Source organism: Pseudomonas sp. CCC3.1 (assembly GCF_034347405.1).
In the GTDB taxonomy this organism is placed as follows: Bacteria; Pseudomonadota; Gammaproteobacteria; order Pseudomonadales; family Pseudomonadaceae; genus Aquipseudomonas.
This window is the reverse complement of record NZ_CP133778.1, coordinates 1-115343: the sequence shown is the minus strand read 5'-3', so window position 1 is coordinate 115343 and position 115343 is coordinate 1. Positions and strand designations below refer to the sequence as shown.

Below are 115343 nucleotides of genomic sequence, written 5' to 3'. Positions count from 1 at the left end.
CGCACTGAAACACAGCCTGTTCATGCCAGTTGAATGAGCGAAGGAATCGAGTAGGAAATATCGTTTCAAGGCGAGGATTTATCTCTTTTTATCTATTTTTTTTGAACGTTTAGTTTATTTAAACAGTGTCGTCTTCTCCGTAAACTCCGCATTCATGAATACATCCGGTGATCGCCTCAGAACCCTCCTGCGGGAGTGTCATTTATCCGCTTCGGACTTCGCCGCCAATCGCCGCGTCACGCCGCAGCACGTCAACAACTGGTTCAAGCGCGGCATCCCCATGGCCCGACTGGACGAAATCGCTGAACTGTTGTGCGTTAACAGCCGATGGCTGCGCACCGGTGAAGGCATCAAACATCCAGGAGCCCCGATCATCAGCCATACGGCGCGTCATTCAACGCCAGACCAGCACCTTGTAACCTCACAACCCCACGCTGCGCCCAACAACACCAGCGACATCGACGTACCGTTCTACAGCGAAGTGCTGAATGCCTGTGGCTCAGGAAAAACCCACGTGGCCCAGATACCGGAATACCGGATACGCCTGACCTCGGCCATCTTGCACACTCTGGATGTCAGCCCTGACCAGGCCATGTGCGCCCCCATGATCGGCAACAGCATGGTGCCCCGAATTGAAGCTGGCTCCACCGTGGCCATCGACCGCAGCCTGACCCAAATCGTGGATGGCGAAATCTACGCCCTCGAACAAGACGGCATGTTGCGCATCAAATACGTCTACCGCCTGCCCAACAACGGCTTGCGCTTGCGCAGCCACAACCACGATGAATACCCGGACGAACTCTTCAGCGCGCTCCAGATACAAGAGCAACACCTACGGATACTGGGCTGGGTATTTTGGTGGTCCACCCTCAATAAACGCCGCCCGCCAGTGCCTTACAAACTGGAGGAATAGCGTCTCAAGGCGTGAGAAGGTGAAACCGAAGCGGGATTTTTGCTGGGAAATACAAGCGATTCCCAGTATGCTTCGCCGCACTCGCGCACATCCCCCTGCTCCCAGCAGGCCGGATTGCAGGGCAAGGCAGCGATAAGCCGCCACGCCCCACACACCCAGACGCCACGCGCTGGATGTCCCGATTGAAGGCGAGCACGGTTTGCCAAAAACAAACCAAACCCGCCCCCGAGAAGCCGGCCACAAGCCGGCTTTTTAATGCCTGTGTGAAAGTGGTTTTCATCTGTAGACAATCGTTAGAGCCTTGCTCTACCAAAGACTTCAGCCTGTTTGCACCAGACCATACAAGCCGTATCAGGTTATGCACACGGCCAACTGTGGAAGCGGGATTGCTGCATCGCTGGCAAGCCAGGCTCCCACAGGTTTCTCGCAGTATTTGAAACAGTTTCAGCTTGCCCCTTCCCAGCTACCCCCGCCCCACCTCGCCAATCAAAATATCCTCAAAAAACGCCCCGACCGGTTCTGTGGGATGACACAGCTGTATCTCCAACACCCAGACCATCTCGCTCGGTACGATTTCAACGTCGGCCAGTTTGTCTTGCCCGAGCAGGGCATGGGGGAAGTCGGCGATGCGGTGTCCAGCCAGGTTGCGTTCAAGGCGCCAGCCTTTGGCGTGGGTGCTTTGCTCGGCGAAGTCATACAGTTCACGTCCGGTCAGCCCGCGCTGCCAGGCGTCGCGGGTTTCGTCGAATACTTGGTGCAGGGCTTTGACGCAGGCGTGGTGCAGAGGGTGTTCGCCGAATACGAAGGTGTCGCCATAATCGCCTTCGTAGCCATCCCACACGGGGCCAAGGTCGACCACGGCGATGTCGGTGGCGCGTAGCGTGCGCTGTGGGTCGATGCCTTGGCGCGGTGTGCGGATGGTGTCGTCGCCGAAGCGTATGTAGGTCGGGTGCCAGGTGTGTGACGCCCCCATGTCGTGCAATGTTCGACTGGCCATTTGCAGGGCTTGGGCTGTGGTCATGCCGACTTTCAGTTGTTCGGCGATGGCGGCCAGGGCTCTTACGGTTTGTTCGCGGGCAGCGAGCATGCCGTCCAGTGAGTAGCGCGGGCCGACTTTTTCCAGCAGCGGGTCCAGCGTTTTTAGGGATGAAGCCTTCGTCAGTGCACCGCTGGGGACGAAGGCTTCAGCGACAAAGCGATGAGCCTGCGCGCCCGCTGCCAGACAGGTTTCGCGGACTTGGTTGATCATCGCGCTGTTGCCGCAGGCGTAGATTTGGCTCTCGGCCCAGTGGTGGGGCTGAGCCAGCGCAACGTGCTGCACGCGGGCGTCTGCCGACAGGACTCGATGCCAGTGAAACCGTGGATGGTCCTCGCTGGCTCGGTCCAGAAACTCAGCGTCGTAGAAGTCCGCAGGCGTGGAGTTGCCCCAGTACAAAGTGACCTCGGCATGGCGGGCCAGGGCCGTCAGCAACAAGGGTTTTATGCCCGCATAACCGGTCCCGGTCGCGAACAGTACGACAGGGCGTTCATCCTCGTGTTGCCAGGTGCAGGCGCCCACGGGGCCTTCGAGTTTCACCGCATCCCCCACGTGCAGGGTCGGCAGAATGCGCTCGGAGAATACGCCGCCGCTGACTTGGCGAATATGAAACACCAGTTGGCCCTGATCCTGTCCAGGCAGATTGGCGATGGAGAAACAGCGGCTTTCGCCATCGTCGAGGCGAAATCTGACGTACTGACCCGCCCGAACGTCGAGTGGCTGAGCGGGCAGTAACACCAGCTCAACAATATCGACGCTCAGCGCACGTTTGCCGATCACGTGTGCGGCGACTTCCAGCGTTGGCGTGTCCAGTGACCAGCCGGGAATTTCCAGACGCATGTCGCTACAGGCATGGCTCTGGCACAGTAACATCTCGTCGGCCGCGAGCGGATAGGAAGGGGCCGGGGTGTCTGGCGTGTACTGCTTTGGCCGATAGTGACCCGACACCACCTTGACCTTGCACGACCCGCAGGCGCCGCGCCGACAGGAAAATGGTACGGCGAGGCCGCTGGCAAGCATGGCGTCGAGCAGCAATTGATCGGCAGTTTCAAAGGATTTGCCCGAGGGCAATAATTCAACGACATGGCGGTTGTGCATAAACACCTCGGGGCGATTGAGGTCAGATTGTTGCGCTAGACTAGGACCACAAGAACCTCCAGTTTTGGATAATTCACATGGTCCAGCTTCGCAAATGGCGCCCTCTGCTCAAGCTCGATGGGGTGCAGCCGCAGGCGTCGTATAGAAAAATCATCGAGGGTTTGGTGAGCGCCATTGTCGAAGGCCGTTTGCGCCCCGGAACGCTGTTGCCGGGGACGCGGGAAATGGCGCGATTGCTGGACGTCAACCGCAAGACGGTGATCCTGGCCTACGAAGAAGCGGTGACCAAAGGCTGGCTGGTCAGCATTCAACGTCGCGGCACTTTCGTCAGTACACAACTGGCGACAGGAACGGTGGCGGCCGCCAGCGCGCCAAAGTCGTTTGCCTTGACGCTGCGCGACACGCCCGCGGCGGCCTATTTCACGCCGGGCGAGCAGGTGACCGCGCTGCACCATCGGCCGGGCGCGCTGTTTTTCGATAACGGCGCCTGTGACCATCGTCTGCTGCCACAAGCGGTTCTGCATCGCTACTACCGCAATGCCTTGCGCAACAGCTTTACCACCAACACCGTGCGCCATGGCAGCACGGGCAGCAGCCACTACCTGCGTAACGCGCTGGCCGACATGTTGCGCCATAATCGCGGCCTGACGGTCGACGCAGAGCAGATTTGCCTGACCCAAGGCGTGCAGATGTCGCTGTACCTGACGGCCAGCGTGTTGCTCAAACCCGGTGATGTGGTAGTGGTCGAACGCCTGAGTTATCCGCCTGCCTGGGAGATTTTCCGCCAGTTGGGCGCACAACTGGTCACCGTGGACTTGGACGAAGAAGGTTGTCGGGTCGATCAGCTCGCGCAACTGTGCCAGATACACGATGTGCGAATGATGTATGTCACTCCCCATCACCAGTTTCCTACCACCGTCAGCCTGCGTGCCGGACGTCGGCAACAGCTCCTGGAATTGGCCCGACTGCATGATTTCTGCATCATCGAGGAAGACTACGACCACGAGTATCACTTTGCCGGACGGCCCTATTTGCCTCTGGCCAGCGACAGCGCGCAACGTCATGTGATCTACATCGGCTCGCTGTCCAAGTCCTTGGGCAGCACCTTTCGTTGCAGCTATATCGTTGCGCCGTCAGAGGTCATCGCAGCGCTCGAGCGCACGGCGGCGGTGAGCCTGGGCCAAGGCGATGCCGTCATGCAGCGGATGCTGGGAGATTTGATCAACCATGGCGAGCTGAAGAAGCATCTGCGTCGGGTTTCCAAAGAATACCGCCAACGTCGAGAAACCCTGCTCAGTTGCCTGCTGGAGGCTTTTGGTGAGCAGATCGTTGTGCAGGAACCGGAGGGAGGACTGGCGTTGTGGGTAAAATTCGCGGACTCAATCGACGTCAATCGACTGGCTGAAAAAGCGCTGGAGCTGGACTTGGTGGTGCGCAGCGCTCGCCTGTTTTCACCCGTTGATCACCCCGAAAATGCCCTGCGTCTGGGGTTCGCCTCGCTCAATCTGGAGGAAATCCGCAGCGCCACGCAGCGCTTGGCTCAGGCGGCGCAGGCAATTGCGTCAGGGTTTGCGTTGGCGTGAATGAACAGCATTGGCCACTGTCCGGCAGTTTAATGCCTGACAATGGCCAAGCCTGTCGTTACGCCCCTTGAATCTTCACGATCCAACCTTCCGGCGCTTCGATGTCTCCAGACTGGATACCGGTCAGCTCCTTATACAGTTGCTGCGTCACCGGACCCACTTCCTCTTGGCTATGGAAAACGTGCAGTTCACCGTTGTACTGAATGCCGCCAATCGGCGTGATCACAGCAGCGGTGCCACAGGCGCCAGCTTCGGTAAACTTCTTCAGATCGCCTACCGGCACATCCCCTTCAACCACGGTCAAGCCCAGACGGTCTTTGGCCAGTTGAATCAACGACAGGCGGGTGATACCCGGCAGTACCGACGCCGAGCGCGGAGTGACAAATTGCTTGTCTTGGGTAATTGCAAAGAAGTTGGCCGAGCCGACTTCTTCGATGTTGGTGTGGGTCAGCGGGTCCAGGTAGATGCAATCTGCAAAACCTGCACTCTTGGCTTCAGAGCCAGGCAGCAGGCTGGCCGCGTAGTTGCCACCCACTTTGGCAGCACCGGTGCCATTTGGCGCGGCGCGGTCGTAGTTGGAAATCATGAAGTTACAAGGCTTCATCCCGCCTTTGAAGTACGGGCCAACCGGGATGCAGAACACGCTGAAAATGAACTCAGGGGCGGTCCGCACGCCGATGTTGTCACCCACGCCAATCACGAAAGGCCGCAGGTAGAGCGCGCCACCCGAGCCGTACGGCGGAATGAAGTGCTCGTTGGCTTTGACCACTTGGGTGCAGGCATCGATGAACTGCTCAACCGAGACACTCGGCATCATCAGACGAGCGCAGCTGCGTTGCATGCGCAGGGCGTTCTGATCGGGGCGAAACAGGTTGATCGAACCGTCCTTGCAACGATAAGCCTTGAGGCCTTCGAAGCACTGTTGCCCATAGTGCAAGGCGGTGGAGCCTTCACTGATGTGCAACACGTTGTCTTCGGACAGGACACCTGCATCCCACTGATCCTGGCTCCAGTGAGACAGGTAGCGGTAGTCGGTTTTTATGTAGCTGAAGCCCAGTGTGCTCCAGTCGATACTCGGGACAGACATGATTACCTCGAATGCTGTTCTTGGCAGATTAAACGACACCGCCAACAGTCGATGCCGTACAGCGGGCCTTTGCGCCAGCCACTATAGATCCAAACTACCCATTTTTAGTGCACGTAGAAACGGGTAAGACAAATGTCTCGTCAGATGCGCCAATTTAGTCAGTCCCCCGGATCCGCGCAATGCTCAGTTTCTTGATCAGGCCCAATCCCTAGCCACCATGGCACGGCACCAGACCGCTAAGCACCCCTCTCCCGTAGCAGTTGCCGAGCCTTGCGAGGCGACGTCCGGCTGCGCAGCAGTCGTAAATGGCCTGTCGTGACTACCCAGTTAAATCGAGTTCTCAGCATTTACGATCGCTTCGCAATCGGACGCAGCCTCGCCAAGCTCGGCAGCTGCTACGGGTGTGCATGCCGCCAATAATCAGCCGTTTCGTACGACGTTTCTCTTTCAATCCAGCGAAGCTTGCGACCTGAGCCTCCACAGCACGTGGATCTGGCCACGTATGCCATCGCGCACGACCTATCAGATCTGCTAGCTAGGCAAGCCAAAAGAATAGGCAGACGCTGAAACACAACCCAGTGTCTCTAAGTGAGCATCTCGTGAGCACACCTAAAAAAACCTATACCGCCCTCTATCACTACGACCCGCTGGATCGTTTGACGCGCACTCACGCGTCCCAACGGTTTTACCGAGACACTCGCATAGCGACTGAGATTAATAGTGAAATAACCACGAGTTTTTTCGAACACCAATCCCTGCCGCTAGCCGAGCGATACCTCGGTGACGCTGTCACCTTATTGGCCACAGACCTGCAAACATCGGTGCTGCACACTATTAACTCCACCCACTATCAGCCCCAGGCCTACAGCCCTTACGGCCATCGCCCAGCAGAGAATGGCTTACTGAGTGCGCTGGGGTTTAATGGTGAACGACCTGACCCCGTAACGGGGCATTATTTATTGGGCCAGGGACACCGAGCGTACAACCCGGTGTTAATGCGGTTTAATAGCCCGGACACGCTAAGTCCGTTTGGCAAAGGCGGCATCAATGCGTATGCGTATTGCTCTAACAACCCGATTACGCGTATTGACCCAACGGCGGAAAGTTGGATAACTAAAATATATGGAAAAATCCCTGAAACCCTTCTGCATCTTTCAAATAATGGGCTGCCTGACAGTTTCTATGATGTAAACAAATACGCTTTAGACAAGGCTTTAAATAAATACAACCACGCTGATAAAATCACTAAAACTACAAAATATATAAAAGAGATAAATGCCCATATAGCCTTAAAACAACACAACTTAAATAAAAAAATCCTGCCCCTTCTTTCTTACGCTACAACCCACTCTGAAAAAAACATAGCAACCGCAACTAGCCAAACCCAAAAACTTAACTATAAATTAGAATCAAATTTATCCAAAACAGAAGATTTTAGAAGCTATCTCCAATTAACTGAAGATTATTTAAAAAATCTTACGACCACGCCTACCGATATATCCACAGCCAGAGCCAACATCCGACGGGAAAGCCCTACGACCCCTATCACAACCCGCAACAGCGGCGACAGGCATTGAGCTACCCCGTATAGCCCGCCCTCGCCTATACCCAAAAGACATAAGTAACGACTCTTTTAGTATTTTATTTTTTATCCCAGACCCCCTATATCTGCGTCCTCAATCCGGCACTTCGCTGGTTTTTGCAGGAGCATCAGCGTGATTCGAACGCGTTCATTCGTTGCGTTGTCCCTCGCCGCTTTACTGGTTTCCGGCCAGGTGCTGGCCGATACAGTCAAAGAAATTCGTATCGCGGTACCCGACATCAGCGCCGGGCCAACGCCCAGCGGTGCAGGGATTGTTGATGTGCTGCGCGACCGGCAAACGCTGGAAAAAGAATTCGAAAAAGATGGCATCACGATTCGCTGGGACTTCTTCAAAGGCGCAGGCCCGGCGATCAATGAAGCGCTGGCCAACGGTCAGGAAGACTTCGCTTACCTGGGTGATTTTCCGGCGATTATTGGTAAGGCCGGAGGCCTTGATACTCGCCTGCTGAGCGCGGTAGCCCGTAACGTGAAGCTTTATCTCGCGGTGCAACCCGGCTCGGGGATTACCTCGTTCGAAACGCTGAAAGGCAAGCGCGTGGCGATTTTCCGCGGGACCGCCACTCAGTTGTCGTTCGCCTCTGCGCTGGCCCATCAAGGCCTCAAGGAAAGCGACTTCAAGGTGATCAATCTGGACTACAACGCCGCCAACGCTGCGCTGGCCGCCAAGCAGATTGACGCGACCTGGTCCGGTGCCGGCGTGCTCGCGCTCAAAGCCCGTGGCCTGGCGGAGTTACCGCTGACCACGGTGGATCTGGGCGGCGCGGGCAGCATGCAAGCCGTACTGCTGGGGCGCGGCGCTTTCGTCGATGAGCACCCGGAACTGGTCGCCCGTCTGATCAAAGCCCAGCAACCGGCCATTGCCTGGTTGCGCAATGACGCGCACAAACAGGACTACATCGACCTGGTGTCCCGACTCGCCAGTTACCCACCAGCCATTCTTACAGCCGATGCGGCCGATCAGTCGCTGAACACGATTTTCGCGCCACAACTCGACGCCTCGTTTATCGACAACTTGCAGCACAGCGTCGATCTGGCGCTGGATGCCAAGTTGATCCGCAAAGGTTTCGATGTGAAGACCTGGGCCGAGCCGCGCTTTATCGATGCCGCGCTCACAGCCGCCCCGCACACAGCAGACACCGCCACCCAAACCCCACAAGCCAGCCGTTAAGACAAGGGATCCGTATGACCACACTGTTCATTTCTCCCGGCGCCTGCTCGTTCGCCGCCCATGTTGTGATCCACGAATTGCAACTGCCCATCACGGTCGAGCGCGCCACGATTCATACCCCGGACACGCCTTATCGCCAGATCAACCCAAGCGGGCGAGTACCCGCCTTGCTGCTCGATGACAAGACGCTGGTGACCGAGAACACGGCCATCCTGCCTTACCTCGCAGACCTGCGGCCCGGCACCTCGCTGTTTGCCGCGGCCGGGACCACGGAGCGTGCATTGATTCAGTCATGGATCGGTTATCTGGGCACCGAAGTGCACGTCGGCGCGTTTCGACCGATCAATCGCCCTGAGCGCTACAGCACCGATGAAGCGGCGTTCCCGGGCATCCGTCAACGCGGGCTGCAACAACTGGCAAACGCGCTGAAGCCGCTGGAAGCGCGCTTGCGCGATGAGAGTTACTTGGTGGGCAACCGCTTTACCTTGGCGGATGCTTATTTGGGTGTGTTCGTCGGCTGGAGCGCGCGTGCAGGCTCGCTGTTGCGGGACTTCCCGGCGTTGCAAGGGTTTCTCGAACGTTACCTGGCACGCGAATCAGTGGTGCAGACCCGGGCCGCCGAAGGCCTGGCCTAAGCAACAAGTTGAGCGAGCCGGAGAGACGCCATGACGACCATCGATACCATTGCCACTTGGGCTCAAGTTATTGCTCGCACCCTTGAGGGGCAAGGCTTCAGCACGGCCCCGCTGTTGCGTGAAGCCGGTATCGCGCATTGCAATTTGTATGACCCCAACCAACGCATCGCCCTCACCTGCATGAGTGCGTTTTGGCGGGCCGCGGTGCGGGTCAGCGGTGACGAATGTTTCGGTCTGCACGTGGCGCAATACAGTTATCCGACCGACTTCCACGGGTTGTTTTTCGCCGTGCAAAGCAGCTCTACGGTTATTGAGGCGCTGGACCGCGCGGTGCGTTATGCCCCCGTGATCACCACCGCCGCCGCGATGAGCCTGGTGCGCGGCCCGCATTCCACGCGCCTGGTCTATGGGGTCGCGCCCGGCGCCGAGGTAGAGCAAGTTGCTACCGAGGCATCGATTGCCTGCGCAGTGCGTTTCACTCGCCAGAACTGGGCCGAGCTGCCGATTGTGCAGTGTGTGCGCTTGACCCGGCCGACCCCACGCGACCCTTCGCGCTGGGCCCGCCTGCTGGGGTGCCCGGTCAGGTTTGAGGCCAGTGAAAACGCCATTGTGTACACCAACAGCTGGCTGGACACGCCGCTGAGCACTGCTAACCAAGAAGTGGCGCAGGGCCTGGACAGCGTGCTGAACGATTACCTGGAGCGCCAGCGTCGGCTCAATCTGCCGGAGCGGGTGCGCGCCGTCATCATCCGCTACCTGCCCCTGGCCGACGTGCAACAAACGCGCGTGGCCCTCGACCTGGGCATGAGCGTGCGCAACCTGCACCGGCAACTGCTCAAACACTCCACCAGTTTCAAGGCGCTGCTGGATGAATGCCGTCAGCAGTTGGCGTTCAGTTACTTGCGCCAGACCGATTACTCCGTCAACGAAATCTGCTACCGATTGGGCTTCAATGAACCCAGCAGTTTCAACCGTGCCTTCCGCCGCTGGACGGGTGAAAGCCCTGGCAAATGGCGACGCGATGATTCGGCGCTGCTCCCCCAATTGCCAGGCCCGACAGCACTACGGGCAGCCAATGACCCCTCACTGCTGATCGCCGTTTAGGGTGCGTGTCCGTGGCGGACTATAGGTTGTCCGCCCAAGCCTCTTTTGCCCTGATCATCGCCCCTAGGATGGACCCCTACCGTGCACGATCCGCAGTGTCGCGCGGCAATCAGGAGTCCCCAGCCCATGCTGTTACGTTATTCGGCCACCACGGCCCACCGTCTCAAACCCCTGAGCATTTCTTTATGGCTGGCACTGCCCGTTGCCTTGTCAGCCACCTGCGCCCTGGCCGCCGACGAAACCGATAAGCCTTCAACAATCGCCAGCACACAGGCCGACAGCGACGCCCCGCGTCTGGAGCAAGTGACCGTGACGGCACGGCGCCGGGCCGAGGAATCGCAAGATGTGCCCACGCCGATCACGACCCTGAGTGGCGCCCAGTTGGAGAGCCAGCGGATCTATAAAATCCAGGACCTGCAACAGGCGCTGCCCAGCGTTAACGTGGCCTACACCCACGCCCGCGTGTCGAGCTTCGCGGTGCGCGGCATTGGCAACAACCCCGCCAGCGATGGCCTGGAAGGCAGCGCCGGGATCTACCTCGACAACGTCTACCTCGGCCGTCCCGGCATGGCCGCGTTCGACATGATGGACATTGAGCAACTGGAACTGTTGCGCGGCCCACAAGGCACCTTGTTCGGCAAAAACACCACCGCGGGCGTCCTGAACATCGCCACCCGCGGCCCGACCTTTACGCCTGAACGCAGCGTTCAGGTGTCCGGGGGCCAGGACGGCTATTTTCAGGGCAAGGGCAGTTTCTCGGGGCCGATCACCGACACACTGGCCGGGCGCGTGTCGTTTTATCGCACCCGCGATGACGGCTATCTGAACAACCGCTACGACGGCCGCACCTTGCTCGGCGGCGAACGTGAAGGCATACGCGGGCAATTGCTGTTCAAGCCCAACGAAGACTTCAGCCTGCGCTGGATCAACGAATACAACTCTGAAAACTCCAGCAGCGGCAGCAGCGTGATTTATGGCGCCGGGCCGGTGTTCTGGAAGCGTGCGGCGCTGGTCGGCGCCCACCCGGAACTCGGTAAAAGCAATATCGATGGCCGACAGAATGTCAGCGTGCACCAGAACGCCAGCTCGGTTGAAGCCAACTGGAACCTGGCAGGCGGCTATACCCTGACCTCCATCAGCGCCTATCGCAGTTGGCACTTCAACCCCGCCAACGACGCCGACCAACTGGACGTGCCGGTGATCAAGGACTACGGCTTCGAAGTGCACGACCGTCAGTTCTCCCAGGAAATACGCCTCGCGTCACCCAAGGGCGACTTCTTTGATTACGTGGTCGGTGCCTATGCCTTCAAGCAGAACCTGGGCAATCGGATTTTCACCGACTTTGGCCCGCTGGCGGACCTGGACCTGATTGGCGCCAATCTCAATGCGCTCAACAACATCAACAGCAAGGTGAACGGCAAGGTCAACACCGAGAGTTACGCTTTGTTTGCCCAAGGCACCTGGCACTTGAGTGACCGCTTGGACTTCAGCGCCGGGATACGCGGCACCTACGAAGAAAAAGAAGCCAATGTGCAGCGCTTTGCCCCCACTGGCGGCGGCCCGGCGGTGGTCATTCCCGGCGTTGTCGACGGCAACGCCGTGCGTGCTGGCCAGGTGGGCGCATACGACAGCGGCAACCTGCATATGCATAACGCAGCGCCATCGTTTCTGGCCAGCGTGAGCTACCACTTCGACGACGACGTGCTCGGCTATGCATCGCTGTCCCACGGCGAAAAATCCGGCGGGGTCAACCTAGCGGTAGCCTCGGCACCGAGCGCGGGGGCTGAGTCGCTGCTGGTCGGTCCGGAGCGGGCCAACGATGCCGAATTGGGGGTCAAGAGCCAACTGTTCGACCACCGCTTGCAACTCAATGCCAACGTGTTCTGGACCGGCGTAAACGGCTACCAAGCCACCACGTACTATCAGCCGCCGGGCGCATTGACCGGCTACCAATTGCTGACCAACGCAGGCTCGGTGCGCTCACGCGGGGTTGAACTCGAAGCCACGGCGGTGCCCGTGCGGGGCCTGACCGTGAACGTCAACGGCTCGTTCAATGACGTGACGTATCTGTCCTTCAAAAACGCACCGTGCCCGGCAGAAGTGGTCGGCGCCACCACCTGCGACCTGACAGGCAAACCCGTGGCCGGGGCTTCGCGCTGGATCGGCAACGTCAACGGCGAATACAAATGGCCACGCGTCAACGGCGTTGAGCCATATGCCACCGGCAGCTATGCCTATCGCTCCGAAAGCGAAGGCACACTGGACAACTCTGACCTGTCGAAAATCAACGGCTATGGCCTGGCGAACTTCTCGGTGGGCGCTCGCGTGGGTTATGGCGATGGTTTGCTGGACGCCTCGCTGTGGGTCAAAAACGCCTTCGACAAAGAGTATTACCTAGCTGTCGGCAACGGCATCAACGGCCTGTACACCGCCTCACCCGGCCAGCCACGCACGGCCGGTGTGACCGTTCGTTATGACTTCTGAGGTGAACATGACAACCCGACACATGAGCCTTGGCGCGTTCATCATGAGCAGCGGTCATCACCTGGCCGCCTGGCGCCACCCACGCGCCTGGGCCGGGGGTGGGCTGAACTTTCAGCACTTCAAACAACTGGCGCAAACGGCTGAGCGGGGCAAGTTCGACGCGATCTTTTTCGCTGACAACCTGGCCCTGATGGGCACGCCCGAACTCGGTCAGTACACCACCGCCGGTGACGTGTTCGACCCCCTTGTGCTGCTGTCCGGGCTGGCGACAGTAACCGAGCGCATCGGCCTGATCTCGACCGTGTCCACCAGCTACAACGAACCCTACTTGCTGGCGCGCAAGTTTGCGTCCCTCGACCACTTGAGTGACGGGCGCAGCGGCTGGAACCTGGTGACCTCGGCCACCGATCTGGAAGCCTTGAATTTTGGCCGCGAACAGCATTTCGAGCACGACGACCGTTATCAGCGCGCCGAAGAATTCATCGATGTGGTGACCGGTCTGTGGGACAGCTACGAAGACGACGCGTTTGTTCGGGACAAAGCCAGCGGCACATTTTTTGAGGCCGAAAAACTGCACGTGCTGGGCCACAAAGGGCAGCACTACCGGGTGCGCGGGCCGCTGAATATTCCACGTCCGCCGCAGGGCTACCCGGTGCTGATTCAAGCGGGTTCCTCAGAACCCGGCAAAGCGCTGGCAGCGCGCACCGCCGAAGTGGTCTTCACCGCGCAACAGACATTGGCCAATGCGCAGGCTTTTTATGCAGACGTCAAAGGACGCCTGGCCGGTTATGGACGCACGCCGGATCAGTTGAGAGTCATGCCCGGCATCTCCCCGGTGATCGGCAGCAGCCAGGACGAAGCCGATGAAAAGTACCAGCAACTGCAAGACCTGCTCGACCCGCGTGTGGGGCTGGGGTTGCTGGCAGGCATGGCCGGTGGTTTTGACCTGTCGGGTTACGACCTGGACGGGCCATTGCCCGAGTTGCCGGTGAGCAATTCGATGCAAAGCCGACAGGCGCTGTTTATCGAATTGGCACGCCGAGAGAACCTGAGCATTCGTCAGCTGTACCTGAAAATAGCCGGTGCTCGCGGGCATCACACTGTGATCGGCACGCCGAAAACTGTCGCAGATACGCTGGAGCAATGGTTCGTAGAACAGGGTGCAGACGGCTTCAACATCATGCCGCCGTTTCTGCCTGAAGGGCTGCATGACTTTGTCGACGGCGTGGTGCCGATCCTGCAACAACGCGGGTTGTTTCGCCGCGAGTACAGCGGCACCACATTGCGCGAGCATCTGGGTTTGCAGCGACCGAGTAATCGCTACAGCGCTTAAGGACGAACGGCCCGACCGTTAGTAGCAGTTGCCGAGCTTGGCGAGGCTACGTCCGGCTGCGCAGCAGTCGCAAATGGCCTGTCGTGACTACCCAGTTAAATCGAGTTCTCAGCATTTACGATCGCTTCGCAATCGGACGCAGCCTCGCCAAGCTCGGCAGCTGCTACGGGTTGGGTTTAACGGAACACCAATCCACCATCGATCAGCGGCGCTTGGCCGGTCATGTAGTCGGCGTCCGGGCTGGCCAGGTAGGCGACGAATGCTGCCACGTCTTCCGGGGTTTGCGCACGGCCCAAGGCAATCCCGTTAACGAACTTCTCGTAGGTCGCACCAATCGGCGCGCCCGTGATTTCGGACATGCGTTTATCGATGTCGACCCACATGTCAGTCCCCACAACCCCAGGGCAGTAGGCGTTGACGGTGATGCCGTGCACCGCCAGCTCTTTGGCCGCCGCTTGGGTCAAGGCCCGTACCGCGAATTTGGTGGAGGAATAAACGCCCAGCAAGGCATAGCCTTCATGGCCGGCAATCGAACTGGCATTGATGATTTTGCCTGTGCGCTTGAGTGCCTGGAACTTGGCCGCCGCAGCCTGAATGCCCCACAAGGTGCCTTGGACGTTGATGCGGTAGATGCGCTCAACTTCTTGCTGAGTGACGTCGGCCAGCGGTTTGACCTGCGAAATGCCCGCGTTGTTAACCATGATGTCCAACCCGCCCAGCGTGCTGTGTGCATGCTCAACGGCCTGGAATACTTGTTCGCGGTCACCTACGTCGGCCACAAAGGTGCTGGCTTTACGGCCCAGCGCTTCGACTTCTTCGGCAACCTGGCGCAATTTGTCCTGATTGAGGTCGACCAAGGCAATGTCGGCGCCGTCTTTTGCCAGACGCAATGCGATGCCACGGCCAATGCCCTGTGCCGCGCCGGTGATCAATGCCACTTTTCCAGTGAGTTTCATTCGTTGGGCTCCTTTCAATCGTTAGCATGGTCAGCGGTCTAAACCATAGCCCAGACCGCTGGCGGGTCTATTGATGCAGCGCACGATCTCGGGCCGCCAGCACCGCTTCGTGCATGGCTTCGCTGAGGGTGGGGTGCGCAAAGATCACGTCACTCAACTCAGCGTCCGTGGCTTCCAGCGCTTGGGCGATGCCAAATCCCTGGATCTGTTCGGTCACATGCGGCCCTACCATGTGCGCCCCCAGCAGTTCGCCGGTGTCGGCATCGAAAACCGTTTTTACAAAGCCTTTGCTTTCGCCCATGGCCAACGCTTTGCCGTTGGCTTGATAGTCGAAGCGCCCCACGGCGACGTTATGTCCGTTGCTGCGCGCCGCCGCTTCGGTGAGCCCCAGACTGGCGACTTCCGGTCGGGCATAAGTGCAGCCCGGAATGCGGTTTTTGTTCAGCGGGTGCACGCCTTCGACCCCTGCGAGTTTTTCGACACACACCACGCCTTCATGGCTGGCCTTGTGCGCCAGGCACGGTGCGCCCGCCACGTCGCCAATCGCATACAGCCCGGCAACGCTGGTTCGGCACCACGGGTCGGTTTTGATAAAGCCTTTTTCAAACTCGACGCCCAGCGCTTCAAGCCCCATGTCTTCAATGTTCGGTTGGATGCCAGCTGCCAGCAGCACTTGCGCCACCTGCACGGTCTGCTCGCTGCCATCGCTGAGCGAGAGCGTGCAGTGCAGCGCGCCCACCTCGCCTTGCACCGCGCTGACTTTGGTCTGTGTCAGCACGCGAATCCCGCGTTGCTCGAACTCGCGCTGCACCAGGCTCGCAACCTCTTGGTCTTCGACCGGCATGATGTGCTTGGCCACTTCGACCAGCGTCACCTGACTGCCCAGGTCGCTGTACAAGCTGGCGAACTCCACACCAATGGCGCCAGAGCCAATCACCAGCAACGACTCGGGCACGCTTTTGGGCACCAGTGCATCGAAGTAGCTCCAGACTTTTTGCCCGTCGGCCACCAGCCCCGGTAACGGCCTGGGTCGGGCCCCGGTGGCCAGAATGATATGCCGCGCCTGATACACCGCCTCGCCCTGTTCAGCGCTGACGGTGACCACGCCTTTGGCGCTGACCCGGCCACGGCCGTCAATGACCCTGACCGCGTTTTTCTTCAGCAAATAAGCAATACCCGCGGTCAGTTTGCGCGACACGCCACGGCTGTGAGCGACCAGTTGCGCAATATCAAACTGGATGTTGTCAGCGCTGAAACCAAAGGTGCCCAGGTGCTTCAAGGTGTGCCCGACTTCAGCGCCCTTGAGCATGGCTTTGGTCGGAATGCAGCCCCAGTTCAGGCAGATGCCGCCCAAGTGCTGCTGTTCGACCAGCGCCGTGCTCAGCCCCAATTGGGCCGCGCGGATAGCGGCCACGTAGCCGCCGGGGCCGCCACCGATGACGAGTACATCAAATTTATCGGTCATGGTGGCTCCTAGAGCATCATCAAGCTTGGGGTCTGTACCAGACGCTTGAGTTCTTTGAGGAACGTCGCCCCCAACGCGCCATCGATCACCCGGTGATCGCACGACAAGGTCACGGTCATTTGTGTGCGCACCGCGGCTTGACCATTGTGCGCAACCACCCGTTGCTCGCCCGCGCCGATGGCCAGAATTGCGCCTTGGGGCGGATTGATGATGGCGTCGAACTGGCTGACGCCGAGCATGCCCAGATTGGAAATACTGAATGTGCCGCCCTGGAACTCCTCAGGCTTGAGGTTGCCGGCTTTGGCTTTGGTCACCAGGCTGAGCATTTCTTCAGAGATGCTCGACAGGCTCTTGCGATTGGCCTGACGCACGATGGGCGTAATCAAGCCTGCGGGCAGGGCCACAGCCACCGAAATATCAGCGTCGGCAAAGCGCAAGACGGCCTGGCGTTCTTCGTCGAACTGCACGTTCACGTCCGGCACTTTGATCAGCGCCAGCGCACAGGCTTTGATCAGCAGGTCATTGACCGACAGTTTGATCGCCGGGGCCGAGGCGTTGATTTCACTGCGCAGCGCCAGCAGCGCTTCAAGGTCCAGATCAGCCTGCAAGCGAAAGTGCGGGGCCGTGCGTTTGGACGCTTGCAAGCGCGCCGCAATCGCTTTGCGCATGCCGTTCATGGGCAGCACGTCGGCGTGCGGCGCTTCAGGCGTTGCTTGAACAGTCAGCGCCACCCGCGGATTTTGCACCGCGCTGACTTCCAGCACATCGGCCTTGCTGACCCGACCACGGCTGCCAGTGACGCGGCAATCGTTAAGATTAACGCCCAGCTTGGCGGCCAAACGACGCGCCACCGGCGTGGCCACAATGTGACTGTCATCGGCCCGCGAACGCGCAGGGCCATCCGCTTTGAGCGCCGGTTGAAGCGTCGCGACCTTGCCGCCGAGGTCCTTAACGGCGTGCTCGATGTCACTCACGCTGATGCGCCCTTGCGGGCCTGTGCCGTTGACACGGCTTAAGTCGATGCCCAGTTCTTTGGCCAAACGCGTGGCGTGCGGCGTAGCAAACACCGATTCGGCACTTGCGCCGAGTAACGCCTGCGGCACGTGCCAGCCGTGAGTGGTTTTTGCCGCTGGAACCGCTACCGGTTCAGACGCCTTAACGGCGACAGCCGGTGCCGCAGCAGCGACCGAAACAACCTCTGGCTGCGGGGCCGCAGCGGCAGGCGCTGTACCTCGCTGAGCAATAAAGGCGTCAATTTCGGCATCGCTGACCGACGCATCGGCCACCACTCCCAGCAACCCGCCGACCGGCAAGGTTTGCCCCGGCTGCGCCACTTTGCGGCGCAGCACGCCATCGAACGGCGCCTCCAGAACGTTGGAGATTTTGCTGGTCTCGATGTCGCACAGTTCCTGATGCTGTTTGAAGCTGTCGCCTTCTTCAATCAGCCAGTTATTCAGGGTGCCCTCTTCCATCGACAGGCCCCATTTAGGCACCTCGATGATTTTGATCTCGCTCATGTTCAGGCCTCCATCACTTTACGTACGGCGGCCTCGATGCGATCGACGCTCGGGATCCAGGCCTGTTCCAGCACGGGCGAGAACGGCACCGGTGTGTGTGGCGGGGTGACCATGATGATCGGGGCTTTGAGCTGGTAAAAGGCTTTGGTGGCGATCAAGGCAGCGAGGTCGTGGGCAAAGCCCAGGCGCGCGGCCGACTCGTCGACAATCACCACACGGCCAGTAGAGGTCACAGATTCAAGAATGCCGTCTTCGTCCAGCGGCGAGACCGTGCGCGGGTCGACCACTTCAACCGAGATGCCTTCGCCCGCCAGTTTGTCGGCCACCTGGTTGGCTTTGTGGACCATGGCCGCGAGGGCGATGATGGTCACGTCGGTGCCTTCGCGGGTGTAGTTGGCCACGCCAAAAGGAATGGTGTAAGGCTCTTCGGGCACTTCGCCCTTGATGTCGTAAAGCGCCTTGTGTTCGCAGAACACCACCGGATCGTCGTCGCGAATGGCTTGAATCAGCAAGCCTTTGACGTCATACGGGGTCGACGGAACCACGACTTTCAGGCCCGGCGTGGTGGCGAAAATATGGTAAGGCGATTGCGAGTGCTGGGCCGCTGCCGAGAAGCCCGCGCCGATCATACCGCGCACCACCATCGGGGCCTTGGCCTTGCCGCCGAACATGTAGCGAAACTTGGCTGCCTGGTTGTAGAGCATGTCGTGGCAGACGCCAAAAAAGTCCATGAACATCAGTTCAGCCACAGGCCGCAAGCCGGTCATGGCCGCGCCCGCCGCCATGCCGATAATGGCCGACTCGGTGATCGGCGTATCGATAACCCGCGCCGAACCGAACTCGGTCCACAAGCCTTTGGTCACGCCCAGCACGCCGCCGAACGCCTCGCCTTTGCTGCCCACTTCGGCTGTACCGGCCTGCCCGCCGCACACGTCTTCGCCGATCAAGACCACACGATCGTCGAGTGCCATTTCCTGAGCCAGGGCTTCTTTGACCGCTTCACGATAAGTACGAATTGCCATGGTTTGAATCCTCAGTAAGACACGTAGACGTCGGTCAGCAAGCTTTCTACCGCAGGGAAATCTGCCGCGCGGGCCTTGGCCACGGCATCGTCGACCAAGGCGTTAACCTCGGCGTCGATGGCTTGCAGTTCTTCTGGGGAGACTTGACCGGCAACGTGTTGACTGAAGATTTTCAAAGGGTCGCTTTCCTGGCGCAGACGCTCGACTTCGCCATCGGCGCGATACAGCATCGGGTCGCCTTCAAAGTGCCCGTACCAACGATGGGCCACCGCTTCGATTGCAGTAGGTCCGCCGCCATTGCGCGCCCGCTCGACGGCCACCCCAACCGCTTCATAGACCGAGAAGAAGTCCGTGCCGTCAACCTTGACCGCAGGCATGCCGAAGCCTGCCGCACGCTGGGTAATGTTGCGCCCGCCCACTGCATAGTCGTGGCCGGTGGCTTCGCCGAAGCCGTTGTTCTCGAACATGAAAATGACCGGCAATTGCAGCACCACGGCCATATTCATGGCTTCGAATACCAGCCCCTGGTTCGAGCCGCCATCACCGGTAAACGATACGGCCACCCCGCCATTACCCAAGGTTTTTGCAGTCAGGGCCGCACCGATGGCCAACGGTGGCGCGCCACCAACAATGGCGTTGGCACCGAGCATGCCTTTGCTCAAATCGGCGATGTGCATGGACCCGCCCTTGCCTCGGCAGAGCCCTGAATCCTTGCCAAAGATTTCCGCCATCATCCCGTGAATATCACAGCCTTTGGCGATGCAGTGGCCGTGACCACGGTGGGTCGAGCCGATGTAGTCGGTGTCTTTAAGGTGCTCGCAAACCCCTACGGCGATCGCCTCTTCACCGCAATAAAGGTGAATGAATCCGGGGATATCGCCGGTGGTGTTCTCTTGATGGAGACGTTCTTCGAACACGCGAATTTCGCGCATTTTGCGATAGGCCTTAAGCAGTTCTGACTTGCTAAGCGACATGGGTTCGCCCTCTTGTCTTGGCTTTTTTTATTGGGGTTATCGAACACCTGACGGCGTACGACGATGGCGTTCCCTTACGTTAAGAGTCTAAAGTCGCAGCCATAACTACCCGGATGGGGGGGCGCGACGCATACCTGCGGGGGGTACTCTTAACCCCCCCAAGGGCAGCGTTAGCCAAACGCTAGAGGGAAACATAACAACAATGACCCAGGCCAAATTTGCCACCCCGTTCAAGCATCAGACTGCCTTTGGTCTTGACCATGGCTTACCGCTGATAGGCACCAAACTGGTACCGCCGCGCTCGGCCGGAACGATCTTGGCGCGCACGCGCCTGTTGCAAAAAATCAATCTGCTGGAAGAACGCTGCATGGCGCTGGTATGCGGCGCCGCCGGGTTTGGCAAAACCACGTTGCTGGGGCAATGGCGCCAGCGCTTGCTCGAACAGGGGCACAGCGTGGCCTGGCTTAGCCTGGATGAGCAGGACGACACCCCGCAGGTCTTCCGCCGTTATTTGCTGGCGGCCTTGAGCCAGGCCAGTGGCCAGCCGCTGGAACATGTCGAGGTCTTGGCTGACAGCGTGGCGCAGGCAGACAGCCGGTTTATCCGCGAGCTGATCAACCTGATGCAACACCGGCAAAACGCCCTGTACCTGGTACTCGACGACCTGCACCTGATCAGCCACCCCGCCATCCTCTGCGACCTCGAACAATTGCTTCAACATGCCCCGGACTGCTTTCACGTGCTGGTGGGCAGCCGCAGTGTCCCGGCGCTGCCGTTGAGCCGCTTGCAGGCGCGCAATCAGTTGCTCGAAATCGACACCAACGCCCTGCGCTTTAACGTTGAAGAAACCCAGGACTATCTGGCGAGTACCAACCCCCAGCGTTTTCCAGCGTCCGACCTGCAGCGGGTGCTGAACCTGACCGAAGGCTGGATCACCGGCATCCAGATGGCAGCGCTGGCGCCCAGCGATCCGTTACGCAACCTCAACCGCCTGCACTTGGGCAACCGGCAGATCGGGCGTTACTTGTACGACGTGGTGTTGGCTCCGCTGCCGCTGCCCTTGCAAGAATTCCTGTTGAAAACCTCAATTCTCGGGCGCCTGACGCCGTCGCTGTGCAACGCGGTCACCGGACGCGACGACGCCAACGAGCGGCTGGCCGAGATCGAGCGGCACAACTTGTTTTTGTTCTCACTGGACAACCAGGGGCACTGGTTTCGCTACCACGCCTTGTTTGTCGAAACCCTCAGCGAACGGCTGCACAACAGCGATATTGCCGTGGTGCAGTTGCATGAACGCGCCAGCAACTGGCTAGCCAAGCATCAATACTGGGCTGAGGCGATCCGGCACGCACTGGCGGCAGGCAAGCTCGGCAGTCGCGACGATTGCGCCAATCAGGGGGCACAATCGCTGGCTGAGGAAGGCGATGTCGGCACGCTGGTGCGCTGGTTGCAGCAGATGCCTGAAATCGCCAGCCAACCGCTGGATGAGCAGCGAATCGACCTGCAACTCAACCTGGCCTGGGCGCTGGGGCATCACTTTCACTTCTCGGCGTCCAGAGGCTTGCTCGATAGCCTGCGGCCTTTGTTCAAGACCTCGCAGCCAAGTACCCGGCTGAGCATCAAATATCAAGTGATTGGCGCCATTACCGAGGCCTTTGCTGAAAATATCAGCCAGAGCATCGAACGCGTTGAACCGTTGCTGGCACACGTGCCGTGCGGTGATACGTGGGTCGACGGATTGATCTGCAACATCCTCAGTTATGACTACATGACCCAAGGCAATTACCCGCAGGCACAAGCCGTGCAGCGCCACATGCCGTGCCCGACCACGCCGTCTCACAACCTCTTTGTCACGGTTTACCGAGCCTTCGTACTGGGTTTGAGCCACTTTCGACAAGCAGACCTGCACAGCGCCGAACAGTATTATCGCCAGGCGCTAACCCCCACCGAAGACCTGACTGGCCCGCAATCGAGCGGCAGCGCCACACTCGCGGCGCTTTTGGCCGAGTTGCTGTATGAACGCGGCGACTGGCCAGCCCTGCAAACACTGGTGGCGCAGCGCCTGAACCAGATCGACGTCATCGCCCCACTGGATGCGCTGTTTGGGGCGTACGCCAGCCTGGCACGTCGCGCCCTGCTGCTGAGCGACCCGTCGCAGGCGCGCTACCTGCTGGAGCATGCGCAACAGCTGGCAACGCTACGCCGCTGGCCACGGCTGCAAGCCTGGTTGCTGGTCGAGGAAATACGCATTCACCTGGCCTGCGAGCAACTGCCACAAGCACTGGAGTTGCAGGCGCAATTTGCAACGCTGGACCCGCTCACGGCTCATGCCGACATCAGCCGCGCCCGTACCGAGGCGCACTGCCATATCGCCGCCGCGCAAAAGCAATGGTCTGTGGCGGCCACGTTGTGGCAAGGCTTGCTAGACAACGATGAACGCCAAGGTCAATTGCTGCGCGCCGTCCGCAGCCGCGCCGCACTGGCCTGTGCGTTATGGCCGGATGATCAGGCGAACGCTGTGAAGACCTTGCAGCCCCTGCTTAATCTGGCGTGTCGGCAGAACCTGCGACGCAGCCTGCTGGATGCGGGTGATGCCATGCCAGCGCTGCTTGAAGCCCTGTTGAAAAGCGCACGTGGCGAGACCGCCGATTATGTGCGCAGTCTGCTCGAAGACAGCGCCCCGCCTGCCCGTAACGAACACAGCGCCAGCCGTGAGCCCAGCTTGAGCGAGCGCGAGTTGCAAATTTTGCAATTGATTGCCCAAGGCCAGGCCAACAAGGAAATAGCCCGCAGCCTGGCTATTTCAGCAGAGACCGTGAAATGGCACCTCAAAAACCTGTTCTGCAAGCTGCATGTGACTAGCCGTATTCAGGCGATCACGCGGGCGCAGAAACTTAAGGTATTGGATTAGAAACCTCTGTAGGAGCGAGCTTGCCTCGCGATCTTTTGACCTTTAAACCATCACAACGAGGCAATGAATTAACACACTTATCTGTTAATCAGTGGCGGCCCCTCTTCTACGCTGACGTCTATCAAGACATGAGGTTTTGACTACAAAAAAAGGATGAATACATGAGTCAGCCATTTGTGTGCAAACTGCATGACGAGTTCAACATCGACAGGGTCAGTACGAGGAGCTTCGCCGTGACTAATAGGCTCTGGGACAACGGCAGAACACTGACTATTGCCTTTGTCAGCAACCCTTCAGATACGTTAAGACAGGCCATTATCTCGGCAGCCAGCCAATGGCTGCCTCACATCAACCTAACCTTTGACTTCGTTGAAGGTCATGCAGGCGATATCAGAATCGCAACCAACACGTTAGGTATTCATGAATCAGTGTTGGGCAACTATGCGCTGCAGATCGATCCGTCAAAACCGACCATGACTATCGGTAGAGATGAAAGCCATCCGGATTTTAATATGACCGTACTGCATGAGTTCGGGCATGCTTTAGCGGCTGCCCATGAGCACTTGCACCCCGATTCCGATATACCGTGGGACAAACCGAAAGTGTATGCCTATTACAGAACTCTCGGTTTAACTGACGCTCAAACCGACCGTATGGTGTTAAACAAACGGCCTCGTTCAAGTGTGACCCACACCCCTTACGACCCAAAATCGATCATGCATTACGCGGTCCTCAATAAATTAACCCTCGGTGATTTTGAAACAACCAAAAACACCGAGATCAGCCAACAGGACATTGCCTTGATGAAGCTTCTTTACCCAAAACCCGTCACTGAGGCGGTGTGAGGGCAGCGTTGAAAGGTCGAGCCGCTCCATCAATCCCGTGATCCAGTATTTGCACCCAACCTTAACGCCCTTCGGTGCCACTTGGCTTAATGGCTTGCAGCTCGCGACCAAGCTCATCGCCAAACTGCGCGAAGCACCTGATACCTACCCCCAAAACCCCGGTTTAACCGTCAGAGCCTCACGCAATTGAGCAATGCTGACGCTGCGTTGCTCGGGGTCGAAACTCAGTGCCTTGCGCACGTAAGGCCAGGCGTGTCGCGACAATCGCTTGGGCCGCTTCAGTTTTATTTTGGGCCGCATGTCGCGGGCGTCGGTGGCTTGCATCCGGTTGAACGGATGCTTGCCACTGGCCAGTTCGTACAGCAAACAGCCCAGCGCATACAGGTCTGCAGCACGGGTCAGCGGCGCCCCTTCAAGAATTTCGGGTGCCGCGTAGCCCGGGGTCCAGGCGTTGACGCGGGTACGGCTCACATGCGCCAGGCCGTCTAATGTGCCCGCTTGCGCTTGCCCCAAGCCAAAGTCGAACAACCGGATACCGTCTTCGCTGAGCAACACATTGCTCGGTTTGATGTCGCCGTGCAGCACACCTCGTTCATGGGCATGGCCCAAGGCGTCCAGCAGCGGCAAGGCAATGTCGCGCAACTCATACCACGCCATCCCCAAAGGCCGCTCACACAACAAACGGTCCAAGGTCGGGCCGCGCAACAGCTCCATCACCACAAACACCCGCTGGTGCTCCGTGTCGACTTCAAAGCTGTACACGCGCAGCACGTTGGGATGACGCAAGTGCCGTATCAGCGCGAATTCATTGAACAGCAGCGCGCTGGCGTCCGGTGAGTGTTCGTACGCTTCGCTGAGCACTTTGAGCGCGACGTAAGGCTGCGGGTCTGCGAATTGTTCGTGCAGCAGGTCACGCGCCCGATACACCGTGCCCATGCCACCCGCGCCCAGCAAACGTTCGATCCGGTAACGCTTGCCAAGCACTTTGGGCATTGCGCGAAAAACAGGGCGGGCCTGCGGCGTTTCCGCTGGCCTTTCAAGGTCGCTCATTGGCGAATCACCACCGCGCTCACGTTGTCACAAGCAGCGCCGCGCAGCACACCATCAAACAAACGCGCCAGCGCAACCTGCGGCGAAATCAGGCTCAAGGCCTGGCCTAATTCGCGGTGACTAAGGCCTTGGTACAGACCATCGCTGCACAGCAAAAAAACGTCGTCGGGCAGCACTTCAAGCTCGACCACGCTCAGGTTCAAATGCTCGCTCGCCCCGATTGCACGGGTCAGCGCGCGCGAGCCCGGATGGGCAAGTGCCTCTTCAAAACTCAGGTGTTGCTCATCCATGAGTTGCTGTTGAAGCGAATGATCGCGCGACAGTTGGTACAACTGCTGCCCACGCCAGAGATAACAGCGGCTGTCCCCGGCCCAGACACACGCAGCGCGCTTGCCTTCAAGCAGCAACGCCACCACGGTGCTGCCCATGAGGCTGTCGACCTGCTGATCGCTGACGGTCAGTTCCTGGCCCATCCGCCGGTTGAGCCAGTGCAGGCATTGACGCACCGCCTCTAGCCGCTGATCAAAGGTCTGTGGTTGTGTCAGTTCGCCCAGGCTGTCGACAATCAACTGGCTGGCAATATCGCCAGCCCGATGACCGCCCATGCCATCAGCCACCGCCCAGAGCCCAAGCTCCGGGCAGTCGAGAACGGCATCTTCGTTACGCGCCCGAACCTTGCCCGGGTCGGTGCCTGCCGCGCTGCGCCACTGTGAGCTTGCGTGCATCACAGTTGCTCAGGCAGACGGAAGCTGCGCAACACGTCCATATCGAACGGGTTGGGGGTGCGCTGGCTCATCAACAGGTAATTGGCACGCAACCCGCCAACTTCGGCTTTGAGGATCATCACATCGCGACCGCTCAGGTAGTCGATCTGCATCAGGTCCAGAACCCGAAACAATGACCAGGGCCCGGTGCTTTTCTCAATGCCGACCGGGCGTCCGACCATTTTTTCCATGACCAGGCTGGTGCGGCCGTTTTCAGCGTCGGTGGGCCACTGCAAGGTGACCGGCACAATCGGACCATGGCGGTACTCGATTGACTGGTTGCCAAAACGGAACTCGGAACGGCTGACACTGGAGTCCAGGCTGTAGGGCTCAAGGGTGAACTGCACCTGTGGCTCTGCCGGATTTTGCGCAAAGAAGCTTTGGCGAATCACCTGCACGGCGGCCATTTGCTCAAAGTAGGTTTTGGCCATCGGCAAGCCTTGCCCGTCCAGGCTGCGCAGCCGGTAATTGCCCGCCTCACCGCTGACGAAAGGCCGCAGGTACGCATCAAAGAAACGCTCGCTGATGCCTTGTGCCCGGAAGAACTCGCGGAAGTCATTCAGGGCCACGTCGCTGCTGCTGTGGGCACTGAACGGGTAACGTTTTTTGATCGCCCGCACATAGAAGCTGTACAGCTCGCGCTGATAACGCTGATTGATGAATTGATACGAATCGTCGAGTACCAAACGCCACGTGTCATCGGCCAGGCCGTTGAACCAGCCGTTCAGCGGACTCGGCAAGCGCTGTGAAGCCTGACGCAGTTGGCTCAAGGCATCACGTTGGCCGTTCATGCGCAGTTTGGCCATTTCGAACGCCGCCTGATCCGGTGTACTGGCGCGAGCCAGACCCGCCAGTTGCAGCTGTACTTCATTGAGGCCTTCAAGGGCCGGTATCAAGTCTGCGGTCGGACCATCGTTTTCATCCAGCAAGCGGTGCAAGGGTTCGAACCGACGCTGCAAGGCTTTCTTCGCCGTGTCCGGCAGGCTGGCTGCCACTGCGTCCGAGGCTGTCGCCGCCACAGTCGCGACCTTGCCAAGCGCCCCCAGCGCTGGCGTGACACTGTCATCAGGCACCGGCAAGGCTTCCAGGTCTTCGATCAGGCTCGGGAAACGCGTGTTGGCACGCACTTCGAGCAACAGTTGCACAACCGCCGAATTGGCCGATGTCAGGCCTGCAAACTGCTCTGCGCCTTCACCGGCCGTATTGAAAGGCTGCAAGGCCAACTGACCGACCGCTTCGCTCCAATAGGTGGCGTAATCGCGAAAGTACAGCTGCTCAAGCTCAACCATCAGCTTGCGCATGTCCATCGGGCTGATGCTGTTGCCCTCGCCCAGCACCCAGTTGTCACGCAGAATTTCACTGACCAGAGTGGCGCCCTGAACCGAAAAATACTGCTTGTAGCCTTGCTCGGTGTAGAACCCTGGAATCACATGGTCGGCACCGCTGAACACGCCGCCTTGCGGGCCCAGATGCTGGTCGAAACGATAAGGCGCCAACGTGTGGGCCTGCTCACGCAGCATGCGGTACACCACAGACGCCAAAGACTCACTGCGCAGTGCCTGACGCGCCTGGGCTATCAACGTGTCATTGAGCGGGTAGTGAAAAGTCTGGCCGAGCAAGCGCGCGAAATGTTGGTTCAGCCCATTCTGAACGGCGGTGTTGCCGGGGTAACGTGCCGACCAGTCGGTAGCCACCCACGCCCGCAGCCAGGCATTGTCCCGTCGTTCGGGCATGCCGAGCATCAGGTACGCACGCACACTGTTGAGCAGCCGATCCCGGTCATTCAGGTTGGCGCGGATCTGGCTTTCCAGTTGCTGCGCAACACGCGGCAGCAACTGCGCATCGAGTTCACGTTCGTATGCCTGAAAAACCACCGGATGACTCACGCCGCCCTGATACAGGCCGGTGCGTTCATGCAATGGCGTGTCGACCAGCGACGGATAAACACGCGTGGCGGCGTAGTGCGTGTCGAGGGTTTTGAGTACCGCTCGGGCATCATCACGCGGGCTCAACAACGAACGCTGTTTGGCCCCTTGCTGGGCCAATTCGCGCAGTGTATCCAGACGGTCAAGGTTGGACGTAAAGCTGGCGGCCCACAGCAGGCCCAACCCGCTCAGCAACACCAAGGCCCCGGCGTACATGGCCCGTTGGCCCCAACTGATTCGCCGACGCTCACGTTTGTCCAGGCCAGCCAGTTGCGCTTCGGGAAAAATCACCCGACTCAGCAGGTGATGAATAAAGTGCGAGCGCCCACTGTGCAAGGTCGGCAGCACCTGGGCTTTCACCCCCACTTTGGAACCGACATCGGCAGTAGTAGGGTTCAGTTTTTGTTTCAGGTGCGGCGCGCTGGTCAGGTAAAAGCCCCGCAGCGGACTGGCGCGCTGGTAGCGATTACCGGTAAAGGCCATGTCGACAAACAGGCACAGGCGCTCGCCAATGCCAGCCAACTGGTGAGGAAAGTCGAGAATCCGCCCGCGACGCTGACTGTCACGCTCTTGGTGCATGCGCGTGATGATCTGACTGTTGAGACGGCCCAGTAACGCTTCAAATTCCGTGCGCAGCAACGACACATCGGAGCCGCTCTGACCTTTGGCGAAGCTGGCACCGAAGACCTGATCGCTTTCATCACGGGTCAATTGCTCGAAGAACTCGGTAAAGCCCAGCAGTTTGTCAGCCTTGCTCAGCACCAGATAAACCGGCACCTCGATGTGCAAGGTTTGATGGATGTCTTGCAGTCGCAAACGCACCCGCTCGGCCAGGTCAGACAAGCTGTCTTCATCGTTTGAAAACAAGCTGTCGACGGGCAAGGTGACCAGCACGCCATTCAATGGCCGTTCGCGTCGGCGCTTGCGCAGCAAACCGAGTAACGTGCTCCAGCCACTGGCGTCGGCATCCGTTTCATCCTGCGTCAGGTAACGCCCGGCAGTGTCTATCAGCACGCCGTGTTCCGCGAAATACCAGTCGCACTGACGGGTGCCGCTGGTGTCGCGCGTCAGCTTGCGGTCAATTTTGTTCAGCGGAAAATCAAGCCCCGAGAAGTCCAGCAGGCTGGTCTTGCCGCTGCCAGTGGGGCCGATCAGCAAATACCAGGGCAACTCGTCGCGCCAGCGTTCACTGCGCCCGCGGTACACGCTGGACGTTTTGAGCGTACGCAGCGCCTCTTTGAAGCGTGTGCGCAGCTCTTTGTGTGATGCATCAATCAGTGCTTCGCGGCGCAAGCGTTCCTTGCCGGTCGCACTGTCTTCGGTTTCTTTTTTGCGCACTCCGGCGCGCCAACTGACGAAGACCATGCACAGGCCCCACATCAGACACAGCGCACTGATGGTGATGAGTCGAGCACTGACATCGGCCCAGAATTTATAGTCATTGACCGCCAGCAGCGGCCCAATCCACCAGATCAGCAGCGCAATCGACAGCAGCAGTAGCAGCGTCCAGACCCAGGTCTGGCACAGAAAGGCGCCAACCTTTTTAAAAGCGTTTTTCATCAGTTATTCCTATTTACACCTGCGGCCGGACAACCGGTGCGTCGAGCTGTTGATACGGTTGCAACACCGCCTCGCGCTGCTCGCCCAACACCCAGGCAAAGCCCGAAAACATGACGGTCAGACACCCGGCCGTGAACAGCCCCAACCACCACCCCGGCACGATGCGGGTCAGGCTGCTGGGGTGGGACTTGAGCCCTTGCCAGTGAGGGGACAGCTCGCGCGGAACATCGCCGCGCAAGTGCCGGATCTGCCGATACAGCCCGTCGCGAATGCTGTCGAGTTCCAGAATGCCGCGCTCCACGACCCGAAACTTGCCCTCAAATCCCAGGGCCAGGCACAGGTACACCAGCTCCAGAAGCGACAAGTTGTGAACCGGGTCTTTGCACAGTTGATCGAGCACGTTAAAAACCTTTTCGCCACCAAAGGTTTCGTTGTGAAAACCGCTCAGCAGACTGTTCTGTGACCAGTCGCTTTCCTTGCCCCAACCCGTTGTCACCACCGCCTCGTCGACCACCGTGCACAGCACGTAGCGCGCTTTCATCATCTGCTGGCTATCGACACCGTTGCACAGAGCGTTGACTTCGAACGCTTCCAGCGCGGCTTTAAGCACAGCGTGCAGGCCGACCAAGGTGACTGCGCTGGTGCTGTGCTTGATACGCACCACGTGCGACAGCACTTCACTGGCGGCGGCCACCAGCGGGTTGACGCTTACGCTGAACTTGTCCGCCGGTGCGACCCGGGCCGAATAAATCATGCGCTCTTCGAGCTGCTCGATTTTTGGCGGTGCCTGTACATCGGTCAGTGCATCCGTTTCAGATGCCTTGCCCGCACGGAATGCCATCACCGTGCGGTCATCGTTTGGATGTTGTGTATCCGTACTCATGGCGGTCAGTTCCTGATGGCCCAAAATTGCAGTTCAAGCGCTGAAAACTCACCCGACACGTGGAAGGCAAAACCACCGGAGCGTTCCAGTTGTGCCAGTTCTTCGTTGCCGAGTTCGAGAATGAAATAGGTTTTGTTGGAGTGAAACGGAATCTGCCGCGGCGCCACAGGCAACGGTTTGACCTTGAAGCCCGGCAAGTGCAGGTTGACCAGTTGGCGAATGTTTTCGACCGGCCCGATCTTGAGATGCGCCGGCAAGCGATGGCGCAACTCCTCGCTGTCGCAATGCGCATGAGCGGCCAATACAAACGAGGTGGTGGAGAGCAATGTGTGGTCGGTCAGCGGCGACACCAGAATCCCGTATTGACGGTTTTCCAACACCAGCTCGGTGGCGTGCTGTTCAAGCACCATCGACAGCACCTGGCGAATCGAGTCCATCAGTGAGCGAAAGCTTTGCCCCTGGTTGCTGTGCTGATAGGTGCTCTGCAACTGAGGACGTTTACTCTCGCTGCCAAAGGTCGCCAGATCGCCCAGCATCGCCAGCAACGCGCAGTACAACTCTTCAGGGTGCAGCTGTTCCAGGCTCAAATAGTGGCGCAACACCAGCTCTGTGCGATTGATCAGTTGGAGCATCATGAAATCACCGACCTCTGCCCCGCCGACCTTGCCATTGGAGCGAATGCGATCTGCCAGCGCGTCGCCCCGGTTGCTGATCATGCTGATGACTTCTTTGAGGCACGACAGCACATAGCCCGAAGCATGGGCGTGGATGAAGGTCGGAATGAATTGCTCATCGAGCCGGATCACGCCATCGGCGGTGGTGTCGAGGATATGGCACAGCTGCAATTTGACGCTGGCCTGATCGCTCTGTTGTTCACCCAGCAATAGACGAAAATCCGGGCGGGCACAGCTGACCTGGCTGCTGGAGTCATCACCGGCGTTGGAGTCGGACACGTTTATGTCGTGCGCGGTATAACGCGCCAGCACATCGGTCTGATCGCTGCGGCGGGTTTCGATGTGGTTGCCGGTGACCAGCGGTAACGCGAGGTACACCGCTGTGCTCGCCGTGTTGCGCGGCACATCCAGAACCAGCGGCTGGGTGTTGCCCCCCAATTCAAACAGGCTGCCATCGGGCAAGACACCCGACGCCTGGCTGATCACCAGTTTGCCCATGTTGAGAAATTGCACGTCGATCTCTAAACGCAGAAAACCCCAGGTGTAACGCCCCAGCAATTGGGTCCGGATTTTCATTTGATGGTCGTAGTAACGGTCGCTTTGCTGAAAGTGTTGCGGGCGCAGCAACATGCCCTCGCGCCAGATGACTTTGTGTGCATTCATGCTCAATCGTCCGCCTGCGCAAGTGCCCGGTTCGCGTTATGAATACCGGTCTGATCGAATATCAGGTGGGCCTCGGTCAGTTCGCCCGATGCCACCGGAACCACGTAGCGCCATTGCGTTTGCGGCAGGTCGCGGTAGGCCGCGAGCACGCCCACATAGCGGCTGCCCGGCTCGACGCTAAGCTTGAGCTCGACGGTTTCGCCGGGGCGCAGTTCCAGCTCTTCACTGGTGACCAGGTCTGGTGAAAGTGAGGCTTTTGGCCGCTCATAGAGGCTGAAAAAGTCGGCATTCTCAAAGGCAACCGGATGCTTGAGTTCCATCAAACGGATCACCAGAGGCGACGGGCGACCGTTCAGGTCGAGGTTGACCTGGTCGCTGGCGCTCAAGCCTAAGTCGAGCTTGGTGACGCTGGAGTACGGCGACAAGGCCGAACATCCGGTCAACAGCAGCACCATCAGCGCCAGCAAGGCGCGAAGGTAAAGGGGCGTACAACGCAACATGCGCATCATCCTTGGGGGTCATTGTGAAGGGTGGAAATCAACCGGACTTGCTCTTCGTAGGCTTGGGCAAAATCCCGGGCCAGCACGCGTTCACACCAGTCATCGTCTTGTTGCAAGGTCTGGTGATAACGGCTGAATGCTCGCCAGCGACTGGCGGACGTCGCGATCCACGGCCGGTAGCCATCGCGCTCGAAGCGCAAGGTCAGTTGCTGCGGGGAGAAGTGTTCAAGGCTGCTGCGAACGGCCACTCGACTGGCCCCCAGCAGCGCGACCTGATGCGCCTGCACATCGCGAAACGCTCGCCAGATCACCTGTTCTGCCGGCAGTTGGTGGGGCTTTTGTGGCGCCAGCAACAGGCCTAAGGCCTCAACCGCGTCATGGGTTGATTTGAGCGGATTTTGACGTGCGTCCGGGGCCACCGTGCGGGCCAGTCGCAGCTGGTTTTTGAGTTCACTGCGGGTCCACAGGCTTTGCTGCAAACCTGCAATGCTCTGTTTAAGCAGGCGAGCAGCCTTTAGCGCCAGCGCTTCTCGATCAGCCTGCGCCAGCGCCAGTACGTCAATGCCTAGCGCTGCACCGAACTGCCCCCAAAACGCATCGTCACGCGGTGCTTCAATGGCCGTTGCCTGGGTGGGCAACGGCGCCCGCGCGGCTTCAATCAGGTTCGGTACCAGAAGGTTTTCATAGTCAATTTGAGCGAAATCTGCCCGCTGCTCCCAGGTGGCGGGTTGCCGGTGCGGCACCTCGGGCTCATCCAGCACCGAAAACAGGATTTCGGGCAATTCAGCCCGATCGAGCGGGTCCAGCGTCAGAAAGGCGTCATCAGGAATGATGCTGCCCGCTGGCTGAGGGCGGCCAGCCTGCTCCAGCATCGCGTGCAGTTCGTGCTCCAGATGAGCACGGATCTGGAAGTCGCCGAGAAAGTACACATGGCCGTGCTCAATGCGCTGCACCTGGCCTTTGGTCAGGCAGGTTTTGGCGTGATTGAAACCGGTGCCGTTGTAGCTTCTGTCCGTGAAAAAAAATGACCCGTCCCGATAGCTGATTTCAGCGTGGTACTTGGATACATTTTTCGACTCATCAACCAGCGCCCACTCGCAATCTGCATTGCGCCCAATGATGCCGCCATGTTCGGTGAAGACTTTGCGCATCACCTGCGTAGCGTGCCGCGTTTGAGTATTGAGCAGGTCAAATACCAATTCCATATTGAGGCTCCTTGCGGTCACTTGCCGCGATTGACCGCTTGCGGATCACCCAATGGGCGATAGCTGTTGTCGTTAAATTTGTAATTGCCGCTACAGCCAGCCACGCCACCTGCAAGGGCGAAAGTCAGCAATACGGCGCACCAGAGACGAGCAGTCATCAAGGGAGTCTCCACGGGTTGGCCTGGTGCACGTTGCGATCCGTTGAGGGGCGCGCTGACACAGGCAAAAAGAATTGAAAGGGCATTACGACGCCCTCCTTTTTATGTCGTCCAAACTGATGTTCAGGCGCTCCAGGCGGTACAACAGCGTGCGGCGGGCCACGCCCAGTTCGTGGGCGGCCCGGGTTTGGTTGCCCGCGTTTTTGCGTAAACAATCGAGCAACAGTCCCCGCTCAACCTGCTCCATGCGTTCACGCAAACTGAGGCTGGCGGTTTTAGGGCAGGCATCGCTAGGCAATGAAAAGTGCTCTGCGTGTAGCTCGTCGCCGTCGCACAGCAACACCGCGCGCTCAACCAACCCCTTTAACTCACGCACGTTGCCGGGAAAGGCGTAGTTCGCCAGTTGGTTCAGCGCGCACTCGGACCACAGCACCGGCTTGCGCTGCAAAAACGCACAGGCGTGGGTCGCGAAATGCCGGGCCAGATCAAGGATGTCGCCCTCGCGCCGACGCAATGCCGGCAAGGCGATGGGAAACTGGGCGAGCCGGTAATACAGGTCTTCGCGAAACAGCCCCTGCCCCACCAGCATCTCCAGATCACGGTGGGTGGCGGCGATGATTCGCACGTCAATCTTGTGGGTGTCGTTGGAGCCCAGCGGGCGAATCTCGCCCTCTTGCAACACCCGCAGCAACTTGGCTTGCAGCGACAGCGGCATGTCACCGATTTCGTCCAGCAGCAGGGTTCCGCCGTTAGCCGAATCAAACAGTCCGATCCGGTCACGGCCTGCACCGGTAAAAGCGCCCTTGCGGTAGCCGAACAGCTCGCTTTCGAGCAACTCGGCGGGAAACGCCGCGCAGTTCTGCACAATGAACGGCTGGGCGCGACGAGGACCGCCGTCATGAATCGCCCGGGCCACGACTTCCTTGCCCGTGCCGGTTTCACCCAACAGCAATACCGTGTAAGCGCTGTGTACGACCTTGTTGATCAAATGACAGGCCTGGCGCATGGCGGCGCTGTTACCGATCAGCCCGGCAGCCCTGGCTCGCAGACCAGGCGGCATCACCGACTGCACACCCTGTTGCCGCAAGCGGATTTGCCCACACACAAAAGCGCCCAATGCCCCCAGCGACAGCGCATGCCCCGACAGTTCAATCGGCTCGCGACTGGCCGCCAGCAGCACGCCTTCAACGGCCTGTTGCGCGTTCAATAACGGCACGCACAACAGCGACCGCCACGGGACGCCCTGGGCGGGTAAAAAGCCGGTGTCGTGCAGGCCATCGTTGAGGTCAGTAATACTGATCACACGGTTTTGGCACACGGAAAATTGCAGCAGTTGTTCGCCCGTGTAATCGACGGTCAGCCCCTTCGCGTGCACCGGCTGCACGCGCCCCTCAAACCACTCGGCCGTGAGTTCAAGGTGCTTGTGAGTTGCATCGAGCACATACAACTGGCTCAACTCGCAAGCGCTTAGTTGCGCCGCCGCACGTGTGCACAGCCCGGCAACGGCAGCGACGTCAACACCACCAGCCACGCTGGCAAAATGTTGCAGCAACGACTCGGCATAGGGCAAAGGGTTGGCTACGTGGGTGAACATGTGCCCCACCTCAGGCAAACTCGCAGTGCACGCTGGCCTGCGAATCCAGCGTTGCATGCACGCGGGTGAGGGTTTGCGCGTTGGCCATTGCTTCAAGCAAACGATCGGCGATCAAGGGCAATACGTGAGTGTCGAGCAAGTAGTCGATAAGCCGCGCGCCGCTGTCGCTTTGGGTGCAGCGCTCGGCCAGGTGATCGACCAGACGCTGGCAATAGCTGAACGCCAGGTGTCGGCGTTGCAGACGCTGGCCCAGGCCTTGCAGCTTGATTTCGATCAGCTCACGCAATACCGACCCGCTGACCGGGTAGTACGGCACCACGCGCATGCGCGCCAGCAGTGCGGGTTTGAAGTGGTTGCTCAGTACCGGGCGGATGCTCTGTTCGAGCACCTCGGCACTCGGTCGCGCACCGTTCTCGCACAACGCATTAATGCGATCGCTGGCGAGGTTGGAGGTCATCAGGATCAACGTGTTGCGAAAGTCTATTTCGCGACCTTCGCCATCGTTGGCCACACCTTTATCGAAGATTTGATAGAACAGGTTGAGCACATCAGGGTCGGCTTTTTCGACCTCATCCAGCAGCACCACAGAGTACGGCTTTTGCCGCACCGCTTCGGTCAGCATGCCGCCTTCGCCGTAGCCGACGTAGCCGGGTGGCGCACCGATCAGGCGTGACACGGTGTGTTTTTCCTGGAACTCGGACATGTTGATGGTAGTGATAAAACGCTCACCGCCGTACAACAGGTCTGCCAGAGCCAGCGCGGTTTCGGTCTTGCCGACGCCACTCGGCCCGACCAGCAGAAAAACCCCCACCGGGGCATCCGGTTTGTTAAGGCCCGCGGCCGTGGCGCGCATTGAACGGTCCAGGGCATGAATGGCCTGTTCCTGGCCACGAATGCGGGTCTGCAAATCGACACCGAAACTGGCGACTTTGGCACTGTGCTCGCGGGCCAGTTGCGACACCGGCACGCCCGTCCAGGCACTGATGACCTCGGCCACCAGACGCGGGCACACTTCAAAACTGACCAGCCGCTCCTGGCTGTGAGCGTCGCTCAGAGCGCGATGGGTTTGATTGAGGTCGGCTTCCAGAGCGGGAACGCTTTGACTGTTTTCTGCACCCGTTTCTGGCGGGCTGATTTCACGCGCTTCGGCCAGTTGTTGACGCAATGCCAACAGACGCTCAGCCAATGTTCGTTGCTCAATCCAGCGGGCTTCCAGCGCCACCTGCTCACTTTGGGCCTCAAGCAGGCGTTCTTCCAGCGCGGCCAATTGCGCGTGGTCAATCCGCAACCCCGCTTCGGCATCACGGCGCATGGCTTGGCGTTGACGCCCGCCTTCGGCCAGTTCGCCGCGCAACTGCGCAAGCTTATCCGGGGCCGCAGCCAGGCTGATGCGCACGCGGGCGCACGCAGTGTCGAGCACATCGACCGCTTTGTCTGGCAGTTGACGCCCCGCCAGATAGCGAGCCGACAATTGCGCGGCAGCCACCACTGCGTCATCGCGCAGGTAAATGCCGTGGCTCTTTTCGTAGACGTGCGCCAACCCGCGCAGGATGGTGACGGCTTCATTGACGGTCGGCTCATGCAGCTGCACCGGCTGGAAGCGGCGGGCCAGCGCCGGGTCTTTCTCAATGTATTTTTTGTACTCACCCCACGTGGTTGCAGCAATAGTGCGCAACTCGCCACGGGCCAGCGCGGGTTTGAGCAGGTTGGCCGCATCCGAACCACCGGCATTGCCACCTGCCCCAATCAGGGTGTGGGCTTCATCGATAAACAGAATGATCGGGCTGGGAGACGCTTTGACTTCGTCGATCACGCCTTTCAGGCGGCGTTCAAACTCGCCTTTGACGCTGGCCCCCGCCTGTAACAGGCCCATGTCCAGCGAGAGCAATTGAACCCCGAGCAGCACCGGCGGCACTTCACCGGCGGCGATGCGCGAGGCCAGGCCCTCAACGATGGCGGTTTTACCCACCCCGGCCTCGCCCACGACGATCGGGTTGTTTTTGCGCCTGCGGGCCAGGATGTCGATCATCTGGCGAATCGCGTCGTCGCGGCACAGCACCGGGTCAAGCTTTCCAGCCCGCGCCTGCTCGGTCAGGTCGTGGGTGAAACGGTGCAACAGGGACTCGCCCTGCGCCGGGGATTGGCCATGGATGGGCTGTTCTTGCTGCGACAACGCGAAGCCTTTGAGGCGCTCGATGTCGAGTTTGGCCAACAGCGTTTGATAAGCACTCCCGGCATAACGCAACGGGTTGCGCAGTACAGCGAGGATCAGCGCGGCTTCCCCGATCTGGCTCTGCCCCAATTCGAGCGTGCAGACCAGCAAAGCGTCCTGTAACCACTGCACCAGTTGCGGCGCAAACACCGGGTTGCGCGATGAACTGTTTTCGCTGCGTGGCTGCAAGGCCGCGCTCAAGTGACCCGCATCGATTTGCGCATCCAGCAGCGCACGCGCCAGCAGCCCCTGCGGCCGGTCGAGCAATTGCAACAGCAGGTCTTCAACCAGCACCTGCTCTGCGCCACGTGCGACACAGCGCTCGGCACTGCCCTCAAGGTCACGCCGGGTGTCGGCGTCGAGTGCCTGTATCAGTTGTTGCAGGTCTACGTTGATCATGGCCATTGGTCCTTAATGTAATTTGCTGCCCAGAGTCACTACGCCGTCCGCGTGTTCGCGGCCCAGCCAACTGGTCCACCCAAGGCGACAGGCGTTGTGCTCGGCAATGCGCAACTCGCGGATTTCTTCGTGCCGCAACACCAGTCGAATGTCGTACTCCAGCGGGTCACGCAGGGTGAATCGCACCAGCGCACACAGCGGCTGATAACCCGTGCCAATCGGCAGAAGCTCATGAAATCGGTCCCAGCTCAGTTGCCGGATATGGATGCGAAACTTGCCGCTGCGGTCGCGTACGTGGGTGCCCAGCACCAGGCTTTCGTTCAGTTGATGATTGGCGCGCCCCAAACAGTTGCGCTGTTCTTGAAGCACCTCGACGCGGCGCTCAATGCACTGCTCAATCGTCAGTTCGGCGTGCTTGAAGTAGTAACGCAGCACGGACTCGATCAGGGCCGCCGAATGCGCACGCAAGCTCAACAAACCGAGGTAGGGCAGCAGGCGCTTCCAGTTCAGTTCCTTGGCATCACGGATGGTCTCGCCACCCAAACCGATCAAGGCAAATAGATGGCTGGAAAACGGGTCGATGGCGCCACTCTCAAAGCGCGCGCGATAACGGTATTTGCGCCAGATCGGCAGCATCAGTCGCTGCAGCCGATGGTTGAACAGGTTCAGAAACTGACGCGTCGGGTTGTCGCTGTCACAGTCACCCAGCGCCTGTTCGCCATAGAACGCAGGCAACGGCGAAGCCGAGCCCATCAGCCCAATAAGGTTTAAGCGCAGACGCGCACGGGCTTGGCCGTGCTCGACAAAGAACTCCACCGTGTCAACATCGCTGCCCGGAAACCCGAGGCTCGGGTTAGCCGCAAACTCCACGCAGTCGTAGAGTTCATCCTCCGAGAGATGCATGTTCGCGACACGCAGCCGGTCAACCACCAACTGCACCGCCTGAAACAGCGAGTACTCACGTATGCTCTTGGCCAACCCGCTTAAAGCAAGGGCTGCAACCCCATGCGAGGTGTCCATTGGTAGGTCTCTCCCTGTGTGCTGTTGACCCGCAGTTCGTGGTACGAATTGAGGCTGGCGTAAAGCGCGAAGAACTCGTTGAGCACCGAGGCAAAAACGAACAGATCGCCCTCTCCGATGTAACCTTGTGGATCTATCGTCAGCTCGGTGCGCAGGCCTCTTAGCGGCAAGCCCCGCAGGAGTCGGTCCACGTGCTCGTGGCGAATCGACTTGAGGCCGTTCAGCAGTTTTTTGCTGGCCCGCTCGGCGTGCTGGTCGTAGTAGCGCGGCAAGTCGTAGGTTTCGAGAATGACTTTCAGGGCATCCACGTTGGCCAGCGACAGGTAGTTGAGCGACATGTTGCTGATCAACTTCCAGAGGAAGTCGCGGGTGAGCGGCGGTGCATAGCTGGGCGTCACGGGCCCGATGTTGCGAAACACCAGAAACTCGGGCATCCCTTCACTGGGCAGGCAGATATCACCCTGGTTAAGGCGCCGGGGAAGGTTCTGGTTGGTGCAAGTCAGCTCAATCGACAGGGTTTCACTTGCCTCGGGCTGGCAGGTGTCAAAGCTGAGGTAGGTGTCGAGCCCCTCATGCAGCAGGGCCGAACGCTGGCGGACGCTGTAATGCGCCTGTTTGTTGAGCACATCAAAATTGGGGTCGTGTTCGAATGACTCGAACGGCACATAGGTCTGCGAGCCCTTGCCGTCGACACGCCAGCCGGTCACACCATCAACCGAAAATACCCCGCAATGCTCAAGCCCGAACTTTGAGGGCATCAGCAGATACTCGTCCTGCTTACCGTCCAGACGCACCGGCATCGCGTCGTGCTGGAACAGATTGACGATGGGCGTGCAGTAAAGCTTCACGTTATCCAGGGTCGGGCGCAGGCGCTGTGCGCTGCTATTGCGAATGTCGAAGCGCAACTCCAGCCCGCGAACCTGTTTGAGGGTGTCTTCGGGCAGGGTGGAAAGCCGCTCAAGGCCGTTGAGGTCAACAAACAGAAACTTGTCCTGAAAGGCGAAGTACTCCTGCAAATAGCGATACCCGCGAAAGGTATTCAGCGGGTACGGGATCAGCGCTTCATCTTCAGCGAAACCCACTGGCTGAATGCAGTTGGGGGCCAGGGTGAACGCCAGGCTGTCGCTTTCCAGGACGTTGCCTTCGCCATCCAAAGGCACCACCTCGACGTTGTGCAGGTGGCGCAGTAATCCGAGATAAAGCATTTGGCTGATGTAACGCTCACCCGACAGATGCAAGCGCAGGCGGCTCAACGCCAACTCGCCGAGATGACCGCCGCAGGTCATGTTCAGGCGCAGGCTCAGCATGGCGCCTGAACCGTTCAACGAGTGTTTCAGTTCAACCAGTTGCAGCGGCAAGACGTCTGTCGGGTAACAGGTTCTGAACTGGCAACTCACGCCCTCGATGGGCTTGCTCGCCACACGGGTTTCGCGTTCAACGCGCAACGCAGGCCCTGGACGGTCCAGGGGGTCAAATTGCAGCATGCTGAACGCAGGCAGTGGCCGCATGTAGTTGGGCCACAGCAAGTGCATCAACGAGTGCGTGAGCTCGGGCAGTCCATCATCGAGCTTTTGACGCAGGCGCCCCGTCAAGAATGCGAACCCTTCGAGCAGCCGTTCGACATCCGGATCACGCCCCGCCTGCCCCAAAAACGGGGCCAACGCGGGGTTACGCTCGGCGAAACGACTCCCCAACTGACGCAATGCAGTGAGTTCGCTTTGGTAAAAATGATTAAAGGACACGGCGCTACCTGTTAATTGTCGACGGCATCAAATGCGGGAAAGCAGCAGGGAAGTTGGGCACGACCATCGCGCGGTCTAGCGCACCTTGACCTGGCCACCGCCATCGAGGTGCGCGGTGAAGCTGACCTGACGCTTGGACCCTTCCACTTCCAGCCACCCTTGCAGACTGAAAGCGAGACGCAACAAATCGTCGTCATTGGGCAAGAAGATGACCTGCACCTGACTCAGGCGCGGTTCATAGCGCTCTATAAATTCTTCAATGGCCTTGCGCGCCTGTGTAAGCGCGTCATGCAGACTCAAACGCATGTTGTTAAGGTCGGGGAGCCCATAGTCGGGCAGCGTTTGCACGCTGCCCGCACGGGTGCTGAGCATTTTGGCCAAGTGAGCAGCCACGGACGCCTGCGCGCTGGCTTCCCGACTCCAGCCGAGGCGTTGATCCGCCTCCCCGCCCAATCGCTCAAAAAGGCTGCCGTATGCCGCCATGCCCAGCTCCCGTTACTCTTTGTCCAGCTTGCCAACAAGCGACAAGGTGAAGTTAGCGCCCATGTACTTGAAGTGCGGTCGTACGTTGAGGTTGACGCGGTACCAGCCGGGTTCGCCTTCGACGTCACTGACGACGATTTGCGCAGAGCGCAGGGGGCGAAGGCCACGGATTTCGGCGCTAGGGTTTTCCTGATCGGCTATGTACTGGCGAATCCACTTGTTGAGTTCAATCTCAAGGTCGGAGCGCTCTTTCCACGACCCCAACTGCTCGCGCTGCAAAACCTTCAGGTAATGCGCCAGGCGATTGATGATCATCATGTAAGGCAGTTGTGAGCCGAGCTTGTAGTTCAGCTCTGCGTTTTTGCCTTCGGCGCTGTTGCCGAAGAACTTCGGCTTTTGCACGGAGTTAGCCGAGAAGAACGCGGCGTTGTCGCTGCCTTTGCGCATGGTCAGGGAAATGAAACCTTCCTCGGCCAGTTCGTATTCGCGACGGTCAGACACCAGCACTTCGGTCGGAATTTTAGTTTCGATTTCGCCCATGCTTTCGAAGTGGTGCAGCGGCAAGTCTTCAACCGCGCCGCCGCTTTGTGGGCCGATGATGTTCGGGCACCAGCGGAACTTGGCAAAGCTGTCGGTCAGCCTGGAGGCGAACGTGTAGGCGGTGTTGCCCCACAGGTAATGCTCGTGGCTGTTGGCGACGGTTTCTTTGTACACGAAGGATTTGACCGGGTTTTCTTCCGGGTCGTACGGGCTGCGCAGCAAAAAACGCGGCACGGTCAACGCCATGTAGCGCGAGTCTTCGGACTCCCGAAAGCTCTGCCACTTGGCAAATTGCGGCCCGGAGAAATGGTCTTTCAGGTCTTTCAGATTGGGCATGCCGGTGAAGCTGTCGAGCCCGAAGAATTTGGGGCCGGCCGATGCCACAAACGGGGCATGGGACATGCACGCAACGCTCGACACGTATTGCATGAGTTTCACGTCAGGCGAGCTTGGGGTCATGAAGTAGTTGGCGATAATCGCGCCTACCGGCTCACCACCGAACTGGCCGTACTCAGCGGTATAGATGTGTTTGTAGAGGCCGGACTGCATGACTTCTGGCGAGTCTTCAAAATCTTCCAGCAGGTCTTCTTTCGAGACGTTGAGGATTTCGATCTTGATGTTTTCGCGGAAGTTGGTGCGATCAACCAGCAATTGCAAACCACGCCACGCCGACTCCATGGACTGGAACGTCGGGTGGTGAAGGATTTCGTCCATCTGGTGGCTGAGCTTGGCATCAATCTCGGCGATCATGCGATCGACCATGGCCTTCTTGACCGGCTCACCCTGGTTTTGTGGTTTCAGCAGTTCTTCGATAAAGGCCGCCACACCCCGCTTGGCAATGCCATAGGCGTCGTCGTCGGGCGTTAGTCGGGTTTGCGCAATGATGTCGTCAAGGACGCTGTATGCGGTGCTTTTATCGTCTTGTTGCTGTGCGGCATGGGTGCTCATTGTGTGACTTCCTTTACTGATGGGGGGCTCAAACGTCCAATGCCGGAAGCAAATCCAGCTCGCTCAGTATTCGAGCGCGCGAGACGTCGTCGGCCAGTACGCCTTCAATCGCCTTGCGAAAGCTCGGGGCGTTGCCCAGCGGGCCTTTGAGCGCAACCAAGGCATCACGCAGCTCCATCAGTTTTTTCAGTTCGGGGATTTGCTCAACCAGGCTCGCCGGGTTGAAGTCCTTCATCGCATTGACGCGCAACGCAATTGCCAGCTCATAGGTGCTGTCCTCGCCCTGCAAGCGGTTGGGCACGCTCAAGGTCAGTTCCAGCCCTTGCTTGGAAAGCACCTCGTCAAAGGTCATTTTGTCGATGGAAATTGGCTTGCGGTCCTCAAGCTTGCGTTCGTCAAAACGATGGATGTAGTCACCCAGCACCAGCAGCTTCAACGGCAGTTCGATTTCTTCTTGAGCGCCGCCAGTAGCGGGTTTGAACGTAATGTTGATCCGTTCCTTGGGGGCTACCGAGCTTTCTTTGGCCATGACGTTTTTTCCTTGCGTGTGTGTGGCCCTAAGGCCTATTCGAGTACCACTTCAAGATCGAGGTGGCACAACCTGCGATACATCTCGTCCTTGCGCTCTCGCACTTCGTGGTTTTGCGGCAGCAGCTCGCAGCAGCGATGCAAAAGGCGCAAAACTTCCAGTACCAGATCCGGTTCCCAGGTCTGTAACCCGGAGCGATGAAGCACTTCGTCGAGCATTTCGAGCTGGGTCCTCGCGAGCTCGTATTTCTTGGCCTGGAAGCACAATCGGGCGAGGGCCAGTTGCCAGAAAAAACGCAACCGTTCCCCGTGAGCAAGGATCAATCCACGCTTGATCAACTGCACGGCTGGCTTGAAACCACTGACACGAAACACCTCTTGCGCCTCTTCGAGGGCAACCTCCCAGGCGGGTAATGCGGTGTCTGATTCGACCCTGTCCGGCTCGCTTCGGGTGAGGTGAGGCATGACCTGGGCGGTGATCCAGGCCCGGGTCTGCTGGTCGGCAAACGGCACGTTGTCGCTGAAACGAAGGTCCACAAGGTTCGGCGAACGCTGAAGCAGCAAGGCAAATTGAAGCTCCACTTCACGCATCGCCAGCTCGGCCTTCAAGCCGCTCAGGCACTCCCAGACCATGCGCTGGCCGTCGAACCAAAACGGGGCCTTGGCCAGGCTGGCTTCAAGGTCCACCACCAGATCGGCAAATTGGCCCTGCTCGAATCGCTCTCTGTAGCGTTTAAGCCTGTCGACCGGGACCCCGCGCAGAGGCGTGATCTGTTCAGCATTACGCTCGGGAGCGGTGTCGATCGCCAGCCAGGTCAGGGTGCGATTCAGGCGTAATGCACGCAGGTCCGTCGCCTTTTGCTTTAACCACCAGATACACAGTGCCCGCGCGCTGTCTTGCTGCTGGCGTAACGCTTTGAGGGCATCTTTTTCGCTGTAGATGACCGCATTGGGCTCCATCAACTGCGTGGCAACGTGCTTGACCTGCGCCACCGCCGACGCAATCACGCCTGTTTCGGGCTGGCTGTCTACTGCACGCTGGACCATTCGGGTCAGGCGACGGCAGATCGGTAGCAATAAAGGCACGTCATCGCCCAAATACTTGGCCAGCGTGCTCTCCAGCTCCATCAGCAATTGGACCATGTGCCGAAAAAGCGGCAGTTGCTCTTTGATCGGGATGTTTTCGTTCAGCGCCCGGTCCAGGCGCCCCACCAGCCAACTGATAGCGGCGGTACGGGTACGCAATTTGAGCGGGTGAATGTGCGCCCACTGTTCGGTACACAGGTGATGCAACAAACCCAGACCTGCCAGCAACCCTGCAAAAGACTCGCGCTGAAAAAGCGCCCATGTCAGCCAGACGGCGGCGCGCAGGTCCTTGGACTGATCGCGCAACATGGCCTCGCTTTGCTCATGAACAACGAACCAGTCGATCTGGTTGTTTTCGGTCATGGAATACGCTTTGCCTATCTCGCGCTCAAGGGCTTCGAACTCATTCGAGAAGCGCACGTCGTTACCGGCAAAGCTGTCTTTGAAAACAGGGGCTTTGGCCAAGGCAATCAGATGGGCAAACAATTTGCTGGAGTACGTCATGACGGCCTGCACCCCAATGTGCAAGGCCGCACAAACGCTTTATAGGCATAAAAAGAACATGTCACTGCGCATTACCGAGTCCATTCAAGTGACGAGACCATAAGTGATCGAACAAAGGAAAAATGTCAGACGCTTCCTCAATCCGAAGAGAAAAGTCCTCACCTAAAACAGCCCGAAAAAACACACTCCGTTTGAGTGTTAATAAGCCAAGTAATGCACTCGCTTATCCCCTGCCGATGAAGCGGGTATCGATTCAGAAGGGGTTGGTTCAACAATCGTTATCACGTGTCGACAAAAACCATGCACTAAACAGATTTGCCCCACACGCAGGTGGGTTAAACAGCCCCTCGATTTGCCCCAAAACCCGCTGTCTGCTAGTGTCAGCCGGTTTTAACGCCTACCGAGAACGCTGCCATGGCCCGCAAAAAAGCTTCCCTGGATTTCGAGCAGTCCCTTGCTGACCTGCAAACGCTGGTTGAGCGCCTGGAAAACGGCGAACTGTCACTGGAAGACTCACTGACCGCCTTCGAACAAGGCATTCGCCTGACCCGTGACTGTCAGGGAGCACTGGCTCAAGCGGAGCAGAAAGTTCAAATCCTGCTTGAGCGTGATGGAGAGATCGCGCAAGAGCCCTTTGATGCGGAACAGCCAGAATGATTGATGCCTACCAAACCAGCAGCCAGGCCCGCGTCAACGCGGCTCTTGAGCGCTTGTTTGCAGCTCCCGCGCCGGAGTTGGCCCGTCTTTACGAGGCCATGCGCTATAGCGTGATGAATGGTGGCAAACGCGTTCGGCCGTTGTTGGCCTATGCCGCCTGCGAAGCCCTGGGCAGTGCGCCCGAGCAGGCCAACGGCGCGGCCTGTGCGGTGGAGCTGATCCACGCCTATTCGCTGGTGCATGATGATTTGCCCGCAATGGACGATGATGATCTGCGACGCGGCCAACCAACGACCCACAAGGCGTTCGATGAAGCGTGCGCAATTTTGGCGGGCGATGGCCTGCAAAGCCTGGCCTTCAGCGCCCTGCTCGACCCCACCCTCAATACCCTGGATGCCGAAACGCGCTTGCGCATGGTGACGGCCCTGGCCTTCGCAGCAGGCCCGGCAGGGATGGTGGGCGGACAAGCGATTGATCTGGGCTCCGTCGGGCTCAAGCTGGATCAAACCGCGCTGGAATACATGCACCGGCACAAGACCGGCGCCCTGATAGAAGCCAGCGTGCAACTGGGGGCTCTGGCCAGCGGTTGTGCACAACCGGCTGACTTGCAGGCGCTGAGTGTCTATGCGCGGGCCATTGGTCTGGCGTTTCAGGTTCAGGACGACATTCTGGATGTTGAAAGTGACACCGCCACCCTGGGCAAGCGCCAAGGGGCTGACGTTGCACGCGATAAACCTACCTACCCGGCACTGATGGGGCTGGAGCAAGCCAAACGCTATGCCCTGGAGCTGCGCGATCAGGCGCTCGCTGCCCTGCGACCTTTTGATGCAGCGGCAGAGCCCTTGAGAGAATTGGCGCGTTATATCGTGGAACGCCGCCACTAAGCCTGTTGCAAGCGATTATTTCGCACAGCAAGTAATGCCAAGGTCTGACTAAGGAATACCAGACTGCGTGGGCAGCTTACGTTCGTTAAGGTAAACTGCCGCCTCTTTCTATACCTATAACGATTCGCCTGATGCCAACGACGTTTCAAGAGATTCCCCGCAAGCGCCCAACTACGCCCCTGCTCGACCGAGCGGGCACGCCTGTTGGCCTGCGCCGTTTAGCGGAAGCCGAGCTGGAAACCCTGGCCGATGAATTGCGCCTGGAATTGCTCTATACCGTTGGCCAGACAGGCGGGCATTTTGGTGCCGGTCTTGGGGTCATTGAGCTGACCATCGCGTTGCACTACGTGTTTGACACCCCGGATGACCGGCTGGTGTGGGACGTGGGTCATCAGGCGTATCCGCACAAGATCCTCACCGGCCGTCGCGACCAGATGGCAACACTGCGCCAGAAGGACGGCGTTGCGGCATTCCCGCGCCGCGCCGAGAGCGAGTACGACACCTTTGGCGTCGGCCATTCCAGCACCTCGATCAGCGCCGCCTTGGGCATGGCCATTGCGGCCCGCCTGCAAAACAGCGAGCGCAAGGCCATCGCGGTGATTGGCGACGGCGCACTGACCGCAGGCATGGCCTTTGAGGCGCTGAACCACGCGCCCGAAGTGAATGCCAACATGCTGGTGATCCTTAACGACAACGACATGTCGATTTCGCGCAATGTCGGTGGATTGTCCAATTACCTGGCCAAAATCCTGTCGAGCCGCACCTACGCCAGCATGCGCGAAGGCAGTAAAAAAGTACTGTCGCGCCTGCCCGGTGCCTGGGAAATTGCCCGCCGCACCGAAGAATACGCCAAAGGCATGCTGGTGCCCGGCACCCTGTTCGAAGAGCTGGGCTGGAACTACATCGGGCCCATTGATGGCCACGACCTGCCGACCCTGATCGCGACGCTGCGCAACATGCGTGACCTCAAAGGCCCGCAGTTCCTGCATATCGTGACTAAAAAGGGCAAAGGCTTTGCCCCGGCCGAAGCCGACCCGATTGGCTACCACGCGATTACCAAGCTTGAGCCACTGGATGCGCCAAAAGTCGCACCCAAAGTATCGAGTGGGCCGAAGTACTCCGCGGTGTTTGGCGACTGGCTGTGTGACATGGCCGCAGAAGATCAACGCTTGGTGGGTATTACGCCAGCGATGAAAGAAGGCTCGGACCTGATCAAGTTCAGTGAGCGCTTCCCATCGCGTTACTTCGACGTTGCGATTGCCGAGCAGCACGCCGTCACCTTTGCTGCGGGCATGGCCTGCGAAGGTTCAAAACCGGTTGTCGCGATTTATTCGACGTTCTTGCAGCGTGGTTACGACCAACTGGTGCATGACGTTGCCGTGCAAAACCTGGACGTGCTGTTCGCCATCGACCGTGCCGGTCTGGTGGGCGAAGACGGCCCGACCCACGCAGGCAGCTTCGACCTGTCTTTCCTGCGCTGCATCCCGGGCATGGTCATCATGACTCCGAGCGATGAGAACGAATTGCGCAAAATGCTCACCACCGGCCATCTGTACAACGGTCCGGCAGCGGTGCGCTACCCGCGCGGCACAGGCCCGAATGCGCCAATCGAGAAAACCCTTGAGCCGCTGGAAATCGGCAAAGGGGTGATTCGTCGTCAAGGCAGCAACGTGGCGATGCTGGTGTTTGGCGTGCAATTGGCTGAAGCCCTGCAGGTTGCGGAAAAAATCGACGCCACCGTGGTCGACATGCGTTTTGTGAAGCCAATGGACGAAGCGCTGGTACGCGAAATGGCTGACAGCCATGCGTTGCTGGTGACCCTTGAAGAGAACGCCATCATGGGCGGTGCAGGCGCGGCGGTCAGTGAGTTCCTGGCCCGTGAAAACGTGCTCAAGTCGGTGCTGCATCTGGGCTTGCCGGACGTCTACGTCGAACACGCCAAGCCGAGCCAGATGCTGGCTGAATGCGGTCTGGATGCGGCCGGCATTGAAGCGTCGGTGCGCCAGCGCATGCAATTGCTGGGATTATAAAAACAGCACTGTAGTCGCTGCCACAGGCTGCGAAGGGTTGCATAGCAACCCGTTTCTCGAAGACCCTGCGGTCCTTATCGCAGCCTGCGGCAGCGACTACAGAGTTCGGACCCCATGAAACACTTCGCACTGTTACTCGGACTTATCCCCGCCAGCCCTTTATTGGCCGACACCCTTGAGCGCGAAGATGCGCTCAAACTCCCGCAAACATTGATCACCGGCAGCCGCCAGGTTGAAGCGCGCGCAGACAGCAGCAGCGCCAATACGGTGTTCACCCGCGACGACATCGACCGCCTGCAACCCACCAGCCTCACCGACCTGCTAAGCCGGGTGCCAGGCGTGCAAGTGGCCAGCAGTGGCGGGAGCGGTTCTTTGCCGGGCATTTATATTCGCGGGACCAAATCGGCACAAAGCCTGGTGCTGGTCGACGGCCAGCGCATGGCCAATGCCACGTCGGCCGACAGCAACCTGCAATACCTGAACATCGATCAGATTGAGCGCGTGGAAGTACTGCGCGGCGCTCGTTCGGCGATCTACGGCAGCGATGCGATTGGCGGGGTGATTCAGGTTTTCACCCGCCGTGGCGCCGACCAGCCGCCGCAGTTGCGTTTACACAGCGCAGTGGGCAGTTATGGCAGCACAGAAAACAGCCTCGGCGTGTCGGGTGGCGATGCGCAAACCCGCTACAACCTGAGCGGCAGCCTGGAAAGCACGGCGGGCATTAATCGTACCCACGCATCCTTCCCCAGCGACAACGACCATGACGCGTACCGCAACACGTCCTTGAGCCTGAACCTCAGTCATTTCTTGAGCGACGATCTTGAAGTCGGCCTGACGGCAATCAAGAACACCGGCAAAACCGAGTTCGACAACCCGTTTGGACGCTGGGACCCCGACACGATGAGCGTCAGTGGTCAGCAGCCCTACAGCGATTTCGATATCAGCAGTGTCGGCAGTTTTATCGACGCGCAACTGACGGACCACTGGAACTCACGTCTGGAGTTGGGCCACAGCGAAAACCGCGAAAAGACCCGCGACAAGCTCAGCGCTGACATTTATAGCTTCAACACCTATCGCGAGTCATTGAACTGGCAAAACAACCTGACGCTGAACGAGCAGAACAGCCTGATTCTGGGGGCTGATGCCTACGAAGACAGGGTGCGCAGCAGCACCGTTTTCGATGAAGACAGCCGTTGGAATCGTGCCGCGTTTGTTCAACACCGCTTTCATGGCGACTCATTTTCGACCGAGATCGGCCTGCGCCACGATCAGAACCAGCAGTTCGGCAGCCACAACACCTGGAGCGCCAGCCTGACGCGGCCCTTGAACAGTGACAACGACGTGTTGCTGTCTTACAGCGAAGGGTTTCGGGCGCCAACGTTCAACGATTTGTACTACCCGAACTACAGCAATCCAAACCTTAAACCTGAGTCTTCCAAGACCTACGAAGTGCAATGGCGCAGCCAGTTGAGCGACGCCAGCCGACTGGAAACGTCGCTTTATCGCACCGATATTCGTGACGCGATTGTGGCCGACGCTGACTTTATCCCGCAGAACATCGGCGCGGCGCGGATCACAGGGTTCGAAAGTGCTTTGCGCCAGGAATGGTTCGGCTGGCAGAGCAGCCTGGGCGTTGCGATGATCGACCCGCGAGACCGCGACACGGGCCATACCTTGAGCCGCCGGGCACGCCGAACGTTGAGCCTGGATCTGGATCGCCAGTTCGACCTGTTCGGTGTCGGCGCCACGTGGCAAGCGGTGAGCAGCAGCTTTAATGACGAAGACAACACGCAAGCGATTGGCGGATATGGACTGCTGGGGCTTCGCGGCAACTGGGAAGCCAGCTCAGAAGTCCGGCTCGATTTGAAGGTCGATAACCTGCTGGACAAGACCTTCACCCGCGCGTTGTACAGCTATGACGGCAACTATTACGGCTATCGCGAAGCGCGACGCTCGGTGCAGTTGGCTGTTACTTGGACGCCTACTTTTTAATCTCAACATTCAAAAAACGGGGCTGCTGCGTAGCCCATTGCAGCCTTCGGCAGCGGCTACAGGGGTTCGGTGTTTTTCAGTTGCTCACACAGCTTGCCTGTCGCTTCCAGCATCTGCCCGCTCGGGCGTTCCAGACCTTTGTCGTTCAGTAACAACAAGCGCCCATGCTTGACCGCATCGATCTGCGGCCAGGCTTTCCAGGCGTCCAGTTGACCCTGGGTTCCGGCAATGATCACGTCGGGATTACGCTGCAACACGGCCTCGATGCTGACCTGTGGCGCAGGCAGTTTTAAATCAGCAAACACATTGCTCGCCCCGCACACCGCCAGTGCGTCACTGATGATTTGCCCGCCGCCAAGGGTGTACAACGGCTGATCCCAGACCTGATAAAACACCCGCAGTGGTTTTTCGCGCGCGTACTGCTCACGCAGTTGGGCCAGACGTTGACGCAGTTGCCCGGCCAGTTCATGCCCACGTTGCGGGCGCCCCAAGGCATCCGCCAAGGCTTGGACCTGGTCAGCCAGTTGATCGAGACTTTTCGGTTCAGCGCTGTAGGTCGGGATGTTGAGGCGACGCAACTGTTCGCGCTGTGCAACGCCAACACTGCCGGGCCAGAGCAAGATCAAGTCGGGTTGCAAGCTGAGTAAGCGCTCCATGTCCAACTGCCCATAACGGCCTACAGACGGTACGGCGGCGAGTTCAGGCGAAGATTCGCCAGCATCGAGACGACCGACCAACAGATCGGCAGCCCCCAACTCGACCACTGTTTCAGTCAAGGACGGCGCCAGGCTGATAACGCGGGGGGCGGCCATGCAGGGCAGGCCCACGGCCAGCAGCAAGACCGCCAGCCAGAGGCGCATCAGCCCACCTGACGCGGGACGCGGTACAGGTAAAACAGCACCAGCGTGGAGAGGGTCAGCAGACACAACGGCACACCTTCGAGCCCGACAAAGACCGCCAGCGCCGCGATCCAGGTCGGCAAGCCAGCGACCAGCAAGGCCGTGCGGCGAACACGCGTCAGTTCAGCCCAGGCAGTGGGTTCTTGCGGGGTATCAAGGGCTTTTTGCAGGGCGATCAGGCCGTGTTTGTAAGGACCGAAAAAGCGCAGGGTGACAAACATCGAGGCCACGCCAGCGATAAACAACGGCATGGCCAGTGTCGGCAGTAACGGCTCAGACGTGCCAAAGACAAGAGTGACCAGCAACAAGGGCAGCAGCGTCAGGAACAACTGCTGCCACCAACTGAAGCTCAGGCGGCGACGGATTTGCCCCCGGGTCACGCCGGATCAGCCTCGCTTTGGTGCTGATTGCCCATCATGTGCCCGAGTTTGTTGGCTTTGGTCGCCAGATACAGTTTGTTGTGCGGGTTGTGCCCCGTGTGCAGCGGCACGCGCTCAGCCACGGTGATGCCCATGTCGGTCAAGGCTTTGACCTTGCGCGGGTTGTTGGTCATCAGACGCAACGACTTCACACCCAGATGTTCGAGCATTGGCAGGCAGATCGCGTAATCACGCTGATCGGCCGCAAAGCCCAGACGCTCGTTGGCTTCAACCGTGTCGGCGCCACCATCTTGCAGCTCGTAAGCGCGGACTTTGTTCAGCAAACCAATGCCGCGTCCTTCCTGACGCAGGTACAGCAGCACGCCACGGCCTTCGCGGGCGATGGCCTGCAAGGCGGCTTCGAGTTGCGAGCCGCAGTCACAGCGCTGGCTGAACAAGGCATCGCCGGTCAGGCATTCGGAATGCACTCGCCCCAATACAGGAGCGCCATCCGCCACGTCGCCCAAACTGAGCACAACGTGTTCACGACCCGTGGCTTTCTCGAGGAAGCCATGCATGGTGAATTCGGCAAAGGGGGTGGGTAACTTGCAAGCGGCAACGAAAACGACGGGCACCGTGTGCTCCTGATCAGTGTGAGGACTGGAGATTCGCAGAGGCGGCATTGTAACAGGAGGTTCCTACAGACGCTTAGGCTGAATTATCGGAGATAAAGATCAAAAAGTTTGATGGCTCTGCGCACGATTCCGTAGCAGCTGCCGCAGGCTGCGTCCGGCGGCGCAGCCGTCGTAAAGTCAGCTGACGCGGGCTGATAGCTAAACCGCGGACCCTGATTTCACGATCGCTTCGCAATCGGACGCAGCCTGCGGCAGCTGCTACGGGACTGAGCCGAAGTGCTGGTAACCACGGGTTGCCGGGGTGATGTCTTGGCCGTGTTCGTCGATCAGGCTGACGCCCTGCCCTTCAGTCACGCGGCCGATCACGTGGATCGGCCAGCCATCGGCAAGCAAGGTCGGCAATTCAACAGCTGGCAAGGTGAAGGCCAGTACGTAATCGTCGCCGCCACTCAAGGCCGCTTGCTGCGCACCCGCGTCGCCTAAAAATGCTTGCAGAGCCAACGAGGTGGGTACGCGATGGTTTTCGATCTGCAAGCCCACCCGCGAGGCCAGTGCAATATGCCCACAGTCAGCCAGCAGGCCATCTGAGATGTCCAGCGCCGAGGTGGCTTTGCTGCGCAAGGCCTGGCCCAGCGCAAATTGCGGCTGTGGCGACCAGTAATGCGCCAGCAACGGTTCGGCGATGGCCGGGGTGGTGCTGCGCTGGCCCAAGACCAGCGGCAGTGCGCCAGCGGCATTGCCCAACTCCCCGCCCACACACAGCAAGTCCCCCGGGCGCGCACCGCTGCGGCTAAGGGCCTGGCCTTTGGGCACACGCCCAAACACCGTCACGGTCAGGCACAGTGGCCCGCGCGTGGTGTCGCCACCGATCAGGCGCAGGTCGCATGCCTGCGCCATGAGGTTCAAGCCGCGCGCAAACGCATCCAGCCAGGCGGCTTCAACCGTCGGCAATGTGAGGGCAAGGGTAAACGCGAGGGGTGTTGCGCCCATGGCCGCCAAATCACTGGCCGCCACTGCCAGCGAACGCTGACCGAGCAAGAAAGGGTCGCAAGGATCTGCGAAGTGCACCCCGGCTACCAGGGTGTCGGTGGAAATCGCCAGCTGTTCCCCGAAGGGAACATCCAGCAGGGCGCAGTCATCGCCGATGCCCAGAGCAACACCCACGCCGCCTTGCGCGCAAGGCGCGGCAGCGAAGAAGTTGCGGATCAGCTCAAATTCGCCCATGGCCAGCAGCGCGGATTAGCGCTTGTAAGCCTTGACTTCAGCTTCACGCAGGCGTGGCGCCAGTTTGTCCAGCACACCGTTGACGAACTTGTGGCCGTCGGTAGAGCCGAAAACCTTGGCCAGTTCGATACCTTCGTTGATCACAACGCGGTAAGGCACGTCGACACGCTTGATCAGTTCCCAGGTGGACAGGCGCAGAACAGACAGCTCAACCGGGTCGAGTTCTTCGATGGTGATGTCCAGGCACGGAACCAGGGCCGCATCGATCTCGCCTTTGTGCGCAGGTACGCCGTGCAGGATTTCACGGAAGTAAGCCGCATCAACGTCGGTGAAGTCGTTATCGACGCGGAACTGCGCTTCGATTTCGTTCAACGATTGCTTGGCCATGTGCCACTGATACAGCGCTTGAGTCGCGAGTTGACGCGCTTCACGGCGCTTGGCGCTCTTGGATGGCTTGCCAGCATCCGCAGGTTTTGGATCGCGCGGGTTGAAACGATCGCTTTCGTCGGAAATCACTTGGCCTCCAACTGTGCCAACAGGCTGACCATTTCGAGGGCGGACAGCGCAGCTTCAGCGCCTTTGTTGCCCGCTTTGGTGCCGGAACGTTCGATGGCTTGTTCGATCGAGTCAACGGTCAGAACACCGAATGCAACCGGTACGCCGAACTGCATGGACACCTGAGCCAGGCCTTTGGTGCACTCGCCAGCAACGTATTCGAAGTGCGGAGTACCGCCACGAATCACAGCGCCCAGGGCGATGATGGCGGCGAACTCGTTGCGCTGAGCAACTTTTTGCGCAACCAGCGGAATTTCGAACGCACCCGGTGCACGGATGAGGGTGATGTCGCTTTCGTTCACACCGTGGCGAACCAGGGCATCCACAGCACCACTCACCAGACTTTCGACGACGAAGCTGTTGAAGCGGCCAACTACTAATGCGTAGCGACCTTTGGGGGCGATGAAGGTACCTTCGATGGTCTTCAGGGTCATTCGGTATGTCTCGTATTAAAGAGCCAGAACGCACTCACGCGCGTTCTTTAAGGGTATTGGGCCACGAATTGGGGACTGGAAATGTCCGGTCATTATTCGGAGGGCACGTATTCTACAACTTCCAGATCGAAACCGGATATGGCATTGAACTTCATTGGTGAACTCATCAGGCGCATTTTGCGCACACCGAGGTCACGCAAGATCTGCGAGCCGGCACCGACGATGCTGTAAGTGGTCTGTTTTTTAACCGGCACGGCATCGGCAGTTTCGCGAATGTGCGCCAGCAAGACATCACCGTCCAGCGGGTGACCCAACAACAGCACCACACCACTGCCCGCCTCTGCCACGGCGGTCATGGCGGCGCGCAAGCTCCAGCGGCCGGGCTGTTTGACCATCAGCAGGTCGCGCAGCGGGTCCATGTTATGCACACGGACCAGCGTCGGTTCTTCGGCGCAGATTTTGCCCAGGGTCAGTGCCATGTGCACGTCGCCTTCGACTGAATCACGATAGGTCACCAAATTGAATTGGCCCAGTTCGCTGTCCAGTGGCTGCTCGGCAATCCGCTGAACGGTACGTTCGTGGATCATCCGATAGTGAATCAGGTCAGCGATGGTGCCGATTTTGATGCCGTGTTCGGCCGCAAAGGTTTCCAGCTCCGGGCGGCGCGCCATGGTGCCGTCATCGTTCATCACTTCGCAGATCACGCCGCTTGGCTCGAAACCGGCCATGCGCGCCAGGTCGCACGCCGCTTCGGTGTGGCCTGCACGGGCCAGGGTGCCACCGGCTTGTGCCATCAGCGGGAAGATGTGGCCGGGGCTGACGATGTCTTCAGCCTTGGCGTCTTTTGCCGCAGCGGCTTGTACCGTGCGCGCACGATCAGCCGCCGAAATGCCGGTGGTCACACCGGTGGCGGCTTCAATCGAGACCGTGAATTTGGTGCCAAAGCCGGAACCATTGCGCGGCGCCATCAACGGCAGCTTGAGCAACTCGCAGCGCTCACGGCTCATCGGCATGCAGATCAAGCCACGGGCAAAGCGCGCCATGAAGTTGATGTGCTCGGCCTTGCAGCACTCGGCGGCCATGATCAGGTCGCCTTCGTTTTCGCGGTCTTCGTCATCCATGAGGATGACCATCTTGCCTTGGCGGATGTCTTCAACCAGTTCTTCGATGCTGTTGAGCGCCACGCGGCACCCCCTTAATTCAGGATTTTAGGTAGCCGTTGGCGGCCAGAAAACTTTCGCTGATGCCACCCGAGGTCGACTCGGCGGCCTTGTCGCCCAGCAGCAGGCGTTCGAGGTAGCGCGCCAGCAAGTCAACTTCAAGGTTTACCCGGCGGCCCGGACGGTAGTCGTCCATGATGGTTTCGCTCAGGGTGTGCGGAATGATGGTCAACGAGAACTCGGCGCCATTGACCGAGTTGACCGTCAGGCTGGTGCCGTCGACGGTGATCGAGCCTTTATGGGCAATGTACTTGGCCAGCTCTTTGGGCGCGCGGATACGGAATTCGATGGCGCGGGCGTTTTCCTCGCGGGAAATCACTTCGCCTACGCCGTCAACATGACCGCTGACCAAGTGGCCGCCCAAACGCGTGGTCGGGGTCAGGGCTTTTTCCAGGTTGACCCGGCTGCCGCTTTTCAAGTCGTTGAATGCGGTGCAATCGAGGGTCTCGCGGCTGACGTCAGCCATAAAGCCATTGCCCGGCAGTTCAACGGCGGTCAGGCACACGCCATTGATCGCGATGCTGTCGCCGAGTTTGACATCGCTCAGGTCGAGCTTGCCGGTGTCTACGTAAACCCGCACATCGCCACCCTTGGGGGTCAGTGCACGGATGCTGCCGATGGATTCGATGATGCCGGTAAACATGGACGTTCCCCTTGAAAACAAAACCTGCGTAAAACGAAGGCTGTGAATTATACGCTCGCTGAAGGCACAGGTATGGCGGTGACTCGCCAGTCATCCCCCACGGCGCGCATTTCAGTAATTTTGAGCAATGGCGCTTCGCTCATATGGGTCAGCGGCAGCTCAAGCAAAGGCCGAGCCGTCGACCCCAAGAACTTGGCGGCGATAAAAATCTGGTATTCATCGACCAGGCCTTGTTCGGCAAAGGCCCCGGCCAGACGCGGCCCCGCTTCGACCAGTACCTCGTTGACGCCCCGGGCGGCCAGCGCCACCAGCAGTTTACGGATGTCGACCTGGCCGTTGGCGCCATGAATCACCAGGCATTCCGGGCCTGTACGGTATTGCTCGGCCGGGGGTACGCAGGTCGCAACCAGCGCCGGGCCAGCCTTGAAAAACGGCGCATCCAGCGGCACGCGCAAACGCCCGTCGATCAGCACGCGCAGCGGCGGGCGGCTGAGCGCCAGCGCTGTCAATTCCGGGCTCAAGCCCAGCTCTGGCCCGCGCACAGTGAGCCGCGCGCCATCGGCCAGTACAGTGTCAGCGCCGGTCAGCACGACGCTGGCCTCGGCGCGCAAACGCTGGACCGCAGAACGCGCGGCCGGGCCGGTGATCCATTGGCTTTCGCCGTTGGCCATCGCGGTGCGGCCATCCAGGCTCATCGCCAGTTTGACCCGCACAAACGGCAGGCCGTGCTCCATGCGCTTGAGGAAACCCGGGTTCAGCGCACGAGCTTCTTGTTCGAGTACGCCGCTGCGCACGTCAACACCGGCGTCAGCCAGACGCTTGAGACCGCGCCCCGCGACTTCCGGGTTGGGGTCTTGCATGGCCGCAACCACGCGAGCGATACCCGCATGGAGCAAGCCATCGGCACACGGCGGCGTGTGGCCGTGGTGGCTGCAAGGCTCTAGCGTGACGTAGGCAGTCGCGCCGCGCGCCAATTCGCCTGCTGCGCGCAAGGCATGAACCTCGGCGTGGGGCTCGCCCGTTCGCACGTGCCAACCTTCACCGACAATCTGCCCGTCGCGCACAATGACGCAACCCACACGCGGGTTAGGGTGAGTGGTGTACAGCCCATTGCGCGCAAGTTCGATGGCGCGCGCCATGTAATGGGCATCGAGGATGATTTGCTCAGTGGACACAGTCATTCTTTGGAAGGCTCACGGGCGAGTCGGTCGATCTCTTCACGGAACTCGTTGAGGTCCTGGAAGCGCCGATAGACAGAGGCAAAACGGATATAGGCCACTTCGTCGAGCTTTTGCAGCTCGCCCATGACCAGTTCACCCACGACCAGCGATTTGACTTCGCGTTCGCCGGTGGCGCGCAGCTTGCTTTTGATATGGGCCAGCGCCGCTTCAAGGCGCTCGACACTCACCGGACGTTTTTCCAGCGCACGTTGCATGCCGGCACGCAGCTTTTCTTCATCGAAAGGCTGACGGCTGCCGTCTTGCTTGATAAGGCGCGGTAACACCAACTCGGCGGTTTCAAAGGTGGTGAAACGCTCACCACAGGCCAGGCATTCACGCCGGCGGCGCACCTGATCGCCCTCGGCAACCAGACGCGAGTCGATGACTTTAGTGTCGTTGGCACCGCAGAAGGGACAGTGCATGGTGGCAGCCAACAAAAATGGGGAGCGCCATGGTAGCGCATCCCACTGGCAAGACAAGCCATAGGCTTTACGGTATACAGTCCGCCTACTACCTTTTTATACAATTTGCTACGTCGACTGACCTGCCGCTGGAGCTTTCCATGTCACTACGAACGTTTGTTTTGCTGTGTTTTGCCAGCGTGCTGGTCGCCTGCAGCAGTGGGCCTTCTAAAACGCAACAAGCCCAAGTCCTGACCCAGCCAGAAACAGACGCTCCGGTTGACCAGGGTCCGCTGCCCGCTTATCAGCGCGAGCTGAGCGGTGTGTTGACGGGCGCGCCAGCGGGGGCTGAGGTTGAACTGGCGATGCTGATCGTCGACGAACGTGGGCGTCCGCAAGGGCTGATGGCCAGCAGCAAGATCATCGGTAATAACCAGCCATTGCCCTTTAAGTTGCGCTTTAATCCTGACGCCTTCCCGGCCGGGGCGCGCGTTGAATTACGCGGCCGCGCCAGCCAGTCCGGGCAATTGATTCTGCACCTGCCTTCGCGAATCATCGGCCAGCCGACCACGCAAGCCCTGGGCACCCTGGCGTTTGTCAGCGCACCATGAACACACCGCTCGACCTGCAACAGTCTTTGGCGGCGTTACTCGGCGATGCGCGACTGGTGATCACGGACTTGCCTGAGACCTCACTCAAGCTGTGGCTGATGGATGCCCACAACATGGACCGCGCGTTCACCCCGGACGAAACCCGGCGCATTCTTTATGAGCCCCCGTACTGGGCCTTTTGTTGGGCCAGCGGGCTGGCATTAGCGCGTTATCTGGCCGAGCAGCCGGACTGGGTGCAAGGCAAGCGGGTGCTGGATTTCGGCGCGGGTTCGGGCATCGCCGCGATTGCAGCCGCCAAGGCGGGCGCGCTGGAGGTGGTCGCCTGCGACCTTGATCCTTTGGCGCTGGCAGCCTGCCGAGCCAATGCCGAACTCAATGACGTGCAACTCAGTTACTCCAGCGATTTCTTCGCTGAAGCCGATCGCTTCGACGTGGTCCTGGTGGCAGACGTACTGTACGACCGTGAAAACCTGCCGTTGCTGGATCAGTTTTTAACCCGTGGCCAGCAGACACTGGTGGCCGATTCTCGGGTGCGGGACTTCAAGCATCCGTTGTATCGGCAATTGGGCAGCCTCAAGGCACTGACCTTGCCGGACCTTGCCGAGCCCCATGAGTTTCGCAACGTGAGCCTGTATCACGCGCAACGCACGGGTGCGGCTTTCAGCCTGCCTGTTCAGCCTTTATAGTTGCCTTCATTTACCTGTTTCGAGACGCACGATGACTCAAACTACGCCTTCTTATAGCTTCGACGTGACTTCCGCTGACTTCGACAAGCTGGTCGTTGAGGCCTCTTTCGAGCAACCGGTACTGGTGGATTTTTGGGCTGAATGGTGCGCGCCGTGCAAGGTGATGCTGCCGATTCTGGAACAGATCGCCTTGGACTATCAGGGCGAACTGCTACTGGCCAAGGTCAACTGTGATGTTGAGCAAGATGTGGTTGGCCGCATTGGCATTCGCACGTTGCCGACCGTGGTGTTGTTCAAAGACGGCAAAGTGGTCGATGGCTTCCAGGACGCACAGCCCGAATCAGCCATTCGCGCCATGCTTGAGCCGCACGTTGTGATGCCAGAGCCTGCCGAGGCAGACCCTTTGGAGCAAGCTCAGGCGTTGTTTGCCGAAAGCCGTTTTGCCGATGCCGAAGCGCTGCTCAAAAACATCCTGACTGAAGACAATACCAACGCCAAGGCGCTGATTCTTTATGGCCGCTGCCTGGCCGAGCGCAACGAACTGGCCGAAGCCCAAGCGGTATTGGACGCCGTTAAAAGCGACGAGCACAAAGCCGAACTGGCGGGTGCCAAGGCGCAATTGACGTTCCTGCGCCAGGCGGCAGATTTGCCCGATGTGGCGGATTTGAAAACCCGCGTTGCGCAAAACCCGCAGGATGATGAAGCGGCCTATCAATTGGCAATACAACAATTGGCACGCCAGCAGTACGAAGGCGCTCTGGATGGGCTGTTGAAGCTGTTTACTCGCAACCGCAGCTACAACGAAGGCATTACCCATAAGACGTTGCTGCAAGTGTTCGACCTGCTGGGCAATGACCACCCGCTGGTGACGACTTACCGTCGCAAGTTGTTTGCAGCGCTGTATTAAGCGTTTGTGTAGGCGCTTGTCTCGCGATCTTTTAAAGATCAAAAGATCGCGAGGCAAGCTCGCTCCTACAGAGGGCGGTTTGCGATGTTACTCGACCCAGCTATAGAGCGGGGAGTCAGCGCCGCTCTGCACGTTGACCTGGCTGCAATGACGCAAGCGCACTAACAGCCGCTTGCCCGCACCCGTGCTGCCCGTCAACGCTTCTAACTGCGCCAGCAGTTCAGGTCCGCTGATCTGTCCGGCTTTGCGCAGCAAGTCTTTGGTCGTTTCCCACACAGCATCGTCCTGGCTCACCGGCTTGAGCGGCGCAGGGCTGCTCGGCGCTTCACTGATGGGCAATTGTGCTCCCAGTTTCGCCCAATCACTCTCATCCAGCTCTACGGTCAGATCCACTGGCCAGTCGCCAATCGTTCCGCGAATACGCACCATCGTCCTGCTCCTTAAGTTTCATGACCGCATGCTCCCATGCAGCTTGCGGAACGCCAAGCACACGGGCAAACTCTCACGAACCTTGTTATAAGATTACATAACAAGTCTTTATTTCTATTGCTGGAGTCGTGCTATGCGTCGTTTGCTTCTTGCTCTGCCGTTTGCTCTGTTGCCGCTGGTCATGGCCCACGCCGACGACGAGCACGACCATGAACACGGCAGCCTTGGCGCCCATGAGCATGGTGTAGGGACGTTGAATGTAGCGCTCGATGGTCCGACGCTTGAGCTGGACCTCGACGGTCCCTCGATAAACCTGGTGGGTTTTGAACACATCGCCACCACCGATGCCGACAAGGCCAAAGTCGCTTCTGCCCGTGCGCAACTGGAAAACCCGCTGGTGCTGTTCAACTTGCCGAAGGCTGCCGAGTGCGTAGTGGAAGCACAAGACCTGGAAAGTCCATTGTTCGATGCCGCCCCTGAAGAAGCAGCCGGGGCAAAGGCGGAACACCATCACAGCGATATTGAAGCCCACTACGCGTTCACTTGCGCCAAGCCCGAAGCCTTGAAAACCCTGGACCTGGCTCAGTTCTTCAAGACCTTCCCGGGCACCCAGAAAATCAAGGTGCAACTGATCGGTGGAAGCGGCCAACAAGGCTCCGAGCTGACGCCAAAAGTATCCAGCCTGAAGTTCTAAGTTATTGACATCCCGTAGGAGCGAGCTTGCCTCGCGAGCTTTTAGACGATCAAAAGATCGCGAGACAAGCTCGCTCCTACGCCCTCTCCCTCATTGGCAGGCGATAGCTCTTCTCCATGACCCAAGCACTCATCGAACTCAGCGACCTGAGTTTCAGTTGGCCCGGGCAGCCGGTACTGCTGGATATTCCTGCATTCCGTCTTGAACCCGGCGAAACCCTGTTTCTGAAAGGCCCCAGCGGCAGCGGCAAAACCACACTTCTGGGTTTGCTAGGCGGTGTACAAAAAGCCAACAGCGGAATCATTCGTTTGTTGGGCCAGGAACTGAGTGAGCTGGGCTCGGGGGCGCGCGATCGTTTTCGGGTCGACCACACGGGCTATATTTTTCAGCAGTTCAATTTGCTGCCGTTTTTATCAGTCCGCGAGAACGTTGAGCTGCCTTGTCACTTTTCCAAACTGCGCGCCAGCCGCGCCGCACAACGCCACGGCAGTGTCGATAAAGCCGCGCAAACCCTGCTCGCACATTTGGGTCTTAAAGACCCGGCGCTGCTGGAACGACGAGCCGACGCCCTGTCGATCGGCCAGCAGCAACGTGTCGCCGCCGCACGCGCACTGATCGGTCAACCCGAGCTGGTGATCGCCGACGAGCCCACCTCTGCCCTCGACGCCGATGCACGCGAAGCCTTTATCCAGTTGCTGTTTGCCGAGTGCCGCGAGGCCGGCGCCAGCTTGCTGTTTGTGAGTCATGACCAAAGCCTGGCCCCGCTCTTCGACCGCCATCTGTCGTTGTCTGAACTTAATCGCGCCGCCACCCCGGCAGAGGTCTGAGATGTATTTGTTTCGTCTAGCTCTGGCCAGTCTGGCCAACCGGCGCTTCACCGCGATACTCACCGCGTTCGCCATCGCCCTGTCGGTATGCCTGCTGCTGGCGGTCGAACGGGTGCGCACTGAAGCCCGCGCCAGCTTTGCCAGCACCATCAGCGGCACCGATCTGATCGTCGGCGCACGCTCGGGCTCGGTCAATTTGCTGCTGTATTCGGTGTTTCGCATCGGCAATGCCACGAACAATATCCGTTGGGACAGCTTTGAGCATTTCGCCAACAACCCGAAAGTGAAATGGGCGATCCCGATGTCGCTGGGTGACTCCCATCGCGGCTATCGGGTGATGGGCACCAGCGAGGCGTACTTCGAACACTATCAATATGGTCATCGGCAAAACCTTGAATTGGCCACTGGACGCGCGTTCCAGACCGACCCTTTCGAGGTGGTGCTCGGCGCCGAAGTCGCCGAAGCGCTGCATTACAAACTGGGCGACAAATTGGTGCTGGCCCATGGCGTGGCGGCGATCAGTCTGGTGAAACATGACGACAAGCCGTTCACCGTGGTCGGCATTCTCAAGCGCACTGGCACGCCGGTCGATCGCACGCTGCATATCAGCCTCGGCGGTATGGAAGCGATTCACATCGACTGGCACAACGGCGTACCCGCTCAGGGGGCGGCACGCATCAGCGCCGATCAGGCCCGCAACATGGACCTCACGCCGCAGGCGATCACCGCCTTTATGCTGGGCCTGAACAGCAAAATCTCAACCTTTGCCTTGCAGCGCGAAATCAATGAGTTCCGTGGCGAACCGATGATGGCGATTTTGCCCGGCGTTGCCCTGCAAGAACTCTGGAGCTTGATGAGCACCGCCGAAAAGGCGCTGTTTGTGGTGTCGCTGTTTGTGGTGCTGACCGGCCTGATCGGCATGCTGACGGCCATTTTGACCAGTCTCAATGAGCGGCGCCGCGAGATGGCGATTCTGCGTTCGGTCGGGGCACGGCCTTGGCATATTGCGACCTTGCTGGTGTTTGAAGCCTTGGCGTTAGCCTTGGCAGGCGTGGTGGCTGGCGTCGGTTTGCTGTACGTGTGCATCGCGCTGGCTCAAGGCTATGTGCAATCGAATTACGGGATCTATTTGCCGCTGGCCTGGCCAAGTGAATATGAATGGACGCTGCTCAGCGGTATTCTGGCTGCCGCCCTGCTGATGGGTTGCGTACCGGCATGGCGTGCCTACCGACAATCGCTGGCCGATGGTCTGTCCATTCGTTTATGAGCTTAGGTTGATGAAAAAAGCTGCGATGTCCCGCGTGCTGTTGGCGCTGTTACTGATGGTGAGCACACCGCTGTGGGCGGCCGAGCCGAAAGAGTTGACCTGGTCAGAGATGATCCCGGCTGACGCGCCGCCTGAAGTCCCCGATATGGTGCCGCTGCATGACTTGTCACAAATGGGCGACATGGAGGCCGCTCCGGCGGCCAAACAGGATTTGCCCAATGCGCCTGTCGTCCCGCAGCTAAACGGCCAACTGATTCGTTTGCCGGGGTACATCGTGCCGCTGGAAGTCAGTGAAGAGGGGCGAACCACGGACTTTCTGCTGGTGCCGTACTTTGGCGCGTGCATCCATGTGCCGCCTCCGCCGTCGAATCAGATCGTGCACGTCACCAGCAAAGTCGGGGTTCAACTCGACGAGTTGTATCAGCCGTACTGGATCGTCGGCGAAATGCAGGTCAAGCCCAGCACCACGGAGATGGCAGACGCGGGCTATCAGATGGATGCGCAAAAGATCGTGGTGTACGAATTGCCGGATTAACACTGTGCAGACCTCGGCGACCAGATAAACCAAATTGCCTGCATCGCTGGCAAGCCAGCTCCCACACGTTCACGAATTTTTCACAAATTTACCGGACTTCACATTTTCATTGAGCTGGGTCAACTGAGCGGGCCGGGCTGCTCATTACCATTGGTTATATAAATTTTAAATATCCCAATGGAGCTCCCATGCACAAGTCTCTGCTCAGCGCTGCCGCCCTTGCGCTCGCCGTTGTAGCCCCGCTCGCCCACGCACACAGCGAGGGTGACATCATCCTCCGTGCCGGCGCCATTACGGTGAACCCGAAAGCCGACAGCTCCAGCGTCAAGGTGGATCGCGGGTCGTTGTCGGGCACCGATCTGGGTGGCAAGGCGACCATGAGCAGCGACACGCAATTGGGGCTCAACTTTGCCTACATGATCACCGATCACGTGGGTATCGAACTGTTGGCCGCCACGCCGTTCGAGCATGACGTCAAACTCAAAAACACCGGCCTGTCTCAAGCCAACGGCAAACTGGGCACCCTCAAGCACTTGCCACCCACCCTGAGCGTTGTTTACTACCCGCTGGACCCCAAGTCGGTGTTCCAACCTTACGTTGGTGCCGGTATTAACTACACCTGGATCTACGACGAACACGTTAGCAGCCGTGCGACCGCTGAAGGCTTTGATAACTTCCGGGCGTCCAACTCGTGGGGCGTGGCCTGGCAGATCGGCGCGGACTACATGCTGACTGACAACATCATGATCAACGCCCAAGCGCGTTATATCGACATTGATACGCATGCCTATGTGAACAACTCCGCCGTGGGCGACGGCACCCGTGCCAAAGTCAACGTTGACGTGGATCCGTTCGTTTACATGGTCGGCCTGGGTTATAAGTTTTAAGCGCGGAGCGCTTAGCTGAAAGCTTCAAGCGGCAAGAAAAAGCGCCTGTTGAAGTGCACTTCAAAAACCTGTGGGAGCCTGGCTTGCCAGCGATGCAGACGATACGGTTTTCTGTAAAACCGCGTCGCTTCCATCGCGGGCAAGCCCGCTCCCACAAGGTGTTTAAGTGTGACTGGGGTTGTTAACGCCCCAGCAACCGGGCAAGCCCGACGTTCATAGGCGTGGTTTCACCCAAGGTGAAACGTTGCAACAGGCGAGTGTTGTCTGCTCGCGAGTGGCGGATGTCGCCAGCGCGGACCGGGCCATAGCTGATCGGTGGCAGTTCGCCAACCACCGCACTCAGGGCTTCAAGCATTTGCTTGAGGGTAGTGGTTTTGTTCAGGCCCACGTTGATGGCGCCTTCTTCAACCTGTGGCGCTTCAATGGCCTGAACCAGAATGGTCACCAGGTCGCCCACGTACATGAAGTCACGGGTTTGTTCGCCATCACCAAAGATGGTGATCGGCAGGCCCTTCTCTGCGCGCTCGCTGAATATGCTGATCACGCCCGAGTACGGCGAGGACGGGTCTTGTTTCGGCCCGTAGATGTTGAAGAATCGGAAGATGACCGGCTCCAGGCCATGCTGGCGGCGGTAGAAGTCCAGGTAGTACTCGCTGGCCAACTTGTCTGAGGCGTAAGGCGTCAACGGTGCTTTAGGCGTGTCTTCAACAATCGACTCACCTTCACCGTTGTTGCCATAGACCGCTGCGCTGGAAGCAAACACCACGCGCTTGACGCCAGCTTCACGCATTGCTTCGCAGACATTGAGCGTGCCGACGAAGTTGCTTTGATGGGTGCTCACCGGGTCATCGACCGAGGCCTGGACCGAGGCCACTGCCGCCAGGTGAACCACAGCGCCGCAACCCACCATCACGCTTTTGACCAAGGCTGCATCAGCGACGTTGCCGACGATCAGTTCGATCTTGGGGTTATCAAGCGGCAGGTTGCTGCGCTTGCCCGTCGACAGGTCGTCGAGGATTCGCACGGCATACCCTTTGGCCAGTAAGCCTTCCACCAGATTGGAGCCAATAAAACCGGCACCGCCGGTGATTAAAACGGGTGCATCAACCATGACGATAAAACCTGTCCAGTAAAGCCGGGAGCGCCGCACGCCAGGCGCGAGGCTTGATCCCGAAGGTGTGAAGTATTTTCTTACAGGCCAGCACCGCATGCTGAGGTTCTTCAGCCGCATCGGGGCATGCTGCGTGTGCCTGAGGCGTAGGAGCTTGGATGACCAGCGGGCGCAGGTGGCGCGCCTCATCAAGAATGGCCTGGCCCAACGCCAGCGGCGTGGTGGCCTCATGCCCGGCGTAGTGGTAAGTGCCCCACAGAGGCGCCGCGCAATCGAGTTGCTTGAGCACTGAAATAATGACCCGTGCTGCGTCATCGACCGGCGTCGGGTTACCGCGTCGATCATCGGCCATCAGCAACTCGCCCGGTTTTTCGGCTTGAGCCAAAAAGCGGCCCAAACTGCCTTCAGGGCTGTCATCCAGCAACCAGCCGAAACGCAGCAGCACATGTTGCGGGCAAATCGCCCGCACACTTTGCTCAATGCGCCATAACGCCTGACCGCGCAGGCCGAGCGGGACAGGTTCGTCCTTTTCGCTGTAAGCCGTTGCTCGCGATCCATCGAAGACTCGATAACTGGAAGGCTGCAACAACGTCATGCTGTGGTGCTGGCACAACTCAGAGAGACGCTCGACAGCGCGCTCTTGGGCAGCAAGGCGAGCCTCGCTCACGTTCTGCGCCTGAAACCAGTCGAAGTAGTAGGCAAGGTTGATGACGGCATCCGGACGGGTGTCATCCAGCAGTTGCGTCAGGCTCGCAGCGTCCCAGCCGTCTTGCGGCGGACGCGGGGCAAGGAAATTAATGTCTTCCTCGGCACCCAGACGAATCAGCGCCTGCCCGAGAGCATTTCCGCCGCCCAATAACATAAGGCGCATTCGCATAGAGTGTGCAGGCTCAGTCTATTCAGAACGGTGATATATACCAGAAAACCAACCGTGGAAGCTGTTGGCCATGATCAAGACTCTCGCATTTTGCGGGTTTCCATGCCTGTCGTCACTGACAAACTGCACAGTGAGTCATTGGCCATCATCGTGATGGCGGTGGCATGTCAGGCAGCACTAGCGTGGAGTGCTGCGGTTCTGGGGCAGATTGCGCGTTTTCATCCGGCCCACGCACGGGCATCAGGAAGCCCTGTGGATAATGTTGCGCAAAGTGTACATCCACTGACTTATCCACAAGCTTTTTGAGCCGGGCGTTGAACGCCCGCGAGATAGAGCTTTGCGCACCGGACATGGTCCTGAACTGCGCGGTCATCGTCACGCCATCCAGATTCATGCTGTCGACCCCAAAAACCGTTAATGATCCCTGCAGACTGAGGCTGAGCAAAGGGTCGTCGCTGATCTGCCGGCCCGCCTCGCGAATCAAGTCCGTGGCTTTATCCATATCGCTGTCGTAGGTGAACTGAATAGAAAAGAAGGCATAGGCAAATTGTCGGGAATGGTTGATCACCGCCTTGATCTGGCCAAAGGGCACCGAATGCACGTAGCCACGCGAGTCCCGCAGCCGCAAGGTGCGAATGGTCAGCCCCTCGACGGTGCCGGCATGGTTGGAGTCGACCACGACCCAGTCACCGACTGAAATGGTGTCTTCAATAATGATGAACAAGCCGGTAATGACGTCTTGCACCAATTGCTGAGAACCAAAACCGATCGCCAGACCGATGACCCCAGCACCGGCCAGGAAAGGCGCGACGTTCACGCCCAGATTGGCCATTGTGGTGATGGTGCACACCACAACCAGAATGACTTTTATGGCATTGCGCAGCAACGGCAGGATGGTTTTGGTCCGCGTGCTCGGCTGGTGGGTACCACGCCGTGTGATTGAGGGCTCTAACGCTTGCTGGATGGCCGTATCGAGTACCACCCAGGCCAGCCATGTGACCAGCAAAATCAGCAGGATGTGCCCGAGTGAATCACTGATGACTTGGCCAGTGTGACTATCGGACGCAAACGCCAGCAGCGAGAAGCCCCAGATTTGCGCCAGCAATTCGATAAAGGCCACGGCCAGTGCAATACGCAGCAATGCGTAAATCACCGTCAGGAAACGCTCTTTATAAGCGCCCGTAGCGCGCAAGCGAGTCCGGAATGAGTGATGCAGAATCGTGCTCAAAAACACCGTGGCAATCAGCAGCCCGGAGGTCAGCAACGCGCTGCGCAGCGCTCGCTCACTGCCCTCGCCTACGCCCAGCAGGTTAAGCGCCGAGACCAGCAACATGAGAAGGATGGGCCAATACCAAAGTATCGAAAAAATTCGCAACGACTCCTGCAAAGCCGGTTGCCCGAGGCGCTGGGCCAATGCGCGATTTCGAATCAGGTGTGCCACCGGACGGCGTAACTTGATAGCGAGGTAGGCGAAGATGAAGCACGCGGCCAGACCCGACAGTACCGACACACAACTGGCGACATTGCGGCCAAAATCTTGCGCAATGGACGGGTTGTTCGTCGCATCACTCAGGGCTGCAAAAAAGCCGATCGCAAACAATGGCCGCAGGGAATACTGGCGAATAATCTGCACCGCTCGCCGCTTGTGCCCTACGTCAAACATGACGCTCAGAGATAACACCAAGGCCGCGCAGAATACCCCGCCGCTGCTGGCGTAAGTCAGACAGAGGGCCAGGGAGCGCCCAAAAGAATCTTCCAGAAAACGGCTGCCATACAGTGTGAGCGCCAAGGCCAGTACCGCCGGTAACACATACGGAACGCCATAGCCAATGAGCAAGCACACGCGGGGTCGGGTTCGAACCAGGCGGCTATTGTTCAGGTAGCGCGCCAGCAATTTGCCGGCCAGCATTAGCCCGATAAAACACCCGAACCAGAGGACTGTCAGCATCAACAGATCACCCATCCCGCTCCTGGCAGGTTGCGTAACGACTTGCCCGGCCAACTCCCCCGCTTCATCTGCCGCTCGCTCAGTACGCAAACGCCATGTGTCCAGCAGATGCAGACTCATGCCCAACTGGTCATGCATGGCGTCCATGCTGGACCCCAAAGCCCCCAGCAAACCACCATCGACCAGCACCGGTGGCTTGCCGCCAGTTTCTTCGGCTTTCATAACAGAGGCCAGCGTCGGCGCGGCCTGAAGGGAGCCCATGCCGACGAGCAGCAAGGCGACGAATAAGGCGACTGTTTTAAGAATGGACAAAATCGTAGGTCCTCCTGAGCATCTGTAAGCAGTGGCTTGATCACGAACAACAGCATTCGATTAACAGCCAACTGCACGCTGGCTGTGTACAGCGTAGTCAACAGACACGCGGGCCCGACAACTTGACTCAAAAACCTTCTGCTATTTCGCAAAAAAATCAGCCAAACAAAAGGCCCGGCGCTAAATCAGCGGCGGGCCTTTTGTGGTTCAGAGTGTGTAACCCGAGGGTTAGATTCAGAACGGAATATCGTCGTCGAAGCTGTCGAAATCCGGAGCTGGCTGTGGAGCCTGCTGTTGTGGCGCTGGACGCGACTGCTGTTGTTGCTGTTGCGGCGCTGGGCGTTGAGCCTGCTGACGCGGAGCGGATTGCTGGTAGTTGTTACCGCCGCCCTGGTTTTGTTGGTCACCCTGTGGACGGCCACCCAGCAGTTGCATGGTGCCTTGCATATCGACCACGATTTCTGTGGTGTAACGCTTGATGCCGTCTTTTTCCCACTCACGGGTTTGCAGTTTGCCTTCGATGTACACCTGCGAACCCTTGCGCAGGTATTCGCCAGCGATCTCGGCAACTTTGCCGAACATCGATACACGGTGCCATTCAGTCTTTTCGACTTTTTGACCAGTTTGCTTGTCAGTCCACTGTTCGCTGGTTGCCAGACTCAGGTTGGTCACGGCATTACCGTTAGGCAAGTAGCGAACTTCGGGATCCTGGCCGCATGTGCCGACCAATATAACTTTGTTAACCCCACGGGCCATAACGTTCTCCTAGGCTTCGCACGTCGGCGCTGGGTTAACCAACTGCTCGAGTGTCGCGCGATCCAATAGTTCGGTGTCCAATTTGATATAAATCGCAGCCTCTTCGGCTACGACCACTGCATCTGTAACGCCAGCAACAGCCTTTAAACGCTCAGCCAGACCTGCTTCGCGCAAAGCCTCGGGCAACAACGGCAAGCGCAGGCTTGTCACATACGGCGGTTCGCGCATGGTAACAGCAAAGGCCAGCCAGAGTGCAGCCAGACCTGCGCATCCCAGGAACACAACCGACAGACCGCCATGCTGAAATAGCCAGCCGCCGAGTATGCCGCCCAGTGCCGAACCGAGGAATTGGCTGGTGGAATAAACCCCCATTGCCGTTCCTTTACCGCCCGCCGGTGACACCTTGCTGATCAGTGAAGGCAATGACGCCTCCAGCAAGTTAAACGCGGTGAAGAACACAACGGTGCCGATCACCAACGCTCGCAAGCTATCGCCGAACTGCCAGAAGAATAGCTCAGTCAGCATCAACGTACTGACGGCGCCGAGTAAAACTCGTTTCATTTTGCGTTTCTTTTCGCCATAGATGATGAACGGGATCATGGCGAAGAAGGAAATCAGCAGCGCTGTCAGGTACACCCACCAATGCTGCTCTTTGGGCAGGCCGGCTTTTTCGACCAGCGCCAGCGGCAATGCGATGAAGCTCGACATCAACATGGCGTGTAACACAAAGATGCCCAGATCCAGACGCAACAGGTCGGGATGACGCAACGTCGGCATCAAGGCTTGTTTGGCTACGCCGGACTCGCGGTGCTGCAAGGTGCCGGTTGAGCGCGGGACCATGAACATGACGATCACGATGCCGACCAGCGCCATTGCGCCCGTGGCCAGGAACAGCCCCGACAAGCCGAAAGCGCGAGTCAGCAGCGGCCCTACAACCATGGCGACGGCAAATGACAATCCGATGGTCATGCCGATCATGGCCATGGCCTTGGTGCGGTGCTGTTCGCGGGTCAGGTCTGAAAGCAAAGCCATGGCGGCCGCTGAAATGGCACCTGCACCCTGCAGGACGCGTCCAGCAATGACGCCCCAGATCGAGTCTGAATTGGCCGCCAGAACGCTGCCCAAGGCAAACACGATCAACCCGAGGTAAATCACCGGGCGTCGGCCAATGCGGTCAGAAATGATCCCGAACGGAATCTGAAAAATTGCCTGGGTCAGGCCATAAGCGCCTATCGCCAAACCAATCAAGGCAGGTGTCGCGCCTGCCAGGTCCATCCCATAGGTCGCCAAAACCGGCAACACCATAAACATGCCAAGCATACGGAACGCAAACACAAGTGCCAGACCGCTGGCTGCGCGGGTCTCGCTGCCACTCATGCGTTCGCTGTGGGGATCGTGCATGGAAAAACCTCATGTGAACCGGCGGCGATTCTACCAGTCCCATCGAGTAACAGCACACACACGAGCAAGGCGCGACGCTTTGTCACGTAAAAGTTATGAAAGTCTGCTTAATGACATCTAGCCATCAAGAGCCTGCACAGCTTTCACACAGATACGTATACTCAGTCGTTTACGTTATGCCCGCCAAGCGAGGCCGCAGTGGACAAGATCCTGATACGTGGGGCACGAACCCACAACCTGAAGAACATCGACCTGACCCTGCCAAGGGACAAACTGATCGTCATCACCGGACTGTCTGGCTCCGGCAAATCATCTCTGGCCTTCGACACGTTGTATGCCGAAGGCCAGCGGCGTTATGTCGAGTCGCTGTCGGCCTATGCGCGACAGTTCCTGTCGATGATGGAAAAGCCTGACGTCGATACGATTGAAGGTCTGTCACCGGCGATTTCCATCGAACAGAAATCGACGTCGCACAACCCGCGCTCCACGGTTGGCACCATCACTGAAATTTACGATTACCTGCGCCTGCTCTATGCCCGCGTGGGTATTCCGCGCTGCCCGGACCACGATATTCCACTGGAAGCCCAGACTGTCAGCCAAATGGTCGACCTAGTGCTGGCGCAACCTGAAGGCAGCAAACTGATGCTGCTGGCCCCTGTTATTCGCGAGCGCAAGGGCGAGCACCTGTCGGTGTTTGAAGAACTGCGCGCGCAGGGTTTTGTGCGGGCGCGCGTGAACGGCAAACTCTGCGAGCTGGATGAACTGCCAAAACTCGATAAACAGAAGAAGCACACCATTGATGTGGTGGTTGACCGTTTTAAAGTGCGAGCCGACTTGCAACAGCGCTTGGCCGAGTCGTTCGAGACCGCCCTGAAGCTGGCCGACGGCATTGCGCTGGTGGCTCCCATGGATGATGAGCCGGGCGAAGAGATGATTTTCTCCGCGCGCTTCGCCTGCCCGATTTGTGGCCACGCCATCAGCGAGCTTGAGCCCAAGCTGTTTTCCTTTAACAACCCAGCTGGCGCGTGCCCTACGTGTGACGGTCTTGGGGTTAAGCAGTTCTTTGACATCAAACGCCTGGTGAACGGTGAACTGACGCTGGCCGAAGGTGCGATTCGTGGCTGGGACCGGCGTAACGTCTATTACTTCCAGATGCTAGGCGCGCTGGCCAAGCATTACGATTTCAGCCTCGAAGTGCCGTTCAATGAGCTGCCTGCCGACAAGCAGAAAGTCATTCTGTACGGCAGTGGCACCCAGAACGTTGATTTCCGCTATCTGAATGATCGCGGCGATATCGTGAAACGTGCGCATCCGTTTGAAGGCATCGTGCCGAACCTGGAGCGCCGTTATCGCGAAACTGAGTCGGCCACAGTCCGCGAAGAACTGGCCAAGTTTCTGAGCACTCAGTCTTGCCCGGATTGCCGGGGCACTCGCTTGCGTCGTGAGGCGCGTCACGTGTGGGTCGGTGAAAAAACCTTACCCGCCGTGACCAATTTGCCGATTGGTGATGCGACTGAATATTTCAGCACGCTGAGCCTGACCGGGCGTCGTGGTGAGATCGCGGACAAGATCCTCAAGGAAATTCGCGAGCGCCTGCAATTTTTGGTGAATGTGGGGCTCGACTATCTGTCGCTGGATCGCAGCGCCGATACGTTGTCCGGCGGTGAAGCTCAGCGTATTCGTCTAGCCAGTCAAATTGGTGCTGGCCTGGTGGGCGTGCTGTACATCCTCGATGAACCATCGATTGGCTTGCATCAGCGCGACAATGATCGCTTGCTGGGAACGCTCAAACATCTGCGTGACATCGGCAACACAGTGATCGTGGTTGAGCACGACGAAGACGCGATTCGTCTGGCGGACTATGTGGTGGATATAGGCCCGGGCGCTGGGGTGCATGGTGGCCATATTGTTGCTGAGGGCACGCCTGCCGAGGTGATGGCACATCCTGACTCGCTAACCGGCAAGTACCTGTCGGGCCGGGTAAAAATTGCAGTGCCGGCTAAACGCACGCCGCGCAATAAAAAGCTGACGCTGTCGCTCAAGGGCGCTCGCGGGAACAACTTGCGCAATGTGGACCTTGAGATACCGATTGGCCTGCTGACCTGTGTGACGGGTGTGTCCGGATCGGGTAAATCAACCCTGATCAACAACACGCTCTATCCACTCAGCGCTACAGCACTGAATGGCGCGACCACGCTGGAAGCGGCGGCCCACGACAGCATTAAAGGGCTGGAGCACCTGGACAAAGTGGTCGACATCGACCAAAGCCCGATTGGTCGCACGCCACGCTCCAACCCGGCGACGTACACCGGGCTCTTTACACCCATCCGCGAGCTATTTTCGGGTGTTCCGGAGTCCCGCTCTCGGGGGTACGGCCCAGGGCGCTTCTCCTTCAACGTGAAGGGCGGACGCTGCGAGGCGTGTCAGGGTGATGGTCTGATCAAGGTGGAAATGCACTTTCTGCCAGACATCTACGTGCCTTGCGATGTGTGCAAGAGCAAGCGCTACAACCGCGAAACCCTTGAGATCAAGTACAAGGGCAAGAGCATCCACGAAGTGCTGGAGATGACGATCGAAGAGGCAAGAGAGTTCTTCGATGCAGTACCTGCACTGGCGCGTAAGCTGCAAACGCTTATGGATGTGGGCTTGTCCTACATCAAGCTCGGACAGTCCGCCACCACGCTGTCAGGCGGCGAGGCACAACGGGTAAAACTGTCCCGCGAGCTGTCAAAGCGTGATACCGGCAAGACGTTGTACATCCTGGATGAGCCTACAACGGGTCTGCACTTTGCTGACATCCAACAGTTGCTGGATGTGCTGCACCGACTGCGCGACCACGGCAACACTGTGGTGGTGATCGAGCACAACCTGGACGTGATCAAGACCGCTGACTGGTTGGTGGATCTTGGGCCTGAAGGCGGCTCTAAAGGTGGCCAGATTATTGCGACCGGGACACCGGAGGATGTCGCAGAAATGAAGCAGTCTCACACCGGGTTCTACCTGAAACCGTTGTTGATACGCGACAAGGCTTAAATCGCGGTACGAAAAAGCCCCTGCCATCGAGATGATGACAGGGGCTTTTTGGTGTTCTGGGACTTGCGCTTTTTGCAGGCGGATCAGAACTGCGATTGCAGGTAGTTCTGCAGACCAATCGATTTGATCAGGCCCAGCTGCTTTTCAAGCCAGTAAGTGTGATCTTCTTCGGTGTCTGCCAACTGAATACGCAGCATGTCGCGGCTTACGTAGTCCTTGTGCAGCTCACACAGTTCAATGCCTTTGCAGAGTCCAGCGCGGACTTTGTATTCCAGACGCAAGTCGGCAGCGAACATCTCTGGCACGGTGGTGCCAACATCGAGGTCGTCCGGGCGCATGCGCGGCGTGCCTTCGAGCATCAGAATCCGGCGCATCAACGCATCAGCGTGTTGTGCCTCTTCTTCCATTTCGTGGTTGATGCGCTCGTACAGCTTGGTGAAACCCCAGTCTTCGTACATACGAGAATGGACAAAATATTGGTCACGCGCAGCCAGCTCGCCGGTTAACAACGTGTTGAGGTAATCGATTACGTCCGGGTGCCCTAGCATCGCCCCACATCTCCCTTCTTGAAAGGCTGTAGTTTGAACCAAGCTGACTGAGAGGTCACGGTTCAATCGCAATAAAAACGCTAATTTGTAGAGAAAACACACCTAAATAACGCAAAAACCGCCCATTTGAGGGCGGTTCTGCTTCTCACTTAGACTTACTTCACGGTTACACCCAGCGCTTTGGCTACGCCTTGACCATACGCAGGGTCGGCCTTGAGGAAGTGCTGCAGTTGACGCTGAACGACGTCATCTGTCACACCTTCCATGGCGCCTGCGATGTTGTTGATAAGCAGCGCTTTTTGCTCGTCATTCATCAGGCGGAACAGCGCACCGGCGTAGCTGTAGTAATCCGTGTCTTCGCGATGATCATAACGGTCTGCCGCACCACTGAGCGCTAATGGCGGCTCAGCGTACTGCGGGGCCTGCTTAGGCGCATCAGCGTAGCTGTTGGGCTCGTAGTTAGGAGTAGCACCACCGTTGTTGCCAAAAGCCATCGAGCCATCACGCTGGTAATTATGCGCAGGTACGCGTGGAGCATTGATAGGCAGGTGCTGGTGATTGGTCCCTACGCGGTAACGATGCGCATCCGCATAGGCGAACACACGACCTTGCAGCATGCGGTCAGGGGAAAGGCCAACGCCAGGGATCATGTTGCTTGGACCAAAGGCTGCCTGTTCAACTTCAGCAAAATAGTTGAGCGGGTTGCGGTTGAGCTCTAGTTCGCCGATCTCGATCAGTGGAAACTCTTTCTGCGACCAAGTCTTGGTCACGTCGAACGGGTTATCCCGGTGTGTTGCAGCCTGAGCTTCGGTCATGACCTGAATGCACACACGCCATTTTGGGTAGTCGCCACGCTCGATAGCATCGAACAGGTCGCGCTGGGCGTAATCAGGATCCGTTCCGGCAAGACGTGCAGCCTCTTCTGGCGGCAGGTTCTTGATGCCTTGCTTGGTTTTGTAATGCCATTTGACCCAATGACGCTCACCTGCGGCATTGATCAGGCTGTAGGTGTGGCTACCAAAGCCATGCATGTGACGATAGCCATCTGGAATACCACGATCCGAAAACAGGATGGTGACCTGGTGCAATGATTCAGGCGAGTGCGACCAGAAGTCCCACTTCATCTGTGCGCTTTTCAGGTTGCTCTGCGGCAGGCGCTTTTGGGTGTGGATAAAGTCAGGAAACTTGAGCGGGTCGCGAATAAAGAAAACCGGGGTGTTGTTACCCACGATGTCCCAGTTACCTTCTTCGGTATAAAACTTGAGGGCAAAACCGCGCGGATCACGCTCGGTGTCTGCCGAGCCTCGCTCACCACCCACTGTAGAGAAGCGCAAGAAGGTAGGGGTTTGCTTGCCGACGGTGTCAAACAGTTTGGCACTGCTGTATTGAGTGATGTCACGCGTCAGTGTGAAGGTGCCATGTGCGGCCGAGCCTTTGGCGTGCACACGACGCTCTGGAATATTTTCGCGGTTAAAGTGCGCAAGTTTTTCAATCAAGTGAAAGTCGTCGAGCAACAACGGGCCACGAGGCCCAGCTGAACGAGAGTTCTGGTTATCAGCAACAGGCGCGCCGCTGGCGGTCGTAAGCGTTTTGGTCTGGCTCATGCTAGTCCTTCCTCAGTCAGTCTTGATGCTGCCGGCTAATCGGCTGAGGAAGAGTATTGACCACGATGCCAATACGGGCAAATGCATTAAATAATAGAAATCAATAGGAAATGGTAATCGAACAGACACAAAAAACCGGGCACTAGGCCCGGTTCTTTGTAGAGACTGACGTCTTACTCAGCGGATACAGCTTCGCCGCCAACTGGACGATCAACCAACTCGACGTACGCCATAGGCGCGTTGTCGCCAGCGCGGAAACCGCACTTGAGGATGCGCAGGTAGCCACCCTCACGAGTTGCATAACGCTTGCCCAGATCGTTGAACAGCTTACCAACGATGGCTTTCGAACGCGTACGGTCGAAGGCCAGACGGCGGTTAGCCAGACAATCATTCTTGGCCAGAGTAATCAGCGGCTCAGCAACGCGACGCAATTCTTTGGCTTTCGGCAGAGTCGTTTTGATCAGCTCGTGCTCGAACAACGACACTGCCATGTTTTGAAACATAGCCTTGCGGTGGGAGCTAGTGCGGCTCAGGTGACGACCACTTTTACGATGACGCATGGTTCATTCCTTACCAAACACAACGTTCGGTGATTACGACGATCAGGCAGTCGCCTTGTCGTCCTTCTTAAGACTTGCAGGCGGCCAGTTGTCGAGGCGCATGCCGAGGGACAGACCACGGGAGGCCAGAACGTCCTTGATTTCAGTCAAGGATTTCTTGCCCAGGTTCGGAGTCTTCAACAGTTCTACTTCGGTGCGCTGAATCAGGTCACCAATGTAGTAAATGTTCTCCGCCTTAAGGCAGTTGGCCGAACGCACGGTCAGTTCCAGATCGTCAACCGGACGAAGCAGGATCGGATCGATCTCGTCTTCCTGTTCGATAACCACTGGTTCGCTGTCACCTTTGAGGTCGACGAATGCAGCCAACTGCTGTTGCAGAATGGTTGCAGCACGACGAATAGCCTCTTCAGGATCCAGGGTACCGTTGGTCTCCAGATCAATAACCAGCTTGTCCAGGTTAGTACGCTGTTCGACACGGGCGTTTTCCACCACGTATGCGATACGGCGAACCGGGCTGAACGAAGAGTCAAGCTGCAAGCGACCAATGCTGCGGCTTTCGTCTTCATCGCTCTGACGCGAGTCGGCTGGTTCATAACCACGACCACGAGCTACGGTGAGCTTCATGTTCAAGGCGCCGTTAGACGCCAGGTTGGCGATTACGTGATCGGGATTAACGATCTCGACATCATGATCCAGCTGAATATCGGCAGCGGTAACCACCCCCGAACCCTTCTTCGACAAGGTCAGCGTAACTTCGTCACGGCCGTGCAGCTTGATAGCCAGACCTTTAAGGTTCAACAGGATTTCAATTACGTCTTCCTGTACACCTTCGATGGCGCTGTACTCGTGGAGCACACCATCAATCTCGGCCTCGACTACTGCACAGCCTGGCATTGAGGACAACAGGATGCGGCGCAGCGCGTTGCCCAGGGTGTGGCCAAAACCACGCTCGAGAGGCTCGAGAGTGATTTTAGCGCGGGTTGGACTGACAACCTGCACATCAATGTGGCGGGGTGTCAGGAACTCATTTACCGAAATCTGCATGGATGCACCTATTTTCTAGCCCTTACTTGGAGTAGAGCTCGACAATCAGGCTTTCGTTGATGTCGGCGGACAGATCACTGCGAGCTGGAACGTTCTTGAAAACGCCCGACTTCTTCTCAGTGTCTACTTCTACCCATTCTACGCGGCCACGTTGGGCACACAGATCGAGAGCTTGGACAATGCGAAGCTGGTTCTTTGCTTTCTCGCGGATAGCGACCACGTCACCAGCACGAACCTGGTAGGACGGAACGTTAACGGTTTGACCGTTTACGCTGATCGACTTGTGCGATACCAACTGACGAGATTCGGCACGAGTAGAACCGAAACCCATACGGTATACGACGTTATCCAGGCGGCATTCGAGCAGTTGCAACAGGTTTTCGCCAGTTGCACCTTTTTTGCCAGCAGCTTGTTTGTAGTAGCCGCTGAACTGACGCTCGAGAACGCCGTAGATACGACGGACCTTCTGCTTTTCACGCAGTTGGGTGCCGTAGTCGGATTGGCGACCGCGGCGTTGGCCGTGGATGCCTGGAGCAGCTTCAATATTGCACTTCGATTCGATAGCGCGCACACCACTCTTCAGGAAGAGATCGGTGCCTTCACGACGTGCCAGTTTGCATTTTGGACCAATGTAACGAGCCATTCTTTACAGTCTCCTGGATTACACGCGGCGCTTCTTCGGCGGACGGCACCCGTTGTGCGGGATTGGCGTCACGTCGGTGATGCTGGCGATCTTATAGCCACAGCCGTTCAAAGCACGGACAGCGGACTCACGACCTGGACCTGGACCTTTAACGTTAACGTCAAGGTTTTTCAGGCCATATTCCAGCGCAGCTTGACCAGCACGTTCAGCAGCTACTTGAGCAGCAAACGGGGTGGACTTGCGAGAACCGCGGAAACCCGAACCACCGGAGGTAGCCCAAGAAAGCGCGTTACCCTGACGGTCGGTGATGGTCACGATTGTGTTGTTGAAAGACGCGTGGATGTGGGCGATGCCATCAACCACTGTCTTTTTTACTTTTTTACGAGGACGAGCAGCAGGTTTTGCCATGACTAAATTCCTGTCGATTCGCTGGTGCGATTACTTGCGGATCGGCTTACGCGGACCTTTGCGAGTACGCGCGTTGGTCTTGGTACGCTGACCGCGCACTGGAAGACCACGACGATGGCGCAGACCGCGGTAGCAGCCCAAATCCATCAAGCGTTTGATTTTCATGTTGACTTCACGACGCAGGTCACCTTCAGTGGTGAACTTTGCCACTTCGCCACGCAGCAACTCAATCTGCTCGTCGCTCAGATCCTTGATCTTAGCGGCTGGGTTTACACCAGCATCCACACAGATTTTCTGTGCAGTAGTGCGACCAACACCATAGATGTAGGTCAGCGAGATAACAGTGTGCTTGTTATCTGGAATGTTAACGCCTGCAATACGGGCCATTCAGTGGGACTCCAATTGACAGCTACCTACGCCCCGGAAGCCAAGAAATAGGGCGCGAGATAATATCGCTGTAATAACAAATAATCAACCCAGCAGCGCACTAGCTGCTGGGCTTCAAACAGATCACACTCAGCCTTGGCGCTGTTTGTGACGTGGTTCCGCGCTGCAAATTACCCGAACAACACCTTCGCGGCGAATAATCTTGCAGTTACGGCACAGCTTTTTCACCGATGCACGAACTTTCATCACCAACTCCTCTAACCTTATGGGAACTTCAGCGCAGCATGCCGCTGCCGTAGCCCTTCAGGTTGGCTTTCTTCATCAGGGATTCGTACTGGTGCGAAACGAGGTGCGATTGTACTTGCGACATAAAGTCCATAACAACCACGACCACGATCAGCAACGAGGTCCCGCCAAGGTAGAACGGAACGTTTGCCGCAACCACCAGAAACTGGGGCAACAGACACACGGCCGTCATATAAAGAGCACCGAACAGAGTCAAACGAGTCAATACGCCATCAATATAGCGTGCCGACTGCTCACCTGGACGGATACCCGGAATAAAGGCACCGGACTTCTTCAGGTTTTCCGCTACGTCTTTCGGATTGAACATCAACGCCGTATAGAAGAAGCAGAAGAAAATAATCCCTGCACTAAACAGCAGAATATTCAACGGCTGACCAGGAGCGATCGACTGCGAGATGTCCTGCAACCAGCCCATACCTTCAGACTGACCGAACCAGGCACCCAACGAAGCCGGGAACAGCAAAATGCTGCTCGCAAAAATAGCCGGAATAACACCGGCCATATTCACTTTCAGCGGTAGGTGGCTAGTCTGCGCAGCAAACACCTTGCGGCCCTGCTGACGCTTGGCGTAGTGAACAGCAATACGACGCTGACCACGCTCAATGAACACCACGAAACCGATAATCGCTACTGCCAGCAAACCGATAGCAACCAAGGCGAAGATGTTGATATCGCCCTGACGCGCAGACTCAAAAGACTGCCCGATTGCTCTCGGAAGACCGGCGACGATACCCGAAAAAATCAACATCGAGATACCGTTGCCAACACCACGCTCAGTAATCTGCTCACCCAGCCACATCATGAACATTGCACCCGCCACAAAAGTGGTTACTGCAACGAAATGGAAGCCTAGATCACCAGTGAACGCTACACCCTGCCCTGCCAGACCAATGGACATGCCAATAGCCTGGACAAGAGCAAGAGCGACAGTGAGGTAGCGGGTGTACTGGCTTATCTTGCGACGACCAGCTTCACCTTCCTTCTTCAACTGCTCCAGCTGTGGGCTGACAGCGGACATAAGCTGCATGATGATCGATGCCGAAATGTACGGCATGATCCCCAGCGCAAAAATACTCATCCGCTCCAGCGCACCGCCGGAAAACATGTTGAACAAGCTAAGTATGGTCCCCTCATTCTGTCGAAACAGGTCCGCCAACCGGTCCGGGTTAATGCCTGGAACTGGAATGTGTGCGCCTATTCGGTAGACGATAATCGCCAAGAATAGAAAACGCAGACGAGCCCAGAGCTCGGACAACCCGCCTTTGCTGAGCGCTGAGAGAGCACCTTGCTTAGCCATTTATTCCTCGAACTTGCCGCCAGCTGCTTCGATAGCCGAACGCGCACCTTTGGTGGCGCCGATTCCCTTGCCGATAGTGACAGCGCGAGTCACTTCACCGGACAGCATGATTTTCACACGCAGTACGTTGACGTTGATCACGTTGGCATCTTTCAGGGTCTGCAGAGTAACGATGTCGCCTTCCACTTTAGCCAGCTCGGACAAACGCACTTCTGCGCGATCCATAGCTTTCAGGGACACGAAACCGAACTTAGGCAGACGGCGATGCAGCGGCTGTTGACCGCCTTCAAAGCCTGGAGCAATTGTGCCACCGGAACGGGAGGTCTGACCTTTGTGACCACGGCCACCAGTCTTACCCAAACCGCTACCGATACCACGGCCCGGACGATGCTTTTCGCGACGGGAACCCGGCGCTGGACTCAGATCATTGAGTTTCATCGATTAACCCTCGACACGCAGCATGTAGTAAGCCTTGTTGATCATCCCGCGATTCTCGGGAGTATCAAGTACTTCTACAGTGTGACCGATGCGACGCAGACCCAGACCCTTAACGCACAGTTTGTGGTTAGGGATACGGCCGGTCATGCTTTTGATCAGCGTTACTTTTACGGTAGCCATGATCAGAAGATCTCCTTGACGCTTTTGCCACGCTTCGCAGCGATGGACTCAGGAGATTGCATAGCTTTCAAACCTTTAAAAGTGGCGTGAACCACGTTTACCGGGTTAGTCGAGCCGTAGCACTTGGCCAGAACGTTCTGAACGCCAGCAACTTCGAGGACAGCACGCATAGCGCCGCCAGCGATGATACCGGTACCTTCAGAAGCAGGCTGCATGTACACCTTCGAAGCGCCGTGAGCGGACTTCATTGCGTACTGCAGAGTTGTGCCGTTCAGGTCAACTTGAATCATGTTGCGGCGAGCAGCTTCCATTGCCTTCTGGATCGCAGCAGGCACTTCACGTGACTTGCCACGGCCGAAGCCAACGCGCCCTTTACCATCACCAACCACGGTCAACGCGGTGAAAGTGAAGATACGGCCGCCTTTAACGGTTTTGGCTACGCGGTTAACTTGAACCAGCTTCTCAATGTAGCCTTCGTCGCGCTTTTGGTCGTTATTTGACATAACTTAGAACTCCAGCCCAGCTTCACGAGCAGCCTCAGCCAGCGCTTTCACGCGGCCGTGGTACTTGAAGCCAGAGCGGTCGAAAGCCACCTGCGAGACGCCAGCGGCTTTAGCACGCGTAGCGACCAGCTGGCCAACCTTTGTGGCCGCGTCGATGTTGCCAGTGGCAGCATCACGCAGTTCTTTGTCCAAAGTCGAGGCGCTTGCCAAGACTTTGCTGCCGTCGGCCGAGATGACCTGGGCATATATGTGCTGCGAAGAGCGGAACACGCAGAGACGCACGACTTCTAATTCGTGCATTTTCAGACGTGCTTTGCGAGCGCGACGCAGTCGAGTAACTTTTTTGTCGGTCATTTGCTAGGCCCTACTTCTTCTTGGCTTCTTTACGGCGGACGACTTCGTCCGCGTAACGCACACCTTTACCTTTGTAAGGTTCTGGTGGACGGAAGTCGCGGATCTCAGCGGCCACTTGACCTACCAGCTGCTTATCGATGCCCTTGATCAGGATATCGGTTTGGCTTGGGGTCTCAGCGGTGATGCCTTCCGGCAGTTCGTAATCCACTGGGTGCGAGAAGCCAAGAGCCAGGTTCAGCACTGTGCCTTTTGCTTGCGCTTTGTAACCAACACCGACCAGCTGGAGCTTACGCTCGAAGCCTTGGCTTACGCCTTGGACCATGTTGTTTACCAACGCACGAGTGGTACCAGCCATTGCGCGAGTTTGTTGATCGCCATTGCGAGCAGCGAAACGCAGCTCACCAGCTTCTTCAACGATTTCAACCGACGAATGGATGTTCAGTTCTAGAGTGCCCTTGGCACCCTTCACCGAAAGCTGTTGGCCGGCGAATTTTACTTCAACACCAGCTGGCAGCTTAACGGGGTTCTTAGCGACGCGTGACATGCTTATCCCCCCTTAGAACACAGTGCAAAGAACTTCGCCGCCGACACCGGCAGCGCGCGCAGCACGATCCGTCATCACACCTTTGTTGGTGGAGACGATAGACACACCGAGGCCGCCACGAACTTTTGGCAGATCATCGGAGGACTTGTACTGACGCAGGCCTGGACGGCTAACGCGCTTAACTTCTTCGATAACCGGACGGCCTTCGAAGTACTTCAGCTCGATAGACAGCAGTGGTTTGATTTCGCTGCTGATCTGATAATCCGCGATATAGCCTTCGTCTTTAAGAACTTTGGCTACAGCTACCTTCAACGTGGAAGATGGCATGCTTACGACGGACTTTTCAGCCATCTGGGCATTACGGATTCGAGTTAGCATGTCCGCTAACGGGTCCTGCATACTCATGGGCTAGACGCTCCTGATACAAAAAGAATTAGCCTTGCGGCTACAACTATCGCCGAGTGACTCAATACTTAAAAAGCACGGGCTCAGGCGAGCCGGTCATTCTAGACACAGGCCAGAAATGAATCAAGCCCCAATAGGGGCTTGATTCATATTCAAGGCCACCGACTGTCAGGATATTGCGATCCTGAGAGTCGAGACTTTGTCTGTACGCCTTACCAGCTGGCTTTAACCAGACCTGGTACGTCACCGCGCATTGCTGCTTCACGCAATTTGTTACGGCCCAGGCCGAACTTGCGGTAAACACCATGCGGACGACCAGTCAGGCGGCAGCGGTTACGCATGCGCGCAGCGCTTGCGTCACGTGGCTGCTTCTGCAGAGCTACTTGAGCTTCCCAACGCGCTTCTGGACTTGCGTTCAGATCAACGATGATAGCTTTAAGCTCAGCACGCTTCTTGGCGAACTTGGCAACCGTGAGCTGACGTTTCAGCTCGCGGTTTTTCATGCTCATCTTGGCCATGGTCCTACTCCAATCAGTTGCGGAACGGGAATTTGAAAGCACGCAGCAATGCGCGACCTTCATCATCTGTCCGAGCAGTGGTGGTCAGGGTGATGTCCAGACCGCGAAGGGCATCGATTTTGTCGTAGTCAATTTCCGGGAAAATGATCTGCTCTTTAACGCCCATGCTGTAGTTACCACGACCATCGAAGGACTTGGCATTCAGGCCGCGGAAGTCGCGTACCCGAGGCAGGGAGATCGACAGCAGACGATCCAGGAATTCGTACATACGCTCACGGCGCAGAGTTACTTTGACGCCGATCGGCCAGCCTTCGCGAACTTTAAAGCCTGCGATGGACTTGCGAGCGTAGGTCACAACAACTTTTTGACCTGTGATCTTTTCCAAATCAGCTACAGCGTGCTCGATGACTTTTTTGTCACCGATCGCTTCGCCCAAACCCATGTTCAGGGTGATTTTGGTAACGCGCGGAACTTCCATCACGTTCGAAAGCTTAAGTTCTTCCTTAAGTTTCGGAGCGATTTCCTTCCGGTAAATCTCTTTTAGTCGTGCCATGGTCTCATCTACCTAGCAGTGTTCAAGCATCAACCGCTTTTTGGGTCGACTTGAAGACACGAATTTTTTTGCCTTCTTCTACTTTGAAACCAACGCGATCAGCCTTGTTGGTTTCGCCGTTGAAAATGGCCACGTTAGAAGCGTCCAGTGGAGCTTCTTTCTCGACGATACCGCCTTGCACGCCCGACATCGGGTTAGGCTTGGTATGACGCTTAACCAGGTTCAAACCACCGATAACCAGACGGTTATTAGCGAGAACCTTAAGCACCTTACCGCGCTTACCTTTGTCTTTGCCGGCGATCACGATGATCTCGTCGTCACGACGAATCTTTTGCATGTCGGATCTCCTTACAGCACTTCTGGGGCGAGCGAGACGATCTTCATGAACTTCTCAGTACGAAGTTCACGGGTCACTGGCCCAAAGATACGGGTGCCGATCGGCTCTTGCTTGTTGTTCAGAAGAACAGCAGCGTTGCCATCAAAGCGGATAATGGAGCCATCTGCACGGCGTACACCGTGACGAGTGCGGACTACAACAGCAGTCATCACTTGGCCTTTTTTCACTTTACCGCGAGGAATTGCTTCCTTGACGGTAACTTTGATGATGTCACCGATACCAGCGTAACGACGATGGGAGCCACCCAGCACCTTGATGCACATAACGCGGCGTGCGCCGCTGTTATCGGCCACATCGAGCATGGATTGAGTCTGAATCATATAATTTCTCCGACCCCTAGTCCTTAGACTTCCACAGCGCGTTCGAGAACATCAACCAATGCCCAAGACTTAGTCTTGGCCAGCGGACGAGTTTCACGAATAGTGACTTTGTCGCCGATGTGGCACTGATTGGTTTCGTCGTGCGCGTGCAGCTTAGTCGAACGCTTAACGTATTTACCGTAGATCGGGTGCTTAACGCGACGCTCGATCAGAACGGTGATGGTCTTGTCCATCTTGTCGCTGACAACACGGCCAGTCAGCGTACGGACAGTTTTTTCGGCTTCAGCCATGATTACTTACCTGCCTGCTGTTTGAGCACAGTCTTCACGCGAGCGATGTCACGCTTAACTTGCGAGAGCAGATGCGACTGCCCCAACTGGCCAGTTGCTTTCTGCATACGCAGATTGAACTGGTCGCGCAGCAAGCCGAGCAGTTGCTCGTTCAGCTGCTGTGCGGATTTTTCACGAAGTTCATTCGCTTTCATCACATCACCGTCCGTTTAACAAAGGAGGTGGCGAGCGGCAGCTTTGCAGCAGCCAGGGCGAAAGCCTCACGCGCCAGCTCTTCAGAAACACCCTCGATTTCATACAGGACTTTGCCTGGCTGAATCTGGGCAACCCAGTATTCGACGTTACCCTTACCTTTACCCATTCGAACTTCGAGTGGCTTTTTGGAAATAGGCTTGTCCGGGAATACACGGATCCAGATCTTGCCACCACGCTTAACGTGACGGGTCAGTGCACGACGCGCTGATTCGATCTGACGAGCGGTGAGGCGACCACGAGCAACAGACTTCAGCGCATACTCGCCGAAGCTGACTTTGCTACCGCGCAATGCCAAGCCACGGTTGTGGCCAGTCATTTGCTTGCGGAACTTCGTACGCTTAGGTTGTAACATTTGGCGTACCCCTTACTTAGCAGCTTTTTTACGAGGCGCTGGTGCTTGTGGTTTCAGCTCTTCTTGGCGACCACCAATTACTTCGCCTTTGAAGATCCAAACCTTTACACCGATCACACCGTAAGTGGTGTGAGCTTCGTAGTTGGCATAGTCGATGTCGGCACGCAGGGTGTGCAACGGCACACGACCTTCGCGATACCATTCAGTACGTGCAATTTCAGCACCGCCGAGACGACCGCTCACTTGGATTTTGATGCCTTTGGCACCAATGCGCATAGCGTTCTGTACAGCGCGTTTCATCGCGCGACGGAACATTACACGACGCTCCAGCTGCTGAGCTACGCTCTGCGCAACCAGCATACCGTCGAGTTCCGGCTTGCGGATCTCTTCGATATTGATGTGCACAGGCACACCCATTTGCTTGGTCAGGTCCTGACGCAGCTTCTCAACATCTTCACCTTTCTTCCCGATAACGATACCTGGACGAGCGGTGTGGATGGTGATGCGTGCAGTTTGGGCCGGACGATGGATATCGATACGGCTTACGGACGCGCTTTTTAGTTTGTCTTGGAGGTATTCACGCACCTTCAGATCAGCGAACAAGTAGTCCGCATAAGTCCGACCGTCTGCGTACCAGACGGAGGTGTGCTCCTTGACGATTCCCAGGCGAATGCCAATGGGATGTACTTTCTGACCCATCTCTTCGACTCCGTTACTTGTCAGCAACCTTGACAGTGATATGGCAAGACCGCTTGACGATGCGATCAGCGCGGCCTTTGGCACGCGGCATGATGCGCTTCAGCGAACGCCCTTCGTTGACGAAAACGGTGGCGACTTTAAGGTCGTCAACGTCAGCGCCTTCGTTATGCTCGGCGTTGGCTACGGCCGACTCCAGCACTTTCTTGATGATCTCGGCGGCTTTCTTGTTGCTGAAAGCCAACAGGTTGAGCGCTTCGCCCACCTTCTTCCCGCGGATCTGGTCGGCGACCAAGCGGGCTTTCTGGGCGGAGATTCGAGCGCCCGACAACTTAGCGGCTACTTCCATCGTTCCTTACCCCTTAACGCTTGGCTTTCTTGTCTGCCACGTGCCCACGATAAGTGCGGGTACCGGCAAACTCGCCTAGTTTATGGCCAACCATGTCTTCGTTCACGAGAACTGGGACATGAAGACGACCGTTATGCACAGCGATGGTCAGACCGACCATTTGTGGCAGGATCATCGAACGACGCGACCAGGTTTTCACCGGTTTGCGATCGTTCTTTTCCGCCGCCACTTCGATCTTCTTCAGTAGGTGAAGATCAATAAAAGGACCTTTTTTCAGAGAACGTGGCACTGTCGTATCCCTCTATTTACTTGCGACGACGGACGATCATTTTGTCGGTACGCTTATTACCACGAGTCTTCGCGCCCTTAGTCGGGAAGCCCCATGGCGATACCGGATGACGACCACCAGAGGTACGACCTTCACCACCACCATGTGGGTGGTCAACCGGGTTCATGGCAACACCACGAACGGTTGGGCGAACGCCACGCCAGCGTTTGGCACCAGCTTTACCCAGCGAACGCAGGCTGTGCTCGGAGTTCGAGACTTCGCCCAGCGTTGCACGGCATTCAGCCAATACTTTACGCATTTCACCAGAGCGCAGACGCAGGGTCACGTAGACACCATCGCGAGCTACCAGCTGAGCCGAAGCACCAGCGGAACGTGCGATTTGCGCGCCTTTACCCGGCTTCAATTCGATGCCGTGTACGGTGCTACCTACTGGAATGCTACGCAGCTGCAGCGAGTTACCTGGCTTGATCGGCGCCAAAGCACCTGCGATCAGCTGGTCACCAGCGCTCACGCCTTTAGGGGCGATGATGTAACGGCGTTCGCCGTCTGCGTACAACATAAGAGCAATGTGAGCAGTACGGTTTGGATCGTATTCGATGCGCTCAACAGTGGCTGGAATGCCATCTTTGTCGTTGCGACGGAAATCGACCAAACGATAATGCTGCTTATGACCACCACCGATGTGACGCGTGGTAATACGGCCATTGTTGTTACGACCACCAGACTTCGATTTTTTCTCGAGCAGCGGTGCGTGAGGAGCGCCTTTATGCAGCTCCTGGTTGACCACCTTGACCACATGACGGCGGCCAGGGGAAGTCGGTTTGCATTTAACGATTGCCATGATGCACCCCTTCCTTACTCAGCACTGCTGCTGAAATCGAGATCTTGGCCTGGCTGAAGGGAGATTACTGCCTTCTTCCAGTCATTACGCTTGCCCACGCCGCGAGCTGTGCGCTTGCTCTTACCCAGAACATTCAGGGTAGTAACACGCTCAACTTTCACGCTGAACAGGCTTTCGACGGCCTTCTTGATTTCCAGCTTGGTTGCATCAGTAGCAACCTTGAAAACGAACTGGCCTTTCTTGTCTGCCAGAACCGTAGCCTTCTCGGAAACGTGCGGGCCAAGCAGAACTTTAAATACGCGTTCCTGGTTCATCCCAGCAGCTCCTCGAATTTCTTCACGGCCGACACGGTGATCAACACCTTGTCGTATGCGATCAGACTAACTGGATCGGAACCTTGCACGTCACGTACATCAACGTGTGGCAGGTTACGAGCAGCCAGGTACAGGTTCTGATCAACAACTTCGGACACGATCAGGACGTCTGTCAGACCCATGCCAGTCAGTTTGTTCAGCAGATCTTTGGTTTTCGGTGCTTCAACAGCGAAGTCCTGAACCACGACCAGACGATCAGTACGCACCAGTTCAGCAAGGATGGAACGCATTGCTGCGCGATACATCTTCTTGTTGAGCTTCTGAGAGTGATCCTGTGGACGAGCTGCGAAAGTGGTACCGCCGCCACGCCAGATTGGGCTACGGATAGTACCGGCACGAGCACGGCCAGTACCTTTCTGACGCCAAGGGCGCTTACCGCCACCACGAACGTCGGAACGGGTCTTTTGCTGCTTGCTACCTTGACGGCCGCCGGCCATGTAGGCCACGACTGCTTGGTGAACCAGCGTCTCGTTGAACTCGCCGCCGAAAGTCAGTTCGGAAACTTCGATCGCTTGAGCGTCATTTACGTTTAATTGCATGTCAGCTTCCCCTTAACCGCGAGCCTTGGCCGCCGGACGTACAACCAGGTTGCCGCCAGTAGCGCCAGGAACAGCACCCTTGACCAACAACAGATTGCGTTCAGCGTCGACGCGCACTACTTCGAGGGACTGTACGGTCACGCGCTCAGCGCCCATATGACCGGACATTTTCTTGCCCTTGAATACACGACCAGGAGTCTGGCACTGGCCAATAGAGCCCGGGACGCGGTGGGAAACGGAGTTACCGTGAGTGTTATCTTGGCCACGGAAATTCCAACGCTTGATCGTACCCTGGAAGCCTTTACCTTTGGACTGACCGGTTACATCAACCAGTTGACCAGCAGCGAAGATTTCAGCGTTGATCAGGTCGCCTGCTTGGTACTCGCCTTCTTCAAGACGGAATTCCAGCACGGTACGACCAGCTGCAACGTTTGCCTTGGCGAAGTGACCCGCCTGAGCAGCTGTTACACGCGAAGCGCGACGCTCGCCGACAGTGACTTGCACTGCACGATAGCCATCGGTTTCTTCAGTTTTGAACTGGGTGACGCGATTCGGTTCGATCTCAATGACCGTGACCGGAATGGAGACACCTTCTTCGGTGAAAATACGGGTCATACCGCATTTACGACCGACTACACCAATAGTCATGTTGTAAACCTCATGAGTGTACGGGGCTTTCACCCGCTATGGCCGCCCATTTCAGAGCGTTACACGACTAAGACCCAAGTCTTAGCCGAGGCTGATCTGCACTTCCACACCGGCCGCAAGATCAAGCTTCATAAGTGCATCAACGGTTTTATCCGTTGGCTGGACGATGTCCAGAACGCGCTTATGAGTACGGATCTCGTACTGGTCACGCGCGTCTTTGTTGACGTGCGGGGAGACCAGAACGGTGAACCGCTCTTTACGGGTAGGCAGTGGAATTGGACCACGCACTTGAGCACCAGTACGTTTCGCGGTTTCCACGATTTCCTGGGTTGATTGGTCGATCAGGCGATGGTCAAAAGCCTTCAACCTGATACGGATTTGCTGATTTTGCATTGGATTTCAGACTCCAGATTGCTATTCCCACCGAGCGCAATACGCCCGTTAAAAGGAGGCGCAATTCTATAGACGACCCCACTAGGTGTCAACTCAATAAAAAAAGCCCCCGCTGAGCGGGGGCTTTTTCATGCAATCATCGATTACTCGATGATTTTGGCTACGACGCCAGCGCCGACGGTACGACCGCCTTCACGGATAGCGAAACGCAGACCATCTTCCATCGCGATGGTTTTGATCAGGGTAACAGTCATTTGAATGTTGTCACCTGGCATTACCATTTCAACGCCTTCTGGCAGCTCGCAGTTACCAGTCACGTCAGTAGTACGGAAGTAGAACTGTGGACGATAGCCTTTGAAGAACGGAGTATGACGGCCGCCTTCTTCTTTGCTCAGAACGTAAACTTCTGCGGTGAACTTGGTGTGAGGCTTAACAGTGCCTGGCTTAACCAGAACCTGACCACGCTCAACGTCGTCACGCTTGGTGCCACGCAACAGAACGCCGCAGTTCTCGCCTGCACGACCTTCGTCGAGCAGCTTACGGAACATTTCAACGCCGGTGCAGGTGGTAACAGTAGTGTCACGCAGACCAACGATTTCCAGCGGATCTTGAACGCGAACGATACCGCGCTCGATACGACCAGTCACAACAGTACCGCGACCAGAGATCGAGAATACGTCTTCGATTGGCATCAGGAACGGCTTGTCGGTCAGACGAACTGGTTCTGGGATGTAGCTGTCCAGAGTCTCAACCAGTTTACGAACGGCAGTGGTGCCCATTTCGTTGTCGTCTTTGCCTTCCAGAGCCATACGAGCAGAACCGATAATGATCGGAGTGTCGTCACCTGGGAAGTCGTAAGTGCTCAGCAGATCGCGCACTTCCATCTCAACCAGTTCCAGCAGCTCAGCGTCGTCTACCAGGTCAGCCTTGTTCAGGAAAACCACGATGTACGGAACGCCAACCTGACGGGACAGCAGGATGTGCTCACGAGTTTGCGGCATCGGACCATCAGCAGCCGAACAAACCAGGATCGCGCCGTCCATCTGGGCAGCACCGGTGATCATGTTCTTCACGTAGTCAGCGTGACCTGGGCAGTCAACGTGAGCGTAGTGACGAATTTTCGAGTTGTATTCAACGTGCGCAGTGTTGATGGTGATACCACGAGCTTTTTCTTCTGGCGCGCTGTCGATTTTATCGAAGTCAACGATTGCCGAACCGAAAACTTCGGAGCAAACACGAGTCAGAGCTGCAGTCAGCGTGGTTTTACCATGGTCAACGTGACCGATAGTGCCAACGTTGACGTGCGGTAGGGAACGATCAAATTTTTCTTTAGCCACGACAATTAACTCCTTGCCTAAAGGACTGAACTAAATCAGCCTTGTTTTTTAGTAACAGCTTCGACGATGTGCGACGGCGCTGTATCGTATTTTTTGAATTCCATAGAGTAGCTTGCGCGACCCTGAGACATGGAACGAACGTCGGTCGCATAACCGAACATTTCACCCAACGGAACCTCGGCACGAATAACTTTGCCGGAAACCGTATCTTCCATACCCTGGATCATGCCGCGACGACGATTCAAGTCGCCCATCACGTCACCCATATAGTCTTCAGGTGTAACAACCTCTACCGCCATGATCGGCTCAAGCAACTCACCACCGCCCTTCTGGGCCAGTTGCTTGGTAGCCATGGAAGCAGCCACCTTAAACGCCATCTCGTTGGAGTCGACGTCGTGGTAAGAACCATCAAACACGGTAGCCTTCAGGCCGATCAGCGGATAGCCGGCAACAACACCGTTCTTCATCTGCTCTTCGATACCCTTCTGGATAGCCGGGATGTATTCCTTAGGAACCACACCACCTACCACTTCGTTCACGAACTGCAGACCTTCCTGACCTTCGTCAGCAGGAGCAAAACGGATCCAGCAATGGCCAAACTGACCACGACCGCCGGACTGACGAACGAACTTGCCTTCGATCTCACAGCTCTTCGTGATGCGCTCACGATACGAAACCTGAGGCTTACCGATGTTGGCTTCAACGTTGAACTCACGGCGCATCCGGTCAACCAGGATGTCCAGGTGCAACTCGCCCATGCCAGAGATGATCGTTTGACCAGTCTCTTCATCAGTTTTAACGCGGAAAGATGGATCTTCCTGAGCAAGTTTGCCCAGAGCGATACCCATTTTTTCCTGGTCATCTTTGGTCTTAGGCTCAACAGCAACCGAAATAACCGGCTCCGGGAAGTCCATGCGAACCAAGATGATTGGCTTGTCAGCGTTGCACAAGGTTTCACCAGTGGTGACGTCCTTCATGCCGATCAAGGCCGCGATGTCACCAGCGCGTACTTCCTTGATCTCTTCACGGGCGTTTGCGTGCATTTGCACCATACGACCCACGCGCTCTTTTTTGCCTTTAACCGAGTTGATTACGCCGTCGCCGGAGTTCAACACGCCCGAGTAAACACGGACGAAAGTCAAGGTACCCACGAATGGGTCAGTAGCGATCTTGAACGCCAGAGCCGAGAACGGCTCGCTGTCGTCTGCATGACGCTCCAGCTCGATAGTCTCGTCATCCGGGTCAGTACCCTTGATAGCAGGAATATCGGTAGGCGCAGGCAAGAAGTCGATAACGGCGTCGAGAACCAGGGGAACGCCCTTGTTCTTGAAGGAAGAACCGCAAACAGCCAAGACGATCTCACCAGCGATAGTACGCTGACGCAGAGCGGCCTTGATTTCCGCGATGGTGAACTCTTCACCTTCGAGGTACTTGTTCATCAGCTCTTCATTGGCTTCGGCCGCAGCCTGAACCATGTTGTCGCGCCACTCATCAGCCAGATCTTTCAGCTCAGCTGGAATTTCTTTGCGAACAGGGACCATACCCTTGTCTGCATCATTCCAGTAGACAGCTTCCATATTGATCAGATCGATCTGACCCTGGAAGTTATCTTCAGAACCGATAGCGAGCTGGATAGGCACCGGAGTGTGACCCAGACGCTTTTTGATCTGCTCGATTACGCGCAGGAAGTTCGCACCAGCACGGTCCATCTTGTTTACGTAAACAAGACGTGGAACGCCGTATTTGTTGGCTTGACGCCATACGGTTTCCGACTGAGGCTCAACACCCGAAGTACCGCAGAACACCACAACCGCGCCATCGAGCACACGCAGGGAACGCTCAACTTCAATAGTGAAGTCAACGTGGCCTGGGGTATCAATTACGTTGAAACGGTGTTCGTCTTTGTACTGCTTGGCAGAACCTTTCCAGAAGGCGGTAATAGCAGCAGAAGTAATGGTAATACCACGCTCCTGCTCCTGAACCATCCAGTCTGTGGTCGCGGCGCCATCATGCACCTCGCCCATTTTGTGACTTTTGCCAGTGTAAAAAAGGACGCGCTCAGTGGTGGTGGTTTTACCAGCATCCACGTGAGCAACGATACCAATGTTACGGTAGCGATTAATCGGAGTAGTACGAGCCATAAAGCCCTCGCAAAATTAGTGACGCTGGATTTAGAAGCGGTAGTGCGAGAAAGCTTTGTTAGCTTCGGCCATACGGTGCACGTCTTCACGCTTCTTAACAGCAGCACCTTTACCTTCAGCAGCGTCCAACAGTTCGCCAGCCAAACGCAGAGCCATAGACTTCTCGCCGCGCTTACGGGCGAAGTCTACCAACCAGCGCATTGCCAGGGCGTTACGACGGGACGGACGAACTTCGACCGGAACCTGGTAAGTAGCACCGCCTACACGGCGCGACTTCACTTCGACCAGCGGAGCGATGGCGTCGAGTGCTTTCTCGAAGAGTTCCAGGGGATCGCCGTTCTTGCGTTCTTTAACCTTTTCCAGCGCGCCATAAACGATACGCTCGGCAACGGCTTTTTTACCGCTTTCCATTACGTGGTTCATGAACTTGGCCAGAATTTGGCTTCCGTATTTTGGATCGTCAAGCACTTCGCGCTTGGCTGCTACGCGTCTTCTTGGCATGGATAAGCCCTCAAACGGTCTTCAGGTTAGCTCGGAACCATTACACCCAGAGGATGCACGTCCGACCTTACTCTTATCGACTCAGAAAAAAAGAAATCTGCATTATTTACCAGTAACCGAATACTACTTCGGCTTCTTGGTACCGTACTTCGAACGACCTTGGTTACGACCTTTAACGCCGGAAGTATCCAAAGAGCCGCGAACGGTGTGATAACGAACACCTGGCAAGTCTTTTACACGACCGCCACGGATCAGTACCACGCTGTGCTCTTGCAGGTTGTGACCTTCACCACCAATGTACGAGGAAACCTCGAAACCGTTGGTCAGGCGCACACGGCATACTTTACGCAGTGCCGAGTTAGGTTTTTTCGGCGTAGTTGTATACACACGGGTGCATACGCCACGACGTTGCGGGCAGTTTTGCAGCGCAGGCACGTCGGATTTCTCGACGATACGCTTACGCGGCTGACGTACCAGCTGGTTGATAGTTGCCATCTACTAGCTCCACTGTTGTCTTGCGACGCTATTGTCTTGCAAGAAAAGCAAAATGGCAGGAACGAATTCCCGCCAAATTTAGGGGTACAAGAGTCTAAAGAGGATCTTGTCCCCAGTCAAGGCAAGGCCCCGACCTTCCCGCTCATCAACCCTCGACAAAATGTCTCGAATCGATGAACGGAATGGTCAGGGCCTACCCTTCATTTATCGCAGAACTCAGTTACCGCTTGAGTTCAGCGCTTCGGTCAGTGCTGCTTCCACTTCACTGGCGCTTACGCGCAATGGTTTGTCAGCCTCACGGCGGCGCTTGCGCTCGCTGTGGTATGCCAGACCAGTACCTGCCGGGATCAAACGACCCACGACAACGTTTTCTTTCAGGCCGCGCAGGTAGTCGCGCTTGCCGGTTACCGCTGCTTCGGTCAGTACGCGGGTAGTCTCTTGGAAAGAGGCCGCAGAGATGAACGATTCAGTCGACAACGACGCCTTGGTGATACCCAACAGAACGCGAGTGAACTTGGACACAAATTTGTCTTCGTTACCCAGACGCTCGTTTTCGACCAGTACTTGCGTCAACTCCATCTGGTCGCCCTTGATGAAGGAGGAATCGCCAGACTCGGCAATTTCAACTTTACGCAGCATCTGACGAAGGATCGTCTCGATGTGCTTATCGTTGATTTTTACGCCTTGCAGACGGTAAACGTCTTGAATCTCGTTAACGATGTACTTTGCCAGCGCACTCACACCCAGCAAACGCAGGATGTCGTGTGGATCGCTTGGACCGTCCGAGATAACTTCGCCGCGGTTCACTTGTTCGCCTTCGAAGACGTTCAGGTGGCGCCACTTTGGAATCAGCTCTTCGTACGGATCGCTACCGTCGTTCGGGGTAATAACCAGACGGCGCTTGCCTTTGGTTTCTTTACCGAACGCGATGGTGCCGCTGACTTCAGCCAAGATCGAGGCTTCTTTCGGACGACGCGCTTCGAACAAGTCAGCAACGCGCGGCAGACCACCGGTGATGTCTCGAGTTTTCGAAGTTTCTTGCGGAATACGAGCGATAACGTCACCGATCGCGATTTCCGCACCATCCGCTACACCGACCAAAGCGTTAGCTGGCAGGAAGTACTGAGCCGGTACGTCGGTACCTGGCAACAGCAGATCCTTACCATCAACACCGACCATCTTAACGGCTGGACGGATATCCTTGCCGGCAGCTGGACGGTCTTTGGCATCAAGCACTTCAATGTTGGTCATACCGGTCAATTCGTCAGTCTGACGCTTGATCGTGATGCCTTCTTCCATGCCCACGTAGGTCACGGTACCTTTCATTTCGGTAACGATTGGGTGAGTGTGCGGATCCCACTTGGCTACGATAGAGCCAGCGTCAACCTTGTCACCTTCTTTAACCGAAATTACGGCGCCGTACGGCAGCTTGTAACGCTCACGCTCACGACCGTAGTCATCAGCGATTGCCAGCTCACCGGAACGCGATACCGCTACCAGGCAACCATCTACACGTTCTACGTGCTTCAGGTTGTGCAGACGGACAGTACCGCCATTCTTCACCTGAACGCTGTCTGCAGCAGAGGTCCGGCTTGCCGCACCACCGATGTGGAACGTACGCATCGTCAGCTGGGTACCCGGCTCACCAATCGACTGAGCAGCGATTACGCCGACAGCTTCACCGATGTTCACCTGGTGACCACGAGCCAGATCGCGACCGTAGCACTTGGCACAAATACCGAAACGGGTCTCACAGCTGATTGGCGAGCGCACGATCACTTCGTCGATGCTATTCAGCTCGATGAATTCAACCCACTTCTCGTCAACCAGGGTGCCGGCTGGAACGATAACTTCATCGGTACCCGGCTTGAATACGTCACGGGCGATGACTCGACCCAGTACGCGCTCACCCAATGGCTCTACAACGTCGCCGCCTTCAATGTGCGGAGTCATCAGCAGACCGTGTTCGGTTCCGCAATCGACTTCAGTCACAACCAGATCCTGCGCAACGTCTACCAGACGACGCGTCAAGTAACCGGAGTTAGCAGTTTTCAAGGCGGTATCCGCCAGACCCTTACGAGCACCGTGAGTCGAGATGAAGTACTGAAGTACGCTCAAACCTTCACGGAAGTTCGCAGTAATCGGCGTTTCGATGATGGAGCCATCCGGCTTGGCCATCAAACCACGCATACCGGCCAGCTGACGGATCTGCGCAGCAGAACCCCGTGCACCCGAGTCGGCCATCATGTACATCGAGTTGAACGACTCTTGCTCAACTTCGTCGCCGTGACGATCAATAACCTTCTCTTTCGAGAGGTTCGACATCATTGCCTTGGAGACTTCGTCGTTCGCTTTCGACCAAAGGTCGATCACTTTGTTGTACTTCTCGCCCTGTGTTACCAGGCCCGAGGCGTACTGGCTTTCGATTTCTTTCACTTCATCGGTAGCAGCCGCGATGATGCGAGCTTTTTCATCAGGGATAACGAAGTCGTTAACACCGATGGAAACGCCGGAAATAGTCGAGTAAGCAAAACCGGTGTACATCAGCTGGTCAGCGAAGATCACGGTCTCTTTCAAACCAACCACGCGGTAGCACTGGTTGATCAGCTTGGAGATCGCCTTTTTCTTCATTGGCAGGTTGACGACGTCGTACGACAGACCTTTTGGCACAACCTGGAACAACAGCGCACGGCCGACGGTAGTGTCGACGATACGGGTGTTGCTTACGCTGCCACCATCACGGTCGTTAACGGTTTCGTTGATCCGCACTTTAACCTTGGCATGCAGTGCGGCTTCGCCAGCACGGAATACACGGTCAACTTCTTGCAAATCGGCGAACACACGACCTTCGCCTTTGGCGTTGATCGCTTCACGCGTCATGTAGTACAGACCCAATACAACGTCCTGCGACGGAACGATGATTGGCTCACCGTTGGCTGGCGACAGGATGTTGTTGGTCGACATCATCAACGCACGCGCTTCCAACTGGGCTTCCAGTGTCAGCGGTACGTGCACGGCCATTTGGTCTCCGTCGAAGTCGGCGTTGTACGCAGCACAGACCAGAGGGTGCAGCTGAATAGCCTTACCTTCGATCAGTACCGGTTCAAACGCCTGGATACCCAGACGGTGAAGGGTCGGCGCACGGTTGAGAAGTACCGGGTGTTCGCGGATGACTTCAGCGAGAACGTCCCAAACCTCTGGCAGCTCACGCTCAACCATTTTCTTGGCTGCTTTGATGGTGGTCGCAAGACCGCGCATTTCAAGCTTGCCAAAAATGAAAGGTTTGAACAGCTCAAGAGCCATTTTCTTCGGCAGACCGCACTGGTGCAGACGCAAGGTCGGACCTACGGTAATTACCGAACGACCCGAGTAGTCAACACGCTTACCGAGCAAGTTCTGACGGAAACGACCTTGTTTACCCTTGATCATGTCAGCCAAGGATTTCAGAGGACGCTTGTTCGAACCAGTGATAGCGCGGCCACGACGACCGTTGTCGAGCAAGGCGTCGACGGCTTCTTGCAACATACGCTTTTCGTTACGCACGATGATGTCCGGAGCGGACAGATCAAGCAGGCGCTTCAAGCGGTTGTTACGGTTGATCACTCGACGATACAAATCGTTGAGGTCGGAAGTCGCGAAACGACCGCCATCCAACGGAACCAAAGGACGCAGATCTGGCGGCAGAACCGGCAGAACGGTCAGAACCATCCACTCAGGAAGGTTGCCGGAGCCCAAGAAGGCTTCCATCAACTTCAAGCGCTTGGACAGTTTCTTGATCTTGGTTTCAGAGTTGGTTTGCGGAATTTCTTCGCGCAGACGGCCAATCTCGTGCTCCAGATCGATAGCGTGCAGCAGTTCACGGACAGCTTCAGCCCCCATGCGGGCATCGAAGTCGTCGCCGAACTCTTCCAGCGCTTCGAAATACTGCTCATCGTTGAGCAACTGACCTTTCTCAAGAGTGGTCATGCCTGGATCGATAACGACATAGCTCTCGAAGTAGAGAACACGCTCGATATCACGCAGGGTCATGTCCATCAGCAGGCCGATACGGGACGGCAGCGATTTCAGGAACCAGATGTGTGCAACTGGCGAGGCCAGCTCAATGTGAGCCATGCGCTCACGACGGACCTTGGCCAGCGCGACTTCAACGCCGCACTTCTCACAGATCACACCGCGGTGCTTCAAGCGCTTGTACTTACCGCACAGGCACTCGTAATCCTTTACCGGGCCAAAGATTTTGGCGCAGAACAGGCCGTCACGCTCAGGCTTGAACGTACGGTAGTTGATGGTTTCCGGCTTTTTAACTTCACCGAACGACCACGAACGGATCATCTCAGGCGATGCCAATCCAATACGGATGGCGTCGAACTCTTCGACTTGACCCTGGTTTTTCAGCAAATTCAGTAGGTCTTTCAAGGCCTTTCCTCCTGGCGGAGCAGAGAGCGGGCAGTACAGCCCCGCTCTCGATTCGCGTCACGTGTTATTCGGTTTCCAGATCGATATCGATGCCGAGGGAACGAATTTCTTTGATCAACACGTTGAAGGACTCGGGCATGCCCGGCTCCATACGGTGATCGCCGTCCACGATGTTTTTGTACATCTTGGTACGACCGTTCACATCGTCCGACTTCACTGTGAGCATTTCTTGCAGAGTGTATGCCGCGCCGTAAGCTTCCAGCGCCCAGACCTCCATCTCCCCGAAACGCTGACCACCGAACTGCGCCTTACCACCCAGCGGCTGCTGGGTAACCAGGCTGTAAGAACCGGTAGAACGAGCGTGCATCTTGTCGTCTACCAAGTGGTTCAGCTTCAGCATGTACATGTAGCCAACGGTAACCGGACGCTCGAACTTGTTGCCGGTACGACCATCAGTCAGCACCATCTGGCCGCTGTCTGGCAGGTCTGCCAAGCGTAGCATTGCCTTGATTTCGCTTTCTTTGGCACCGTCGAACACCGGGGTAGCCATTGGTACACCGCCGCGAAGGTTCTTCGCCAGATCAAGGATTTCTTGGTCTGAGAAGTCATCCAGGCTTTCTTGACGACCGCCAATTTCGTTGTAGATCTCATGCAGGAACTTACGCAGGTCAGCAACCTTGCGCTGTTCTTCAATCATGAGGTTGATCTTCTCGCCCAAACCTTTGGCTGCAAGGCCCAAGTGGGTTTCGAGAATCTGACCAACGTTCATACGCGAAGGTACGCCCAACGGGTTGAGGACCACATCCACCGGGGTGCCATTGGCATCGTACGGCATGTCTTCAACCGGCATGATCACGGAGACCACACCTTTGTTACCGTGACGACCAGCCATCTTGTCACCCGGTTGGATGCGACGACGGATTGCCAGGTAAACCTTGACGATTTTCAGCACGCCCGGAGCCAGGTCATCGCCTTGCTGCAGTTTGCGCTTCTTGTCTTCGAACTTGTCGTCCAGCAGACGACGGCGATCGATGATGTAAGCCTGAGCTTTTTCAAGCTGCTCGTTCAGAGCGTCTTCAGCCATGCGCAGCTTGAACCACTGCCCATGTTCAAGACCGTCCAGGACTTCATTGGTGATTTCCTGGCCTTTCTTCAGACCTGCACCGCCCTCAGCCACATGGCCAACCAGAGCAGAGCGCAGACGTTCGAAAGTGGCGCCTTCTACGATACGGAACTCTTCGTTCAGATCCTTGCGGATCTCGTCCAGCTGAGTCTTCTCGATCGACAAGGCACGAGCATCACGCTCAACACCGTCACGAGTGAAGACTTGTACATCGATGACAGTACCTTTGGTACCGGTAGGTACGCGCAGGGAGGTGTCTTTAACGTCGCTTGCTTTCTCACCGAAGATTGCACGCAACAGCTTCTCTTCTGGCGTCAGTTGGGTCTCGCCTTTCGGGGTGACCTTACCAACCAGAATGTCGCCAGCGCCAACTTCAGCACCTACGTAAACGATACCGGCTTCGTCCAGCTTGTTCAGTGCAGCTTCACCGACGTTCGGGATGTCCGCAGTGATCTCTTCAGGCCCAAGCTTGGTGTCACGCGCCACACAGGTCAGTTCCTGAATGTGGATCGTGGTGAAGCGGTCTTCTTGAACTACGCGTTCCGACAAGCAGATGGAGTCTTCGAAGTTGTAACCGTTCCAGGCCATGAACGCGATGCGCATGTTCTGACCCAGAGCCAGCTCACCCATATCGGTGGACGGGCCATCAGCCATGATGTCGCTGCGCTGTACGCGATCACCCTTGCGAACCAGTGGACGCTGGTTAATGCAGGTGTTCTGGTTCGAGCGGGTGTATTTGGTCAGGTTGTAGATATCAACACCAGCTTCGCCGGTCTCAACTTCATCATCAGCAACACGAACCACGATACGGCTAGCATCAACAGAGTCGATCACGCCGCCACGACGAGCCACGACGCAAACGCCGGAGTCACGCGCTACGTTACGCTCCATGCCAGTACCTACCAGCGGCTTGTCAGCGCGCAGGGTGGGTACAGCTTGACGCTGCATGTTCGAACCCATCAACGCACGGTTGGCGTCATCGTGCTCGAGGAACGGAATCAACGACGCAGCAACCGAAACTACCTGCTTCGGCGAAACGTCCATCAAGGTGACGTCTTCCGGCGCCTTAACGGTGAATTCGTTCAAGTGACGAACCGCTACCAGTTCGTCGATCAGTACTTTCTTGTCGTTCATCGTGGCCGAAGCCTGAGCGATCACGTGATCAGCTTCTTCGATGGCGGACAGGAATACGATCTCGTCGGTGACCAAAGCGTCTTTCACCACACGGTACGGGCTTTCAAGGAAGCCGTACTGGTTGGTGCGCGCATAAGCAGCCAAGGAGTTGATCAGACCGATGTTCGGACCTTCCGGCGTTTCAATCGGGCATACACGACCGTAGTGCGTCGGGTGTACGTCACGAACTTCAAAGCCTGCACGCTCACGCGTCAGACCGCCCGGGCCCAGTGCAGAAACACGGCGCTTGTGGGTGATCTCGGACAGCGGGTTGTTTTGGTCCATGAACTGAGACAGCTGGCTGGAACCGAAGAACTCTTTGACCGCAGCAGCCACTGGCTTGGCGTTGATCAGGTCCTGCGGCATCAAGCCTTCGCTTTCTGCCATCGACAGACGCTCTTTGACCGCACGCTCTACACGTACGAGGCCAACGCGGAACTGGTTTTCAGCCATTTCGCCAACGCAGCGAACACGACGGTTACCCAGGTGGTCGATGTCATCGACGATGCCTTTACCGTTACGGATGTCGACCAACGTCTTCAGTACCGCGACGATGTCTTCTTTGCACAACACGCCCGAACCTTCGATTTCGGTACGACCGATACGACGGTTGAACTTCATCCGGCCGACCGCAGACAGGTCATAGCGCTCAGGGCTGAAGAACAGGTTGTTGAACAGAGTCTCGGCAGCGTCTTTGGTTGGCGGCTCGCCAGGACGCATCATGCGATAGATCTCGACCAGTGCTTCCAATTGGTTGCTGGTGGAGTCGATCTTCAGGGTGTCGGAGACAAACGGGCCGCAATCGATATCGTTGGTGTACAACGTTTCGATACGAACAACCTGGCTCTTGGCAACTTTTGCCAGGATTTCAGTTGTCAGCTCGGTGTTGCACTCAGCAATGATTTCACCAGTGGCCGGGTGCACGATTGCCTTGGCTGTTGTGCGACCCAGGACATAGTCCAGAGGCATAACAAGCTCTTTGACACCGGCTTTTTCCAGCTGGTTGATGTGACGAGCAGTAATACGACGGCCTTGCTCGACAATCACCTTGCCTTTGTCATCGGTAATGTCGATGGCCGCAATTTCACCACGCAAACGTTGTGGAACCAGTTCCAGGCTGATGCTTTCGCCTTGAACATGGAAAACGTTAGTGGTGTAGAACGCGTCAAGCACTTGTTCAGTTGTATAACCCAGTGCGCGCAGCAGTACCGATGCAGGCAGCTTGCGACGACGGTCGATACGTACGAACACGCAGTCTTTCGGGTCGAACTCAAAGTCCAACCACGAACCACGGTAAGGAATGATACGCGCGGAATAAAGCAGCTTACCGGAGCTGTGCGTCTTGCCGCGGTCGTGATCAAAGAACACGCCCGGGGAACGGTGCAGCTGGGAAACAATTACACGCTCGGTACCGTTGATTACGAAGGTACCGTTTTCAGTCATCAGGGGGATTTCACCCATGTAGACTTCTTGCTCTTTGATGTCCTTGATCGCTTTGTTCGACGATTCTTTGTCGAAAATGATCAAACGAACTTTTACCCGCAAAGGTACGGCGTAAGTTACACCGCGCAACACGCATTCTTTGACATCAAATGCCGGTTCGCCCAAGCGATAACCGACGTACTCCAGCGCAGCATTGCCGGAGTAGCTGATGATCGGGAAAACGGATTTGAAGGCCGCATGCAGGCCCACGTCGCGGAACTGATCTTTAGTCGCTCCCGCCTGCAAGAATTCACGATACGAATCCAGCTGGATTGCCAAGAGATACGGCACATCCATGACGTCCGGCAACTTGCTAAAGTCCTTGCGGATACGTTTTTTCTCAGTATATGAGTAAGCCATCAGCGTTCCCCAGCTTGGTCACCTGCTTGTTTGGCCTCTCCCGACGGGAGCAGCCAGAAAATCGTGCAAACCCCTTGGTTTGCTCCACCGCACAGGGTGGTTACAGCACGTTAAAGGCGCCGACCTAGTCGGCCGCCAATAACGGAAAAAGGCCGGTGGCAAGAGCCACCAGCCATCAGCCTCAGCTTAACGCTTGGGCTGGAGACGCAAGGTCGATGCTTACTTCAGCTCGACTTTAGCGCCTGCTTCTTCCAAGGTAGCCTTGGCTTTGTCAGCTGCGTCTTTAGCAACAGCTTCCAGAACCATAGCTGGAGCGCCGTCAACTACTGCCTTGGCTTCTTTCAAGCCCAGACCAGTCAGTTCACGAACAGCCTTGATCACGTTAACTTTCTTCTCGCCAGCTTCCAGCAGCATGACGTTGAATTCAGTTTGCTCTTCAACAACAGCGGCAGCAGCAGCTGGACCAGCAGAAGCAGCGGCAGCCGAAACGCCGAATTTTTCTTCGAAAGCTTTGATCAGCTCAACAACCTGCAGAACCGACATTTCAGCTACGGCGTTGAGGATATCGTCTTGGGAGATAGACATTGCTGTATTTCCTGAATTGGGAGACGGCCTACGCGGCCATCGAAATAAACAAAAATACGCGAGAGAAAGTGCTCAGCCTTAGGCTGCAACAGCTTCTTTTTGCTCGCGAACTGCAGCCAGAGTACGAGCCAGCTTGCTGGTAGCGCCTTGAATCACGCTCATCAGCTGCGAAATAGCTTCGTCGCGGGTCGGCAGTGTTGCCAGTACGTCGATTTGGTTAGCTGCGAGGAACTTGCCCTCGAACGCAGCTGCCTTAATCTCGAACTTATCCTGACCTTTGGCGAACTCTTTGAACAAACGGGCAGCAGCGCCTGGATGTTCGTTGGAGAATGCGATCAAGGTCGGGCCAGTGAACACGTCGTTGAGGACACTGTATTCAGTGTCAGCAACAGCGCGCTTCAGCAAGGTGTTACGTACAACACGTACGTAAACGCCAGCTTCACGAGCCTCTTTACGGAGTCCGGTCATAGCGCCTACTGTCACACCGCGGGCATCAGCCACAACAGCAGACAGAGCAACTTTGGCAGCCTCGTTGACTTCAGCGACGATGGCCTTCTTGTCTTCGAGTTTAATTGCCACGGGTTTAACTCCTGCTTGTTACCGTTTCATCCAACCGAGGCCGGATGTCGTTTTGGTGTCTGATTCGGTAAGGAACCGGGAGCACCATCTGCGTAGGCTTGAGGTTTAAGGCTTGCGCCGCCTACGGTCTTGGATAGCCCCCGCCAGGCAGGGACCCCAATCTTTCATTGGCGCAGCACGCTGCGCCAATATGTCTTACGCGTCCAAAGAACCTTGGTCGATAACCAAGCCTGGGCCCATAGTGGTGCTCAGGGTAACGCGCTTAACGTAAATACCTTTCGAAGAAGCCGGTTTGATACGCTTCAGATCAGCGATCAGGGCTTCAACGTTTTCCTTCAGCTGAACGGCGTCGAAGCCGATCTTGCCAACGGAAGTGTGGATGATACCGTTTTTGTCAGTGCGATAACGAACCTGACCAGCCTTCGCGTTCTTAACTGCGGTAGCTACGTCTGGGGTTACAGTACCAACCTTAGGGTTAGGCATCAGACCACGCGGACCGAGGATTTGACCCAACTGACCTACAACACGCATTGCGTCCGGGGATGCAATAACTACGTCGTAGTTCAGGTCGCCGCCTTTCATTTCGGCAGCCAGGTCGTCCATACCAACGCGATCAGCGCCAGCAGCCAGAGCAGCTTCAGCAGCTGGACCCTGGGTGAACACAGCTACACGTACAGTCTTACCAGTGCCGTGTGGCAGCACAGTAGCGCTACGAACAACCTGGTCAGATTTACGTGGGTCTACGCCCAAGTTAACGGCGATGTCAAAGGACTCGCTGAATTTAACAGTCGACAACTCAGCCAGCAAAGCAGCAGCGTCTACGAAATTGTAAGACTTGCCAGCTTCAATTTTACCGGCGATTGCCTTTTGACGCTTAGTCAGCTTAGCCATTACACACCCTCCACGTTAAGGCCCATGCTACGAGCAGAACCGGCGATGGTACGCACGGCTGCTTCCATATCAGCTGCAGTCAGATCCGCGTTTTTGGTTTTCGCGATTTCTTCCAGCTGAGCACGGGTAACTGTGCCAACCTTAACGGTGTTTGGACGAGCGGAACCGCTAGTCAGACCTGCAGCCTTCTTCAGCAGAACCGAAGCAGGGGTCGACTTAGTTTCGAACGTGAAGCTACGGTCGCTGTAAACAGTGATGATCACTGGAGTCGGCAGGCCTGGCTCAATACCCTGAGTACGGGCGTTGAAAGCTTTGCAGAACTCCATGATATTCACACCATGCTGACCCAGAGCTGGACCAACAGGTGGGCTTGGGTTGGCCTGAGCGGCCTTCACTTGCAGCTTGATGTAAGCGGTAATCTTCTTGGCCATGAGGCACTCCAATTACGGGTTCAGACGCCTAAATTAAAGGCTCCCCGGTTACTTGCGTGTTTATCCCAGTGACGACAAAACCCCACAGCCGAAGCCATGGGGTTGGGATGCGTGCTCAGCTAGACCTTTTCGACCTGGCTAAACTCTAGCTCTACCGGAGTAGAGCGTCCGAAAATAAGCACAGCCACTTGGATGCGACTTTTTTCGTAGTTAACTTCTTCGACCGTGCCATTGAAATCGGCAAACGGACCGTCGGTGACACGTACAACTTCACCCGGCTCGAACAACGTCTTCGGCTTAGGCTTGTCGCTACCGTCAGCAACGCGACGCAGAATCGCTTCTGCCTCTTTATCTGTAATTGGGGCTGGCTTGTCAGCGGTACCGCCAATGAAACCCATGACGCGGGGCGTATCCTTGACCAAGTGCCAAGTACCTTCGCTCATGTCCATTTGGACCAGCACATAACCAGGGAAGAACTTGCGCTCGCTTTTGCGTTTCTGGCCATTACGCATTTCAACCACTTCTTCAGTGGGAACCAGAATTTCGCCGAAGCCATCTTCCATGCCTGCCAGCTTAATACGCTCAATTAAAGAGCGCATAACATGCTTTTCGTAACCCGAATAAGCATGCACTACGTACCAACGCTTAGCCACGGGACACCCTTAGCCAACAATCAAGGAAACGAGCCAGCCGAGCAGGGAATCCAAACCCCACAACAGCAACGCCATAACAAGAACAACAGCCACCACGATCAACGTGGTCTGCGTAGTTTCTTGGCGAGTTGGCCATACGACTTTACGAATCTCAGTACGAGCTTCCTTTACCAGGACAGCGAACGACTTGCCCTTTGCTGTCTGCAAACCCACAAAGGCAGCAACAGCAGCAATCACAAGAAGCGCAATGACGCGATACAGGATCGGCGAACCAGAATAATACTGATTCCCAACAACGCCAACCACCACCAGAGCAACTACTACTAGCCACTTAAGGAGATCGAAGCGAGAGCTTTGAACTTCAGCCTTGGGAGTCATCAAAGAGGATCCTGTGAAAAGAAAGCCAGACGCAATGAGCGAATCTGGCAGGTCAGGAGGGAATCGAACCCCCAACCTACGGTTTTGGAGACCGTCGCTCTGCCAATTGAGCTACTGACCTAAAACATTAACGAGCCGCCGATTATGCAGACCCGAGAGAGACTTTTCAACAACCAATGTAATTACTTTTGCCACCAGACCAAAAACAACCTGACAACACGTCAGCAGCAGAATGCAGGCCACTCACAACAGCAATCACGAACCGGAGCAGCAATACCAAGCATCAGCACCGCCAGCAAACACTCCAGACAAGCTATTCAGCCTGTTAAAACAAAGGCAGATATTTTCATATCTGCCTTGTTATATGGAGCTCTTGAGCGGATTTGAACCGCTGACCTCACCCTTACCAAGGGTGTGCTCTACCAACTGAGCTACAAGAGCAAAACCTTTCAGAAATCAGAACGAATGGAGCGGGTGGCGGGAATCGAACCCGCATCATCAGCTTGGAAGGCTGAGGTTCTACCACTAAACTACACCCGCAAATCAAGCTGATTTGCGCAAATATGGTGGAGGGGGAAGGATTCGAACCTTCGAAGTCGTAGACGTCAGATTTACAGTCTGATCCCTTTGGCCGCTCGGGAACCCCTCCTGAGCTGAGCGGGATTCTACATCATCCCAACTCTTTGTCAACCACTATTCTCAATAAAATCATCAAGTTAGCATGTCAACTAATCCCACCTTGAAAACCGCATTTGGTGTTCACTGTGGAGCGGGCGCCATTCTATGCAAACTATCGGATAGCTGCAAGCCCTGGCACTGCTTTTTTTCGTATTTCAACTCATTGAATTCATTAAGAAGGTTTTGCAAAACGCTTTCAGCTGCTTGAGCCGTGTCGAGTGGCGACACAACGAAGGCAAACTCCCCCGAATCCGAATGCCCTACCTTCTCTAGCTCACCTCCAAGACCTGCATCAGCCAAACTTTGTCGGGTCTTGCTCAACACCTCTGCATTACCTAGCCCACTCAAATAAAAGCAGACAGCATTCTCACGACCATCGTCTCTCTTCGCGTGAACTATGGGCAGGTCCGGACGCGTCTCGCTAAGCAGCTTAATTTCCTGCTTACTACCTTTGTAAAGAGATAGAGACACTACCTCCTTAGCCCTAAGAGGCGCCTCTTGCTGATGCCATACAAAGTAGAAAATATTCAACACAACCAGCAGCAGGAACAGCCAACGCATAGAAACCTCAGAATAAAGGACAAGCTGCAGCCAAACCTACGAATACAAGATCTCTCACGAGGCGCGCATCTGGCACGATGCTCGCCACCAAGTCAGCATCCCCCCCAGTGAGAAACACGACAAAACCCTCATCCCAGTAATCACGAGCTAATTGCAGCTGAGACAACGTAAACCCGCGCAGCATCATAAGACATCCACGCTCAACAGCTTCAACAGTCGTGCGCCCAGGTGTTTCGCGCTGCAGCGCCTGCTCAGCCGACAAGTTGTCATATCTAATTCGTCGAGTATGCGTACGCAACTGGTTGCGCATCAACGGAAGGCCAGGACAAATAAACCCACCCAAGTGCTGTCCGTCTCCAGACACAAAATCAGCTGTAACAGCAGTCCCCAAATCAAGCACGAGACACGGACCTTTAGACAGCTCATACGCTCCGACCAAAGCCAGCCAGCGATCGAGACCAAGGCGCTCGAAGTCCTCATAGCCGTTTGTGACACCCGCCAGAGCCCTAGCTGGCTCGGCACACAATACCTCTACCGCAAAAACAGAAACCAAGCGGGCAATAAGGCCAGATGTCTCCTCATCACTGCGCACACTGACCAGCCGACAGCGCGCAATGTGTAGTGAAGGGTTTGCCAAGATTGCATCTATCAGAGCCGAATCAGAGTCAACAACTCCACCCCCAATGACTGCGTCCTTATCAATCACTCGCCACTTGATAAAACTGTTACCGCAGTCCATCTCAAGAATCATGGCGCAACCTCAAACTTAGCTCGCCACCACTGAATGTTTTTTCCTGCCCTGCCACATTCAGACGTAATGCGCCTTGCTGATCGATACCGATCACAGTCCCATCCACATGGTGCGTGCCGGCTATCAAGGAAACTTCGCGGCCCTGCCATAAATGATTGAGCTCCCACTCAGCCTGTATAGCAGCAAAACTTAAAGCCTCATGTCGGCTCAGATATATTTCCAAGCTCCTGCCAAGAGCAACAATAAGCGCGTTGCGATTGATATCGCGGCCAGTTTCCAAACGCACGGATGTCCAAGCCTGATCAACATCACTCGCAACCATCATATTGACGTTGATACCAATGCCAATGACGACGTGACACACATCAGCAGGGTCACCCACTAACTCCAGCAGAATGCCGGCAATTTTTTTATTCCCCACCAAAATATCATTTGGCCACTTCAAACCCGCATCAAAGTCGCCAAAATCTCGAAGCGCACCCAATACAGCCAAGCCAACCACCAAGCTGAGCCCTTCTAGCTGGCGCATCCCGCCATCCATGCGAAGAACCAGACTGTAATAGATGTTTTCAGCAAAAGGGCTAACCCACGTCCTTCCTCTACGACCTCGCCCTGCACTCTGCTGCTCAGCCAGAATTATAAAAGGCGCAGGCAGCCCGCTGGCAATTTCACGCAATGCTTGTGCATTGGTCGAATCCAGGGATTCATGAATAGACACAGGAAAGCGGCTATCGACAAGCTGGCCCTGCTCAAGAAGCTCAAGCGGCGAAGCTAATTGATAGCCACGACCACGAACTTTGTGGATCGACAGGTTCAAGTCAGCCTCTAGGCGCTGCAACTGCTTCCATACAGCACTACGGCTAATACCTAGCGCTGCACCCAGGGCTTGCCCAGAATGAAAACGGCCATCTTTAAGGAGTTTCAACAACGTCAGCATGCAAGTTTCGCCTCACAATCAGGCACGCATAATAACGATGAGCCAGGCTATTGCATAGAAAGCCTGCAAGGCAGGCGCCGAACGATCTAATGGCAGCTTATTTCTTGAATAGACACCGGCACACTGCAAGCGCCCAAACTAACCATCTTGCCATTCAGCCCCTCACATCATTCAGCCATTGATTAACGCGCCCCCATTCAAAAACGGTTGAGCGGAAATCCTAGCCATACCACCCCATCATGAACTAGTGCTCTGAGTGCTTGGGACTTGTCATCACCTCAACGTACCATCGCAGTAACTGCAGCAAGACGATCTGGCGCTTCAACCCCATCAGGAAGCTGGGGCGCCGAACGGGACGAAGAGAATAGATATACGCTGCTAATGTAGTGTGAACTATAAATGGCGGGCACTACATTGGAGAATTTCGATGGGTCTCAGCAGCGGATACTGGACAGGCGACGACACACAGACCACGCGGGCTTAGCTTTTTCGAGCACAAAAACAAAATCCCTGTCTGCGTGAGCAGACAGGGATTTTGGAATTTAATCTTGACGATGACCTACTCTCACATGGGGAAACCCCACACTACCATCGGCGATGCATCGTTTCACTACTGAGTTCGGGATGGGATCAGGTGGTTCCAATGCTCTATGGTCGTCAAGAAATTCGGTAGCCAGCTCGTTTACCTTACGGTCAACGCTCCAGCGAATGGGTATGTAATAGAATCGGTGCTTTGTGAGCTGCAAACTTTCGGTTTGTATCGTCTTCACACACCGCAATCTGGTCTCTTCGACTCAAATTGCTTGGGTGTTATATGGTCAAGCCTCACGGGCAATTAGTATTGGTTAGCTCAACGCCTCACAGCGCTTACACACCCAACCTATCAACGTCGTAGTCTTCGACGGCCCTTTAGGGAACTCAAGGTTCCAGTGAGATCTCATCTTGAGGCAAGTTTCCCGCTTAGATGCTTTCAGCGGTTATCTTTCCCGAACATAGCTACCCGGCAATGCCACTGGCGTGACAACCGGAACACCAGAGGTTCGTCCACTCCGGTCCTCTCGTACTAGGAGCAGCCCCTCTCAAATCTCAAACGTCCACGGCAGATAGGGACCGAACTGTCTCACGACGTTCTAAACCCAGCTCGCGTACCACTTTAAATGGCGAACAGCCATACCCTTGGGACCGGCTTCAGCCCCAGGATGTGATGAGCCGACATCGAGGTGCCAAACACCGCCGTCGATATGAACTCTTGGGCGGTATCAGCCTGTTATCCCCGGAGTACCTTTTATCCGTTGAGCGATGGCCCTTCCATACAGAACCACCGGATCACTAAGACCTACTTTCGTACCTGCTCGACGTGTCTGTCTCGCAGTCAAGCGCGCTTTTGCCTTTATACTCTACGACCGATTTCCGACCGGTCTGAGCGCACCTTCGTACTCCTCCGTTACTCTTTAGGAGGAGACCGCCCCAGTCAAACTACCCACCATACACTGTCCTCGATCCGGATAACGGACCTGAGTTAGAACCTCAAAGTTGCCAGGGTGGTATTTCAAGGTTGGCTCCACGCAGACTGGCGTCCACGCTTCAAAGCCTCCCACCTATCCTACACAAGCAAATTCAAAGTCCAGTGCAAAGCTATAGTAAAGGTTCACGGGGTCTTTCCGTCTAGCCGCGGATACACTGCATCTTCACAGCGATTTCAATTTCACTGAGTCTCGGGTGGAGACAGCGCCGCCATCGTTACGCCATTCGTGCAGGTCGGAACTTACCCGACAAGGAATTTCGCTACCTTAGGACCGTTATAGTTACGGCCGCCGTTTACCGGGGCTTCGATCAAGAGCTTCGCGTTAGCTAACCCCATCAATTAACCTTCCGGCACCGGGCAGGCGTCACACCCTATACGTCCACTTTCGTGTTTGCAGAGTGCTGTGTTTTTAATAAACAGTCGCAGCGGCCTGGTATCTTCGACCGGCGTGGGCTTACGCAGTAAATGCTTCACCCTCACCGGCGCACCTTCTCCCGAAGTTACGGTGCCATTTTGCCTAGTTCCTTCACCCGAGTTCTCTCAAGCGCCTTGGTATTCTCTACCCAACCACCTGTGTCGGTTTGGGGTACGGTTCCTGGTTACCTGAAGCTTAGAAGCTTTTCTTGGAAGCATGGCATCAACCACTTCGTGTTCTAAAAGAACACTCGTCATCAGCTCTCGGCCTTAGAATCCCGGATTTACCTAAGATTCCAGCCTACCACCTTAAACTTGGACAACCAACGCCAAGCTGGCCTAGCCTTCTCCGTCCCTCCATCGCAATAACCAGAAGTACAGGAATATTAACCTGTTTTCCATCGACTACGCTTTTCAGCCTCGCCTTAGGGACCGACTAACCCTGCGTCGATTAACGTTGCGCAGGAAACCTTGGTCTTTCGGCGTGGGTGTTTTTCACACCCATTATCGTTACTCATGTCAGCATTCGCACTTCTGATACCTCCAGCAAGCTTCTCAACTCACCTTCACAGGCTTACAGAACGCTCCTCTACCGCATCACCTAAGTGATACCCGTAGCTTCGGTGTATGGTTTGAGCCCCGTTAAATCTTCCGCGCAGGCCGACTCGACTAGTGAGCTATTACGCTTTCTTTAAAGGGTGGCTGCTTCTAAGCCAACCTCCTAGCTGTCTAAGCCTTCCCACATCGTTTCCCACTTAACCATAACTTTGGGACCTTAGCTGACGGTCTGGGTTGTTTCCCTTTTCACGACGGACGTTAGCACCCGCCGTGTGTCTCCCATGCTCGGCACTTGTAGGTATTCGGAGTTTGCATCGGTTTGGTAAGTCGGGATGACCCCCTAGCCGAAACAGTGCTCTACCCCCTACAGTGATACATGAGGCGCTACCTAAATAGCTTTCGAGGAGAACCAGCTATCTCCGAGCTTGATTAGCCTTTCACTCCGATCCACAGGTCATCCGCTAACTTTTCAACGGTAGTCGGTTCGGTCCTCCAGTTAGTGTTACCCAACCTTCAACCTGCCCATGGATAGATCGCCCGGTTTCGGGTCTATTCCCAGCGACTAGACGCCCTATTAAGACTCGCTTTCGCTACGCCTCCCCTATTCGGTTAAGCTTGCCACTGAAAATAAGTCGCTGACCCATTATACAAAAGGTACGCAGTCACCCAACAAAGTGAGCTCCCACTGCTTGTACGCATACGGTTTCAGGATCTATTTCACTCCCCTCTCCGGGGTTCTTTTCGCCTTTCCCTCACGGTACTAGTTCACTATCGGTCAGTCAGTAGTATTTAGCCTTGGAGGATGGTCCCCCCATATTCAGACAAAGTTTCTCGTGCTCCGTCCTACTCGATTTCACTGCAAAGATGTTTTCGCGTACAGGGCTATCACCCACTATGGCCGCACTTTCCAGAGCGTTCCGCTAACATCAATACAGCTTAAGGGCTGGTCCCCGTTCGCTCGCCACTACTAAGGGAATCTCGGTTGATTTCTTTTCCTCAGGGTACTTAGATGTTTCAGTTCCCCTGGTTCGCTTCTTAAGCCTATGTATTCAGCTTAAGATACCTAACTTATGTTAGGTGGGTTCCCCCATTCAGACATCTCCGGATCAAAGTCTGTTTGCCGACTCCCCGAAGCTTTTCGCAGGCTACCACGTCTTTCATCGCCTCTGACTGCCAAGGCATCCACCGTATGCGCTTCTTCACTTGACCATATAACCCCAAGCAATCTGGTTATACTATGAAGACGACATTCGCCGAAAACTTGCAATTACTCACAAATTTTACCTTAGCCTGAATAAACACCAGTGAAAATGTTATTCAGTCTATCTTTCTATCACATACCCAAATTTTTAAAGAACGATCTAATCAAAAGATCAGAAATCAACATTCACCATCACATTGATGGAATGCTCATTTCTAAGCTTTACGATGCAGAAGCAAGTTTATGGTGGAGCCAAACGGGATCGAACCGTTGACCTCCTGCGTGCAAGGCAGGCGCTCTCCCAGCTGAGCTATGGCCCCATATTTCTACAGGCATTTTCCACACAAAATTGGTGGGTCTGGGCAGATTCGAACTGCCGACCTCACCCTTATCAGGGGTGCGCTCTAACCAACTGAGCTACAGACCCAATTTCGAGCTTGCAACCGTTAGCGTGTGCTATCAGCGTGGAGCTTAAAGTTGCTTCTATCGTCTTCTTCAATGAATCAAGCAATTCGTGTGGGAACTTATGGAGCAGCTGATGTCGTCGATTAAGGAGGTGATCCAGCCGCAGGTTCCCCTACGGCTACCTTGTTACGACTTCACCCCAGTCATGAATCACACCGTGGTAACCGTCCTCCCGAAGGTTAGACTAGCTACTTCTGGTGCAACCCACTCCCATGGTGTGACGGGCGGTGTGTACAAGGCCCGGGAACGTATTCACCGTGACATTCTGATTCACGATTACTAGCGATTCCGACTTCACGCAGTCGAGTTGCAGACTGCGATCCGGACTACGATCGGTTTTATGGGATTAGCTCCACCTCGCGGCTTGGCAACCCTTTGTACCGACCATTGTAGCACGTGTGTAGCCCAGGCCGTAAGGGCCATGATGACTTGACGTCATCCCCACCTTCCTCCGGTTTGTCACCGGCAGTCTCCTTAGAGTGCCCACCATTACGTGCTGGTAACTAAGGACAAGGGTTGCGCTCGTTACGGGACTTAACCCAACATCTCACGACACGAGCTGACGACAGCCATGCAGCACCTGTCTCAATGTTCCCGAAGGCACCAATCTATCTCTAGAAAGTTCATTGGATGTCAAGGCCTGGTAAGGTTCTTCGCGTTGCTTCGAATTAAACCACATGCTCCACCGCTTGTGCGGGCCCCCGTCAATTCATTTGAGTTTTAACCTTGCGGCCGTACTCCCCAGGCGGTCAACTTAATGCGTTAGCTGCGCCACTAAGAGTTCAAGACTCCCAACGGCTAGTTGACATCGTTTACGGCGTGGACTACCAGGGTATCTAATCCTGTTTGCTCCCCACGCTTTCGCACCTCAGTGTCAGTATCAGTCCAGGTGGTCGCCTTCGCCACTGGTGTTCCTTCCTATATCTACGCATTTCACCGCTACACAGGAAATTCCACCACCCTCTACCATACTCTAGCTTGCCAGTTTTGGATGCAGTTCCCAGGTTGAGCCCGGGGATTTCACATTCAACTTAACAAACCACCTACGCGCGCTTTACGCCCAGTAATTCCGATTAACGCTTGCACCCTCTGTATTACCGCGGCTGCTGGCACAGAGTTAGCCGGTGCTTATTCTGTCGGTAACGTCAAAGCACTAACGTATTAGGTTAATGCCCTTCCTCCCAACTTAAAGTGCTTTACAATCCGAAGACCTTCTTCACACACGCGGCATGGCTGGATCAGGCTTTCGCCCATTGTCCAATATTCCCCACTGCTGCCTCCCGTAGGAGTCTGGACCGTGTCTCAGTTCCAGTGTGACTGATCATCCTCTCAGACCAGTTACGGATCGTAGCCTTGGTGAGCCATTACCTCACCAACTAGCTAATCCGACCTAGGCTCATCTGATAGCGCAAGGCCCGAAGGTCCCCTGCTTTCTCCCGTAGGACGTATGCGGTATTAGCGTCCGTTTCCGAACGTTATCCCCCACTATCAGGCAGATTCCTAGGTATTACTCACCCGTCCGCCGCTCTCAAGAGGTGCAAGCACCCCTCTACCGCTCGACTTGCATGTGTTAGGCCTGCCGCCAGCGTTCAATCTGAGCCATGATCAAACTCTTCAGTTCAAACATCTTTGGGTTTTGAGAAAACCCTAAACTTGGCTCAGCAATCGTTGGTTACATCTTTGATTTCTCGCGGAGTAACTTGTGATGCTGATAATCTTTTTGACTATCAGTCTGACTCCACAAGCACCCACACGAATTGCTTGATTCAGTTGTTAAAGAGCGGTTGGTTAAGCTTTCGCTCAACCGAGGCGCGCATTCTACAGCAGCCTCTGTTGCTGTCAAGCGGTTATTTAAGAAGTTTTCAAAGTTTCGCTTGGAAATCTTTAACAACTTCAACCACTTGCGCTTTCGATCTCTCGTTAGCGGGAGGCGAATTCTACAGCGTTACACGCTGCTGTCAACACCTCATTTCCTGCTTCGATGACTTGAAGCTGGCACTGCCGAAAACCAATCCAACTCATTGATACTCAAGGAGTTTTCCGTTTCGACTGCGCCGGAAGTGGGCG

Annotated in this window: 107 protein-coding genes, 6 tRNA genes, 3 rRNA genes and 1 pseudogene; 24 read left to right on the top strand and 93 right to left on the bottom strand. The window is 56.8% G+C overall.

The genetic code is table 11. The annotated features are described in order from the left end of the window. The first annotated feature begins 154 nt into the window (after positions 1-154). On the top strand, positions 155-913 hold the full coding sequence (locus RHM56_RS00580; protein WP_322237489.1) for a helix-turn-helix transcriptional regulator: 759 nt from the start codon (positions 155-157) through the stop codon (positions 911-913). A gap of 463 nt (positions 914-1376) precedes the next feature. Here RHM56_RS00580 and RHM56_RS00575 read toward each other — a convergent pair whose 3' ends face one another. Continuing rightward, positions 1377-3047: a M24 family metallopeptidase gene (locus RHM56_RS00575; protein ID WP_322237487.1), complete on the bottom strand. Its 1671-nt coding sequence runs from the start codon at positions 3045-3047 to the stop codon at positions 1377-1379. 77 nt (positions 3048-3124) lie between these two features. On the opposite strand from RHM56_RS00575, the gene RHM56_RS00570 reads away from it, so the two are divergent. Beyond that, positions 3125-4630: a PLP-dependent aminotransferase family protein gene (locus tag RHM56_RS00570; protein ID WP_322237485.1), complete on the top strand. Its 1506-nt coding sequence runs from the start codon at positions 3125-3127 to the stop codon at positions 4628-4630. Positions 4631-4688: 58 nt separating this feature from the next. On the opposite strand, the gene RHM56_RS00565 is transcribed toward RHM56_RS00570, so the two are convergent. Continuing rightward, on the bottom strand, positions 4689-5717 hold the full coding sequence (locus RHM56_RS00565; protein ID WP_322237482.1) for a branched-chain amino acid aminotransferase: 1029 nt from the start codon (positions 5715-5717) through the stop codon (positions 4689-4691). 599 nt (positions 5718-6316) lie between these two features. Between RHM56_RS00565 and RHM56_RS00560 the strand changes: the two genes are divergently transcribed. The 7 genes and pseudogenes from RHM56_RS00560 to RHM56_RS00535 all read left to right on the top strand — a co-directional run bounded on the left by RHM56_RS00560 (position 6317) and on the right by RHM56_RS00535 (position 14044). After that, positions 6317-7294: an RHS repeat-associated core domain-containing protein gene (locus RHM56_RS00560; RefSeq protein ID WP_322237480.1), complete on the top strand. Its 978-nt coding sequence runs from the start codon at positions 6317-6319 to the stop codon at positions 7292-7294. A 138-nt stretch (positions 7295-7432) separates the two neighbouring features. Beyond that, positions 7433-8488, top strand: a complete 1056-nt coding sequence (locus RHM56_RS00555) for an ABC transporter substrate-binding protein (protein WP_416194876.1) — start codon at positions 7433-7435, stop codon at positions 8486-8488. Between the two features lie 14 nt (positions 8489-8502). Next, entirely contained in the window at positions 8503-9123 is a 621-nt protein-coding gene (locus RHM56_RS00550; protein ID WP_322237477.1) for a glutathione S-transferase C-terminal domain-containing protein, read from the top strand. A 30-nt stretch (positions 9124-9153) separates the two neighbouring features. After that, a pseudogene (locus RHM56_RS00545) lies at positions 9154-10131 on the top strand (AraC family transcriptional regulator); the annotation flags it as partial. Further along, on the top strand, positions 10076-10216 hold the full coding sequence (locus RHM56_RS25900) for a hypothetical protein (RefSeq protein WP_416194901.1): 141 nt from the start codon (positions 10076-10078) through the stop codon (positions 10214-10216). The pseudogene RHM56_RS00545 and the gene RHM56_RS25900, both read left to right, overlap by 56 nt. 137 nt (positions 10217-10353) lie before the next feature. Further along, positions 10354-12711, top strand: coding sequence for a TonB-dependent receptor (locus tag RHM56_RS00540; protein WP_322237471.1), 2358 nt, complete (start codon positions 10354-10356; stop codon positions 12709-12711). A 7-nt stretch (positions 12712-12718) separates the two neighbouring features. Next, on the top strand, positions 12719-14044 hold the full coding sequence (locus RHM56_RS00535) for an LLM class flavin-dependent oxidoreductase (protein ID WP_322237468.1): 1326 nt from the start codon (positions 12719-12721) through the stop codon (positions 14042-14044). 176 nt (positions 14045-14220) lie between these two features. On the opposite strand, the gene RHM56_RS00530 is transcribed toward RHM56_RS00535, so the two are convergent. From RHM56_RS00530 to RHM56_RS00510, 5 genes are all read right to left on the bottom strand, one after another. Beyond that, positions 14221-15000, bottom strand: coding sequence for an acetoin reductase (locus RHM56_RS00530; protein ID WP_322237465.1), 780 nt, complete (start codon positions 14998-15000; stop codon positions 14221-14223). A gap of 67 nt (positions 15001-15067) precedes the next feature. Continuing rightward, positions 15068-16465 carry a dihydrolipoyl dehydrogenase gene (lpdA, locus tag RHM56_RS00525; protein ID WP_322237462.1) on the bottom strand — a complete coding sequence of 466 codons (1398 nt, stop codon included), beginning with the start codon at positions 16463-16465 and terminating at the stop codon, positions 15068-15070. Positions 16466-16473: 8 nt separating this feature from the next. Then, positions 16474-17982, bottom strand: coding sequence for a 2-oxo acid dehydrogenase subunit E2 (locus tag RHM56_RS00520; RefSeq protein ID WP_322237459.1), 1509 nt, complete (start codon positions 17980-17982; stop codon positions 16474-16476). 2 nt (positions 17983-17984) lie between these two features. Then, complete coding sequence (locus tag RHM56_RS00515) at positions 17985-19004, bottom strand: alpha-ketoacid dehydrogenase subunit beta (protein ID WP_322237457.1); 1020 nt, start codon at positions 19002-19004, stop codon at positions 17985-17987. Positions 19005-19015: 11 nt separating this feature from the next. Then, the gene (locus RHM56_RS00510) at positions 19016-19978 is read right to left on the bottom strand and encodes a thiamine pyrophosphate-dependent dehydrogenase E1 component subunit alpha (protein WP_322237454.1); all 963 of its coding nucleotides are present in this window, start codon (positions 19976-19978) and stop codon (positions 19016-19018) included. Positions 19979-20180: 202 nt separating this feature from the next. Here RHM56_RS00510 and RHM56_RS00505 point away from each other — a divergent pair, with 202 nt between their 5' ends. Next, on the top strand, positions 20181-22889 hold the full coding sequence (locus tag RHM56_RS00505) for a LuxR C-terminal-related transcriptional regulator (protein WP_322237452.1): 2709 nt from the start codon (positions 20181-20183) through the stop codon (positions 22887-22889). Positions 22890-23050: 161 nt separating this feature from the next. Continuing rightward, complete coding sequence (locus tag RHM56_RS00500) at positions 23051-23734, top strand: M12 family metallopeptidase (protein ID WP_322237449.1); 684 nt, start codon at positions 23051-23053, stop codon at positions 23732-23734. Positions 23735-23878: 144 nt separating this feature from the next. Here RHM56_RS00500 and RHM56_RS00495 read toward each other — a convergent pair whose 3' ends face one another. The 16 genes from RHM56_RS00495 to tssA form a co-directional block, all read right to left on the bottom strand. After that, on the bottom strand, positions 23879-24784 hold the full coding sequence (locus RHM56_RS00495) for a serine/threonine-protein kinase (protein ID WP_322237446.1): 906 nt from the start codon (positions 24782-24784) through the stop codon (positions 23879-23881). After that, a complete protein-coding gene (locus tag RHM56_RS00490; RefSeq protein ID WP_322237444.1) occupies positions 24781-25509 on the bottom strand; it encodes a PP2C family serine/threonine-protein phosphatase in 729 nt (242 codons plus the stop codon). Before RHM56_RS00490 ends, RHM56_RS00495 begins: the two co-directional genes overlap by 4 nt. Next, positions 25509-29033 carry a type VI secretion system membrane subunit TssM gene (gene tssM, locus RHM56_RS00485; protein ID WP_322237441.1) on the bottom strand — a complete coding sequence of 1175 codons (3525 nt, stop codon included), beginning with the start codon at positions 29031-29033 and terminating at the stop codon, positions 25509-25511. The genes RHM56_RS00490 and tssM overlap by 1 nt, the downstream gene beginning before the upstream one ends. A gap of 13 nt (positions 29034-29046) precedes the next feature. Next, entirely contained in the window at positions 29047-29916 is an 870-nt protein-coding gene (gene icmH, locus RHM56_RS00480; protein WP_322237438.1) for a type IVB secretion system protein IcmH/DotU, read from the bottom strand. Between the two features lie 5 nt (positions 29917-29921). Further along, positions 29922-31253: a type VI secretion system baseplate subunit TssK gene (tssK, locus tag RHM56_RS00475; protein ID WP_322237434.1), complete on the bottom strand. Its 1332-nt coding sequence runs from the start codon at positions 31251-31253 to the stop codon at positions 29922-29924. A 2-nt stretch (positions 31254-31255) separates the two neighbouring features. Further along, the gene (tssJ, locus tag RHM56_RS00470; RefSeq protein ID WP_322237431.1) at positions 31256-31753 is read right to left on the bottom strand and encodes a type VI secretion system lipoprotein TssJ; all 498 of its coding nucleotides are present in this window, start codon (positions 31751-31753) and stop codon (positions 31256-31258) included. A 5-nt stretch (positions 31754-31758) separates the two neighbouring features. Then, positions 31759-32958: a type VI secretion system-associated FHA domain protein TagH gene (gene tagH, locus RHM56_RS00465; RefSeq protein WP_322237428.1), complete on the bottom strand. Its 1200-nt coding sequence runs from the start codon at positions 32956-32958 to the stop codon at positions 31759-31761. 17 nt (positions 32959-32975) lie between these two features. Next, the gene (locus tag RHM56_RS00460) at positions 32976-33116 is read right to left on the bottom strand and encodes a hypothetical protein (RefSeq protein ID WP_019409412.1); all 141 of its coding nucleotides are present in this window, start codon (positions 33114-33116) and stop codon (positions 32976-32978) included. A gap of 85 nt (positions 33117-33201) precedes the next feature. Then, positions 33202-34710, bottom strand: a complete 1509-nt coding sequence (locus RHM56_RS00455; protein ID WP_322237423.1) for a sigma-54 interaction domain-containing protein — start codon at positions 34708-34710, stop codon at positions 33202-33204. 10 nt (positions 34711-34720) lie between these two features. Continuing rightward, positions 34721-37327, bottom strand: coding sequence for a type VI secretion system ATPase TssH (tssH, locus tag RHM56_RS00450; RefSeq protein WP_322237421.1), 2607 nt, complete (start codon positions 37325-37327; stop codon positions 34721-34723). 6 nt (positions 37328-37333) lie between these two features. After that, positions 37334-38341 carry a type VI secretion system baseplate subunit TssG gene (tssG, locus tag RHM56_RS00445; protein ID WP_322237418.1) on the bottom strand — a complete coding sequence of 336 codons (1008 nt, stop codon included), beginning with the start codon at positions 38339-38341 and terminating at the stop codon, positions 37334-37336. Beyond that, entirely contained in the window at positions 38305-40083 is a 1779-nt protein-coding gene (gene tssF / locus RHM56_RS00440) for a type VI secretion system baseplate subunit TssF (RefSeq protein ID WP_322237415.1), read from the bottom strand. The genes tssG and tssF overlap by 37 nt, the downstream gene beginning before the upstream one ends. 75 nt (positions 40084-40158) lie before the next feature. Then, positions 40159-40566, bottom strand: a complete 408-nt coding sequence (tssE, locus tag RHM56_RS00435; protein WP_322237413.1) for a type VI secretion system baseplate subunit TssE — start codon at positions 40564-40566, stop codon at positions 40159-40161. Positions 40567-40578: 12 nt separating this feature from the next. Beyond that, the gene (gene tssC / locus RHM56_RS00430) at positions 40579-42054 is read right to left on the bottom strand and encodes a type VI secretion system contractile sheath large subunit (RefSeq protein ID WP_322237411.1); all 1476 of its coding nucleotides are present in this window, start codon (positions 42052-42054) and stop codon (positions 40579-40581) included. 28 nt (positions 42055-42082) lie between these two features. Beyond that, positions 42083-42583 (bottom strand): type VI secretion system contractile sheath small subunit, encoded by a 501-nt coding sequence (gene tssB, locus RHM56_RS00425; RefSeq protein ID WP_322237408.1) that lies wholly within the window; start codon positions 42581-42583, stop codon positions 42083-42085. 35 nt (positions 42584-42618) lie between these two features. After that, positions 42619-44172 (bottom strand): type VI secretion system protein TssA, encoded by a 1554-nt coding sequence (gene tssA, locus RHM56_RS00420; RefSeq protein WP_322237406.1) that lies wholly within the window; start codon positions 44170-44172, stop codon positions 42619-42621. 414 nt (positions 44173-44586) lie between these two features. Between tssA and RHM56_RS00415 the strand changes: the two genes are divergently transcribed. The 4 genes from RHM56_RS00415 to RHM56_RS00400 all read left to right on the top strand — a co-directional run bounded on the left by RHM56_RS00415 (position 44587) and on the right by RHM56_RS00400 (position 49735). Next, positions 44587-44829, top strand: a complete 243-nt coding sequence (locus RHM56_RS00415; protein WP_322237402.1) for an exodeoxyribonuclease VII small subunit — start codon at positions 44587-44589, stop codon at positions 44827-44829. Then, positions 44826-45713 (top strand): (2E,6E)-farnesyl diphosphate synthase, encoded by an 888-nt coding sequence (ispA, locus tag RHM56_RS00410; protein ID WP_322237399.1) that lies wholly within the window; start codon positions 44826-44828, stop codon positions 45711-45713. The genes RHM56_RS00415 and ispA overlap by 4 nt, the downstream gene beginning before the upstream one ends. Positions 45714-45844: 131 nt before the next feature. Beyond that, positions 45845-47743 (top strand): 1-deoxy-D-xylulose-5-phosphate synthase, encoded by a 1899-nt coding sequence (dxs, locus tag RHM56_RS00405; protein ID WP_322237396.1) that lies wholly within the window; start codon positions 45845-45847, stop codon positions 47741-47743. A 114-nt stretch (positions 47744-47857) separates the two neighbouring features. Further along, entirely contained in the window at positions 47858-49735 is a 1878-nt protein-coding gene (locus RHM56_RS00400; protein WP_322237394.1) for a TonB-dependent receptor domain-containing protein, read from the top strand. 56 nt (positions 49736-49791) lie between these two features. On the opposite strand, the gene RHM56_RS00395 is transcribed toward RHM56_RS00400, so the two are convergent. The 10 genes from RHM56_RS00395 to nrdR form a co-directional block, all read right to left on the bottom strand. After that, positions 49792-50595 carry a cobalamin-binding protein gene (locus RHM56_RS00395; RefSeq protein ID WP_322237392.1) on the bottom strand — a complete coding sequence of 268 codons (804 nt, stop codon included), beginning with the start codon at positions 50593-50595 and terminating at the stop codon, positions 49792-49794. Then, positions 50595-51014, bottom strand: coding sequence for an MFS transporter (locus RHM56_RS00390; protein ID WP_322237389.1), 420 nt, complete (start codon positions 51012-51014; stop codon positions 50595-50597). The genes RHM56_RS00395 and RHM56_RS00390 overlap by 1 nt, the downstream gene beginning before the upstream one ends. Further along, entirely contained in the window at positions 51011-51628 is a 618-nt protein-coding gene (ribA, locus tag RHM56_RS00385; protein ID WP_322237386.1) for a GTP cyclohydrolase II, read from the bottom strand. The genes RHM56_RS00390 and ribA overlap by 4 nt, the downstream gene beginning before the upstream one ends. Positions 51629-51886: 258 nt before the next feature. Continuing rightward, positions 51887-52852, bottom strand: coding sequence for a thiamine-phosphate kinase (gene thiL, locus RHM56_RS00380; protein WP_322237383.1), 966 nt, complete (start codon positions 52850-52852; stop codon positions 51887-51889). A 15-nt stretch (positions 52853-52867) separates the two neighbouring features. Continuing rightward, complete coding sequence (gene nusB / locus RHM56_RS00375) at positions 52868-53368, bottom strand: transcription antitermination factor NusB (RefSeq protein ID WP_016779229.1); 501 nt, start codon at positions 53366-53368, stop codon at positions 52868-52870. Beyond that, positions 53365-53841 carry a 6,7-dimethyl-8-ribityllumazine synthase gene (gene ribE, locus RHM56_RS00370; RefSeq protein WP_059763753.1) on the bottom strand — a complete coding sequence of 159 codons (477 nt, stop codon included), beginning with the start codon at positions 53839-53841 and terminating at the stop codon, positions 53365-53367. The genes nusB and ribE overlap by 4 nt, the downstream gene beginning before the upstream one ends. Positions 53842-53933: 92 nt before the next feature. Beyond that, the gene (gene ribBA, locus RHM56_RS00365; protein ID WP_322237380.1) at positions 53934-55025 is read right to left on the bottom strand and encodes a bifunctional 3,4-dihydroxy-2-butanone-4-phosphate synthase/GTP cyclohydrolase II; all 1092 of its coding nucleotides are present in this window, start codon (positions 55023-55025) and stop codon (positions 53934-53936) included. 16 nt (positions 55026-55041) lie between these two features. Beyond that, positions 55042-55704: a riboflavin synthase gene (locus RHM56_RS00360; RefSeq protein WP_322237378.1), complete on the bottom strand. Its 663-nt coding sequence runs from the start codon at positions 55702-55704 to the stop codon at positions 55042-55044. 47 nt (positions 55705-55751) lie between these two features. Then, positions 55752-56885: a bifunctional diaminohydroxyphosphoribosylaminopyrimidine deaminase/5-amino-6-(5-phosphoribosylamino)uracil reductase RibD gene (ribD, locus tag RHM56_RS00355; protein ID WP_322237376.1), complete on the bottom strand. Its 1134-nt coding sequence runs from the start codon at positions 56883-56885 to the stop codon at positions 55752-55754. Continuing rightward, positions 56882-57346: a transcriptional regulator NrdR gene (gene nrdR / locus RHM56_RS00350; protein WP_003444283.1), complete on the bottom strand. Its 465-nt coding sequence runs from the start codon at positions 57344-57346 to the stop codon at positions 56882-56884. The genes ribD and nrdR overlap by 4 nt, the downstream gene beginning before the upstream one ends. A 140-nt stretch (positions 57347-57486) precedes the next feature. Here nrdR and RHM56_RS00345 point away from each other — a divergent pair, with 140 nt between their 5' ends. The 3 genes from RHM56_RS00345 to RHM56_RS00335 are packed head-to-tail and all read left to right on the top strand — an operon-like array spanning position 57487 to position 59529. Next, positions 57487-57936, top strand: a complete 450-nt coding sequence (locus tag RHM56_RS00345; RefSeq protein ID WP_322237373.1) for a YbaY family lipoprotein — start codon at positions 57487-57489, stop codon at positions 57934-57936. Next, positions 57933-58622, top strand: a complete 690-nt coding sequence (locus tag RHM56_RS00340) for a class I SAM-dependent methyltransferase (protein WP_322237371.1) — start codon at positions 57933-57935, stop codon at positions 58620-58622. The genes RHM56_RS00345 and RHM56_RS00340 overlap by 4 nt, the downstream gene beginning before the upstream one ends. Before the next feature lie 31 nt (positions 58623-58653). Beyond that, on the top strand, positions 58654-59529 hold the full coding sequence (locus RHM56_RS00335; protein WP_322237370.1) for a co-chaperone YbbN: 876 nt from the start codon (positions 58654-58656) through the stop codon (positions 59527-59529). Positions 59530-59616: 87 nt separating this feature from the next. On the opposite strand, the gene RHM56_RS00330 is transcribed toward RHM56_RS00335, so the two are convergent. After that, positions 59617-59958: a hypothetical protein gene (locus RHM56_RS00330; protein ID WP_322237368.1), complete on the bottom strand. Its 342-nt coding sequence runs from the start codon at positions 59956-59958 to the stop codon at positions 59617-59619. Between the two features lie 133 nt (positions 59959-60091). Here RHM56_RS00330 and RHM56_RS00325 point away from each other — a divergent pair, with 133 nt between their 5' ends. The 5 genes from RHM56_RS00325 to RHM56_RS00305 all read left to right on the top strand — a co-directional run bounded on the left by RHM56_RS00325 (position 60092) and on the right by RHM56_RS00305 (position 64168). Continuing rightward, the gene (locus tag RHM56_RS00325; protein WP_322237365.1) at positions 60092-60652 is read left to right on the top strand and encodes a DUF2796 domain-containing protein; all 561 of its coding nucleotides are present in this window, start codon (positions 60092-60094) and stop codon (positions 60650-60652) included. 116 nt (positions 60653-60768) lie between these two features. Beyond that, positions 60769-61479: an ABC transporter ATP-binding protein gene (locus RHM56_RS00320; protein ID WP_322237363.1), complete on the top strand. Its 711-nt coding sequence runs from the start codon at positions 60769-60771 to the stop codon at positions 61477-61479. 1 nt (position 61480) lies between these two features. Continuing rightward, complete coding sequence (locus RHM56_RS00315) at positions 61481-62746, top strand: ABC transporter permease (protein WP_322237360.1); 1266 nt, start codon at positions 61481-61483, stop codon at positions 62744-62746. 10 nt (positions 62747-62756) lie between these two features. After that, entirely contained in the window at positions 62757-63281 is a 525-nt protein-coding gene (locus RHM56_RS00310; RefSeq protein ID WP_322237358.1) for a DUF3299 domain-containing protein, read from the top strand. A gap of 188 nt (positions 63282-63469) precedes the next feature. Beyond that, positions 63470-64168, top strand: a complete 699-nt coding sequence (locus RHM56_RS00305) for an OmpW/AlkL family protein (RefSeq protein WP_322237355.1) — start codon at positions 63470-63472, stop codon at positions 64166-64168. Positions 64169-64349: 181 nt separating this feature from the next. Here the strand turns inward: RHM56_RS00305 and RHM56_RS00300 are convergent, their stop codons facing one another. The 5 genes from RHM56_RS00300 to RHM56_RS00280 form a co-directional block, all read right to left on the bottom strand. Then, complete coding sequence (locus RHM56_RS00300) at positions 64350-65279, bottom strand: NAD-dependent epimerase/dehydratase family protein (protein WP_322237353.1); 930 nt, start codon at positions 65277-65279, stop codon at positions 64350-64352. Beyond that, the gene (locus tag RHM56_RS00295) at positions 65272-66156 is read right to left on the bottom strand and encodes a sugar nucleotide-binding protein (protein ID WP_322237350.1); all 885 of its coding nucleotides are present in this window, start codon (positions 66154-66156) and stop codon (positions 65272-65274) included. Before RHM56_RS00295 ends, RHM56_RS00300 begins: the two co-directional genes overlap by 8 nt. Positions 66157-66301: 145 nt before the next feature. Then, positions 66302-68416, bottom strand: coding sequence for a mechanosensitive ion channel family protein (locus RHM56_RS00290; RefSeq protein ID WP_322237347.1), 2115 nt, complete (start codon positions 68414-68416; stop codon positions 66302-66304). Between the two features lie 234 nt (positions 68417-68650). Then, the gene (locus RHM56_RS00285; RefSeq protein ID WP_322237345.1) at positions 68651-69172 is read right to left on the bottom strand and encodes a single-stranded DNA-binding protein; all 522 of its coding nucleotides are present in this window, start codon (positions 69170-69172) and stop codon (positions 68651-68653) included. A gap of 9 nt (positions 69173-69181) precedes the next feature. Continuing rightward, positions 69182-70573, bottom strand: a complete 1392-nt coding sequence (locus RHM56_RS00280) for an MFS transporter (RefSeq protein ID WP_322237343.1) — start codon at positions 70571-70573, stop codon at positions 69182-69184. A 198-nt stretch (positions 70574-70771) separates the two neighbouring features. Between RHM56_RS00280 and uvrA the strand changes: the two genes are divergently transcribed. Further along, positions 70772-73606: an excinuclease ABC subunit UvrA gene (gene uvrA / locus RHM56_RS00275; protein WP_322237339.1), complete on the top strand. Its 2835-nt coding sequence runs from the start codon at positions 70772-70774 to the stop codon at positions 73604-73606. 83 nt (positions 73607-73689) lie between these two features. Here uvrA and bfr read toward each other — a convergent pair whose 3' ends face one another. The 54 genes from bfr to RHM56_RS00005 all read right to left on the bottom strand — a co-directional run bounded on the left by bfr (position 73690) and on the right by RHM56_RS00005 (position 114897). Beyond that, positions 73690-74154, bottom strand: a complete 465-nt coding sequence (gene bfr, locus RHM56_RS00270) for a bacterioferritin (protein ID WP_322237337.1) — start codon at positions 74152-74154, stop codon at positions 73690-73692. Positions 74155-74309: 155 nt separating this feature from the next. Further along, entirely contained in the window at positions 74310-75758 is a 1449-nt protein-coding gene (locus RHM56_RS00265) for a catalase (protein ID WP_322237335.1), read from the bottom strand. Positions 75759-75931: 173 nt separating this feature from the next. Further along, the gene (gene rplQ, locus RHM56_RS00260) at positions 75932-76318 is read right to left on the bottom strand and encodes a 50S ribosomal protein L17 (protein ID WP_003444357.1); all 387 of its coding nucleotides are present in this window, start codon (positions 76316-76318) and stop codon (positions 75932-75934) included. A gap of 42 nt (positions 76319-76360) precedes the next feature. Next, the gene (locus tag RHM56_RS00255) at positions 76361-77362 is read right to left on the bottom strand and encodes a DNA-directed RNA polymerase subunit alpha (RefSeq protein WP_003176403.1); all 1002 of its coding nucleotides are present in this window, start codon (positions 77360-77362) and stop codon (positions 76361-76363) included. 22 nt (positions 77363-77384) lie between these two features. Beyond that, on the bottom strand, positions 77385-78005 hold the full coding sequence (gene rpsD / locus RHM56_RS00250; protein WP_003444359.1) for a 30S ribosomal protein S4: 621 nt from the start codon (positions 78003-78005) through the stop codon (positions 77385-77387). A gap of 18 nt (positions 78006-78023) precedes the next feature. Next, positions 78024-78413: a 30S ribosomal protein S11 gene (rpsK, locus tag RHM56_RS00245; protein WP_002555466.1), complete on the bottom strand. Its 390-nt coding sequence runs from the start codon at positions 78411-78413 to the stop codon at positions 78024-78026. A 30-nt stretch (positions 78414-78443) separates the two neighbouring features. Then, positions 78444-78800, bottom strand: a complete 357-nt coding sequence (gene rpsM, locus RHM56_RS00240; protein ID WP_019409909.1) for a 30S ribosomal protein S13 — start codon at positions 78798-78800, stop codon at positions 78444-78446. Between the two features lie 129 nt (positions 78801-78929). Beyond that, a complete protein-coding gene (rpmJ, locus tag RHM56_RS00235; RefSeq protein WP_002555468.1) occupies positions 78930-79046 on the bottom strand; it encodes a 50S ribosomal protein L36 in 117 nt (38 codons plus the stop codon). A 28-nt stretch (positions 79047-79074) separates the two neighbouring features. After that, positions 79075-80403 carry a preprotein translocase subunit SecY gene (gene secY / locus RHM56_RS00230; RefSeq protein WP_003444361.1) on the bottom strand — a complete coding sequence of 443 codons (1329 nt, stop codon included), beginning with the start codon at positions 80401-80403 and terminating at the stop codon, positions 79075-79077. After that, complete coding sequence (gene rplO, locus RHM56_RS00225) at positions 80404-80841, bottom strand: 50S ribosomal protein L15 (RefSeq protein ID WP_048373834.1); 438 nt, start codon at positions 80839-80841, stop codon at positions 80404-80406. Positions 80842-80844: 3 nt separating this feature from the next. Next, positions 80845-81021, bottom strand: coding sequence for a 50S ribosomal protein L30 (rpmD, locus tag RHM56_RS00220; protein WP_003186033.1), 177 nt, complete (start codon positions 81019-81021; stop codon positions 80845-80847). Between the two features lie 2 nt (positions 81022-81023). Further along, on the bottom strand, positions 81024-81524 hold the full coding sequence (gene rpsE, locus RHM56_RS00215) for a 30S ribosomal protein S5 (protein ID WP_003186035.1): 501 nt from the start codon (positions 81522-81524) through the stop codon (positions 81024-81026). A gap of 3 nt (positions 81525-81527) precedes the next feature. After that, entirely contained in the window at positions 81528-81878 is a 351-nt protein-coding gene (gene rplR, locus RHM56_RS00210; protein WP_003444364.1) for a 50S ribosomal protein L18, read from the bottom strand. Between the two features lie 10 nt (positions 81879-81888). Then, a complete protein-coding gene (gene rplF / locus RHM56_RS00205) occupies positions 81889-82422 on the bottom strand; it encodes a 50S ribosomal protein L6 (protein WP_003176412.1) in 534 nt (177 codons plus the stop codon). A 12-nt stretch (positions 82423-82434) separates the two neighbouring features. Then, on the bottom strand, positions 82435-82827 hold the full coding sequence (rpsH, locus tag RHM56_RS00200) for a 30S ribosomal protein S8 (protein ID WP_019409907.1): 393 nt from the start codon (positions 82825-82827) through the stop codon (positions 82435-82437). 212 nt (positions 82828-83039) lie between these two features. Then, positions 83040-83345 carry a 30S ribosomal protein S14 gene (rpsN, locus tag RHM56_RS00195; RefSeq protein ID WP_019409906.1) on the bottom strand — a complete coding sequence of 102 codons (306 nt, stop codon included), beginning with the start codon at positions 83343-83345 and terminating at the stop codon, positions 83040-83042. Positions 83346-83358: 13 nt separating this feature from the next. Then, a complete protein-coding gene (rplE, locus tag RHM56_RS00190; protein WP_003186044.1) occupies positions 83359-83898 on the bottom strand; it encodes a 50S ribosomal protein L5 in 540 nt (179 codons plus the stop codon). 22 nt (positions 83899-83920) lie between these two features. Continuing rightward, the gene (rplX, locus tag RHM56_RS00185) at positions 83921-84235 is read right to left on the bottom strand and encodes a 50S ribosomal protein L24 (RefSeq protein ID WP_003444369.1); all 315 of its coding nucleotides are present in this window, start codon (positions 84233-84235) and stop codon (positions 83921-83923) included. A gap of 11 nt (positions 84236-84246) precedes the next feature. Next, positions 84247-84615 carry a 50S ribosomal protein L14 gene (gene rplN / locus RHM56_RS00180; protein WP_002555479.1) on the bottom strand — a complete coding sequence of 123 codons (369 nt, stop codon included), beginning with the start codon at positions 84613-84615 and terminating at the stop codon, positions 84247-84249. A gap of 23 nt (positions 84616-84638) precedes the next feature. Next, positions 84639-84905 carry a 30S ribosomal protein S17 gene (gene rpsQ, locus RHM56_RS00175; RefSeq protein ID WP_003176419.1) on the bottom strand — a complete coding sequence of 89 codons (267 nt, stop codon included), beginning with the start codon at positions 84903-84905 and terminating at the stop codon, positions 84639-84641. Between the two features lie 2 nt (positions 84906-84907). After that, positions 84908-85099 (bottom strand): 50S ribosomal protein L29, encoded by a 192-nt coding sequence (gene rpmC, locus RHM56_RS00170; RefSeq protein ID WP_003444371.1) that lies wholly within the window; start codon positions 85097-85099, stop codon positions 84908-84910. Continuing rightward, a complete protein-coding gene (gene rplP, locus RHM56_RS00165) occupies positions 85099-85512 on the bottom strand; it encodes a 50S ribosomal protein L16 (RefSeq protein ID WP_019409905.1) in 414 nt (137 codons plus the stop codon). The genes rpmC and rplP overlap by 1 nt, the downstream gene beginning before the upstream one ends. A gap of 12 nt (positions 85513-85524) precedes the next feature. After that, positions 85525-86211 carry a 30S ribosomal protein S3 gene (rpsC, locus tag RHM56_RS00160; protein WP_003176422.1) on the bottom strand — a complete coding sequence of 229 codons (687 nt, stop codon included), beginning with the start codon at positions 86209-86211 and terminating at the stop codon, positions 85525-85527. 13 nt (positions 86212-86224) lie between these two features. After that, the gene (gene rplV, locus RHM56_RS00155) at positions 86225-86557 is read right to left on the bottom strand and encodes a 50S ribosomal protein L22 (RefSeq protein WP_003444373.1); all 333 of its coding nucleotides are present in this window, start codon (positions 86555-86557) and stop codon (positions 86225-86227) included. 13 nt (positions 86558-86570) lie between these two features. Next, entirely contained in the window at positions 86571-86846 is a 276-nt protein-coding gene (gene rpsS / locus RHM56_RS00150) for a 30S ribosomal protein S19 (RefSeq protein ID WP_003232420.1), read from the bottom strand. Between the two features lie 16 nt (positions 86847-86862). Then, a complete protein-coding gene (gene rplB, locus RHM56_RS00145) occupies positions 86863-87687 on the bottom strand; it encodes a 50S ribosomal protein L2 (protein ID WP_019409904.1) in 825 nt (274 codons plus the stop codon). 14 nt (positions 87688-87701) lie between these two features. Continuing rightward, the gene (gene rplW / locus RHM56_RS00140) at positions 87702-88001 is read right to left on the bottom strand and encodes a 50S ribosomal protein L23 (protein ID WP_003444375.1); all 300 of its coding nucleotides are present in this window, start codon (positions 87999-88001) and stop codon (positions 87702-87704) included. Continuing rightward, a complete protein-coding gene (gene rplD / locus RHM56_RS00135; protein WP_019409903.1) occupies positions 87998-88600 on the bottom strand; it encodes a 50S ribosomal protein L4 in 603 nt (200 codons plus the stop codon). The genes rplW and rplD overlap by 4 nt, the downstream gene beginning before the upstream one ends. Positions 88601-88612: 12 nt before the next feature. After that, the gene (rplC, locus tag RHM56_RS00130; RefSeq protein WP_019409902.1) at positions 88613-89248 is read right to left on the bottom strand and encodes a 50S ribosomal protein L3; all 636 of its coding nucleotides are present in this window, start codon (positions 89246-89248) and stop codon (positions 88613-88615) included. Between the two features lie 81 nt (positions 89249-89329). Beyond that, entirely contained in the window at positions 89330-89641 is a 312-nt protein-coding gene (rpsJ, locus tag RHM56_RS00125) for a 30S ribosomal protein S10 (protein ID WP_003186070.1), read from the bottom strand. A 143-nt stretch (positions 89642-89784) separates the two neighbouring features. Further along, entirely contained in the window at positions 89785-90978 is a 1194-nt protein-coding gene (tuf, locus tag RHM56_RS00120; protein WP_017848801.1) for an elongation factor Tu, read from the bottom strand. 35 nt (positions 90979-91013) lie between these two features. After that, complete coding sequence (gene fusA, locus RHM56_RS00115; protein WP_322237329.1) at positions 91014-93119, bottom strand: elongation factor G; 2106 nt, start codon at positions 93117-93119, stop codon at positions 91014-91016. 30 nt (positions 93120-93149) lie between these two features. Further along, positions 93150-93620, bottom strand: a complete 471-nt coding sequence (gene rpsG / locus RHM56_RS00110) for a 30S ribosomal protein S7 (protein ID WP_019409900.1) — start codon at positions 93618-93620, stop codon at positions 93150-93152. A gap of 123 nt (positions 93621-93743) precedes the next feature. Further along, positions 93744-94115: a 30S ribosomal protein S12 gene (rpsL, locus tag RHM56_RS00105; RefSeq protein WP_002555494.1), complete on the bottom strand. Its 372-nt coding sequence runs from the start codon at positions 94113-94115 to the stop codon at positions 93744-93746. A 216-nt stretch (positions 94116-94331) separates the two neighbouring features. Then, on the bottom strand, positions 94332-98531 hold the full coding sequence (gene rpoC, locus RHM56_RS00100; RefSeq protein WP_322237326.1) for a DNA-directed RNA polymerase subunit beta': 4200 nt from the start codon (positions 98529-98531) through the stop codon (positions 94332-94334). 64 nt (positions 98532-98595) lie between these two features. Next, positions 98596-102669, bottom strand: coding sequence for a DNA-directed RNA polymerase subunit beta (gene rpoB / locus RHM56_RS00095; RefSeq protein WP_019409898.1), 4074 nt, complete (start codon positions 102667-102669; stop codon positions 98596-98598). Between the two features lie 219 nt (positions 102670-102888). Further along, positions 102889-103254, bottom strand: coding sequence for a 50S ribosomal protein L7/L12 (gene rplL / locus RHM56_RS00090; RefSeq protein WP_019409897.1), 366 nt, complete (start codon positions 103252-103254; stop codon positions 102889-102891). A 78-nt stretch (positions 103255-103332) separates the two neighbouring features. After that, positions 103333-103833 carry a 50S ribosomal protein L10 gene (gene rplJ, locus RHM56_RS00085; protein WP_019409896.1) on the bottom strand — a complete coding sequence of 167 codons (501 nt, stop codon included), beginning with the start codon at positions 103831-103833 and terminating at the stop codon, positions 103333-103335. A gap of 195 nt (positions 103834-104028) precedes the next feature. Next, positions 104029-104724 carry a 50S ribosomal protein L1 gene (rplA, locus tag RHM56_RS00080; protein WP_016779167.1) on the bottom strand — a complete coding sequence of 232 codons (696 nt, stop codon included), beginning with the start codon at positions 104722-104724 and terminating at the stop codon, positions 104029-104031. Continuing rightward, the gene (gene rplK / locus RHM56_RS00075) at positions 104724-105155 is read right to left on the bottom strand and encodes a 50S ribosomal protein L11 (protein WP_008008888.1); all 432 of its coding nucleotides are present in this window, start codon (positions 105153-105155) and stop codon (positions 104724-104726) included. Before rplK ends, rplA begins: the two co-directional genes overlap by 1 nt. 119 nt (positions 105156-105274) lie before the next feature. Beyond that, positions 105275-105808, bottom strand: a complete 534-nt coding sequence (gene nusG, locus RHM56_RS00070; protein WP_026014126.1) for a transcription termination/antitermination protein NusG — start codon at positions 105806-105808, stop codon at positions 105275-105277. A 9-nt stretch (positions 105809-105817) separates the two neighbouring features. Then, positions 105818-106186 carry a preprotein translocase subunit SecE gene (gene secE / locus RHM56_RS00065; RefSeq protein WP_322237322.1) on the bottom strand — a complete coding sequence of 123 codons (369 nt, stop codon included), beginning with the start codon at positions 106184-106186 and terminating at the stop codon, positions 105818-105820. 45 nt (positions 106187-106231) lie between these two features. Beyond that, positions 106232-106307, bottom strand: a tRNA-Trp gene (locus RHM56_RS00060). Positions 106308-106551: 244 nt separating this feature from the next. Further along, positions 106552-106627 (bottom strand) — tRNA-Thr (locus RHM56_RS00055). A 25-nt stretch (positions 106628-106652) separates the two neighbouring features. Then, a tRNA-Gly gene (locus RHM56_RS00050) sits at positions 106653-106726 on the bottom strand. A gap of 24 nt (positions 106727-106750) precedes the next feature. After that, positions 106751-106835 (bottom strand) — tRNA-Tyr (locus RHM56_RS00045). Positions 106836-106945: 110 nt separating this feature from the next. Continuing rightward, positions 106946-107425 (bottom strand): hypothetical protein, encoded by a 480-nt coding sequence (locus RHM56_RS00040; protein WP_322237320.1) that lies wholly within the window; start codon positions 107423-107425, stop codon positions 106946-106948. Between the two features lie 7 nt (positions 107426-107432). Further along, entirely contained in the window at positions 107433-108176 is a 744-nt protein-coding gene (locus tag RHM56_RS00035; protein ID WP_322237318.1) for a pantothenate kinase, read from the bottom strand. Continuing rightward, a complete protein-coding gene (gene birA / locus RHM56_RS00030) occupies positions 108166-109113 on the bottom strand; it encodes a bifunctional biotin--[acetyl-CoA-carboxylase] ligase/biotin operon repressor BirA (RefSeq protein ID WP_322237316.1) in 948 nt (315 codons plus the stop codon). The genes RHM56_RS00035 and birA overlap by 11 nt, the downstream gene beginning before the upstream one ends. A 546-nt stretch (positions 109114-109659) precedes the next feature. Then, positions 109660-109775 (bottom strand): 5S ribosomal RNA (gene rrf / locus RHM56_RS00025). Positions 109776-109927: 152 nt separating this feature from the next. Continuing rightward, positions 109928-112819, bottom strand: a 23S ribosomal RNA gene (locus RHM56_RS00020). 236 nt (positions 112820-113055) lie between these two features. Beyond that, positions 113056-113131, bottom strand: a tRNA-Ala gene (locus RHM56_RS00015). A gap of 30 nt (positions 113132-113161) precedes the next feature. Next, positions 113162-113238: transfer RNA gene (locus tag RHM56_RS00010), tRNA-Ile, on the bottom strand. Positions 113239-113360: 122 nt separating this feature from the next. Continuing rightward, positions 113361-114897 (bottom strand): 16S ribosomal RNA (locus RHM56_RS00005). The 16S, 23S and 5S rRNA genes sit together here with 2 tRNA genes alongside, the layout of an rRNA operon. Between the last annotated feature and the right edge of the window lie 446 nt (positions 114898-115343).

Bases quoted from the DNA above. Each gene is read 5' to 3' on its own strand.
- RHM56_RS00580 (WP_322237489.1), top strand. From the start codon at position 155: ATGAATACATCCGGTGATCGCCTCAGAACCCTCCTGCGGGAGTGTCAT.
- RHM56_RS00575 (WP_322237487.1), bottom strand. From the start codon at position 3,047: ATGCACAACCGCCATGTCGTTGAATTATTGCCCTCGGGCAAATCCTTT.
- RHM56_RS00570 (WP_322237485.1), top strand. From the start codon at position 3,125: ATGGTCCAGCTTCGCAAATGGCGCCCTCTGCTCAAGCTCGATGGGGTG.
- RHM56_RS00565 (WP_322237482.1), bottom strand. From the start codon at position 5,717: ATGTCTGTCCCGAGTATCGACTGGAGCACACTGGGCTTCAGCTACATA.
- RHM56_RS00550 (WP_322237477.1), top strand. From the start codon at position 8,503: ATGACCACACTGTTCATTTCTCCCGGCGCCTGCTCGTTCGCCGCCCAT.
- RHM56_RS25900 (WP_416194901.1), top strand. From the start codon at position 10,076: ATGAACCCAGCAGTTTCAACCGTGCCTTCCGCCGCTGGACGGGTGAAA.
- RHM56_RS00540 (WP_322237471.1), top strand. From the start codon at position 10,354: ATGCTGTTACGTTATTCGGCCACCACGGCCCACCGTCTCAAACCCCTG.
- RHM56_RS00535 (WP_322237468.1), top strand. From the start codon at position 12,719: ATGACAACCCGACACATGAGCCTTGGCGCGTTCATCATGAGCAGCGGT.
- RHM56_RS00530 (WP_322237465.1), bottom strand. From the start codon at position 15,000: ATGAAACTCACTGGAAAAGTGGCATTGATCACCGGCGCGGCACAGGGC.
- lpdA (WP_322237462.1), bottom strand. From the start codon at position 16,465: ATGACCGATAAATTTGATGTACTCGTCATCGGTGGCGGCCCCGGCGGC.
- RHM56_RS00520 (WP_322237459.1), bottom strand. From the start codon at position 17,982: ATGAGCGAGATCAAAATCATCGAGGTGCCTAAATGGGGCCTGTCGATG.
- RHM56_RS00515 (WP_322237457.1), bottom strand. From the start codon at position 19,004: ATGGCAATTCGTACTTATCGTGAAGCGGTCAAAGAAGCCCTGGCTCAG.
- RHM56_RS00510 (WP_322237454.1), bottom strand. From the start codon at position 19,978: ATGTCGCTTAGCAAGTCAGAACTGCTTAAGGCCTATCGCAAAATGCGC.
- RHM56_RS00505 (WP_322237452.1), top strand. From the start codon at position 20,181: ATGACCCAGGCCAAATTTGCCACCCCGTTCAAGCATCAGACTGCCTTT.
- RHM56_RS00500 (WP_322237449.1), top strand. From the start codon at position 23,051: ATGAGTCAGCCATTTGTGTGCAAACTGCATGACGAGTTCAACATCGAC.
- RHM56_RS00495 (WP_322237446.1), bottom strand. From the start codon at position 24,784: ATGAGCGACCTTGAAAGGCCAGCGGAAACGCCGCAGGCCCGCCCTGTT.
- RHM56_RS00490 (WP_322237444.1), bottom strand. From the start codon at position 25,509: ATGCACGCAAGCTCACAGTGGCGCAGCGCGGCAGGCACCGACCCGGGC.
- tssM (WP_322237441.1), bottom strand. From the start codon at position 29,033: ATGAAAAACGCTTTTAAAAAGGTTGGCGCCTTTCTGTGCCAGACCTGG.
- icmH (WP_322237438.1), bottom strand. From the start codon at position 29,916: ATGAGTACGGATACACAACATCCAAACGATGACCGCACGGTGATGGCA.
- tssK (WP_322237434.1), bottom strand. From the start codon at position 31,253: ATGAATGCACACAAAGTCATCTGGCGCGAGGGCATGTTGCTGCGCCCG.
- tssJ (WP_322237431.1), bottom strand. From the start codon at position 31,753: ATGTTGCGTTGTACGCCCCTTTACCTTCGCGCCTTGCTGGCGCTGATG.
- tagH (WP_322237428.1), bottom strand. From the start codon at position 32,958: ATGGAATTGGTATTTGACCTGCTCAATACTCAAACGCGGCACGCTACG.
- RHM56_RS00460 (WP_019409412.1), bottom strand. From the start codon at position 33,116: ATGACTGCTCGTCTCTGGTGCGCCGTATTGCTGACTTTCGCCCTTGCA.
- RHM56_RS00455 (WP_322237423.1), bottom strand. From the start codon at position 34,710: ATGTTCACCCACGTAGCCAACCCTTTGCCCTATGCCGAGTCGTTGCTG.
- tssH (WP_322237421.1), bottom strand. From the start codon at position 37,327: ATGGCCATGATCAACGTAGACCTGCAACAACTGATACAGGCACTCGAC.
- tssG (WP_322237418.1), bottom strand. From the start codon at position 38,341: ATGGACACCTCGCATGGGGTTGCAGCCCTTGCTTTAAGCGGGTTGGCC.
- tssE (WP_322237413.1), bottom strand. From the start codon at position 40,566: ATGGCGGCATACGGCAGCCTTTTTGAGCGATTGGGCGGGGAGGCGGAT.
- tssC (WP_322237411.1), bottom strand. From the start codon at position 42,054: ATGAGCACCCATGCCGCACAGCAACAAGACGATAAAAGCACCGCATAC.
- tssB (WP_322237408.1), bottom strand. From the start codon at position 42,583: ATGGCCAAAGAAAGCTCGGTAGCCCCCAAGGAACGGATCAACATTACG.
- tssA (WP_322237406.1), bottom strand. From the start codon at position 44,172: ATGACGTACTCCAGCAAATTGTTTGCCCATCTGATTGCCTTGGCCAAA.
- RHM56_RS00415 (WP_322237402.1), top strand. From the start codon at position 44,587: ATGGCCCGCAAAAAAGCTTCCCTGGATTTCGAGCAGTCCCTTGCTGAC.
- ispA (WP_322237399.1), top strand. From the start codon at position 44,826: ATGATTGATGCCTACCAAACCAGCAGCCAGGCCCGCGTCAACGCGGCT.
- dxs (WP_322237396.1), top strand. From the start codon at position 45,845: ATGCCAACGACGTTTCAAGAGATTCCCCGCAAGCGCCCAACTACGCCC.
- RHM56_RS00400 (WP_322237394.1), top strand. From the start codon at position 47,858: ATGAAACACTTCGCACTGTTACTCGGACTTATCCCCGCCAGCCCTTTA.
- RHM56_RS00395 (WP_322237392.1), bottom strand. From the start codon at position 50,595: ATGCGCCTCTGGCTGGCGGTCTTGCTGCTGGCCGTGGGCCTGCCCTGC.
- thiL (WP_322237383.1), bottom strand. From the start codon at position 52,852: ATGGGCGAATTTGAGCTGATCCGCAACTTCTTCGCTGCCGCGCCTTGC.
- ribE (WP_059763753.1), bottom strand. From the start codon at position 53,841: ATGACCCTGAAGACCATCGAAGGTACCTTCATCGCCCCCAAAGGTCGC.
- RHM56_RS00360 (WP_322237378.1), bottom strand. From the start codon at position 55,704: ATGTTTACCGGCATCATCGAATCCATCGGCAGCATCCGTGCACTGACC.
- ribD (WP_322237376.1), bottom strand. From the start codon at position 56,885: ATGACTGTGTCCACTGAGCAAATCATCCTCGATGCCCATTACATGGCG.
- nrdR (WP_003444283.1), bottom strand. From the start codon at position 57,346: ATGCACTGTCCCTTCTGCGGTGCCAACGACACTAAAGTCATCGACTCG.
- RHM56_RS00345 (WP_322237373.1), top strand. From the start codon at position 57,487: ATGTCACTACGAACGTTTGTTTTGCTGTGTTTTGCCAGCGTGCTGGTC.
- RHM56_RS00340 (WP_322237371.1), top strand. From the start codon at position 57,933: ATGAACACACCGCTCGACCTGCAACAGTCTTTGGCGGCGTTACTCGGC.
- RHM56_RS00335 (WP_322237370.1), top strand. From the start codon at position 58,654: ATGACTCAAACTACGCCTTCTTATAGCTTCGACGTGACTTCCGCTGAC.
- RHM56_RS00330 (WP_322237368.1), bottom strand. From the start codon at position 59,958: ATGGTGCGTATTCGCGGAACGATTGGCGACTGGCCAGTGGATCTGACC.
- RHM56_RS00325 (WP_322237365.1), top strand. From the start codon at position 60,092: ATGCGTCGTTTGCTTCTTGCTCTGCCGTTTGCTCTGTTGCCGCTGGTC.
- RHM56_RS00320 (WP_322237363.1), top strand. From the start codon at position 60,769: ATGACCCAAGCACTCATCGAACTCAGCGACCTGAGTTTCAGTTGGCCC.
- RHM56_RS00315 (WP_322237360.1), top strand. From the start codon at position 61,481: ATGTATTTGTTTCGTCTAGCTCTGGCCAGTCTGGCCAACCGGCGCTTC.
- RHM56_RS00310 (WP_322237358.1), top strand. From the start codon at position 62,757: ATGAAAAAAGCTGCGATGTCCCGCGTGCTGTTGGCGCTGTTACTGATG.
- RHM56_RS00305 (WP_322237355.1), top strand. From the start codon at position 63,470: ATGCACAAGTCTCTGCTCAGCGCTGCCGCCCTTGCGCTCGCCGTTGTA.
- RHM56_RS00300 (WP_322237353.1), bottom strand. From the start codon at position 65,279: ATGGTTGATGCACCCGTTTTAATCACCGGCGGTGCCGGTTTTATTGGC.
- RHM56_RS00295 (WP_322237350.1), bottom strand. From the start codon at position 66,156: ATGCGAATGCGCCTTATGTTATTGGGCGGCGGAAATGCTCTCGGGCAG.
- RHM56_RS00285 (WP_322237345.1), bottom strand. From the start codon at position 69,172: ATGGCCCGTGGGGTTAACAAAGTTATATTGGTCGGCACATGCGGCCAG.
- RHM56_RS00280 (WP_322237343.1), bottom strand. From the start codon at position 70,573: ATGCACGATCCCCACAGCGAACGCATGAGTGGCAGCGAGACCCGCGCA.
- bfr (WP_322237337.1), bottom strand. From the start codon at position 74,154: ATGCTAGGGCACCCGGACGTAATCGATTACCTCAACACGTTGTTAACC.
- RHM56_RS00265 (WP_322237335.1), bottom strand. From the start codon at position 75,758: ATGAGCCAGACCAAAACGCTTACGACCGCCAGCGGCGCGCCTGTTGCT.
- rplQ (WP_003444357.1), bottom strand. From the start codon at position 76,318: ATGCGTCATCGTAAAAGTGGTCGTCACCTGAGCCGCACTAGCTCCCAC.
- RHM56_RS00255 (WP_003176403.1), bottom strand. From the start codon at position 77,362: ATGCAGATTTCGGTAAATGAGTTCCTGACACCCCGCCACATTGATGTG.
- rpsD (WP_003444359.1), bottom strand. From the start codon at position 78,005: ATGGCTCGTTACATTGGTCCAAAATGCAAACTGGCACGTCGTGAAGGC.
- rpsK (WP_002555466.1), bottom strand. From the start codon at position 78,413: ATGGCAAAACCTGCTGCTCGTCCTCGTAAAAAAGTAAAAAAGACAGTG.
- rpsM (WP_019409909.1), bottom strand. From the start codon at position 78,800: ATGGCCCGTATTGCAGGCGTTAACATTCCAGATAACAAGCACACTGTT.
- rpmJ (WP_002555468.1), bottom strand. From the start codon at position 79,046: ATGAAAGTTCGTGCATCGGTGAAAAAGCTGTGCCGTAACTGCAAGATT.
- secY (WP_003444361.1), bottom strand. From the start codon at position 80,403: ATGGCTAAGCAAGGTGCTCTCTCAGCGCTCAGCAAAGGCGGGTTGTCC.
- rplO (WP_048373834.1), bottom strand. From the start codon at position 80,841: ATGAAACTCAATGATCTGAGTCCAGCGCCGGGTTCCCGTCGCGAAAAG.
- rpmD (WP_003186033.1), bottom strand. From the start codon at position 81,021: ATGGCTACCGTAAAAGTAACGCTGATCAAAAGCATGACCGGCCGTATC.
- rpsE (WP_003186035.1), bottom strand. From the start codon at position 81,524: ATGTCAAATAACGACCAAAAGCGCGACGAAGGCTACATTGAGAAGCTG.
- rplR (WP_003444364.1), bottom strand. From the start codon at position 81,878: ATGACCGACAAAAAAGTTACTCGACTGCGTCGCGCTCGCAAAGCACGT.
- rplF (WP_003176412.1), bottom strand. From the start codon at position 82,422: ATGTCACGCGTCGCTAAGAACCCCGTTAAGCTGCCAGCTGGTGTTGAA.
- rpsH (WP_019409907.1), bottom strand. From the start codon at position 82,827: ATGAGTATGCAGGACCCGTTAGCGGACATGCTAACTCGAATCCGTAAT.
- rpsN (WP_019409906.1), bottom strand. From the start codon at position 83,345: ATGGCCAAGATGAGCATGAAAAACCGCGAGCTGAAACGTCAGCTCACG.
- rplE (WP_003186044.1), bottom strand. From the start codon at position 83,898: ATGGCACGACTAAAAGAGATTTACCGGAAGGAAATCGCTCCGAAACTT.
- rplX (WP_003444369.1), bottom strand. From the start codon at position 84,235: ATGCAAAAGATTCGTCGTGACGACGAGATCATCGTGATCGCCGGCAAA.
- rplN (WP_002555479.1), bottom strand. From the start codon at position 84,615: ATGATTCAGACTCAATCCATGCTCGATGTGGCCGATAACAGCGGCGCA.
- rpsQ (WP_003176419.1), bottom strand. From the start codon at position 84,905: ATGGCTGAAGCCGAAAAAACTGTCCGTACGCTGACTGGCCGTGTTGTC.
- rpmC (WP_003444371.1), bottom strand. From the start codon at position 85,099: ATGAAAGCGAATGAACTTCGTGAAAAATCCGCACAGCAGCTGAACGAG.
- rplP (WP_019409905.1), bottom strand. From the start codon at position 85,512: ATGTTACAACCTAAGCGTACGAAGTTCCGCAAGCAAATGACTGGCCAC.
- rpsC (WP_003176422.1), bottom strand. From the start codon at position 86,211: ATGGGTCAGAAAGTACATCCCATTGGCATTCGCCTGGGAATCGTCAAG.
- rplV (WP_003444373.1), bottom strand. From the start codon at position 86,557: ATGGAAGTAGCCGCTAAGTTGTCGGGCGCTCGAATCTCCGCCCAGAAA.
- rplB (WP_019409904.1), bottom strand. From the start codon at position 87,687: ATGGCAATCGTTAAATGCAAACCGACTTCCCCTGGCCGCCGTCATGTG.
- rplW (WP_003444375.1), bottom strand. From the start codon at position 88,001: ATGAACCAGGAACGCGTATTTAAAGTTCTGCTTGGCCCGCACGTTTCC.
- rplD (WP_019409903.1), bottom strand. From the start codon at position 88,600: ATGCAATTAAACGTAAATGACGCTCAAGCGATCGAAGTTTCCGAACTG.
- rplC (WP_019409902.1), bottom strand. From the start codon at position 89,248: ATGACTATTGGTGTAGTCGGTCGTAAATGCGGTATGACCCGTATTTTC.
- rpsJ (WP_003186070.1), bottom strand. From the start codon at position 89,641: ATGCAAAATCAGCAAATCCGTATCAGGTTGAAGGCTTTTGACCATCGC.
- fusA (WP_322237329.1), bottom strand. From the start codon at position 93,119: ATGGCTCGTACTACTCCGATTAATCGCTACCGTAACATTGGTATCGTT.
- rpsG (WP_019409900.1), bottom strand. From the start codon at position 93,620: ATGCCAAGAAGACGCGTAGCAGCCAAGCGCGAAGTGCTTGACGATCCA.
- rpsL (WP_002555494.1), bottom strand. From the start codon at position 94,115: ATGGCAACTATCAACCAGCTGGTACGTCAGCCGCGTAAGCGTATCGTC.
- rpoB (WP_019409898.1), bottom strand. From the start codon at position 102,669: ATGGCTTACTCATATACTGAGAAAAAACGTATCCGCAAGGACTTTAGC.
- rplL (WP_019409897.1), bottom strand. From the start codon at position 103,254: ATGTCTATCTCCCAAGACGATATCCTCAACGCCGTAGCTGAAATGTCG.
- rplA (WP_016779167.1), bottom strand. From the start codon at position 104,724: ATGGCTAAGCTGACTAAGCGTCAAAAGGCAATCGCCGGTAAAATTGAA.
- rplK (WP_008008888.1), bottom strand. From the start codon at position 105,155: ATGGCCAAGAAGATTACCGCTTACATCAAGCTGCAAGTGAAGGCCGCT.
- secE (WP_322237322.1), bottom strand. From the start codon at position 106,186: ATGACTCCCAAGGCTGAAGTTCAAAGCTCTCGCTTCGATCTCCTTAAG.
- RHM56_RS00040 (WP_322237320.1), bottom strand. From the start codon at position 107,425: ATGCGTTGGCTGTTCCTGCTGCTGGTTGTGTTGAATATTTTCTACTTT.
- RHM56_RS00035 (WP_322237318.1), bottom strand. From the start codon at position 108,176: ATGATTCTTGAGATGGACTGCGGTAACAGTTTTATCAAGTGGCGAGTG.
- birA (WP_322237316.1), bottom strand. From the start codon at position 109,113: ATGCTGACGTTGTTGAAACTCCTTAAAGATGGCCGTTTTCATTCTGGG.